The 115343-nt window shown below is 45.0% G+C and carries 96 protein-coding genes and 1 pseudogene (2 of these 97 cut by a window edge); 45 read left to right on the top strand and 52 right to left on the bottom strand.

All coding sequences use genetic code 11. The annotated features are described in order from the left end of the window. The 3 genes from petA to rplM form a co-directional block, all read right to left on the bottom strand. On the bottom strand, positions 1–508 hold the 5' portion of the coding sequence (petA, locus tag AC27KT_RS11940) for a ubiquinol-cytochrome c reductase iron-sulfur subunit (protein WP_049586157.1). It extends 125 nt beyond the left edge of the window; 508 of the gene's 633 nt are visible here — the first part of the coding sequence; the start codon lies at positions 506–508; its stop codon lies beyond the left edge, outside the window. Between the two features lie 437 nt (positions 509–945). Next, positions 946–1338 carry a 30S ribosomal protein S9 gene (gene rpsI / locus AC27KT_RS11935; RefSeq protein ID WP_014948330.1) on the bottom strand — a complete coding sequence of 131 codons (393 nt, stop codon included), beginning with the start codon at positions 1336–1338 and terminating at the stop codon, positions 946–948. A 12-nt stretch (positions 1339–1350) separates the two neighbouring features. Next, a complete protein-coding gene (gene rplM, locus AC27KT_RS11930; protein WP_014948329.1) occupies positions 1351–1779 on the bottom strand; it encodes a 50S ribosomal protein L13 in 429 nt (142 codons plus the stop codon). Positions 1780–2051: 272 nt separating this feature from the next. Between rplM and AC27KT_RS11925 the strand changes: the two genes are divergently transcribed. The 16 genes from AC27KT_RS11925 (at position 2052) to AC27KT_RS11850 (ending at position 16960) form a co-directional block, all read left to right on the top strand. Further along, positions 2052–2948: a hypothetical protein gene (locus AC27KT_RS11925; protein ID WP_487130219.1), complete on the top strand. Its 897-nt coding sequence runs from the start codon at positions 2052–2054 to the stop codon at positions 2946–2948. 74 nt (positions 2949–3022) lie between these two features. Further along, positions 3023–3688, top strand: coding sequence for a response regulator (locus tag AC27KT_RS11920; RefSeq protein WP_487130217.1), 666 nt, complete (start codon positions 3023–3025; stop codon positions 3686–3688). Position 3689: 1 nt separating this feature from the next. Next, positions 3690–4979 (top strand): sensor histidine kinase, encoded by a 1290-nt coding sequence (locus AC27KT_RS11915; RefSeq protein WP_487130215.1) that lies wholly within the window; start codon positions 3690–3692, stop codon positions 4977–4979. After that, positions 4963–5328: a cupredoxin domain-containing protein gene (locus tag AC27KT_RS11910; protein WP_487130213.1), complete on the top strand. Its 366-nt coding sequence runs from the start codon at positions 4963–4965 to the stop codon at positions 5326–5328. Before AC27KT_RS11915 ends, AC27KT_RS11910 begins: the two co-directional genes overlap by 17 nt. After that, entirely contained in the window at positions 5318–6082 is a 765-nt protein-coding gene (locus AC27KT_RS11905; protein WP_487130211.1) for an FTR1 family iron permease, read from the top strand. Before AC27KT_RS11910 ends, AC27KT_RS11905 begins: the two co-directional genes overlap by 11 nt. After that, a complete protein-coding gene (locus AC27KT_RS11900; protein ID WP_487130209.1) occupies positions 6079–6780 on the top strand; it encodes a hypothetical protein in 702 nt (233 codons plus the stop codon). Before AC27KT_RS11905 ends, AC27KT_RS11900 begins: the two co-directional genes overlap by 4 nt. A gap of 90 nt (positions 6781–6870) precedes the next feature. Then, complete coding sequence (locus AC27KT_RS11895; RefSeq protein ID WP_487130207.1) at positions 6871–7608, top strand: glycosyltransferase family 2 protein; 738 nt, start codon at positions 6871–6873, stop codon at positions 7606–7608. Then, positions 7598–8275: a TVP38/TMEM64 family protein gene (locus AC27KT_RS11890; RefSeq protein ID WP_487130205.1), complete on the top strand. Its 678-nt coding sequence runs from the start codon at positions 7598–7600 to the stop codon at positions 8273–8275. Before AC27KT_RS11895 ends, AC27KT_RS11890 begins: the two co-directional genes overlap by 11 nt. Beyond that, entirely contained in the window at positions 8272–10083 is a 1812-nt protein-coding gene (locus AC27KT_RS11885) for an ArnT family glycosyltransferase (protein WP_487130203.1), read from the top strand. Before AC27KT_RS11890 ends, AC27KT_RS11885 begins: the two co-directional genes overlap by 4 nt. A gap of 116 nt (positions 10084–10199) precedes the next feature. Continuing rightward, on the top strand, positions 10200–10943 hold the full coding sequence (locus AC27KT_RS11880; RefSeq protein ID WP_487130201.1) for a thermostable hemolysin: 744 nt from the start codon (positions 10200–10202) through the stop codon (positions 10941–10943). Next, positions 10933–12447, top strand: coding sequence for an AMP-binding protein (locus AC27KT_RS11875; protein ID WP_487130199.1), 1515 nt, complete (start codon positions 10933–10935; stop codon positions 12445–12447). The genes AC27KT_RS11880 and AC27KT_RS11875 overlap by 11 nt, the downstream gene beginning before the upstream one ends. Positions 12448–12450: 3 nt before the next feature. Beyond that, complete coding sequence (locus AC27KT_RS11870; protein ID WP_487130197.1) at positions 12451–13122, top strand: iron-containing redox enzyme family protein; 672 nt, start codon at positions 12451–12453, stop codon at positions 13120–13122. Positions 13123–13187: 65 nt separating this feature from the next. After that, positions 13188–14033 (top strand): SDR family oxidoreductase, encoded by an 846-nt coding sequence (locus AC27KT_RS11865; protein WP_487130195.1) that lies wholly within the window; start codon positions 13188–13190, stop codon positions 14031–14033. 15 nt (positions 14034–14048) lie between these two features. After that, a complete protein-coding gene (locus AC27KT_RS11860) occupies positions 14049–14750 on the top strand; it encodes a tetratricopeptide repeat protein (protein WP_487130193.1) in 702 nt (233 codons plus the stop codon). 188 nt (positions 14751–14938) lie between these two features. Continuing rightward, positions 14939–15586, top strand: a complete 648-nt coding sequence (locus tag AC27KT_RS11855) for a tetratricopeptide repeat protein (RefSeq protein WP_487130191.1) — start codon at positions 14939–14941, stop codon at positions 15584–15586. Between the two features lie 207 nt (positions 15587–15793). Continuing rightward, a complete protein-coding gene (locus AC27KT_RS11850; RefSeq protein ID WP_487130189.1) occupies positions 15794–16960 on the top strand; it encodes a hydroxymethylglutaryl-CoA reductase in 1167 nt (388 codons plus the stop codon). Between the two features lie 5 nt (positions 16961–16965). Here the strand turns inward: AC27KT_RS11850 and AC27KT_RS11845 are convergent, their stop codons facing one another. The 12 genes from AC27KT_RS11845 to djlA form a co-directional block, all read right to left on the bottom strand. After that, positions 16966–17334, bottom strand: coding sequence for a YbaN family protein (locus AC27KT_RS11845; protein WP_487130187.1), 369 nt, complete (start codon positions 17332–17334; stop codon positions 16966–16968). A gap of 302 nt (positions 17335–17636) precedes the next feature. Continuing rightward, positions 17637–18590, bottom strand: a complete 954-nt coding sequence (mazG, locus tag AC27KT_RS11840; RefSeq protein ID WP_487130185.1) for a nucleoside triphosphate pyrophosphohydrolase — start codon at positions 18588–18590, stop codon at positions 17637–17639. Beyond that, complete coding sequence (gene relA, locus AC27KT_RS11835) at positions 18568–20751, bottom strand: GTP diphosphokinase (protein ID WP_487130183.1); 2184 nt, start codon at positions 20749–20751, stop codon at positions 18568–18570. The genes mazG and relA overlap by 23 nt, the downstream gene beginning before the upstream one ends. A gap of 12 nt (positions 20752–20763) precedes the next feature. Further along, on the bottom strand, positions 20764–22224 hold the full coding sequence (gene rlmD / locus AC27KT_RS11830) for a 23S rRNA (uracil(1939)-C(5))-methyltransferase RlmD (protein ID WP_487130181.1): 1461 nt from the start codon (positions 22222–22224) through the stop codon (positions 20764–20766). Between the two features lie 101 nt (positions 22225–22325). After that, positions 22326–22706, bottom strand: coding sequence for a holo-ACP synthase (gene acpS, locus AC27KT_RS11825; protein WP_487130179.1), 381 nt, complete (start codon positions 22704–22706; stop codon positions 22326–22328). 27 nt (positions 22707–22733) lie between these two features. Beyond that, positions 22734–23471, bottom strand: coding sequence for a pyridoxine 5'-phosphate synthase (gene pdxJ / locus AC27KT_RS11820; RefSeq protein ID WP_487130177.1), 738 nt, complete (start codon positions 23469–23471; stop codon positions 22734–22736). Positions 23472–23636: 165 nt separating this feature from the next. Next, entirely contained in the window at positions 23637–24350 is a 714-nt protein-coding gene (gene recO / locus AC27KT_RS11815) for a DNA repair protein RecO (protein ID WP_487130175.1), read from the bottom strand. Between the two features lie 62 nt (positions 24351–24412). Next, complete coding sequence (locus AC27KT_RS11810) at positions 24413–24694, bottom strand: hypothetical protein (protein ID WP_487130173.1); 282 nt, start codon at positions 24692–24694, stop codon at positions 24413–24415. Between the two features lie 79 nt (positions 24695–24773). Next, the gene (gene recJ, locus AC27KT_RS11805) at positions 24774–26495 is read right to left on the bottom strand and encodes a single-stranded-DNA-specific exonuclease RecJ (protein ID WP_487130171.1); all 1722 of its coding nucleotides are present in this window, start codon (positions 26493–26495) and stop codon (positions 24774–24776) included. 243 nt (positions 26496–26738) lie between these two features. Then, positions 26739–27461, bottom strand: coding sequence for a bifunctional protein-disulfide isomerase/oxidoreductase DsbC (gene dsbC, locus AC27KT_RS11800; protein ID WP_487130283.1), 723 nt, complete (start codon positions 27459–27461; stop codon positions 26739–26741). Between the two features lie 351 nt (positions 27462–27812). Next, a complete protein-coding gene (gene xerD, locus AC27KT_RS11795; RefSeq protein ID WP_487130169.1) occupies positions 27813–28739 on the bottom strand; it encodes a site-specific tyrosine recombinase XerD in 927 nt (308 codons plus the stop codon). Beyond that, positions 28740–29600 carry a co-chaperone DjlA gene (gene djlA, locus AC27KT_RS11790; protein WP_487130167.1) on the bottom strand — a complete coding sequence of 287 codons (861 nt, stop codon included), beginning with the start codon at positions 29598–29600 and terminating at the stop codon, positions 28740–28742. 495 nt (positions 29601–30095) lie between these two features. Between djlA and AC27KT_RS11785 the strand changes: the two genes are divergently transcribed. From AC27KT_RS11785 to AC27KT_RS11750, 8 genes are all read left to right on the top strand, one after another. Next, positions 30096–32348 (top strand): LPS-assembly protein LptD, encoded by a 2253-nt coding sequence (locus tag AC27KT_RS11785; protein ID WP_487130165.1) that lies wholly within the window; start codon positions 30096–30098, stop codon positions 32346–32348. 29 nt (positions 32349–32377) lie between these two features. Beyond that, a complete protein-coding gene (surA, locus tag AC27KT_RS11780) occupies positions 32378–33691 on the top strand; it encodes a peptidylprolyl isomerase SurA (RefSeq protein ID WP_487130163.1) in 1314 nt (437 codons plus the stop codon). Between the two features lie 13 nt (positions 33692–33704). Continuing rightward, positions 33705–34691, top strand: coding sequence for a 4-hydroxythreonine-4-phosphate dehydrogenase PdxA (gene pdxA, locus AC27KT_RS11775; protein ID WP_474873065.1), 987 nt, complete (start codon positions 33705–33707; stop codon positions 34689–34691). Beyond that, on the top strand, positions 34688–35515 hold the full coding sequence (gene rsmA / locus AC27KT_RS11770; protein WP_487130160.1) for a 16S rRNA (adenine(1518)-N(6)/adenine(1519)-N(6))-dimethyltransferase RsmA: 828 nt from the start codon (positions 34688–34690) through the stop codon (positions 35513–35515). Before pdxA ends, rsmA begins: the two co-directional genes overlap by 4 nt. Before the next feature lie 7 nt (positions 35516–35522). Further along, the gene (gene apaG / locus AC27KT_RS11765) at positions 35523–35897 is read left to right on the top strand and encodes a Co2+/Mg2+ efflux protein ApaG (protein ID WP_474873064.1); all 375 of its coding nucleotides are present in this window, start codon (positions 35523–35525) and stop codon (positions 35895–35897) included. Between the two features lie 7 nt (positions 35898–35904). Further along, a complete protein-coding gene (locus AC27KT_RS11760; protein WP_487130158.1) occupies positions 35905–36732 on the top strand; it encodes a symmetrical bis(5'-nucleosyl)-tetraphosphatase in 828 nt (275 codons plus the stop codon). Positions 36733–37014: 282 nt separating this feature from the next. After that, positions 37015–39039 carry a HAMP domain-containing methyl-accepting chemotaxis protein gene (locus AC27KT_RS11755; protein ID WP_487130156.1) on the top strand — a complete coding sequence of 675 codons (2025 nt, stop codon included), beginning with the start codon at positions 37015–37017 and terminating at the stop codon, positions 39037–39039. A gap of 125 nt (positions 39040–39164) precedes the next feature. Next, positions 39165–39560 (top strand): CHASE4 domain-containing protein, encoded by a 396-nt coding sequence (locus AC27KT_RS11750; RefSeq protein ID WP_487130154.1) that lies wholly within the window; start codon positions 39165–39167, stop codon positions 39558–39560. A gap of 167 nt (positions 39561–39727) precedes the next feature. Here the strand turns inward: AC27KT_RS11750 and lysC are convergent, their stop codons facing one another. The 6 genes and pseudogenes from lysC to AC27KT_RS11720 all read right to left on the bottom strand — a co-directional run bounded on the left by lysC (position 39728) and on the right by AC27KT_RS11720 (position 47193). Further along, positions 39728–41077, bottom strand: a complete 1350-nt coding sequence (gene lysC, locus AC27KT_RS11745) for a lysine-sensitive aspartokinase 3 (protein ID WP_487130152.1) — start codon at positions 41075–41077, stop codon at positions 39728–39730. Positions 41078–41137: 60 nt separating this feature from the next. Continuing rightward, positions 41138–41587 (bottom strand): DUF192 domain-containing protein, encoded by a 450-nt coding sequence (locus AC27KT_RS11740; RefSeq protein ID WP_487130150.1) that lies wholly within the window; start codon positions 41585–41587, stop codon positions 41138–41140. 72 nt (positions 41588–41659) lie between these two features. Beyond that, a pseudogene (gene acnB, locus AC27KT_RS11735) lies at positions 41660–44271 on the bottom strand (bifunctional aconitate hydratase 2/2-methylisocitrate dehydratase). 362 nt (positions 44272–44633) lie between these two features. Beyond that, positions 44634–45587 carry a DNA ligase gene (locus AC27KT_RS11730; RefSeq protein WP_487130148.1) on the bottom strand — a complete coding sequence of 318 codons (954 nt, stop codon included), beginning with the start codon at positions 45585–45587 and terminating at the stop codon, positions 44634–44636. Positions 45588–45726: 139 nt separating this feature from the next. Further along, positions 45727–46008 (bottom strand): DNA ligase, encoded by a 282-nt coding sequence (locus tag AC27KT_RS11725; protein ID WP_487130146.1) that lies wholly within the window; start codon positions 46006–46008, stop codon positions 45727–45729. Positions 46009–46014: 6 nt separating this feature from the next. Next, positions 46015–47193, bottom strand: a complete 1179-nt coding sequence (locus tag AC27KT_RS11720; protein ID WP_487130144.1) for an alpha/beta hydrolase-fold protein — start codon at positions 47191–47193, stop codon at positions 46015–46017. 355 nt (positions 47194–47548) lie between these two features. On the opposite strand from AC27KT_RS11720, the gene AC27KT_RS11715 reads away from it, so the two are divergent. After that, complete coding sequence (locus AC27KT_RS11715; RefSeq protein ID WP_487130142.1) at positions 47549–48553, top strand: 5'-methylthioadenosine/S-adenosylhomocysteine nucleosidase family protein; 1005 nt, start codon at positions 47549–47551, stop codon at positions 48551–48553. A gap of 45 nt (positions 48554–48598) precedes the next feature. Here the strand turns inward: AC27KT_RS11715 and AC27KT_RS11710 are convergent, their stop codons facing one another. The 3 genes from AC27KT_RS11710 to AC27KT_RS11700 all read right to left on the bottom strand — a co-directional run bounded on the left by AC27KT_RS11710 (position 48599) and on the right by AC27KT_RS11700 (position 54425). Continuing rightward, positions 48599–49795 carry an IS4 family transposase gene (locus AC27KT_RS11710; protein ID WP_487130140.1) on the bottom strand — a complete coding sequence of 399 codons (1197 nt, stop codon included), beginning with the start codon at positions 49793–49795 and terminating at the stop codon, positions 48599–48601. Positions 49796–49986: 191 nt separating this feature from the next. After that, entirely contained in the window at positions 49987–52797 is a 2811-nt protein-coding gene (locus tag AC27KT_RS11705) for a bifunctional aconitate hydratase 2/2-methylisocitrate dehydratase (protein ID WP_487130138.1), read from the bottom strand. 392 nt (positions 52798–53189) lie between these two features. Continuing rightward, positions 53190–54425 (bottom strand): PQQ-dependent sugar dehydrogenase, encoded by a 1236-nt coding sequence (locus AC27KT_RS11700; RefSeq protein ID WP_487130136.1) that lies wholly within the window; start codon positions 54423–54425, stop codon positions 53190–53192. A gap of 146 nt (positions 54426–54571) precedes the next feature. On the opposite strand from AC27KT_RS11700, the gene AC27KT_RS11695 reads away from it, so the two are divergent. The 5 genes from AC27KT_RS11695 (at position 54572) to AC27KT_RS11675 (ending at position 62386) form a co-directional block, all read left to right on the top strand. After that, positions 54572–55048 carry a hypothetical protein gene (locus tag AC27KT_RS11695; protein WP_487130134.1) on the top strand — a complete coding sequence of 159 codons (477 nt, stop codon included), beginning with the start codon at positions 54572–54574 and terminating at the stop codon, positions 55046–55048. A 109-nt stretch (positions 55049–55157) separates the two neighbouring features. After that, positions 55158–56726 carry an AMP-binding protein gene (locus AC27KT_RS11690; protein WP_487130132.1) on the top strand — a complete coding sequence of 523 codons (1569 nt, stop codon included), beginning with the start codon at positions 55158–55160 and terminating at the stop codon, positions 56724–56726. Positions 56727–56872: 146 nt separating this feature from the next. Beyond that, positions 56873–58018, top strand: a complete 1146-nt coding sequence (locus AC27KT_RS11685; RefSeq protein ID WP_487130130.1) for an FIST signal transduction protein — start codon at positions 56873–56875, stop codon at positions 58016–58018. Beyond that, positions 58015–61314, top strand: a complete 3300-nt coding sequence (locus tag AC27KT_RS11680; RefSeq protein WP_487130128.1) for a hybrid sensor histidine kinase/response regulator — start codon at positions 58015–58017, stop codon at positions 61312–61314. The genes AC27KT_RS11685 and AC27KT_RS11680 overlap by 4 nt, the downstream gene beginning before the upstream one ends. Next, the gene (locus AC27KT_RS11675; protein ID WP_487130126.1) at positions 61307–62386 is read left to right on the top strand and encodes an HD domain-containing phosphohydrolase; all 1080 of its coding nucleotides are present in this window, start codon (positions 61307–61309) and stop codon (positions 62384–62386) included. Before AC27KT_RS11680 ends, AC27KT_RS11675 begins: the two co-directional genes overlap by 8 nt. 142 nt (positions 62387–62528) lie before the next feature. On the opposite strand, the gene AC27KT_RS11670 is transcribed toward AC27KT_RS11675, so the two are convergent. The 11 genes from AC27KT_RS11670 to phoB all read right to left on the bottom strand — a co-directional run bounded on the left by AC27KT_RS11670 (position 62529) and on the right by phoB (position 76882). Then, positions 62529–63878, bottom strand: a complete 1350-nt coding sequence (locus AC27KT_RS11670) for a tetratricopeptide repeat protein (protein ID WP_487130124.1) — start codon at positions 63876–63878, stop codon at positions 62529–62531. 6 nt (positions 63879–63884) lie between these two features. Continuing rightward, complete coding sequence (locus AC27KT_RS11665) at positions 63885–64493, bottom strand: energy transducer TonB (RefSeq protein ID WP_014948290.1); 609 nt, start codon at positions 64491–64493, stop codon at positions 63885–63887. A gap of 3 nt (positions 64494–64496) precedes the next feature. Beyond that, positions 64497–64904: an ExbD/TolR family protein gene (locus tag AC27KT_RS11660; protein ID WP_014948289.1), complete on the bottom strand. Its 408-nt coding sequence runs from the start codon at positions 64902–64904 to the stop codon at positions 64497–64499. A gap of 32 nt (positions 64905–64936) precedes the next feature. Then, positions 64937–65455 carry a MotA/TolQ/ExbB proton channel family protein gene (locus tag AC27KT_RS11655; RefSeq protein WP_012517279.1) on the bottom strand — a complete coding sequence of 173 codons (519 nt, stop codon included), beginning with the start codon at positions 65453–65455 and terminating at the stop codon, positions 64937–64939. A gap of 2 nt (positions 65456–65457) precedes the next feature. Continuing rightward, positions 65458–66822 carry a MotA/TolQ/ExbB proton channel family protein gene (locus tag AC27KT_RS11650; RefSeq protein ID WP_014948288.1) on the bottom strand — a complete coding sequence of 455 codons (1365 nt, stop codon included), beginning with the start codon at positions 66820–66822 and terminating at the stop codon, positions 65458–65460. A 13-nt stretch (positions 66823–66835) separates the two neighbouring features. Beyond that, positions 66836–67594 (bottom strand): DUF3450 domain-containing protein, encoded by a 759-nt coding sequence (locus AC27KT_RS11645; RefSeq protein ID WP_487130120.1) that lies wholly within the window; start codon positions 67592–67594, stop codon positions 66836–66838. 176 nt (positions 67595–67770) lie between these two features. Continuing rightward, entirely contained in the window at positions 67771–70419 is a 2649-nt protein-coding gene (locus AC27KT_RS11640) for a TonB-dependent receptor domain-containing protein (protein WP_487130118.1), read from the bottom strand. A gap of 117 nt (positions 70420–70536) precedes the next feature. Beyond that, the gene (locus tag AC27KT_RS11635; RefSeq protein ID WP_487130116.1) at positions 70537–73317 is read right to left on the bottom strand and encodes a hypothetical protein; all 2781 of its coding nucleotides are present in this window, start codon (positions 73315–73317) and stop codon (positions 70537–70539) included. Between the two features lie 425 nt (positions 73318–73742). Continuing rightward, positions 73743–74774 carry a PstS family phosphate ABC transporter substrate-binding protein gene (locus AC27KT_RS11630; protein WP_487130114.1) on the bottom strand — a complete coding sequence of 344 codons (1032 nt, stop codon included), beginning with the start codon at positions 74772–74774 and terminating at the stop codon, positions 73743–73745. Positions 74775–74790: 16 nt separating this feature from the next. After that, on the bottom strand, positions 74791–76092 hold the full coding sequence (phoR, locus tag AC27KT_RS11625; protein WP_487130112.1) for a phosphate regulon sensor histidine kinase PhoR: 1302 nt from the start codon (positions 76090–76092) through the stop codon (positions 74791–74793). A gap of 100 nt (positions 76093–76192) precedes the next feature. Next, a complete protein-coding gene (gene phoB / locus AC27KT_RS11620) occupies positions 76193–76882 on the bottom strand; it encodes a phosphate regulon transcriptional regulator PhoB (RefSeq protein ID WP_014948281.1) in 690 nt (229 codons plus the stop codon). A gap of 265 nt (positions 76883–77147) precedes the next feature. Between phoB and AC27KT_RS11615 the strand changes: the two genes are divergently transcribed. Beyond that, positions 77148–78878: an ATP-binding protein gene (locus AC27KT_RS11615; protein WP_487130110.1), complete on the top strand. Its 1731-nt coding sequence runs from the start codon at positions 77148–77150 to the stop codon at positions 78876–78878. A gap of 117 nt (positions 78879–78995) precedes the next feature. Then, positions 78996–79907, top strand: coding sequence for a recombination-associated protein RdgC (rdgC, locus tag AC27KT_RS11610; RefSeq protein WP_014948279.1), 912 nt, complete (start codon positions 78996–78998; stop codon positions 79905–79907). Positions 79908–80100: 193 nt separating this feature from the next. Here the strand turns inward: rdgC and AC27KT_RS11605 are convergent, their stop codons facing one another. Further along, complete coding sequence (locus AC27KT_RS11605; protein ID WP_487130107.1) at positions 80101–80664, bottom strand: helix-turn-helix domain-containing protein; 564 nt, start codon at positions 80662–80664, stop codon at positions 80101–80103. A gap of 187 nt (positions 80665–80851) precedes the next feature. Here AC27KT_RS11605 and AC27KT_RS11600 point away from each other — a divergent pair, with 187 nt between their 5' ends. Next, complete coding sequence (locus AC27KT_RS11600; RefSeq protein ID WP_487130105.1) at positions 80852–82042, top strand: benzoate/H(+) symporter BenE family transporter; 1191 nt, start codon at positions 80852–80854, stop codon at positions 82040–82042. Positions 82043–82161: 119 nt separating this feature from the next. On the opposite strand, the gene AC27KT_RS11595 is transcribed toward AC27KT_RS11600, so the two are convergent. Further along, a complete protein-coding gene (locus AC27KT_RS11595; RefSeq protein WP_487130103.1) occupies positions 82162–82998 on the bottom strand; it encodes an HDOD domain-containing protein in 837 nt (278 codons plus the stop codon). A 443-nt stretch (positions 82999–83441) separates the two neighbouring features. On the opposite strand from AC27KT_RS11595, the gene AC27KT_RS11590 reads away from it, so the two are divergent. Next, a complete protein-coding gene (locus AC27KT_RS11590) occupies positions 83442–85136 on the top strand; it encodes a dipeptidyl-peptidase 3 family protein (RefSeq protein WP_487130101.1) in 1695 nt (564 codons plus the stop codon). Positions 85137–85226: 90 nt separating this feature from the next. Here AC27KT_RS11590 and AC27KT_RS11585 read toward each other — a convergent pair whose 3' ends face one another. The 4 genes from AC27KT_RS11585 to folB form a co-directional block, all read right to left on the bottom strand. After that, entirely contained in the window at positions 85227–85598 is a 372-nt protein-coding gene (locus tag AC27KT_RS11585; RefSeq protein WP_136780480.1) for a histidine triad nucleotide-binding protein, read from the bottom strand. 183 nt (positions 85599–85781) lie between these two features. Then, positions 85782–86582, bottom strand: a complete 801-nt coding sequence (locus AC27KT_RS11580; protein WP_423077177.1) for an undecaprenyl-diphosphate phosphatase — start codon at positions 86580–86582, stop codon at positions 85782–85784. Positions 86583–86590: 8 nt separating this feature from the next. Continuing rightward, complete coding sequence (gene folK, locus AC27KT_RS11575; protein ID WP_487130098.1) at positions 86591–87085, bottom strand: 2-amino-4-hydroxy-6-hydroxymethyldihydropteridine diphosphokinase; 495 nt, start codon at positions 87083–87085, stop codon at positions 86591–86593. After that, positions 87085–87438 carry a dihydroneopterin aldolase gene (gene folB / locus AC27KT_RS11570; protein ID WP_487130096.1) on the bottom strand — a complete coding sequence of 118 codons (354 nt, stop codon included), beginning with the start codon at positions 87436–87438 and terminating at the stop codon, positions 87085–87087. The genes folK and folB overlap by 1 nt, the downstream gene beginning before the upstream one ends. 287 nt (positions 87439–87725) lie before the next feature. On the opposite strand from folB, the gene plsY reads away from it, so the two are divergent. Then, a complete protein-coding gene (gene plsY, locus AC27KT_RS11565) occupies positions 87726–88328 on the top strand; it encodes a glycerol-3-phosphate 1-O-acyltransferase PlsY (protein WP_487130094.1) in 603 nt (200 codons plus the stop codon). Here the strand turns inward: plsY and AC27KT_RS11560 are convergent. Together AC27KT_RS11560 and tsaD are read right to left on the bottom strand one after the other, a co-directional pair. Further along, on the bottom strand, positions 88318–89634 hold the full coding sequence (locus AC27KT_RS11560; RefSeq protein ID WP_487130092.1) for an alkaline phosphatase family protein: 1317 nt from the start codon (positions 89632–89634) through the stop codon (positions 88318–88320). The genes plsY and AC27KT_RS11560 overlap by 11 nt on opposite strands. Before the next feature lie 192 nt (positions 89635–89826). Further along, on the bottom strand, positions 89827–90852 hold the full coding sequence (tsaD, locus tag AC27KT_RS11555) for a tRNA (adenosine(37)-N6)-threonylcarbamoyltransferase complex transferase subunit TsaD (RefSeq protein WP_487130281.1): 1026 nt from the start codon (positions 90850–90852) through the stop codon (positions 89827–89829). Between the two features lie 521 nt (positions 90853–91373). Here tsaD and rpsU point away from each other — a divergent pair. The 4 genes from rpsU to rpoD all read left to right on the top strand — a co-directional run bounded on the left by rpsU (position 91374) and on the right by rpoD (position 96571). Then, positions 91374–91589 (top strand): 30S ribosomal protein S21, encoded by a 216-nt coding sequence (gene rpsU / locus AC27KT_RS11550; RefSeq protein ID WP_012517258.1) that lies wholly within the window; start codon positions 91374–91376, stop codon positions 91587–91589. 241 nt (positions 91590–91830) lie between these two features. Next, positions 91831–92277, top strand: coding sequence for a GatB/YqeY domain-containing protein (locus AC27KT_RS11545; protein WP_487130090.1), 447 nt, complete (start codon positions 91831–91833; stop codon positions 92275–92277). 204 nt (positions 92278–92481) lie between these two features. Then, positions 92482–94260, top strand: a complete 1779-nt coding sequence (gene dnaG / locus AC27KT_RS11540; RefSeq protein ID WP_487130088.1) for a DNA primase — start codon at positions 92482–92484, stop codon at positions 94258–94260. A gap of 478 nt (positions 94261–94738) precedes the next feature. Beyond that, positions 94739–96571, top strand: a complete 1833-nt coding sequence (rpoD, locus tag AC27KT_RS11535; protein ID WP_014948265.1) for an RNA polymerase sigma factor RpoD — start codon at positions 94739–94741, stop codon at positions 96569–96571. 168 nt (positions 96572–96739) lie between these two features. On the opposite strand, the gene AC27KT_RS11530 is transcribed toward rpoD, so the two are convergent. The 5 genes from AC27KT_RS11530 to AC27KT_RS11510 all read right to left on the bottom strand — a co-directional run bounded on the left by AC27KT_RS11530 (position 96740) and on the right by AC27KT_RS11510 (position 104811). Continuing rightward, positions 96740–98359 carry a methyl-accepting chemotaxis protein gene (locus tag AC27KT_RS11530; RefSeq protein ID WP_487130086.1) on the bottom strand — a complete coding sequence of 540 codons (1620 nt, stop codon included), beginning with the start codon at positions 98357–98359 and terminating at the stop codon, positions 96740–96742. Between the two features lie 144 nt (positions 98360–98503). Beyond that, positions 98504–99703: a topoisomerase IV gene (locus AC27KT_RS11525; RefSeq protein WP_487130084.1), complete on the bottom strand. Its 1200-nt coding sequence runs from the start codon at positions 99701–99703 to the stop codon at positions 98504–98506. Between the two features lie 34 nt (positions 99704–99737). Further along, on the bottom strand, positions 99738–100142 hold the full coding sequence (locus tag AC27KT_RS11520) for a type 2 periplasmic-binding domain-containing protein (RefSeq protein WP_487130083.1): 405 nt from the start codon (positions 100140–100142) through the stop codon (positions 99738–99740). Between the two features lie 501 nt (positions 100143–100643). Beyond that, positions 100644–103748: an efflux RND transporter permease subunit gene (locus AC27KT_RS11515; protein WP_487130081.1), complete on the bottom strand. Its 3105-nt coding sequence runs from the start codon at positions 103746–103748 to the stop codon at positions 100644–100646. Positions 103749–103761: 13 nt separating this feature from the next. Beyond that, the gene (locus AC27KT_RS11510; RefSeq protein WP_487130079.1) at positions 103762–104811 is read right to left on the bottom strand and encodes an efflux RND transporter periplasmic adaptor subunit; all 1050 of its coding nucleotides are present in this window, start codon (positions 104809–104811) and stop codon (positions 103762–103764) included. Between the two features lie 236 nt (positions 104812–105047). On the opposite strand from AC27KT_RS11510, the gene AC27KT_RS11505 reads away from it, so the two are divergent. The 3 genes from AC27KT_RS11505 (at position 105048) to AC27KT_RS11495 (ending at position 107666) form a co-directional block, all read left to right on the top strand. After that, complete coding sequence (locus AC27KT_RS11505; protein ID WP_487130077.1) at positions 105048–105593, top strand: NUDIX hydrolase; 546 nt, start codon at positions 105048–105050, stop codon at positions 105591–105593. 65 nt (positions 105594–105658) lie between these two features. Continuing rightward, entirely contained in the window at positions 105659–106426 is a 768-nt protein-coding gene (locus AC27KT_RS11500; protein ID WP_487130075.1) for a class II aldolase/adducin family protein, read from the top strand. A 55-nt stretch (positions 106427–106481) separates the two neighbouring features. After that, positions 106482–107666 (top strand): mandelate racemase/muconate lactonizing enzyme family protein, encoded by a 1185-nt coding sequence (locus tag AC27KT_RS11495; RefSeq protein WP_487130073.1) that lies wholly within the window; start codon positions 106482–106484, stop codon positions 107664–107666. A gap of 70 nt (positions 107667–107736) precedes the next feature. Here AC27KT_RS11495 and AC27KT_RS11490 read toward each other — a convergent pair whose 3' ends face one another. After that, positions 107737–108612, bottom strand: coding sequence for an amidohydrolase family protein (locus tag AC27KT_RS11490; RefSeq protein WP_487130072.1), 876 nt, complete (start codon positions 108610–108612; stop codon positions 107737–107739). An 85-nt stretch (positions 108613–108697) separates the two neighbouring features. Then, positions 108698–109489 carry an SDR family NAD(P)-dependent oxidoreductase gene (locus tag AC27KT_RS11485; protein WP_487130071.1) on the bottom strand — a complete coding sequence of 264 codons (792 nt, stop codon included), beginning with the start codon at positions 109487–109489 and terminating at the stop codon, positions 108698–108700. Between the two features lie 346 nt (positions 109490–109835). Here AC27KT_RS11485 and AC27KT_RS11480 point away from each other — a divergent pair, with 346 nt between their 5' ends. Next, positions 109836–111596, top strand: coding sequence for an acyl-CoA dehydrogenase family protein (locus tag AC27KT_RS11480; RefSeq protein WP_039224500.1), 1761 nt, complete (start codon positions 109836–109838; stop codon positions 111594–111596). Positions 111597–111690: 94 nt separating this feature from the next. On the opposite strand, the gene AC27KT_RS11475 is transcribed toward AC27KT_RS11480, so the two are convergent. Next, positions 111691–112236, bottom strand: a complete 546-nt coding sequence (locus AC27KT_RS11475) for a DUF3016 domain-containing protein (RefSeq protein WP_487130070.1) — start codon at positions 112234–112236, stop codon at positions 111691–111693. 123 nt (positions 112237–112359) lie between these two features. Beyond that, complete coding sequence (locus AC27KT_RS11470; RefSeq protein WP_487130069.1) at positions 112360–112731, bottom strand: hypothetical protein; 372 nt, start codon at positions 112729–112731, stop codon at positions 112360–112362. 538 nt (positions 112732–113269) lie between these two features. On the opposite strand from AC27KT_RS11470, the gene ccoG reads away from it, so the two are divergent. Both ccoG and AC27KT_RS11460 read left to right on the top strand, forming a co-directional pair. Continuing rightward, on the top strand, positions 113270–114700 hold the full coding sequence (ccoG, locus tag AC27KT_RS11465) for a cytochrome c oxidase accessory protein CcoG (RefSeq protein ID WP_487130067.1): 1431 nt from the start codon (positions 113270–113272) through the stop codon (positions 114698–114700). Continuing rightward, positions 114697–115343 carry the 5' portion of a serine/threonine protein kinase gene (locus AC27KT_RS11460; RefSeq protein WP_487130065.1) on the top strand. The gene runs 337 nt beyond the window's last position, so only the first 647 of its 984 coding nucleotides appear in the window; it begins with the start codon at positions 114697–114699; its stop codon lies beyond the right edge, outside the window. The genes ccoG and AC27KT_RS11460 overlap by 4 nt, the downstream gene beginning before the upstream one ends.

The following is a 115343-nucleotide window of genomic DNA, read 5'->3' as shown; positions in this document are numbered from 1 at the left end:
AACCGTGGCACGGGCAGAAGAATCCATCTGGAACGCCTTCAACCACTTCTTCAAATGCACCGTCTTTAAGATGCTGTGGAGAGCAACCTAGGTGCGTACAGATACCCACTAGAATCAGGTATTCTTCTTTCATCGAACGGAAACGGTTTTGAGCAAAGGCAGGCTGCTGCTCAGCTTCAGAGTTAGGATCTTTCAGCTTATCTTCGTGCGTGCCTAATTCTTCAAGAATTTCAGGCGTACGACGTACAATCCACACAGGCTTGCTTCGCCACATCACACGTACTAACTGTCCAGGCTCAATCCCGCTGATATCTACTTCAACGTCAGCACCGGCTGCTTTCGCTTTGGCGCTTGGATTCCAGGACGCAATAAAAGGCACAGCAGCACCAACGACACCTACACCACCAACTACCGACGTGGCAACGGTCAAGAACCGACGACGAGTGTTGTTTTCTGGCTGGTTTTCATTGTGTGCAGACTCTGTTGCATCTACAGATACATTGCTCATCCACATTTCTCCAGGTTTGGATAATTATGATGTGTAACCCAAGCTTATACTGGTTTTATCACGCTTGCGTCATGCATCATATGGCTTGTCATGACAGCAACGTAACAGCAAAAATTTACTGGTTTACGAGGTCACGAAAGTTTTCAAAATTTTCGACCGCAAATGATAAAAGAAAAGCCCTTATAAACACAAGGTTTTACTGATATTTAAGCGATAATTTAATTAAAAAGATGTGTTTAGGTTTAGTGAGAGAAAGGCCTAAAATCAAGGTTTTGAAGAATATTTGGTTAGATAACACCAGCAAATTAAACCTTTGTTATGAATTATAGAGGCTTGAAGACTTTACTGGATGTGGGACGCAGACAACTTGTAATAGAAAAAAAGCAATAAAAAACCCGGCATAAGCCGGGTTTTTGCAAATACAAAAAACGTAAAAATTAACGCTTTGAGAATTGTGGACGCTTACGCGCTTTGTGTAGACCAACTTTCTTACGTTCCACGCGACGTGCGTCACGAGTAACGAAGCCAGCTTTACGAAGTGCTGGACGTAGTGCTTCATCATACTCCATAAGAGCACGAGTAAGACCGTGACGGATTGCACCCGCTTGACCGTTAGAACCACCACCTTTAACAGTGATGTATACGTCAAACTTTTCAGTCATTTCAACAAGTTCAAGTGGCTGACGAACAACCATGCACTCTGTTTCACGACCAAAGTACTCGTCAAGAGCGCGTTGGTTTACTTTAATGCTACCTGTGCCTGGACGTAGGAACACACGAGCAGTAGAACTTTTGCGGCGGCCTGTGCCGTAGTATTGAGTATCTGCCATGTTAATAGCTCCTTAAATGTCCAAAACTTGTGGTTGCTGTGCGGTGTGCTTGTGCTCTGCACCTGCGTAAACTTTCATTTTACGGAACATTGCGCGGCCTAGAGGGCCTTTTGGCAACATGCCTTTAACTGCTTTTTCAATAACCATTTCTGGCTTGTGAGCAATTAGTTTTTCAAAGTTTGTCTCTTTAAGACCACCTGGGTAACCAGAGTGCGCATAGTACATTTTGTCTTGCGCTTTACGGCCTGTTACCGCAACTTTCTCAGCATTGATTACTACGATGTAATCACCAGTGTCCACGTGAGGTGTGTACTCTGGCTTGTGCTTACCACGAAGGCGTAGTGCGATTTCAGAAGCCAAACGGCCTAGAGTTTTGTCTGTGGCGTCTACCACATACCAGTCACGTTGTACCGTTTCTGGCTTAGCAACAAAAGTTTTCATTTTCAAATTCACCCGAATAATATCGTCGTTACTGATTTCTGAACACCAGAAATCACCTTAAAATCAACACAATGACCCCTTCGAGCCGGTTGATTCTTCCACCTTCCCAAAGGTGGGCGTAACTGGGCAGGGCGCGAATTATACAGGAATTGAAAGAAATGCGAACCCCTAAGAACAAAAAATATGGATAAAATTCCATCATCTGCCGATGACATAGAAACAGATTTGAGGTAACGTCAAAATGTTGTATTTGGAACCGTTATAAAAACAAAATGAAAATGTCTCGCTTTGTAGCTTCAATGATGATGCTACACACGCTACTTATGGCCAGTGTAAATGCTGAAGAGTTAGTATATACACGTGCGTTTGCCGATGATGATTATGGAAGTTATCACGTAGCTGTACTCAATGCAGTTTTCGCAGCAACACCCGAATACGGTGATGTTGCTTTAATCCCTCACCCCCATCCTATGAGCCAGAGTCGTCAGCTTGTTACTTTGCTAAAAGGCGATGCGGATGTAATGTGGAGTGTCACCAACAGCAAGCGAGAGCAGCGTCTTCTGCCCATTAAGTTACCACTGTTGAAAGGTTATTCAGGTTATCGCGTATTGGTGATTAACCCTTCTGAGCAGGCCAATTTTGCCCAACAAACCGGCGAAGCATTAAAGCAATCAACCATGGTTCAAGGCGCAGACTGGCCAGATTTAAATGTACTTAAAGCAAATGGCTATAACGTAAGTGGTGAAGATTGGAGCCTTTGGTTCCATTCTATGTACTCTATGGTAGATAAGGGACTAGTTGACGCTTTCCCCAGAAATATCATTGAAGTACACCGCGATTTAGAACGCCACAAGGATAAACATGTCTCTTTAGAGCAGTTCCATCTATTAAAATATCCTAACTACGAGTACTTTTTTGTTAGCCAAAATAGCCCTGCCCTCGCGAATAGAATGAGATTAGGTCTTATCAGAATTCTAGACGACGGGGAACTCGAACGTATCTTCGATAGCTTCGAAGGGCACAGAAAAGCAGAAATGCTTGCCGATGCTGAAAGTAGAAAAATTCACGTGCTCGGCAACCCAACAATACCTTATAAACTAGATTATGCGCGGTGGGATAAATACAAAGATTTAGCAATACGCGCGCTCGAAAAAGAGATGTCAGAATAAAACACTAAGCACTTAAGGTTTTCTTAAGGTCTTTCGTTTAGTGTTTTGCTTTGTTTTTTATCAATGAGTTTTTTATGCGTGTACTGCTTGTAGAGGACGATAAGCCGTTGTCTGACGCCCTCGCCCTTTCACTAAAGAATGCCAACTTCACGGTAGACTGTGTTTATTCAGGCGCAGATGCCCTTGCAACGCTTCGAGCGGGCCAAAGTGACATTGTCATTCTTGACTTGGGTTTACCCGACACTGATGGCCTCGACGTACTAAAATCTATTCGAAAGAAAAACGCAACGCTTCCTGTGTTGATATTAACTGCACGGGATAAAACGCTAGACAAAATCTCTGGCTTAGATGCAGGCGCTGACGACTATTTACCTAAACCGTTTGAAATAGAAGAACTGTTAGCTAGGATTAGAGTACTTGAGCGTCGTCTGAGCACAGCATCTCACACCATTGTTAGTGTTAAGAATGTCAGCCTAGATACTGCCCATCATACGCTTACTATCGACAATCAAAACGTTCACTTACCTCGGCGTGAACTCATGCTACTAAAAGCGCTTATTGAAAACGCAGGGCGCATACTGAGTAAAGATCAGCTAGAGAATAAACTTTATGAGTGGGGAGAGGAAGTGGCAAGCAACACGATAGAAGTACACGTGAGCAATTTGCGTAAGAAAATGCCTCCTGAGTTTATTAAGACTATTCGAGGCGTCGGTTATTGTATTTCAAAATCGGGGGAGTGAATTGTCTTCAATTCGCCGCTTTTTAATTCTTACACTGATCAGCGCGCTTGTTTTAGTGATATTTAGTGCAGCACTTAAAGGCTACCGCGCAACGCTGGGTATATCGAATACCTTGTTAGATAACGAGTTAGTTGAGCTATCCCGGGCAATCTCATACGTAGATAGCGGCACCCGCACACAGCAACAGACACTTTTCTTCCAAGTATGGAAACAAGGTAAGCTGGCCAGCTCATCTTCTGACGCGCTAAGCACGCCATTAACCAGCTTCTCCGAAGGCTTTTCTGAAGTAAACGCACTGGGTACACGCTGGCGGGTACATACCCGGTTTAACCCGAATAATGATAGCTGGTATATGGTGGCTCAACCCGTAAGTAGTCGCTTTACTTTAACTGACTCGCTAACTGTAGCCGCCATCACCCCTTTTATAATTAGTGTGCCTATTCTTGCATTCATTCTCTTTTTTGGCATAACTTGGGGACTATCGCCGTTAAAGCACCTGTCAAAACTCCTTGCCAGCCGACAGGGTAATAACTTTTCTACCATTGCGTTATCCCGTGAGCCCAGTGAACTTACACCTGTTGTTACTACGTTAAACACCATGTTCACGCGACTGAATTCAGCATTCGAACGAGAGCAGCAATTCGCATCCAATGCGGCGCATGAGCTTAGAACTCCGCTCAGCGTGATGAAAATAAACATTCACAATATAGCGAACGAGTTAGGTGAAAAAGGCCACGTATTGGCTCCCCTCAAAGCAGACACTGACAGAATGATCCACGCGGTAAACCAATTCCTTTTGCTTACTCGCACCAGCCCAGAAACGTTTGCAGAACAGCGAGAACCTGTAAATGTGCACGTGGTCGCGCAAGAGGTGATTAGTGACCTATACGGCGCTATTGAAAATAAAAACCAAGAGATAGCACTGGAAGGAGAAGAGGCCTGGTTGCTAAGTTCTCAATTTGTCCTTTACACCTTGCTTCAGAACTTAGTGAGCAATGCGAGTAAATACTCTCCTAGCGGTGCACAAATAATAATTAGGATTGAACGACGGAAAGACGAACTTATTTTAAGCGTCTGCGATTCTGGGCCAGGCATCCCTGCTGACCAGCGCGCTATCGTGCTAAACCGATTCAAAAGAGCATCTAACAGCTCGCCTCATTCGGGAAGCGGCTTGGGGCTAGCCATTGTAGAACAAATCGTTGTATTACACGGTGCTGAGCTCTCTTTAGATGAAAGTTCGCTCGGGGGATTAGAAGTTAGGGTGGCATTTTCCAATGACTACATACTCTAAGATTTCTTTATTCTTTTTTTCAGCCCTTTGTGCTTTTTATACGCCCCTTGCGCTCGCCTTACCTGAAGTGGTGGTGGAAATTAAAGAGCACTTATTCTTTCCTCAGGAAGTGATTGTGCCTGCAGGGCAAAAAGTAAAGCTAACCTTTGTCAATTTCGATGATACTCCCGAAGAAATAGATAGCTTCTCTTTGAACAGAGAAAAAGTGATATTTGCGAAAAGCCGAGGGACCATCTTTATTGGCCCATTAAAAGCCGGTGAGTATCCTTTTTTTGGCGAGTTTCATCCTAATAGCGCCGTAGGAAAAGTAATAGTTAAAAACAAAGAGGACACGCTGGATGCTAATTAATACCGTCGTTCTCTTCTTGCGTGACACCTTGCCCATATTCCTGCTCATTAGTGTATTGCTGGCGCTGCCGCGTGTGTCTACGCTTGCCGTTACGTGGCGGGTGTTGCTGCTGGTATTGCTCGCTGTATTTACCTACCCCCAGCTAGGACTGGTATCGCAGCTATCAGAAGGTGCCGGATTTGAGTATCTCAAATCAATACTGTTTTTTATTGCGTGGTTGGGTATGTGCCTTGTTGTACTTTTGCCGTCACGTATCTCGAATAGGTTCAGTCTAGGCCTCACCCTGCTAGTAATAGGTATTGGCTTACCCAATTCGCTGCACTTTTTAGTTTATTTTGTTTCCGAGTTATCACGTAATAGTGATAGTACGTTATTGCTCTTGGGCACTATCATTGGTCTGGGTATAAGTATTAGCATCGCTATTCTACTTAATATTTTGCTCACCCACTTTGTTAGCAAGCGAGCAACATACTTTTTTGCAACCACATTTGTGGCAGCTCAAACCGCTAATATCGCATTATTATTGGAACAAACTGACACCTTCCCATCGCCAAGGCAGCTATGGGATAGCAGCACAATAATTAGCGACAATAGCGAATATGGTCATCTTCTGAATTCTCTCGTTGGCTATGAGGCTACGCCCTCGACGAGCTATTTATTGGTGTTTTTCTTCGCACTTATCGTGCCTAATTTAATTGCTTTCTTTTCTTCAAAAAAGAGATTCTCTGATGAAATTCAGGAGGTCGCACAGTGAGACGTTTTCTCCTTACTGCTATCGCATTATGCGCCGTGTTTTCAAGTAACGGTTATGCAGATAATTTTACCGTAGATAAGGTGTATCACCCTTATGTATTACCCTTTGAACGTGAGTTTGAGTGGCGACTTACCTCAAGACAAAATGACGATGGCAATGTTTTAATGCAGCGCTTCTCATTCGGCTATGCACTTTCAGAGTTTATGATCCTCGAGACATACCTTGTCGGTGCGCGGGATGAAAATGAAGATTTTGGCTTAGAAAGCTACGAAGTAGAGTTACGCTGGATGATGACTGAACAAGGGCGATACTGGGCTGACTGGGCAACGCTGTTTGAGCTGGAAAAGCAGCACAATACCGATGACTGGGAAGTTAAAGCAGGGATATTAACAGAAAAAGAATTTGGCCAATTCAGTTTAACAACTAACGTTAGCTTGGTGTACGAGTGGGGTCAAACTGTTGAGAATGAATGGGAAAGCGAATTTAAAGCCAAGTTTAGGTATCGCTGGATCCCTGAAGTACAACCTGGATTGGAAATGTATGTAGCAGAGGACTTTATCGGGGTTGGTCCAGCATTCATGGGTATAAAACGCTTTGACCGACAGAAACAGTTAAAATGGGAACTGGGCTTCATTGCTGGACTAAATGGTGACAGTAAAGATCACACACTTCGCATGTCGTTGGAATACGAATTTTAATGCAAGTTTGCACTTTAGCGCCTAACTTAAGCTTTCCTTAAGGTTCAACATTTAAAGTGCACGTCATTCGATGATTTACCAAATATTCTTATGCACCAGTTTGACGTCAGTGTTGTTTTACCTGCTAAAAATGAAGCCAAAAACCTTTCTGTCTTGTTACGAGAAATTGCAGAAGTGGTTCCAAGTACAACAACAGAAATTATTGTTGTTGATGACGGTAGCAGCGACGACTCCCTAGCCTTGCTGCATAACCTTTCAAGCACCTTGCCAGTAAGTTGTCGTGTCATCGTCCACCCTATGAGCTGCGGTCAAAGCACTTCGGTTTTTCACGGCGTTTTACAGGCAAAAGGAAAGTGGATCATCACCCTTGATGCTGATGGGCAAAACGATCCTGCTGATATACCGCGACTTATTCGCGCAGCTAAAGAGACTAATGCAGCGCACTTCTGCGTTATCGGACATCGTAAAAAGCGAAAAGATACCCCGTGGAAACGATTTCAGTCTAAAGTTGCCAATCGTGTTCGACAGTGGATCCTACAAGACGACACACCAGACACGGGCTGTGGCTTGAAACTCCTCCCAAGAAGTACCTTTTTACTTTTGCCCTACTTCGACCATATGCACCGATATATTCCCGCTTTAACTAAAAGGCTTGGGGGAGAAGTGGTATGTGTATCGGTCAATCATCGCGCGCGCTTAGAAGGTAAATCAAATTACACAGCGTGGAATCGTGGCTGGGCAGGGCTCATCGATATGCTTGGCGTCAGATGGCTAATGTACAGAAATAAGCTTAATCACATTGCCAACGGAATGGGTCATGAAGACTAATCTTCGCCGCCTCAAAAGCGTCATACAGTTTTTCATCGGGGCAGCGAGCATTGCCCTTATCTGCTATGTGTCGCTTGAGGTCACTGGTGAAGTATGGAAGCACGGTGATGATACAGATTGGTTGAATGCCTATATTTCAAATTTAAATTGGCAATCGCTGAGCGTGATTTTAAGTGGCTGTGTTGTGCTTTTAACTATGGGTTTTCCCCGTCAGGCAGTCAGTTTTTTTTGCGGAGTGGGCTTTGGTGCATGGCAGGGAGGATTAATTGCTTTGTTGCTAACGGTATTGTCAGCATGTATAGCCTATGCATTAGCAAATGGCCCTCTGCGCTCACTTGCCGTCCGTCTTTTAGGTACAAAATTAAAGCCTGTTGAAAACAAACTGGCCAAGCGAAGTTTTCGCAATGTGCTAATTGTTCGTTTATTCCCTGTTGGCTCCAACCTGATCACAAACGCCGTCGCAGGTGTGCTAAGCGTTCCGTTCGTCCCGTTTATTGTTGCAAGTGCAATCGGCTTTGCGCCTCAAACTTTTTTGTTTACCTTGCTTGGAAGCGGTTCTCGATTTGTCAGTTCCCTTGAACAGCCTTTGCAAATAGGTGGCTTAATCATTAGCCTTCTTCTACTTCTATCCTTATCAGGCATTTCTCGTAGGAGTGAGCCGTCGTGAGGCTTGTGCTTAATTCAAATAGCCATGCATCTACCCTGTTCTTTTTTGCCTGTGCTCTGATATTTATTGGTCTGGGCTTCAGAGATGCTTGGCCCCCCGATGAGCCTCGATTTGCCTTAGTCGCAAAAGAGATGGTGAACAGTGGACAGTGGCTTGTGCCCATGCGCGGTGGCGAAATTTATCCAGACAAGCCCCCTGTGTTTATGTGGTGTATTGCCTTCTTTTACCTTATAACGGGTAGCCTGAAGGTGGCTATGCTCCTGCCTAACGCTATCGCAAGCCTTGTCACTTTGGGGTTAACCTACAAGCTATCGCTAAGACTTGCCAATGAAAAAGCGGCAATGTTGAGTATGCTCGTACTTCTACTGAGCCCTCAGTTTCTTATTCAAGCCAAATTCGCTCAAATAGATGCCCTTGTCGCCTGCTTTATCTGGATTGGCGTCTACGGACTCATTCAGCACTTTTATGTGCATGTTAATTGGCGGTGGTACTTTGCAGCATGGTTCTTTATGGGTCTTGGGATCATAACCAAAGGCGTTGGCTTTTTACCTGTTCTTTTATTTATCCCCATTGCATTTTTCGCATTTACCAGCGGCCCAGATCGCGGCAAGTGGTCATTGCGCATGTTGTTTGGCCCCTTAATCATGCTATCAGTTGTGGCGATGTGGCTTGCACCTCTGCTTTATCTTGGTTTAATAAAACAAGAGCCTCAAATACAACAATACTTGTCGAACATTTTGTTTAAACAAACGGCTGAGCGATATGCCAATGCCTGGCACCACATAGAGCCCTGGTATTACTATATTGTTGAAGTTGTTCCTGTATTTTGGATAACTCCAATTGCCATACTTGTATCAAAAGCTAAGTCGTTAAAAAATGTACTTACTCACAACCCCGCTTACTCATCCTTGTTGATATGGGTAATATTGGTTGTCATTTTCTTTAGTATCAGCTCAGGTAAACGTGGTGTTTATGTTTTACCGGCACTACCTGCGTTGAGTATGGTTGCAGGTCTGGTACTTGCTAATTCAACGATATCAAGAGGGTTGGTGCTTTTTGCGCGCGCAGTGACTTCGTTAATCTCTGCCATTTTATTGATTGCTGGCTTAGCACTGCTATTTCACGAGCCCACCGCTGTTAAGCTGATGACGCGCTTTGACAGCGGCAGCGAAACCCTTGTTCGTTTAAGCATAGTATTACTTGTACTCGGTTTCGCTGGGCTTTGTACTCATATTGTCTACTATGTTTACAATAAAAAGCGTAACGCAGGGGATGGAGAATTACTCGCCCGCCAATTACTGGCATGGCTTTTCATTTTAACTGTAATTCCTTCCACATTCGGTGCATGGCTGCTAAATGACTACCGTACTCCCCGTATAGTCCTTCAAAGTGCAGAAAGCCAAATAAGTAATATGTTGACGAAGGATTCAACTGCCTTCGAGGTAGGGATAGTCAGCTTTAAAGAACAGTATTTGCTTTATTCACCCTTTAAAATGTCTCATTTTGGTTACCATACCCCTAAAGAAGTGGAAAACGGTACAGCGTGGGCTTGGTTGACTGATACTTCCGAGCCTTCGCGCGAGCAGATAAAGGTTTCAGGCCAGCGGGTTAGATCGCCAATGCGTCAACGCTTTTTGTTAGTTCCAAGTGACTACAAGTTTCAATGTGTAGACTTATCACAAGCCACTTCACTGGGTGTAGCCCACCGTGACGAATGGTTATTGCTTCCTGCCACTGCAGCGAACGCTACCTGTGATTTACCGGCTAATGGCCCCGTTTTTAATAGCTATGACGGCTCAAGCGATTAATTAGCTTGGGCGTTCTTAACATTTTGGACTGACATTTATAAAAGTTTTTCCCCCTTAAGGTTCTCTTAAGGTCTCGCGTAAATACTCATAACATCACAAAACCAATGAGCATGTTTATGAGCCACGTTTTAGCTTGTGTTCCAACCCAGGTTGCTAGTCAGCAATCTGCGATTGTCTCAAAGGAAAAGCCCGCTATAACCTTTATCGCGGCAAAACATGGACATAATGCCCGCCGCCGTATTGAAGCGTTTATAGCGAGTGGTTTTAAAGCTCGCTACAACGCACGAGTGACTTCCTTTATGCCTATGCTGTTTGCTCTTTACGCTAAGGGAGTTAAAGCCGCCGTAGGCGCAAGATTTGCCGCCTATGATGGTCAGTATAATTCTCTTTTTATAGAGCAATACCTTAACACTTCGGTAGAAACTGCCCTCACCTTACAAGGGATAACCGTAAACAGAGCGCATATTGCTGAAGTTGGTAACCTTTTTAGCAGTGCATCGCGCTATACCCTCCCCTTGTTATTTGCCCTGTTCTTCGTTTTAAAACGATGTGGCAGCAAATATCTGGTTTTCAGTGCGACCTCACAGCTCACCTCTTTACTCATGGGCGCGGGTATTCAACTCCTCCCCCTTGTTAAAGCCGATGTGTCAAAACTTAAAGGGAATTGCGATGATTGGGGCACCTATTATGACACCGCTCCTCAGGTTACTGCCCTGTCGCTAAATCACGTAACCCAACACATTATTGGCTGCCCTGAACTTAATGCTCATTACCAACGTGCAATTGAGCTTATTTCCGCAAATGTGGATGCGTTAACGCAAAATATCTGCACAAAAAAGGAAACAGCGTATGTTGCTTAATCAGTATATAAATGGGCACGATGATGACGTTGCGCTGAAATGCAAAGACGGTTCAATGACTTACCGCGCCCTTTTGAGCGCCGTCGAGAACCTCGCAAGCTGGATAACAAACCACAATGCCGAGAGGGTGGGCATTGCCTTTGACAATAGTTTTGCATGGATGATTGCTGATTTAGCCTGCCAACAGGCTGACGTCTGCTGTGTCCCCGTTCCGTTATTTTTTAGCACTTCCCAACAAGAACATGTATTAAATGAGAGCCAGTGTCACTTTTTATTGACCAATCGCGGTGGTGAACTAAGTGAATGGAGTGAGTCACCGACTGTTATTGATAGCGAAAACGACATTGTCGCTCATCCGCTCAAACATGACGCTCGTGTATACACACCTGTAGGTACTAACAAAATAACCTTTACTTCAGGCTCTACGGGCTCACCGAAAGGCGTGTGCCTGTCAACTGAATCGCAATGGAAAGTTGCCCATTCTATTGAGCGCGCTGTTCAACCAGAAATAGTTAACCACCTGTGTTTACTGCCATTGTCTACCCTACTTGAAAATATTGCAGGTGTTTACGCCCCTCTGTACCACGGCGGCACGGTTTATTTAGCCACGGCATCTGAGCGCGGATTTCAAGGAAGCAAACTCGTCAATCCAAACGCTCTGCTGTCACTGATAGACCGCGTTCAACCAACGTCTGTGATCTTGGTGCCCGACTTACTTATGGTGCTAGTACAGGCATGTAATCAGGGCTGGACACCACCTTCATCACTAATGTTCATTGCTGTTGGCGGTGCACATGTAGCGCCCACTTTGCTGGCGCAAGCTCAAGCGAAGGGACTACCAGTATTTGAAGGTTATGGCTTATCTGAAGCGGTATCAGTATCAACATTGAACACGCCAAATTGCAATACGATGGGCAGTGCCGGAAAAACGCTTGGTCATAATCAACTGCACATCGAAGAGGGTGAAATTGTAGTTACAGGCAACCACTTTCTGGGCTATCTGAATCAACCTTCCTCATTTTATCCGACACAGGTCAGAACCGGCGATTTAGGCGTTTTTTCTGACAACACACTCACGCTGAATGGGCGTATAAAAAACATAATGGTGAACAGCTTTGGCAGAAATGTATCGCCAGAGTGGATTGAATCTTTACTGCTGGGAACAGGACTGTTTAGGCAGGCTTTGGTGTATTGCGAAGCTAAACCCTACTGTGTCGCGCTCCTCGTACCTGCTTCCAATACTATTTCTAATACACAGATTCAAAGCACCGTGGCGCTTATCAATAAGCAGTTACCTGACTATGCGCAAGTTGTTAATTTCGCCACCATCGGTCTTTGCACGCCAGAAAACCAACTGCTTACCCCAACAGGAAAACTGAAACGTGACGCAATAACTACCCGCTACGCGACTGACTTAGACATGCTCTACCAGCGCCAAGACCAACACCAGTACAGCGTTCAAAGTACAACAGCATTTTCTTCTCAATTTGTTATCAAGGAATAATTTATGAATTTCTATCAGCAACTTCAAAGCAACACCGAACATGCCAGACAGTCATTCTTACAGGCGCCGATTATACAAAGCTGCTTTAACGGTGATTTTAACCTGAACGACTATATTGCCTTTCTTCAACAGGCTTATCATCACGTTAAGTTTACTGTTCCCCTACTTATGGCGACAGGTGCCAAACTCAACGAAGATAAGGAATGGCTAAGAGAAGCAATTGGTGAATACATTGAAGAAGAAATGGGTCACCAAGAGTGGATCCTTAACGACCTTGCAACCTGTGGCGTTGATAAAGAACAGGCGAGGAAAAGTCAGCCTGCACCCGCCACCGAATTAATGGTTGCCTATGCTTTTGATGCAATAGCACGCAAAAGCCCACTGTATTTCTTCGGCATGGTATTCGTTTTAGAGGGCACAAGTATTGCGCTTGCCGACGCGGCTGCAAAACAAATCAAAGACAAGTTATCACTGCCTAAATCAGCGTTTAAATACCTTACCTCTCACGGTGCGCTAGACCAAGAGCACATTGTTTTCTTTGAAGGGCTTATGAACAAAATTACTGACCCCAAAGAGCAGCAAATGATCATTCACAGCGCGAACATGTTTTATCGCTTATACGGAGATATCTTTCGCGAATTAACACCTGAACACGGCTTGGAACAGGTTGCTTGAATTCAAGGGTTTACCTCTGGTGCTTATCCCCCGAGGTAAATTGCTAACACGTTAAGGTAAATACAATGAATATTCAGTGGCGTAATCAAGTGGTACTTCTTACAGGTGCAACTGGCGGTATTGGTCAAGCAATAGCCAAGGCGCTTGATGAAAAAGGGGCGCACATTATCCTAACTGGCAGAAGTAAGGCGAAGCTCGAACAGCTGCAACAAAGTTTAACCCTTCATCATACTGCCATTGTGGCTGACATTACGTCAGATGAAGGCAGAGATAGAGTAGTAAGTGCCTGCCAACGACTTCCTTTAAGTATTCTGGTTAACAATGCTGGCATTACCTATGTGGGCGAGTTTGAGGGCACCCCTATAGAGTCAATTGTGTCGACAAATATGCTGGCTCCGATGCTACTAACCCAAGGCCTACTGCCGTTACTCGAAGGTAGACCGTCTGCGCACGTTGTGAATGTAGGCTCTGCTTTTGGAAGCATAGGTTTTGCTGCGCACGGAACCTACTGCGCAACTAAATTCGCTTTGAAAGGCTGGACGGAAGCCATGCACAGAGAATTCAGCGATAGCAAAATTAAATTTCACTATCTAGCGCCACGCGCAACGCGTACCGATATAAATGACGAACGCGCTAATGCGCTAAATGAGGCATTGGGCAACCAGACAGACGAGCCTGATGCAGTAGCACAAGCATTTATTAAACAGTTAGAAAACAATTTGCCAAGAGTGGCGCTAGGACGTGCTGAACGCTTTTTTGCCAAACTTAACGCGCTAGTTCCCAGTGTTGTTGATAACGCGTTGGCGAAGAAACTTCCAACAATTAAACGCTATGCCTTTCAAAAAACGCAATCACAAGACAAACAGACCAGCGCTCAAAACGATACCCGCCTAGGTAGTAAGCTGGTTTAACACGAGGACATTATTATGAAGAAATTAACCACACTTAGCTCCACGGTAATTCTGGGACTCGGTCTGGCATTAGGTCACACTGCTATGGCTCAAGCTAACGAAGTCACAGAAAGTACAGCGCCGACATCAGCCTTAAGCGAAACAGCAACCAGCCCTTTAAAGACACTTCAGCATCAGTGGGCACATATTAACTATGAACTTGATGATGCAGAAAAGGAAAAAGCATTCGTCGCCCTTATTAATACCGCTAAATCTTTCGTAAAGGCAGAACCCAATAACCCCGAGTTATTGATTTGGCAAGGCATAATTCAATCCAGTACAGCCGGTACAAAGGGGGGACTTGGTGCTCTGGACTACGCAAAGGATGCTCGTAAGAGTTTCGAACATGCAATGCGACTAGATGAAAATGCACTCTCGGGCTCAGCGCTGACCAGTCTAGGCGTGCTGTACCATAAGCTTCCGGGCTGGCCTATTAGCTTTGGTAACGACAAAAAAGCTGAGAAATTGCTGAAGCATGCACTTGAAATAAACCCTGACGGGATAGACCCCAACTATTTCTACGCCGAGTATTTGTTTGATAATGGAAAATACGAGCAAGCGCTCAAGTTTGCCAAGAAAGCGCTCGACGCCCCAGCGCGCGCTGATCGTCCTATTGCAGATTCAGGTCGCAAAAGAGAGATCGCTTTATTGGAAGCGAAAATAGCGAGAAAAAGTTAGTCACCCTAAAGGTATACAGGGAAAGGCAATGCTCTTATTGCCTTTCCATTTTCAACAAGTATTAGATTTTCGCTGCAAATACCGTTAGATTAGCCGCCGATTCAACGATAATTCATGAAATTACTAACAATTTCGTCGAGTTATCTCGCTTATTCCTAACTACCTCTATCTTATAAAGGCGACTTTTCATGCAGAAAAAGAATTTCTTCTCTCCTTTTCTATTCATCCTTATTACTACGTTGTCGATATCTAGGGTTCATGCTAGCACCCCTGATTTACTACCGTTGCAACACGCGTGGGCAAAAACGAACTATGAGCTAGAAGGTGAAGCCCAATTAGAGGCATTTTCTACACTGATAGCGCAGGCGAAAGTGTTAGTCGAGCAATCAGAAGATAGCGCTGAAGCACTGACCTGGCTAGCTATCTCTCAATCAAGTACTGCAAGTGCGAAAGGCGGTTTAGGTGCCCTGGACTTTGCTGAAAGTGCGAAGGAAAATTTGGAACGCGCCATTGACAAAGAAGAAACGGTGCTAGACGGCACGGCGTTAACCGTTTTAGCGGCACTTTATCACAAAGTACCAGGCTGGCCAGTTAGCTTTGGAAGCGATAAGAAGGCAAAACAATTATTTAAGCGCGCATTGGAAATTAACCCAAAAGGTATGGACCAAAACTTCTTTTATGCTGAGTTTCTTTTCGACGATGGTGAATACGAAGAAGCCCAAGGGTTTTTAATCCGTGCTCAAAACGCGCCTGAAAAAGCCAACCGCCCTCTAGCCGATAAAAAACGTAGAGAAGAGATTGCTATACTTCAGGCAAAATTGGATAAAAAAGCATAGTATCATTTGCTTTATGCGGGGCTATCGCGCGTCGCAAATGAGTTCGAAATAAGCAATATCCCCGCTTTTTGCGTGTAGAAAGGTGAATTTAACGCCTTTCTACATAAAAAGCGCATACATAGGTGGCACTTATCCTCATGTATAAATTGTAAACAGTTCTCATTCGGTATCAGCACTCCTATTATGAAAGAAAAAAGGAGTGGCCCAATGCCTAAAATCCCACGTTCCTCAGACAACGACTATACCGATGACATGAGCCGAACACGCCGCGAGTTTATTGCGCGCGAAACCGGCACTCAGCTAAATCACTTAGGACACTACTCTATACCGCCCGAAACCTTGTCGGGAAACATAGAAAACTTCGCAGGCGTTGCACAGGTTCCTATCGGCTTTGCAGGCCCGATGCTAGTGAACGGAGAGCACGCCAAAGGTGAGTTCTACGTTCCAATGGCAACAACAGAGGGCACCTTGACCGCCAGCTACAGTAGAGGCATGCGCTTAACAAGAGAGGCTGGGGGCATAACTACCACCGTTATTGACGACGCTATGCAGCGAGCGCCCATGTTTGCGTTTTCCGATGCACGTGAAGCACTCGCATTTGGCAGGTGGGTCGAGCAAAACTTTGAAGCCATTAAACAAGCCTGTGATAGTACCACCAGCGTGGGCAAGCTCAGGGATATTGAGCAGTATGCTGCGTCTAAGCTTCGCTGGCTAAGATTCAATTTCACCTGCGGCGATGCGGCTGGTCAGAACATGGTAAGTAAAGCCACTAAAGCGGGTTGTGAGTGGATACAAGCGAACTACCCACGCCCTATCGAGCACTTTGTACTGGCCGCTAACCTTGATACCGATAAAAAGCACTCGCACTTAAACTCGCTGCATACCCGAGGAAAACGTGTTGTTGCAGAAATCACCCTGCCAAAAAAACTTATGACGGAGATTATGCATTGCCCGCCAGAGGCTTTGTTTAAACAGCGCCAATATTCAAATATGGGCGCACTAATGGCAGGTAGCGTTAACAATGGTGCACATTTCGCTAACGGCATAACCGCCATGTTTATCGCTTGCGGGCAAGATGTCGCTAATGTGGCTGAGTCGTCGGCGGGGTTTACCTACGCTGAAATTACGCCAAATGGAGACTACTACTTCTCTGTGACTATTCCATCGCTCATCGTTGCTACCTATGGAGGTGGAACGGGTCTGGCTACACAAAATGAATGTTTAAGCGTACTTGGCTGCACAGAAAGAGGTAGTGTTAACAAGTTTGCGGAAATTGTTGCCGCGACGGTGCTATGTGGCGATCTGTCTCTGGGTTCTGCTGTTGTAGCGGATGAATGGGTAAGCAGTCACGAGCGACTAGGTAGGAACCGTTAAAGGCGCTAAACAGCAGGAACGTTGGGGCGCGTAACAACAAAGTACGCGCCTATTCCCATAAATAGACCTATGCCTACGTAAGCTGGAATAGGCATTGATGCGAACAGGCAAACCAGAATAAAGCTCACCAACATACTGCAGCACGCTATGCATTTCACTTTTTTCGAAATTGCACCATGTTTTCGCCACGCAACAAGACTGGGGCCATATTTAGGGTGTTGAAGTAACCAGTTTTCAAGGCGCGGTGAAGATTGAGTAAAACAAAAAAGCGCACCTATCAAAAAAACAGTTGTTGGCATTACCGGCAAGAATGCACCAATAATACCTAGAAGGGTAAAAAACAACCCGAGTGATAAATACAGTACTTTTTTCATGAAATACTAACGCCCAATTCAGTCCAACTCCTTGGTAAGTGTCATGACTTAACACCAGCGACACACCCTTCCAATATGCCAAATTTATACTCAGATATTAGATAAAGTGGATCTATATTGCTTTGTCGTAAATCAAACCTACTCTATAACCATACGCCAAAATAATGAAGTTTCCATCTACATTGGTCTAATTTTATGGGCCAAGCTTAACGCAACTCAAAAATTAGCCGCGCACCTTCAGCTCACAAAGTTGACGGTAAGATTAATAATTGGGAACGTTTTTAGGTCACAGCGTACACCATTTATTCAATGTTGGAAGAAGACGACTGCTTAACCTGCTGCCACAGCGCTTCCATTTCATCAAGCGTCAATGCGTCGAGCTTGTCGCCCTGTTCAGCCGCCAAGCGCTCTACGCCTTTAAAACGGTTAGCAAACTTGTTACTGGCGTTTCTAAGTGCGGTATCAGCATCTACCTTGCAATGCCTTGCCAAGTTAACCATGGCAAAAAGTGCATCACCAATTTCTTCTTCAATGGCTTGTTGGTTGTCGGGCACGCCACTGTTTAAAGGTGCGACACCCGTACTCAGTGCCCCTTGTGCTCGCTGTTTGAAATCCAGCTCTTGCTGAATTTCTTCCACTTCCTCACGCACTTTATCTATGACAGGTGCGGCATCAGGCCAATCAAACCCTACCTTTGCGCAAGCTTTCTGCAGCTTTTGCGCGTACATGAGTGCCGGCATACCTTTGGGTACGCTATCTAGAATACTGGTTTCTATTGCGTCGTTTTGCTTTAAACGCTGCTTTTTAAGCTGCTTTTCTTGGGCTTTGATAGCATCCCACTGGGAGTTTAAAGCACTGTCGTTCAATTGGGTGCGTTCGACCGTGAGGTTTTCATTTGTATCGCCTTCGCTCTCAGATGCATGCGAATTAGCAAACACATGAGGGTGACGACGCACGAGCTTATCACTAATGCTTTTCGCCACATCGTCAAAAGAAAATGCACGCGATTCGCTGGCTATCTGCGCGTAGAACACCACTTGAAATAGCAAATCACCCAACTCATCTTTAATGTCGTGCATATCACCAGTGGCAATAGCATCAGCCACTTCGTAGGCTTCTTCTATGGTGTAGCGAGTTAGGCTTTCCATGGTTTGTTTTACATCCCACGGGCACCCAGATTGCGGGTCGCGCAGCTGCGCCATAATTTTAAGCAGCCGCTGCATTTCGCTAAGCTTAGCTTTGTTTGCGTTTTGCATCGGTCACGCCTTTAAGCTGTCGCAATCGGGTTAACACTTTAGACACCGTTTCGAGGTCCTGAACCTCTATCGAAATAGTGATAAGCGCCGTCTGTCTATTTTTATCACTTAGGCTGTTCACGCCTAAAAGCGGCACGTTTTCATTCGCCAATACCGTAGTAATATCGCGCAACAGGCCAGTTCTATCGTGACAAAATATATCGATACCTGTCTCAAAGCCCACTTTAAGCTCTTGTGACCAATTCACTTCTATTTGACGTTCTGGGTGCTGTGATAACAAATGCTGCAGCTGGTCGCAGCTTTCCTTATGAACGCTTACACCACGGCCTTGTGTGATATAGCCTAAAATAGCTTCGCCGGGAACCGGCTTACAGCAGTTCGCCAGCTGGCTCATTAAGTGGCCCACGCCCTGCACCACCACAGCATCTTTCTTGCCTGATCCAGCTGCAGTTTTGCGCGTTTTAACCTTAGGACTAATTTCGGGTTCTGGGGCTGGCGGCTCCTGCAAATGATGAATAAAGTTAATCACCTGCATAACGCGTACATCACCGGCACCTACCGCGGTGTACAAGTCATCGAGGTTTTGTAAGTTAAACTTCTCAAACGCCTCATTGGGTACTTTGGCAGGCAAGTGAGCACGCTGAAGTTCGCGCTCTAGTAGCTCCTTACCGGCAGCAAGGTTTTTGTCTCTATCCTGCTTTTTAAAGAAGGAATGAATAGTGGCACGGGCCCGTGATGAGTGCACATAGCCTAGGCCTGGGTGCATCCAGTCGCGGCTTGGGTTTGGCTCTTTTCCGGTAAGTACTTCTATCTGATCGCCACTTTGCAGTAAATAAGTGAAAGGTACTATTCGCCCATTCACTTTTGCGCCAATACAGCGATGGCCCACATTACTGTGAATATAGTAAGCAAAATCGAGCGGCGTAGCGCCTTGGGGAAGGTCAATAACATCGCCTTTGGGTGTGAACACGTACACCCTATCGTCAAACACCTGGCTGCGAAGTTCTTCAACCAAATCGCCGGATTCCGCCACTTCTTCTTGCCATGCAAGTATGCGGCGAAGCCAGTTTATGCGCTCGTCATAGCCTGACTGCTTGCCCGTGCTGCCTTCTTTGTATTTCCAGTGTGCAGCCACACCCAGCTCTGCATCCTGATGCATTTTCTGCGTGCGAATTTGAATCTCTACCGACTTCCCTTCAGGCCCCACGATAACCGTGTGAATAGACTGGTAACCGTTAGGTTTGGGGGTTGCGATATAGTCGTCGAATTCGTTCGGTAGGTGTTTGTAGCTTGCGTGAACCGTACCAAGCGCGGCGTAACAATCTTGAAGTCGCTCGGCAATAATACGCACTGCACGAATATCAAAAAGCTGCTCAAACGTAAGGCGCTTTTTCTGCATTTTCTTCCAAATGCTGAATATATGCTTAGGGCGGCCGTAAACCTCTGCGCGAATTTCTTCGCTATCAAGCAAGCCTTGCAAGTCGCCTACGATAGTCTCTATGTACTCTGCGCGCTCTCTGCGCTTGCCGTCCAACTGCTTTGCAATTTGCTTGTAGGTGATGGGGTGTAGATAGCGGAAAGCGAGATCTTCAAGCTCCCATTTTAACTGGCCAATGCCCAAGCGGTTTGCCAATGGCGCATAGATGCTGGCACATTCGCGGGCCACCATAACACGGGTTTCTTCGTCGGCTTTTTTGACCTGTTGCAATGCGCAAATGCGTTCCGCCATTTTGATCACAACAGCACGCACATCTTCTACCATCGCAAGCAGCATGCGGCGAATACTGTCTATATGCTGCTCGTCTGACTTTTCGGCAAAGCCAGAGCCATTCACTTTACGCGCATGTAACGATTTAATGGCATCCATTCGGCGCACACCAACGATCAGGTCGCGTATTTCTCCGCCGAATTCTTCATAAATATCGTCTTCACTTAAGGCGTGCTGTTCGCAATATGGAAAAACCAAAGCCGCCTGAAGCGTTGCATCATCCATGTTGAGCTGACACAAAATCTCAACCATTTCCTGACCAACCAACAGTCGCTCGGGAATAGATGACACTGCACTTAGTTTTTCTTTTGTTTCTGTACTTAACTCAAGACTATCTAACCACGCTTCAAAGGGCGGGCGGTCGGCTTCGTGGACCTTTCTTGTTGATACCATATCCTTTACTCGTTACTGCTGCTTTCGCGTAAACAAGGCCATCATTTCCATGTGATGGGTGAAGGGGAACATTTCTGCTATGCCCGCTTTTTCCATTTCATAACCTCCGTCTATCAACACCTTGGCGTCTCTAGAAAACGTACTTGGGTTGCAAGAAACATACACTATCGTTTTTGGTAGTGCTTTTACAAGCGCATGACAAACGGTCAACGCCCCTTCTCTTGAAGGGTCTAGTAGTACCTTATCAAAGCCCAGCTGTAATGAAGCCTCGACGTTGGTCTTATCGGCCAAATCTAAATGCAGCCACTCAACATTTTCAATGCCCTGTTGCTGTGCATTGTCTTTGGCGCGGCGCACCATCTCTGCCACACCTTCTACCGCCTGAACCTTTGCACCTAACTTAGCAATAGGCAAAGTAAAATTGCCCAGACCGCTGAACCAGTCGGCTATACGCTCGTTAGGCTTAGGATTTAGCCAGCCTATAGCCTGGTTAATCATTTTTTCGTTAACCACTTTATTAATTTGGATAAAGTCGTTGGCACTTGGGGAAATTGAGCAGCCATTTACTGTGTTCATAATTATGTCAGTGTCATGGCCTACACCGCGAATTTGCCCATGCTTATTTTCAAGCTTTAATTCAATACCGTAGTCACCAACCGATGAACTCGTGTTCACCAATTCGCTCACTGCATCAATAAGCTCAGCTTCAAGGACTTTGGTGTGTTTAATAACAAGGTGCGAGGTGTTGTCGCCTGCAATAAGGCTGATATGCCCAATATGACGCGCTGACTCGAACCCTGTAAGCACATCTCGTAAAGGACCAATAAGTTTAGATAGCGGGTCGACCAGTATTGGGCAGGTTTCTACATTGATAACGTTGTTGCTATTAGCTTCACGGAAACCCAACTTAATTTGATTGGGGTTGCGGGCATCTATAGCCAGCCTTGCTTTTCTGCGATATTGAGGGCGCGGCCCCACTAACGGCGCTTGCCAAACGTCTGCTTTCATTGCCAATTGACGTTCCATCATCACTTTAAGGGCGTTATCTCTTTGCTTAAGGGCAGCATCGGGCTTTATATGCTGTAGCTGACACCCACCACATGCATCAAACACAGGGCAAAAAGGCGCTTGTCTTTCTCCACTTGGCGAATGAATGTTTGTCGCTTTGGCGTTTATGACTTTCTTTTTGCTAGATACCACCTTTATGTCGCAGGTTTCTCCTACAAGAGCACCTTCAACAAATACCATCGGATTGCCGCGCACTACGCCATTGCCCATCCAGTCCAAATCTTCAATGGTGACCGTGTTAGGCTTTTGACTTTCACTGGTATCCGCTGCTTTTTTGCTTTTCCCAAATCGAAGTCCTGCGACCTGCGCGTTGGCTCTGGCATTCCCTTTTTTTGAAGCGCCACGCTCAGTAAGCGACGTTTTGCCTTTTTGCTTGCTACGAGATTGTTTAAAAAGGTTTGCCAAGTGTGACTCCGGTTACTTGCTTTACGTGGTTTGATGTTAGTAGAGGTTTTTGCGCGCGCTCACCAAATAGAAGTCGCCTACGTGGGTTAGGGGCAGTTGCTCTATTCAGACTCTAGTATAACGGTGGCGACAGCATAATGCTGCTCATCTGAAATACTGATCACGCTTCGCGTGATACCTCGGCTTTTGCACATTGCAGCAAACTCGCCAGAAAAATGAAGCTCTGGCGCACCTAAATGGTTATTGCGCACTTCTATATGCTGCCAGCTGATCCCGTTTCCAATTCCTGTACCAAGGGCCTTCACTGCCGCTTCCTTGGCGGCAAAACGTTTGGCTAAGAAGCGAACCGGCGTACCATGCTCGCTGAACTGCTGCCACTCGGCAGGCGTAAGTACTCGCTTGGCTAAGCGTTCATTAGCACCGTCACCTTTACCAAGTCGCGCTATCTCTACAATGTCAGTACCTAGCCCTGCAATCGCCACGTTATCTACACCCTTTTGAATTTAAGGTTAAATGCCCGCTCGTGCTTCTAGCATAAGTTTACGCATATCAGCTACAGCCGTATGAAGGCCATCAAACGCGGCGCGAGCAATGATAGCGTGGCCAATATTAAGTTCGATTAACTGAGGGATAGCCGCAATAGGCTTAACATTGTGATAGTGCAAGCCGTGACCTGCATTCACTTTAAGCCCTAAGCTATCGGCGTACTCGATACCTTCAACTAAGCGCGCTAGCTCTTTATGCTGTTCTTCTTCGCTGGTAGCTTCTGCGTATTGTCCGGTGTGAATTTCGATGTAAGGGGCGTTACATGCTGCCGCTGCATCGATCTGTGCTTTATCTGCGTCGATAAATAAAGACACTAAGATGTTGGCATTAGCAAGTCGCTCGCACGCTGCTTTAATATTCTCGATATTTCCCGCTACATCGAGGCCACCTTCAGTGGTCAACTCTTCACGTTTTTCTGGTACTAGGCAGCAAAAAACAGGTTTTACTTCTTCTGCAATAGCCAGCATTTCATCGGTTACTGCCATTTCCAGATTAAGCCGGGTATTAATGGTTTGCGCTAAAATACGTACGTCGCGGTCTTTGATATGACGGCGATCTTCACGTAAGTGAACGGTAATGCCGTCTGCACCTGCACGCTCGGCAATATCCGCAGCGTGCACTGGGTCTGGGTAATGCGTACCGCGCGCATTGCGTAGCGTTGCAATATGGTCGATGTTAACGCCTAATAAAATCGTGCTCATTTCACCACCTAACCTGTAAGAGCGATAGAAGAGGCCTGCTCTTCCTGTTTAATACGTTGCTTTAAGGGTAAAAATACCCTTTTAAGGAAAGTCGCAATTGTAGCAAATTTTTTTGTAGAACGTGCTTATTAAGCGTTTGAGTTAAGAGAAAATAATTTAATGCTATTACCGCGGTTTGGGCATAAAAAGCTCGCGGCTTTTAAGTGGCTTTTCACCAATTAGCGGTTTCAGCAAGTCCCGGCAAAGCACCTTAGCCACTTTTTTACTAAGCGGCGTAAATTCCCCCTGTGACAAACTAAGCAGCGCTTGTCCAGGAAAGCCTCGCATACCGCGAGGACCAGCCATATCGTCAGGCAGTCGCACAAACCCTGCGTCTATCTGAAAATGATAGCTACCGGTTTCTTCTATAGGCATTTCGTATTCGACGTCGGTAGTAAAATCGGGTAACAGCCCCATTTCGTCAAGCAGTGCAAATTCGAACTGACGTAAGGTCACTTCTATGTCGCTTTCATCTCGAAGAGACAGCAGCGCATTTTCATAAGCATTGTGAACGCCATCGCTGGCAAGCCCTGCCGGCATAACGCGATTAGTTAGCTCGTTAACGTACATGGCGCAAAATAACGCCGTGCCCACAAGGTTGATGGAAGGCGAAACGCTTTCAACGTGACGTAAGTTTTTTAACTCTGACTTTCCGCTTAACTGTAAACGAAGATGCTGAAAAGGTTGAAGTAGGCTTTTCTTGTCTGATTTACTGTTCTTCACCCCTTTCGCCACCGCACTAACACGCCCTTCTTCTAGGGTAAAAAAGTCAACAATATAGCTGGTCTCCCTGTAAGGGCGTCTATGCAGAACATAGGCATTTAACCATTCATTATTCATTGTTCATTGTTGCTCACTGTGTGTTAATTGTTGTCGACGTGGTGCCTGTGGCAACGTTAATATCAGCTGCGCTTAATTCGTACCACTTTCATGGTTTCAAACTCAATGCCAGCCACCTCTTCAACGTGGCGATAGTAGGTTACGTTTACTCGCGCGCCTTTTAAGCTTTGGTATTGCTGTTTACGCCGGTAGATAAAAGGGACATCAATGCCTTCTAGCATAATGGTGTGGCGTACCCAGTCGCTGTCTTTCTCTTCTCGCTGAACGTGGGAAATCACTTTAGCATTGTCGGTTTGATTCAGCTGATTATGCTTTTCCACCAGCTTTTGTCTTTCGCTTTTCACCTTTGCCTCTTGTTTCCACTGCTTTGCACTAATTGCTCGTTAGGCTTATTGCCACCGCCTGCGTGTGAACTCGCTCCTGCTAACGCGCCTCAATTTGCTCGACAATAAGCTGCACGGTTTCTTGACCGCGAAATACGTTGATATCAAGTCGATAGGCAATATGCACGCGTTTGACCATGGCATTCGGCCATGATTTTAAATCAACGTTAAACGCAATAGCATCGACCTCGTTAGCGCCGTCACTTTTTAACACCATTTTTAGGTGTTTTTGACCGACTAAGCGCTGGTCAAGTAACGAAAATTCACCATCGAATAACGGTGATTCAAAGCCCTGTCCAAAAGGACCTGCTTGACGCAGTAAATGCGCAAAGGGTAAACACAGCTCTTGCGAGGACAAGTCACCGTCGGAAAGTAAAGCATGATTACCATCAAGCTTTGCCATGTGCGCACGTGCAGTATCAACAAAAGCACGCTCGAAGTCTTGCAGCTTAGCTACTGGCAAGCTCAATCCAGCGGCCATGGCATGCCCACCAAACTTTTCGATAACGCCAGGGTATCGAGTGTTGACTTCATCAAGTACATCGCGAATGTGCACGCCAGGAATTGAGCGTGCCGAACCTTTAATGATCTCGTCGTCTTGATGGGCAAAAGCGATAACAGGCTTAAGGTACTTCTCTTTCAAACGCCCTGCCACAATACCAATAACTCCCTGGTGAAAGTCTTCGCGATAAACCACCAGTGCGCTTGGCATATCGCCTTCATCCAGCGCCATTTGCTCTAGCACGCTTTCCGCTTGCGCTTTCATGCCGGTCTCAATTTCACGGCGTTCTTTATTAAGCGCATCGAGTTCCGCGGCAATCATTCGCGCTTGAATGGTTTCATCTTCCAATAAGCACGCAATGCCTTGGGACATATCGTCTAATCGACCTGCAGCATTAAGCCTTGGCCCAACCACAAAGCCTAAGTCAGTTGAGGTTAAGTGAGCGCAATCGCGATTGGCTACTTCGACCAATGCTTTAATACCAGGACGACACTTACCCGCCCGAATGCGCTGAAGGCCTTGATGAACTAAAATTCGGTTGTTTTTATCAAGCACTACTACATCGGCCACGGTGCCAACCGCAACGATATCAAGTAGCGACGCTAGGTTTGGTGGCGCTACTCCCGCTTTTTCAAAATGCCCTTGCTGCTGTAACTCAGCTTTAAGTGCTAGCATGATGTAAAAGGCAACGCCTACCCCTGCCAAATTTTTAGAAGGGAATTCACAGCCAGGTTGGTTAGGATTCACTATCGCATCAGCAGGAGGTAGAACATCGCCTGGCAAATGGTGATCGGTAACAACAACCTGCATTCCTAACGACTTTGCATGAGTTACACCGTCAATACAGGAAATGCCATTGTCCACTGTGACAATAACCTCTGCCCCCTGTTTGGCAGCTTCATCCACAATAGGCACGCTAAGTCCGTAACCGAAGTCAAAGCGGTTAGGTACAAGAAAATCAACGTTGTGATAGCCCATGGCTCGAAGCGCCAATATGCATACCGATGTACTGGTTGCTCCGTCGGCATCAAAATCGCCCACAATAATAATGCGTTTATTTTGTGCAACAGCATTAGCGAGAATTTGCGCGGCTTGCGACATCCCCTTCAAGACATTGAAGTGAGTTAGTCCTTTTAGACCATTCTCCAAGTCATCTAAATTCGCAATATTGCGACCGCGATAAATTCTATCGATAACAGGATGTAAGTCGGAACTAAGCGAGGCGCCGGTAACCTCACGGCGAACAATAGGCAAAATCATGAAATACCACTAACCAATACTGTAAATGCAGTTGTCGATGCCAGTTCAAATAGGCTTTAAATGAAGAGACTGGAGTCGGGACACTTGATAATTAGTGCAGATTCCAAGTAAACGCCCGTGTGAACTGCAAAGCAAAACTGTACGAAAAAACGCTAAAAATTATGGGAATGAATCATACCGCAGAAAACAAAAAAACGCACAAAGCGTGCGTTTTTATCATATTTGCTGTTAAGGACTGAATGGCTATTCAGCTTCGTCTAATGCTTTAGCAAGCAAAGCCGCTGGCTGATAACCAGGAATCAATGAACCGTCTGGCAGTACGATATTAGGCGTGCCATTCACGCCTAATTTTTGACCTAACATGTACTGCTCTGCCACTTTATTTTTACAGCTTGCGCTAGCTACGTCATTACCCGCTTTAGCTTTAGTTAACGCTTTTTGCGGGTCTTTCGCACACCACACCGACACCATATCGTTGTAGTTTTCGCTGTTTAACCCAGAACGTGGAAACGCAAGGTAGTGTACGGTAATGCCCGCATCGTTTAGCTCATCAATCTCGTTGTGAAATTTACGGCAATAGCCACACGTAATATCAGTAAATACGCTTATTTCATGCTTTTCGTTTTTGGCCTTAAACGTAATAGACGATGATTCCATCTCTTTTACGCCTTCTTTGCGCAGCCCAGAAAGTGCCAGCTCTGTTTCGTTACGCATCTCTTCATCAATGTTAAAAACACGAGCCTGAAGCAGATACTGCCCGTTTTCACTTACGTAAAACAAACCGCGGTTTGTTGATACCTGAACCAGCCCTGATACTGGAGAGTCAGCAATGGTTTCTACATCTAACCCTAGCATTGAGGTTAATTTATCACGGATAGCCGCTTCATCAGCCGCGTGCGCACTGAGCCCTAATAGAGAACCTGCCGCAACTACACTGGCTAACAATACTTTTTTTACTGCTTTCACTAAATACTCTCCATTTTGCCATTTAAGTTCGCTTGTACTTACTGGCTTAACATACAACTGCTTGAATCGATATCTTTCCACTTAAAGCAATTGCTTAAAATTTTTTACATTCATAACGTTCAGACCATAAAACTTAGCAAAAAATTGCACGTTAAACGCTAATTTTCTTTTAACCTCAGTACATTTAACGTCAACATTCAAACTCAGCCCCGTTAAAGCACTAACGGAAAATGTATTTTCTAAACGTTTTGCATGGCTCGTATCCTACCATAGACCTTTTTATTTTATATACGTCGTCACTGAGCCTCGTCGTATACAGCCTCCAATTTATAGCATTCTTTATTTGTATATTTAGCCACGTGGGTGATGACTGTGGATTAAAGTTTGAAGTCGCTCTGTCGCTACATGGGTGTATATTTGAGTCGTTGACAAGTCGCTGTGCCCCAACAGCATTTGTACAACACGTAAATCAGCACCGTGATTCAAAAGGTGTGTCGCAAAGGCATGACGCAACGTGTGGGGAGAAAGGTGCTGCTCAATTCCCGCTTTCAACGCATAGTATTTAATGCGATGCCAAAATGTTTGGCGCGTCATTTTCTGTCCACGCTTACTCAGAAAAACTACGTCAGAAGTTTTTGTTGCAAGAATAGGCCGCGCGGTTTTTATATAGGTTAATAACCATTCTATTGCCTCTTCTCCAAGAGGTACTAAACGCTCTTTGTTTCCTTTACCTACCACTCTAACCACGCCTTGCTGAATACTGACTTGATCCATCGTCAACCCAATTAATTCGCTCACGCGAAGGCCGGTTGCATAAAGCACTTCAAGCATGCTCTTATCCCTACATTCAATAGGGTCGTCGGTAAGGGGCGCATTCAGCAAATCTTCAACTTGTTGCTCACTGAGTGAAGAAGGCAAAGCTTTGGGCGTTTTGGGGTTTGAAAGCGCGGACACCGGGCTGTCTACACGTACTTGCTTACTGATTAGAAAGACGAAAAAGGCCCGAATTGCGCTGAGCGCCCGTTGGGTGCTGCGCGTAGAGAGCCCTTGGTTGTGGCGATAAGCTAAATAGTCCTGAAGCTGCTCAGTGGTCAGCACTGCAATATCTTTCACACCTTGGTTGTTGCTATAGATAGCAAGCTTAGTGAGGTCGGTACGATAGCTTTGCTGTGTATGCTCTGACAACCCTTTTTCAAGCCAAAGCATCTCAATAAAGCCGTCAATATGCGCCTGACTCGCTGCAGGCACATAGGTTAGCTCACGTTCAGTTTTTGCCATTTAAAAGTCACGCTTTTGCTTAATCAGTTCATAAGCTGATTGAATATCTTGTGCCTTCTTTTTGGCAATCTCCATTGCCTGCTCAGGTAGCCCTTTCGAAACCAGCTTATCTGGGTGATGCTCAGACATGCGCTTTCTGTAGGCACGCTTTATCGTCTTTTCATCGTCAGATGCCGACACGCCTAATATCCGATAGGCATCATCTAAACTTTGCTGTTCTGAATAGGCTGATTGGCTGTGCTGACGTTGACCTGAATGAGTGCGTTGCCCCGAGCCAGGGTTAGACCGCTGCCTAAAGCGTATTTCAGCTTCATACATTGAAATTAGATAGTCTAAATCACGGCGCCTAAAGCCCAGTGGCTTCGCTACTTTTTCCAATACATTATATTCTTCTTGAGAAAGCTGGCCGTCGGCAAATGCGGCTTGAATAAGGATCTCTAAAAATACTTGAAGAATATCGCGTCTACCGTGGCTGGCGTCGTAAAAACCTTTCAACGTATCGACTAAAGGAAAGTCTCGCGCTTTGCCTTCTCTAAATGCATCTTGCGCCTCGCGGCGCGCATCGCCTGTCAGGCGCATTTCATCCATTAACGCTGTGGCAATTTGAATTTCTCGGTCTGTTACTTTGCCGTCAGACTTAGCAAGGTGACCTAACGCGCTAAACAGGCTGTGAAAAAAAATTGCCTGCTGTTTTAAATTGTTTTGGTCGGTAAAAAAGCGCCCAAAACCGCCTAGCTGATTGAAATCTTGGCGGTACGCTTTGTCAAAAAAGTGCCCGACCACCAGTCCAAGAATAGCGCCAGGTATTTTAAGAAACATAAAGCCAAATAAGGCGCCGAGGATTTTCCCCCAAATTGACATCGCGTCATACTCCGTTGGTGCACTGTATAAAAAGTTGATGTTGCGTTTTCTAGTTCACGCCGTGCACAGCGTGTTTAGCACATCATATCAAAAGCTTAAGTATATTAACCAGAGCAGCAGACAGTTTAGGTTTTTATCGTGCGCAAGGGGCTTAAAGAGCACTTACCAAAACTGATCACCCTAGCGACCAAATTTGTGGTCTAGGCAAGGTGAAATCAAGCTACACTGCCCAATTTGTTTTGCTGTTTGATAAGTAATGTGTTTAAAAGTGCATTTTTTTGTCTGAATGGTTGGTAATTACGACAGAAGTGCTTAGAATTGTGCGCTTAAATAAAATAGTTATAGCTAGTGAACGCCCCAATTCTTTAACTGGAAGGTCAATCAAGGGGATGTAATCACTGTTTTTTTAAAACGTTATGTCGAACTAATCGAGACGCATGTCGTCTTATTTGGGTTTATAAGCAACATACAACAAAACAGGCCACCCATTTACGCATGAAAAATACCTGCGCCATGCTTGTTTCCGCGACCCTTTTGCCTACAGTCGCGTTTGCACAGGAAACGACAGCTTCAAATTCTCAATTAGCTCCAAATGCAGCCCCGCTTGCATTTTGCTCTGTTGAACCCGTTACTTTTAGTAGCCAGGCGTTAATGCCTAAAGGTCATGTGAAAGTTGAAGCTAACCGAACTGAAATTATTCAAGACACTGTGGCATTGTTTTCTGGCAATGTAGACATAACGTCAGACACCGCGGTGATTAGTGCGTCTCAAGCGCAAGTGAACGGCAGTGGCCGAGACCTCATTGCTAAAGGCGATGTGACTTACCAAGATGCACAATTAAAAGTTGAAAGTGACACGGTAACCCTGCGCTCTGAAGAAGAGCGTTTAGAGATGCAAAACACCCGCTATAAACTGACGGGGTTTGTAGGGCAAGGAGCCGCAAAAGATATCGTGCTAGATACCGCTACCGGTATCGTACTTAAGGAAGTCAGTTTCACTACTTGCCCGGAAGGGGGTGAAGACTGGATGATCCGTGCCAGTGAGATCAGTTTGGAAAAAGGCACGGTATGGGGCCAAGCTAAACACACCCGGTTTTACATCGCCGATGTACCAGTGTTTTACTTACCTTACTTTGCGTTTCCCGTAAGCAATGAACGACAAACAGGCTTACTATTTCCCGAACTCACCAGCTCTAGTCGCACGGGTGTAGACTACACCCAGCCTTTTTACTGGAACATTGCGCCAAACTACGACATGACGATTTCACCTCGGTTGATGACCCTTCGCGGCGTTCAGCTGAATACGGAGTTTCGCTACTTAACAGAGCGCAGCCAAGGTAAAGCCTATGTTGAATATTTACCAAGTGACTCGGACATTGCAGGTAATCCAGACCGCTATTTTTACCGATTGGAGCATCAGGGGTTAGTTGCTGATAACTGGCTACTTAATATTGATTTTAACGGCCTAAGTGACAACAACTACTTAGTTGACTTGGGTTCAGACTATTATAGTCGCGCAGACACCCACCTGTACCGCAACATTGGTTTAAGTTACTACTCTCAAAATCTATCGGTAAATATGCAAATAAAAGATTTTGAAGTATTAGGCAACACGGCAGACAGCTACCGTGCTGTGCCAGAGATCAAAGTTAACTACAACAGAGCGTTTGGCGAATATTTCGAGTTCAATCTTGACTCTGAGGTTGCTCATTTTGATAACACGTTGGAGACTGCGCCAACAGCAACTCGCTTCCATATTGCGCCAACACTTGCCGTGCCATTTCGCGCTGCATGGGGAGAGTTTGTTGCTGAAACCTCATTATTTCAAACGGTATACCAACAAGACAATGTTGAAGGTACTGATTTGAAAGAAGACGTAGAGCGAACGCTTGGTCAAGCCCGCCTTTACGGTGCCTTATATTTTGAAAGAGACACGTCTTGGTTTAGTGACGACATGTCAATGACCCTAGAACCCAAGGTGCAATATCTCTACACGTCATATGAAGATCAAACTGCAATAGGTTTTTATGACTCAACGCCGCTTTTAACCGACGTTGAAGGATTGTTTAGGGGCCAAGAATTTACCGGCCTTGATAGAATTAGTGACAACAACCAAATTACCCTTGGTGCAACCACACGCATGTTAGACAAAAACAATAGGGAACAATTTGTTCTTAGTGTGGGTCAGATATTCTACCTTGAAGATAATAAAGTTATTGCGGCAACAAAAAATCAAGACCGCTCAGCTCTTGCCGCTGAGGTGGATTGGCGCTTTAACAACAATTGGTTTTTCCATTCTGATGTACAGGTAACGACTGACACAGACAAAGTTGATCTAAGTAGCGTGGGTATTGAATACCGTAGAGATGACGCGCGCTTTATTCAATTGAGTCATCGCTATGTTCGCGACTTAAGTGGTGAAACCATCGATCAAATTGGTATTTCAGCAAGTTGGCCTATTTCTAAGAATTGGCAATGGGTTGGCCGTACTTACCGTGATCTAGAGCGCAATCGAAGTGTGGAAACCTATGCTGGCATTCAATATGAATCTTGCTGTTGGGCAGTTCGACTTGTCGCACAGCGCAGTTTAAACAACCGCTACAACGACAGTGGTGTTCAAACAACCGACGATTTCGACTCTGGTGTATCGCTCCAGTTTATTTTCAAAGGCATAGGTTCATCAGGAACCCAAAGAAGCATGCTTCAAGACGGTATGTTTGGCTATCGCCAGCCTTATAGTTTAAATTAACCCGCAGTTGAGCGCTTAACCGCGCTTAAATGCAATCAACCAATAATAAAAGAGTGTGTATGAAGTTCATTATCCGTGCATTGATGTTAGGTGCCCTACTCTCGTTTAACAGTGTTGCGCAAGAAGTTATGCTTGACCGCGTTGCTGTAATTGTTGACCAAGGTGTTGTGCTTGAAAGCGAAATTGATGCCCTTGTACAAGAAGTTAAACGCAACGCTGAAGCTAATAATCAACAGCTGCCATCAGATCGTGCGCTTCGTACTCAGGCCATTGAGCGCTTGATCACTAAAAGCCTTCAGTTACAAATGGCTGAACGCATGGGTATTCGTATTAGCGACCCACAGCTTGAGCAAACAATTGGCAATATCGCGTCTAATCAAAATGCGACTGTTGAACAGCTTCGTGCACAATTAGCTTCCGAAGGTATTGCGTACGATGACTATCGTGAAGATATTCGTGAAGAAATTATTATGGGTGAAGTGCGCCGTGCAAACGTACGTCGTCGCGTCTATATCACTACCCAAGAAATCAATACCCTGATAGATCTTATGGAGCAACAGGGTGCGACGCAGGCAGAATACCGCTTAGGTCACATTCTTATTGGCTTCCCACCTGAACCAACAGACGAAGATATTCAAGCTGCCCGTGAGCGCGCAGACAAAGTAATAGCCTTGTTAGAATCAGGTTCTGATTTTGCTAAGATAGCCATCGCGTCATCGTCTGGTAACGAAGCGCTAGAAGGTGGTGATATGGGCTGGCTTAATATTAACGCCATGCCTACACTTTTCGCTGAAGCCATTCAAGACAAAGATAAAGATGCCCTTGTTGGACCAATCCGAAGCGGTGCGGGTTTTCACATACTTAAGGTGTTAGACACCCGCGGTATTGAGAAAGTCACCGTGGAAGAAGTGGACTCTCGTCACATTCTTGTAAAGCCGTCTATCATTCTTAGTGAAGAGAAAGCAAAAACCATGCTTACTCGCTTTAAAGAAGAATTGCAAAGCGGTGAAGCTGATTTTGCAGAGTTAGCCAAAGAGCATTCTGAAGACCCAGGTTCTGCCCTTCGAGGTGGCGAGTTAGGCTGGTCTGACCCAAGCAATTATGTACCAGAGTTTAAAGATGCGTTGTCTCAGCTTGAGCCTGGAGAGTACAGCGACCCAGTACGCACAGTTCACGGCTGGCACTTAATTCAACTTATCGACCGCCGCATGGATGACGCAACGGATAAGCGTAAAGAAGACAAAGCATATCAGCTTATCTTCAACCGTAAATTTTCAGAAGAAACCGAAAACTGGTTACGTGAGATGCGCGATGCCGCTTACGTCGAAGTAGTCGAATCTTAATAAAAAGTTATTCATGAGCACACCAATTAAAATAGCAATAACGCCGGGAGAACCGGCAGGTATAGGGCCAGATTTGATCATTAAACTGGCCCAAGAAACATGGCAAGCCCAGCTTGTCGTGTTTGCCGATGCCGACATGTTGAAAGCGCGAGCGAGTGCCCTAGGGCTTCCATTAACGCTAATCGATTACGATGCAAATAACCCGCAGATACAAGCTGCGGGTTCGTTGTTTATAAAACAGATAGATAAAACGGTTGAAGTTGTTCCGGGAGAACTTGATAGCGAAAACGGGCTGTATGTTGTAGAAACCTTGCGCCAAGCGTGCCAGGCTAATATGGACGGCGACTTTGATGCTGTTGTTACGGGCCCTGTACACAAAGGCATCATTAACAAAGCGGGGGTTTCTTTCAGCGGCCATACAGAGTTTTTCGCTTATCAGTCCAATACGATTGACGTGGTAATGCTGCTAGCAACAGAAGGCCTGAATGTGGCACTAGCTACGACGCATATCCCCCTTGAATATGTAGCAAAAGCAATAACCCGCGAGCGACTGCATAAAGTTATTCATATCATTAATACTGACTTGAAGCTGAAGTTCGGCATAAAAACGCCTCACATTTATGTATGTGGTCTAAACCCACACGCAGGTGAAGACGGTCATATTGGTACTGAAGAAATTCACACTATCATTCCGGCACTTAACGAGCTTAGGGAAGAAGGCTTAAATATTACAGGTCCACTGCCTGCTGACACTATATTTCAGCCTAAATACTTAGAAAATGCCGATGTAGTGCTAGCGATGTATCACGACCAAGGCTTACCCGTGCTAAAATATAAGGGTTTTGGGGCGTCGGTGAATATTACTTTAGGGTTACCTTTTGTTCGCACTTCAGTCGACCACGGTACTGCATTAGATTTAGCTGGTACAGGTGAGGCCGACGCCGGTAGTTTCAGAAAAGCATTGGAAAAAGCCATTGAGCTTGCACATCATCAACAATGAGTAAAACACATTTAGGCCATACGGCCAGAAAGCGATTTGGACAGAACTTCCTTCACGACGAGTACGTGATAGGAAAAATTGTTGCAGCCATCGCGCCAAAGAATGAACAAAACTTGGTAGAAATAGGACCAGGTTTAGGCGCGTTAACAGACCCTGTTTGTGAAGAAGTAGACGCACTTACCGTTATCGAGCTAGACCGAGATCTCGCCAAACGACTACGTCACCATCCATTTAACGGCGATAAACTCACCGTAATTGAACAAGATGCGATGACGATGGATTTCGGCGCGTTGTGCAAAGAGATGCCAATGAAAGACAAGAAGCTGCGGGTCTTTGGTAACTTGCCTTACAACATTTCAACACCGCTAATGTTCCATTTATTCGACCATGCTCACTGCATTGAAGATATGCACTTTATGCTGCAGAAAGAAGTGGTAAACCGTCTGGCTGCTGGTCCTGGTTCTAAAAACTATGGCAGGCTTTCAGTGATGGCGCAGTATTACTGCCACGTTATTCCTGTATTAAATGTACCACCTGGTGCATTTAAGCCACCACCAAAGGTAGATTCTGCCGTTGTTAAGCTGGTTCCACATCAGGCTCCACCAGTAGATGTTGAGTCAGTTAGCACCCTTGAACGAGTCTGTGCACAAGCGTTTAATCAACGCCGAAAAACTATTCGTAACTCGCTAAAAGACAGCTTAAGTGAGGAAGAGATCCGTGAGTTAGAGATAGATCCAACTTCTCGTGCAGAAGTACTATCGCTTAACGATTTTGCCACTATCGCTAATGCTGTGTCGGCAAAAGAGCACCAACAAGAGCAGTAATTTCTCTATGGATGTACTAGATATAAAGGTGCGGGTGAAAACCCGACACCTTCCTGACCATCTTCCTTCTGACTCCAAACAGTTTGCGTTCGCTTACCACATTACGATTGAAAACAATAGTGAGCACACTGTGCAGCTACTCAGTCGCTATTGGAAAATAACTGACGCAAATGGTAAAGCCTCAGAGATTGAAGGTGATGGCGTGGTTGGAAAGCAGCCGATTATGAAAGCAGGTGAAAGTTTTGACTATACCAGCGGTGCAGTCATTGACACACCGGTTGGTAATATGGAAGGCTACTATGTAATGGAACTTGAAAGCGGCGAGCGCTTCCATGTTCCTATTAAGGTATTTCGTTTAGCCATTCCAAGCATTCTTCACTAAGGTTTCTATGTCGCAAGGTAACACCTATGTCATTGGCGATATCCAAGGCTGCTTTGATGGTCTTCGTCGGGCACTGGATAAAGTAAAGTTTGACGAGACAAACGATAAATTACTTGCCGTCGGAGATTTGGTTGCACGGGGAGAAGATTCGTTAAGCACCCTGCGCTTTTTGAGATCTCTCGGAAGTCAGTTTAGCAGTGTTTTAGGTAATCACGACCTCCACTTGCTTGCTGTAGTAAACGGTATCCGCAAAGCCAAAAAATCAGATAAGTTAGACCCACTTCTTAACGCTTCGGATTTAAATGAATTGGTTGACTGGCTCCGTCAGTTCCCTCTAGCGATGAAATTGGATGAAAACTCTGTGATGGTTCACGCAGGACTTTATCCTAAATGGTCTGTTGATGAGTGCGTCTCATTGAGTAATGAAGTTAGCAACACTCTGAAGTCACAAGATTATGCGGCGTTTTTGTCGCAGATGTATGGTAACAAACCAGATAGCTGGTCAGATAAATTAGAAGGAGAGCAACGCCTTCGTTTTATTGTAAATGCGTGTACGCGCATGCGCTTCGTACATACAGACGGCAGACTTGATTTCGATAATAAATCTCATCCCAGTGCGGTATCTCACTGCACCAATAGCACGTTAAAGCCATGGTTTGAAGTAGAGAATAAAAAGCTCAGTGGTGATCACCGGGTGGTATTTGGGCATTGGGCTGCATTGTCTGGTCAAACAAATAATTCTCAGTTTATAGGCTTGGATACGGGTTATGTCTGGGGACAAAGTATGACGCTATTCAACCTACATACTTCATCGCTCGTTAGCGTCTCGGCGTAATATCTCATTTCAACACATCATTGGGCTGGAAAAGCGCAAACGAGGAGACTTTTCTCCCACCCTTAACTGGTTGTACCAGTGAAAACATTAGCACTTAAGTGCTAATTAAAATAAACATTAAGTTATTGTAGCCGATACACTTACCTGTGATAGTAACGATGATGTTTCGTTATCCGCTCTCATTACCTGAGCAAATACGCTTATATAAGCGCTATATTTTGTTAGCTGAGACGGGTAATATCGTTAGGGATAAAAACAAAAAACACTCATCCAGGAGTTCCGATGAAATTAACGGTAGCCACACGCGTAATCGGGGGATTTGTAGCGATTAGTGCACTTCTAATCGTCATAAGTGTTGTTTCGCTATACAACCTCAATTCTATAGGCTCTGCAACAGAGGAAGTAAATGACGTTGCGCTTCCCACCGTAGCAGGCAGTAACGCATTAAAAGCAAGCTTTCTAAACATGGGACGACTGACCTTCGAAAGCTACATCGAAGAGGACTTAAATGATCTTAAAGATAAAAGAGCATCATTTAATTCTGCCAAAGACACCTTTGAGAGTGAATATAAAAAGTTAGCGCAAGCGGTAAGTAACGAGCCAGAGTTAAGAAGCACGCTTAATACTGTACGAGAATCTTATGAAGCGTATGTAACTAACGTGGAAGCGATGTACAAAAACCATCAAATGTACCTCGACCTGCGCAATAGTATTCAAGACCGACTTGGTGACGCGGAAGACAACGCCGACGATGCTTCTACTTACCTTTTAGACTTTTCAGACTTAGATGCGGTTCAAAGGGATCCTAACCTCAGACGTGCAGCTGAGATCGGTGGCCAGCTTGAGACTTCACTACTTTCCCTGTTAACCGTTTCATATGAATATATAAAGACCGAGACACTAATACGTTCGCAGACATTAGGCAACGAAGTTGATCTCGTCGTTGAAAAAGTGGTAACTCAGCTTAGTGAGATGGTTCAAACCGCCGGTGGTCGAGATGATTCAGGCACACTTGACGATATAAATGACTTGGTTAACGACGCCATCAATGCGATTAAAGCTAACGACGGCGTGGTGCAGCTTCATGTAGATCGCCTAGAGCGCAGAAATGACGCTGAACAGGCACTTAATGCTTCTGATGCAAACATTACGCAGGGGGTTGTAGCGCTTGAAAACCTTCTTAATCTTGCAGATAAAAAAGCATCTCACATAGAAAACCAGGTTAACGGTGCCATTACAACAGGTAATACTTTCGTCATCGTAGTCGTTATTATCTCTATTGCAGTAGCGGCCTTCATTGGATATGTAACCGTTCGCGCTATCACACGCCCACTTTATCGCGTAAATGAACTACTTACGGTTGCTTCATCAGGTGACCTTACACATCGTTTAGATGATTCTGCACAAGACGAATTTGGTCTTTTAGCCCGTAACTGTAATACACTTATTGGTAATTTGAAGGAACTTATCACCGCCATTAACGTTCGTGCAGAACAGTTGGCGGCAGCTTCAGAGCAAACGTCTGCGGTAACAGCGCAAACTACCCATTCAATCCAGGATCAAAAATCTCAAATTGGCCAAGTGGCAACAGCAACCACAGAAATGCACTCTACGTCCCAGCTGGTTGTTCAGAACGCAGAAGATACGCTTAGCCAGATTCGCCACGCAGATGCTGAGGCCGAAAACGTTCGTCAAATCTCGTTAGAGAACAAGAACACTATTGAAATTTTGTCTCGTGATGTACAAGAAGCGGCGGATGTTATCAACAAGCTTCATCAAGATAGCGCAAGCATTGGTGGTATTCTTGACGTTATTCGCGGTGTTGCGGACCAAACCAACCTACTGGCCCTGAATGCTGCTATTGAGGCTGCTCGCGCCGGTGAGCAAGGCCGAGGTTTCGCGGTTGTTGCTGACGAAGTAAGAACCCTCGCTAGCCGTACACAAGAATCGACACAAGAAATTAATGCCATGATTGAAGTGCTTCAAGCAGGCGCGGAAAAAGCGGTGTCGGTGATGAATCAAGGTAAAGATCAAACCGCGGCATGTGTTGCGCAAACGGAAAAAGCCACGCAAGCACTGGATATCATTACCGATGCGGTTCACAAAGCCCATGACGTGAGCTCTCAAATTGAGCAGTCAGCTCGTGAACAGAATACGGTATCGCAAGAAATCAGTGAAAAGCTTGAAACTATTGTGGGTATCGCTGAAGAGACGACAGCGGGTGCACAGCAAACGTCTGAGTCTAGCCATGAAGTGGCGCGACTTGCTGAAGAGTTACAACAGTCTATCAGACAGTTTAAGGTGTAAATACTGCCTCGCTTCTAGGGTACTTGATTTTACAAAAACGCCACCTCGCTGGCGTTTTTTTATTCTTGTAACAATTCGAAAAATACGAACTATACTTGTAAAGCCCGATCATAGTGAGGTTAGCTTTGCATTTTAGAACACTTCGAACCCAACTTATCTTTGCTGTCACTTTAGTTGTTGCAACTGTTGTATTCGTTCAGTTATGCATACGCGCCTTTGTAATTTCTCCACAAATAAAAGACCTGACTAACGAGCACGTAAAATTTGAACTGTTACGCCTTACCTCAGAAGTTAATCAAGAATTTAGAGCGTTAGAGAACCTTTCCTATGATAATGCTGTTTGGGATGAGACATACAAAGCAGTCTCATCACGTGATATTGGTTGGTTCAAGGAAACCTATTTTATTCCTTCAAGCTATTCCACTCTGGGAATTACCGGCTGGTATTTTTTTGATGCTCAATCACAGCTCGTAGCGGGTGAGTACAAACGCACAGTCGTAAACAGCAAGGTCAGTATTTAGAGAGCCGAACATTGTTTGAAAAGGCGGACATAGCTTTATATAGCGCAAAAAAACACGGCCGAAATAAAGTATGGAACGAACGTTAATGAGCACATATAAAAACGGCTGCGCAAAGCAGCCGTCTTCTGAATAACATAAACCCTGAATTTTCCCCAGGACTCACTATTTTACTCAAATAACGCCGTGTGAAGCTTGCGAACCACGTCGTCACTGTTGGTTTCGTTAACCAAGAACGATAGGTTGTGCGGGTTGGCGCCAAAGCAAATCATACGCAGGTTGAAATCTGAAACCGCAGCTAAAATCTTGCTAGAAACACCAACAGCGGTTTGCATGTTGTTACCTACAACCGTGACAAGGTCGTAACCTTTTTCTACTTTCACATCACAGATAGTTTCAAGTTCAGCAATGGTTTCTTTGTTGAGTCGCTGAGCCACAGAGTTTGCAGGGTTATCAAGAGTAAAAGATACCGAGATTTCTGACGTGGTAACCAAATCAACACTTAGCTTGTGCTTAGCGATGATGGCAAACACCTGCTGTAGGAAACCTTGCGCGTACATCATCTTTGGTGTTTTCACTGTCACCATTACTTGCTCTTTACGGCGAGTAATCGCACGGTACGGAGGCTCGTGCTCACAATCACGCACAATCCATGTACCGCCCTTTTCTGGCTCCTTACTAGAACCTACAAACACCTTTATGTCTTTGCGAAGCGCAGGCTCCATAGTGGCAGGGTGTAGTACCTTGGCACCAAAAGTGGCCATTTCCGCCGCTTCTTCAAAGCTCAGTTCAGGTAACGGATGAGCAGCTGGCGTAATGCGTGGGTCAGTCGTGTACACACCCGTTACATCAGTCCAAATCTCGCACGATTCGGCATCAAGCGCTTCAGCAAGTAGTGCTGCCGTAAAATCAGAACCACCACGACCTAGCGTTGTAGTGCGGCCTTCCTCGTCAGCACCAACAAAGCCTTGAGTAACCACTATCGCGTCTTTAATTTCAGGTGCCAGCAATTGTTTAGACAGCTTTTCGATTTCTTCGATTTGCGGCGCACCTTCCCCAAACTCACTGTCAGTACGTAACACCTTACGTACGTCAAAGTTCATGGTTTTTACGCCCTGCTCTGCAAGCACTGAAGAGAACATCAGCGATGACATCCGCTCACCCATTGAAAGCAGCTGATCTTTTAAATCATCACGGTGAAGGATTTCTTCATGAAACGCTAAGCTTCGCATTTCATCTAACAAGTCGTTGAGTTTTGGCTCAACCGCGTCTTTATCTTTCAGCTTGTTAAGAATGGCAAGCTCAATATTGATAATGGCCTGACAGGTCTCTTCAATTTGCTGTTGCGTCATAGGTGTGTGCGCTAAGCTTACCAGGTGATTGGTTACACCTGCCGCAGCGCTCACTACCACAATGCGCGTTTTGTCATTACCGGCAACAATTCGGGCGCAGTTTTGCATTACTTCGTAATTCGCAACGCTAGTTCCACCGAACTTAGCTATCGATAAGGCATTTGTCACTATATTTAACTCCAGAATAAAACTAGCATTTCGCTAGCAGCAACCGCGCGTTTTGCGCGGTTAATCAATCGTTATTTGGTCGCCTACTTTAATATTATTCTCGGCAAACCACCCTTGGTTCATTTCCAACGCGTAAAGTACCTCTTTCGATGATCCGACCGACTCCAAACTATGCGGAGTGAGAGGTTTTATATCCGTTATTACGCCTTTTCTGTCGATAAATGCTACGTCTAGAGGAACAAAGGTATTTTTCATCCACATGCCCGCAAACTTTGGGCTAGAAAACTTAAAAAACATACCGCAGTCTTCACACAAGGCTTTGCGAAACATAAGGCCCTGTGCGCGTTGTTCAAAGGTTTTGGCATACTCAACTTCATAGTGCTTGCCGCCAATCTCAAGTGTAATGGATTCAAAGCCCACTGAATTCAGCGACGATACAGGGTCAACCTGCGCTTTTGCACACCCTAAGGTTAATACAAGTGCAGCAACAATAAAGAAAGATTTTCCCATTAGACATTCCTTTTCGCCATAAAAAAAGCCGGTCACCTTAACGGTCACCGGCTTTGTAGTTTATACACTATTTTAAGCAACATTCAATGTCGGAATAATGCGTGCCTTTGCCTCTTCCTCAGCCTTTTTAAAGCTAGGCATTTTGTCGAAGTTTAAGTAGCGGAATACTTCACCCGACATTGCGTTAATTTTGCTAGCGTATTCCATGTATTCCTCAGCGGTAGGAATGCGGCCCACAATTGCCCCAACCGCGGCAAGCTCCGCTGAGGTCAAATAAACATTCGCGCCATCGCCCAAGCGGTTAGGGAAGTTTCGAGTAGATGTTGAAAGCACCGTTGTGCCCGCATCAACCCTTGCTTGGTTACCCATACAAAGTGAACACCCTGGCATTTCTGTTCGCACGCCTACACGACCATAATGTTGTAGTAGCCCTCTTCCATTAACTGGGCTTTGTCCATCTTAGTCGGTGGTGACATCCATAAACGGGTGGGCAGTGTTTTGTTGTATTGCTCAAGTAGCTTACCGGCTGCGCGGAAGTGACCAATGTTTGTCATACATGAACCAATAAATACCTCGTCTACCTTATCGCCTGCAACTTCAGATAAGGTTTTCGCGTCGTCCGGATCATTAGGGCAGCACACAATTGGCTCTTTAATATCGTTAAGGTCAATTTCGATTACCTCTGCATACTCAGCATCTGCATCGGCGCGCATCAATTCTGGGTTAGCTAACCATTCTTCCATTTTCTGTGCACGACGCTCTAGCGTACGTGGATCGCCATAACCTTCGTTAATCATCCAGCGAAGCATGGTAATGTTTGAACGCAGGTATTCAGCAATCGACGCTTCAGATAAGTTGATAGTACAACCGGCTGCTGAACGCTCCGCCGATGCGTCAGAAAGCTCGAACGCCTGTTCTACGGTTAAGTTCTCTAGCCCTTCGATTTCTAAAATACGGCCAGAGAAGGCGTTGATCTTGCCTTTTTTCTCGACCGTTAATAGGCCTTGTTTGATGGCGTACAGCGGAATGGCGTGTACCAAGTCGCGTAGCGTAATGCCCGGCTGCATTTCACCCTTAAATCGCACCAATACCGACTCGGGCATATCTAGCGGCATAACGCCGGTAGCCGCAGCGAACGCGACCAGCCCAGAACCTGCAGGAAATGAAATACCTAAGGGGAAACGAGTATGCGAGTCACCACCCGTGCCTACTGTGTCAGGCAGCAGCATGCGGTTTAACCAGCTGTGTATAATGCCGTCACCAGGACGAAGCGATACACCACCGCGATTCATTATAAAATCAGGTAGCGTGTGCTGCGTTTCTATATCCACCGGCTTTGGATAAGCGGCGGTGTGACAGAATGATTGCATGGTTAAATCGGCAGTAAAGCCAAGACAGGCTAGGTCTTTAAGCTCATCGCGGGTCATAGGGCCTGTAGTATCTTGTGAACCCACGGTAGTCATTTTTGGTTCGCAGTAGGTGCCTGGGCGAATACCGTCGACACCGCACGCCTTACCCACCATTTTCTGCGCTAGCGAGAAACCCGCTCCACTGTCTTTTGGCTGTTCAGGCGTACGGAATAAATCCGTTGGGCCTAAACCTAGTGTCTCACGCGCCTTCTCAGTAAGGCCACGACCAATAATCAGGTTGATACGTCCACCTGCGCGCACTTCATCCAGGATCACCTTCGACTTATAGCTGTATTCTGCAAGAAGTTCACCGGTTTCATGGTTGGTGATTTTGCCTTCAAACGGATAGATGTCTATCACATCACCCATGTTCATTTTTTCCACATCGGCTTCAAACACCAATGCACCGGCATCTTCCATCGTGTTAAAAAAGATAGGCGCGACTTTTGAACCAATGCACACACCGCCGCCTCGTTTATTAGGTACACCCGGTAAGTCTTCACCAAAGAACCACAACACAGAGTTGGTTGCCGACTTACGCGAGGAGCCTGTACCGACTACATCACCGACAAAAGCCACGGGATACCCCTTACTTTTGACTTCTTCTATTTGCGCCATTGGGCCTTTAACACCAGGCTCTTCTGGCTCTAGACCTTCGCGGGGCATCTTGTAAGCTGCCAGGGCGTGCAGAGGAATATCTGGGCGAGACCATGCGTCAGGGGCTGGCGACAAATCATCAGTGTTAGTTTCACCTGTTACTTTAAACACGGTGTAAGTGATTTTATCGTCCATTAACTTGCGCGACGTGAACCACTCACCTTCAGCCCAAGATTTAATAATATCAGTGGCGTATTCATTACCCGCTTTGTGCTTCTCTTCCACATCGTGATAGGCATCAAACATCAGCAACGTGTGTTTTAACTCCTTGGCAGCCAATGGCGCAAGGTCTTCATCGTCAAGTAGCTCTACTAACGTCGCAATGTTATAACCGCCATGCATATTACCTAATAACTCAACGGCTTTTTCTTTAGAGATAAGCTCACAGCTGTCTTCGCCTTTAGCGATTGCACTTAAAAAACCCGCTTTAACGTAGGCCGCTTCATCAACTCCAGGCGGTACGCGTTCTGAAATCAGTTCTAAAAGGAATTCGCCTTCACCCTCTGGCGGATTCTTTAATAAATCGACAAGGGCTGCTACTTGTTCAGCATTAAGCGGTTTAGGTGGAATATTTTGAGCGGCACGTTCTTCGACGTGATTGCGATAGTCTTGTAACACAGTCTCTTCCTCTAAGTTAGCTTGCGCAATGGGAGTAAACGGTCTTGTACGCACTTGACGCAAGGTGTGTTTAATAAATCATCAACAGTATAACTTCATGGGCTAAGTTTTGAAATTTTTAGCCCCTATTATCCGCTTATAATCGCTATTCATAAAGTTACTTTTGAACGCTAAAAGCGATTAACGAGCGGTACATAAGGTGACAAAAACAATTACTGGTTAAGTAAGTTATAGGGTTTTATATGCTGAAGACAAGGGGGTAGCTTTATGTGACGCTTGTTCAATTGAAGTGCATCGTAAAGGATAGATAACAGCTAATTAAAAGCTCGATATTGAGGCTATTTCGCTAATTAATATGGGTACTATTTTTTTGATAAATCAAAGCCGGGTCTAGTGCGAAGGTAGCTCGCAAACTTTGGCTTACCGTTTTTCGTTACACCGTAAAACTTAAAGGTTACCCAGCTACCTATAGCCGGAGGCGCTTGGCGCTCTTTGTTAGAAAATCCTGTTCCCAGTTTAAATCGAATGCCGTCAGATGTTTCTACCAACAGTGAACCCATCATGCCTTTAAATTTTCCTTTTCCTGGAAGTTGCGCCAACACTTTCGCTTCAGCATCTTCAAAATGTTTTACCTTTAGTAGATTGTCACTACGCCCTGCCTGGTAAAACGTCTTCCCATGATGAAGCATCAGCCCTTCACCACCGTTTTTGATTACTTGTTTAAGCTCTTCTTCAAGCGCGGTTAGAGACAAAAGTTTAAACTGAGGGATCACGTCAAACGTGGGGTTGGGAGTGGCCTTTTTAAGGCTATTAAGCTTGTTCAGTCGGCTGTCAAAACGCTGTCCTGCTACAGGCATGTCGAAGGCCATAAACCTAACTTTAGCCCAGCGTGTGTCTGGTATAGACGCTGCTGCAATGTCGTACGCGGTAGTTTCGGCCCCAGGCAAAGAATTAGCGACAAGTTGCGACTTACCTTCCGTTAACTTAGAAAGCACAATGGAAGCGGTAAGCTCAAACTGCCCTCTTGCAACCCAAAGTTCACCGTCAATTGTCGCTTTAGGCCAATTGGCGGTAAACCATGCTGGCGCAAATATCTTGTTGTTGTTTCGGGTCCTAAGTTCAGTGCCGTCCCATCGAGCACGAATACCGTCCAACTTTTCACTTACCCAGTAATCTTGAATGTTTATTTCTTGCTGGCTGCGGTCATATGGTTTGGCCAGCAGTAAACCATCGACAAGCTCATACTCCGTCTTGGCATCAACCTGGTTAACGGCAGTAAATAAAAACACACAAACAGCAGTAAGAAAATCTCGCATTGGCTCTTTCCATAAGTTGTCAAATGCAGCCCGTTCAAGCCATTGAAAGAGACTAAAACGACAAAGGCAGAGTAGATTACTCTGCCTTTGGACTTTTTTTAACTGTACGTAAGAAGGTTTTTGTTTGGCTGAAAAAGCCTTAGTCAGTGATGATATCAAGAACTGAGATAAGCACATCCTCGGCAAAGGCCTCACCAAACGTTCTTTCTTCGTCACGTCTCTTTTGGTAGGTCTCTAAACATGCGTTTAGCCGCTCATCGGCCGTATTCACTTCATAAACTTCAACGCGATTAGCTTGCTCAATACAGTGTTCAGTTTGCGCTGTCGAAACAGAACTGCATCCGCTCGTTACAGCGCAAATCCCAATCATAAAAACGGTGGCAATATTGTTTATACGATTAATTTTGCTTTGGTATTTCAATGTAGCTTACTCATCCAGTAAATCATGCAAACGCTTTTGTCTATCTGTATAAACTTGGTAACCATCGTGCTGCGGTGTCGAAAGCTCCAAAGCCTTGTTTACGCTCTCAAGTGCTTTTTTATACTCACCCATTTGCTCGTAACCATACGCTATGCCGTTATACGGGTCAGGCATTTCAGGGTACTTAGCTATATCGTGCTTAAACAGCTCAATAGCCTTCTCATAATTTTCAGAGCGCACATAATGATAACCTAATTCTCTAATTACCCATTCAGGCGCCTCTAATTTTTCCCCGCGTTGCTTTGAAACGCGATCGTAATATTTGGCAATGCTTTGAATATCACCATCGAACTGTTCAGGCCTTAAATAAGCTGACAAGAACAGGTTGTGATAAGCACTAAAAATAGACGCTGCCGTAACCAAGTTGTGCCGAACACCTGCATATTCATCATTTACCCACCTCAAACCAGCAGGTTGGTTTGCCCGCATACCCAAAATCATATCATCATAGTAGGGTCGCATTGGCGCCGGTTCGTTGCCTATAGACGTATAGATATAGTGATCCAGTTGACTGGAAGATTTAAAAAACGCAACCGTTCTTTTTGCCGGCGCGCCATAGTTCCACCACACCGCAGGACTATAGGCAATCACAGCCTTAAAAAGCTCAGGATTTTGAGTGAGCGCATACAACCCGAATACACCACCAGCGGAACCGCCAGCTATCACCCGAAAATCATGCACCCGGTATTTATTCTCGACCATTGGGATAAGTTCAGTGGTTATAAAAGACAAAAAGTTTGCCCCGCCCCCGCCATAACCTACAGGCCCGTATGGGTCTTCATTTGCCGTAGGGAAAAGATCTCGAAAACGATCGGTATTTTCAATGGCGACTATAATTACTTCTGGCGCAGCATTTTCAGATTGAAGTGATTCAAGTACCGCATTCATTATAGGTAGATAAACCGCACCATCTAACCGATAAATTACAGGGTACTTCTTATCGGGGTTTTCTGCGTAGCCTTTAGGAAGTTGAACAACGACTTCTCGTTCTTCCTTCAACACTTTAGATTCGAACTTCTCTACTTTCAGTTCGTAGTTTTTTGCTTCTTCGTTAGATTCAGCTTGAATTGACGAGCTAGCAAAAAGACACACTAATACGGTTAGCGTAATACGCTTGAATAACATAAGGGTTAAGTCCTTTTATTTGAAAGCACCTTATTTAGAGCTATGCTAAACGCTTAAATAGCCAGCTTTTTATGGGTGAGTTAATTATTTAAGTGAGCTTTTAGTTAACACTACTTGGTATACAAATTTTAAGCAACAAACAAAAAGAGTTGCCTACTCTCACACCTTTATTAATGCCTATCATCACCATAATAAGGTTGTCCATATTTAGCGTTCTTGTTGGCTCGAACTTTGCCATAATTCTGCGATAGTGTTTAATTGAGACTGTTCCGATAGCTATTTATCTCAATAACATACAGTTCTCGCTCATCAACCGCACCTCATTGGTGCAAACAATAAATTAAATAAGGTCAATATGCGCTTAAGTAGTTTTGTTTTATTCGTGTGTATATCGCTATCGTCGTTAGCCAATGACGATACTAGTCAGTACGGTCCAAAAGATTTTTCCAATGTAACAAACAAATGGACAGCCGTGGTTGCTGCTTACGAGCCAGAAATTGAAGCCATTGACGCCGCGTTTGCAACTATGGACGACGCTCAAATTACGCGAACGGTTTATATTAAAGGGGTAAAGTACCAGTTGGGTACTTATAAAGGTGAGCCCATTGTTGTATTTAGTACGGGTGTCAGTATTACTAACGCAGCAATGACCGTACAGATGGCGTTGGATTACTTCCCTATTGATAAGCTGGTTATGATGGGTATTGCTGGGGCCATAAACCCCAAATACACACCTGGCGATATCGCAGTACCTGAACGTTGGTATTTTCACGACGAGTCAGTCTATATCAACCCGAAGAAAGATGACGCCAGCGCCTACGAGCTTCCGGACTATTACGCTAAACAGCTTGAGTATTACAAAGCACGACGTGATACAGATAAGCACGCACCTAACTACAAAAACATTGGTTTTATTCACCCTACCGAGGTGGCAGTAGTTAAAGAGGGTTGGGACACACGGAGAAGAATGCCCTATTTTACTGCCGACAAAACGTTATTGGAAATGGCAAAACGCGCGCTCACAAAGATCCCGCCTATCACTATGCCATCTGGTAAGGAAATACTGGTTGATATAGGTGGAAATGGAGTAACAGGTTCGGTATTCGTAGACAACGCTAAATACCGCGAGTGGCTGCGTGACGTCTACACGGCTGATGTTGCGGAAATGGAATCAGCGACCGTCGCACAGGTGAGTTTCGTTAACGACGTAGACTGGTTAATTATCCGCTCAATTAGCGACTTAGCGGGCGGTCAGCACGGTAAAAATGTTGAGAATGTATTTGACGCAATAGCCTCTGGCACCGGCACCAAGCTGCTACTTGGCATACTCGACGAACTCGTAGCCACCGCCCCCAAATAACAAATAAATGGGGTCAGAGTCTGAGGGATCCCCACGAATTTAATTTCATGTTCCTTCAGCCCAGGCTGCGTCAAGTATAGAGCTGTACCACTTGAGTGCAGCTTTCCACTGTCGCATAGTAAATCGTATTCGACAAGCGACAGCCCTGAGTCCAAGGTAATGGAATGACAGCACGCTTCTGGTTTCGGTATTGGCTTGGAAGCGCCGATGCTTATTCGATGAGACGAGCACCATACCCAGTAATATAGCCACGAGTGACGCTAACGTCGTCAGCAATACCAGTATTGTTAGACGCTGCTTTTTCACGCTTTTATTCTGCTCGTAGCCAAGCCCGAACTTCGTACTTTTCATGTCTCTAAAGCCTTCTTCAATTTGCATTCGTTGCCTGTAAATAGCCACGACCTGTTTCGATAAGCTTCGGTGAGACGCCAGTGATGTGGCTAATAGCCACGGGTCTTTTGCCCCTTGCGCATGAACTTTTGAGCGTTTTGAGGCTTTACGTGTACCATCTGGATTTGAAGCATGACGTCCTTTAGATTTCTGTTTAAACAGAACTAGCGTGCAGGTAAAGGGGTTGCTCCTTACTATTTGGCTGTTATCAAAACGCTTCGGTCGACAGGTTGCTTTTGCATAAAGATTACGAATACACTGCCACGTATTTCCTCTATCAAGCGAGTAAAGATGTGGCTTGCGGATACGTCCAACAATGTCCCATCCTAGGGCCCTAACTTCTCTAAACCAAGGCGATTTATACCCTGCGTCGGTGACGATAATGGGGCGGCAATTTGAAGGTAACATGGCGTGTAATGTCTTTAAGAATGCCTTGTGAGTGGCAGGTTTTTCTTTGGTCTTGTTGCAATGCACTTCTTGATAAAGTGTGACGGGCCGACCTTTTAAAGATATTGCCGCGCGTAAAAGAAAATGCGCTTTACGGTCGTCTAAATCTGACCAGTCGATTGAAATAACAGGGCGTGTTGTGTTGCCGCAAAATAGCTGGCATATAGATGCATAGATGAGTGGTGTTTCACTTAGTAAATGCGGGTTTGAGAGCAAGCGGTCAGCACGCTTAATCCGATGTTTTTCAAAGGCTTTAGTGTTGATTCCTCGACCTATGCTGGTTACGGTCGCAGCGCTTCCATTAAGCAGACTTTTGACGCACGCCGTGACCGCATTTAGACGAGTTTTATGCATTTTATAGCTGACAAGCGATACGACTTTGTTCACAATAGATAGGGCATTCATGGCTGTTTGGCCTCAGTGAAGTTTGGCGATTGATCTGATCACCAAACGTCATGAATGTTCCTATCTTTTTTATCTTATTGATATCGCAATATTATTTGTGGGGATCCCTCAGACTCTGACCCCATTATTTCAGGTATAAAAAAGCCCCAACCTAGGTTGGGGCTTTTTAATGTTTATTTAGCGTTAAATGCTTAAACGCGCTTAACAGCTACATCAGCTTCGAACTTAGGCTTAACTGCCAAGTCTTCTGAAGGTGGGGCAAACTTAGTTAGATCAATGCCTGCAACAGCTTGCTTGTACTCTTCAGTTGTTGGGAAACGACCAAGCACGGTTGAAAGTACTACTAGCGGCGTAGAGCCCAGTAGTGATTCACCTTTCTTCTCAGCAGAGTCAGCTACAACACGGCCTTGGAAAAGACGTGTAGACGTTGCAATAACGGTATCGCCCGGCTCAGCTTTTTCTTGGTTACCCATACATAGGTTACATCCAGGACGCTCTAGGTAAAGAATGTTGTCGTACTTAGTACGCGCAGCTTCTTTAGGCTTAGCATCGTCGAATTCGAAGCCTGCGTATTTCGCAAGTACTTCCCAGTCGCCTTCTGCTTTAAGCTCGTCAACGATGTTGTATGTAGGTGGCGCAACAACAAGTGGCGCTTTGAACTCTACAGAGCCGTTAAGCTTCTCTAGGTTACGTAGCATTTGTGCGATAATTTGCATGTCGCCTTTGTGAACCATACAAGAACCTACGAAACCTAGGTCTACTGGCTTACCATCGTAGTAAGAAACAGGGCGAATTACGTCGTGGGTATAACGCTTAGACACGTCTTCGTTGTTTACGTCCGGGTCAGCAATCATTGGCTCATCGATTTGATCTAGGTCGATAACCACTTCTGCGTAGTACTTAGCGTTGTCATCTGGTGCAAGCGCTGGTACTTCGCCAGACTTGATTTCAGCAATACGCTTGTCAGCAAGGTCGATTAGACCTTGAAGCATGTTCGCTTCGTTATCCATACCTTTATCGATCATGATTTGGATACGGCTCTTAGCAAGCTCAAGTGACGCAACCATAGTCTCATTGTCAGAAATACAGATTGACGCTTTCGCTTTCATTTCTGCAGACCAGTCAGTAAACGTAAACGCTTGGTCAGCAAGTAGAGTACCGATTTGTACTTCAATTACGCGACCTTGGAACACGTTCTCGCCAGCGAATTGCTTAAGCATTTGAGCTTGAGTAGCGTGAACCACATCACGGAAGTCCATGTGCTCTTTCATGCTACCTTTAAAGGTAACTTTCACAGACTCTGGAATTGGCATTGCCGCTTCACCTGTCGCAAGCGCTAGTGCTACCGTACCTGAGTCGGCACCGAATGCTACACCTTTTGACATACGAGTGTGCGAGTCACCACCAATGATGATGGCGCGGTCGTCTACGGTGATGTCGTTAAGCACTTTGTGAATAACGTCAGTCATTGAGTGATAAACACCTTTAGGGTCACGTGCTGTGATTACGCCAAAGTTGTTCATGAATGACATTAGCTTAGGAATGTTAGCCTGTGCTTTCTTATCCCATACCGATGCAGTGTGACAACCAGATTGGTATGCACCGTCAACAGTAGGTGAAATAGTTGATGCCGCCATAGACTCTAGCTCTTGGCAAGTCATTGGGCCAGTGGTGTCCTGAGAGCCTACAATGTTAACCTTAACACGAACGTCAGAACCTGCGTGAAGCGGCGCATCTGAATTTACGCCTACCGCATTGCGGTTAAAGATTTTTTCTACAGCAGTAAGACCTTGGCCTTCGTGAGAAACTTCTTTCGATTGCGCGTAAACTGCTGGAGCTTCAACACCTAGTGTACGTGCAGCAAACGATTGTAGCTGCTTACCGAATACTACGGCGTAAGAACCACCCGCTTTCATGAACTCCATTTTCTGAGGAGTGAATGAGGCAGATACGTCAGCTAGCTCTTCTGAACCGTTGAAAAGCTTCTTCGCTTTGGTATCGATAGTCAGTACCGTACCCGTTGCTACAGAGTAAGCTTCTTCAAGCACTGGGTCGCCGTTTGCATCGCGAACTACTTCGCCGTTTTCGTCTGTTTTCTTAACCCAGTTTTTAAGGTCAAGACCAATACCACCGGTCACATCTACTGTAGTAAGGAAGATCGGTGCGATACCGTTAGTACCAGCAACAATTGGCGCTTTGTTTACAAATGGAATGTAAGGGCTTGTTGGCTCACCAGCCCATAGCGCAACGTTGTTCACACCAGACATACGTGATGAACCTACACCCATTGTGCCTTTTTCAGCAATAAGCATAACTTTTGCGTTAGGGTGCTTTTTACCTAGATCAACAATTTCTTGCTGCGCTTCAGGAGAAATCATGCACTGGCCATGAAGTTCACGGTCTGCACGAGAGTGCGCTTGGTTACCTGGAGAAAGAAGGTCAGTTGAGATATCACCTTCAGCGGCAATGTAAGTTACTACTTCAATCTTTTCTGGAACGTCAGGAAGCTTGGTAAAGAATTCAGCTTTTGCGTAGCTTTCTAGTACGTCTTTAGCAATGGCGTTACCCGCTTTAAATGCTGTTTCTAGACGTTCAGTATCTGCTTCGTATAGATAAACTTGAGTCTTCAATACTTCTGCAGCTGGCTTGGCAACTGCTTCATCATCAGAAAGTGCAAGGTCTAGAAGTGCTTCTACAGACGGACCACCTTTCATGTGTGAAAGTAGCTCAAGTGCAAACTCTGGCGTGATTTCTTCTACTTTTTCTTCGCCAAGTACAATTTCTTTCAAAAATTGTGCTTTAACACCAGCAGCAGGCGTAGTTCCTGGCAAGGTGTTATAGATAAAGAATTTTAGAGAGTCTTCGCGGTGCTCGTTTGTTGTATCTTTAATTTGAGCAATAATTTCAGACAGCAGTTCTGCACTGTCAATTGGCTTAGGGTTAAGACCTAATTCCGTTTTACGGGTTTCGATCTCTGCCAGATATTCTGAATACAAACTCATATAGTTCTCTCGGTCTTAGTTTTACTTGGGCGTAGTGTTAAGTCGGTCTTAGCTATACGCATATAAAAATGAGGGATATTTTAACTGATTTTTAGCAGTTACGTAATGACTGAAAGTGATCAGTTGGTTATACAGCCGCTCAAACCAAAGCTGAATAAACAGCATAGAGCATAGGCGAAAAAAATGACATTTTGACAAAAACAAACTTTAAACATTAAATTCAGTCACTTACAGAAATATGAACGGAGATGCATAAGCATCTTCAACAAGAATGGTTTGACCAATGAAGATAAATAATAGTGTTGCACTTATGACAAAGATTCATTCTATTTATGGTGCTACCAGTACAAATTACCATCAACTTTAAAGCAAAATTTCAGTTTATTGGTTTTTTATTGTGCTTTGTTCTGTTTAGGTGAAACTTTTACCAGCTTGGCATTCTCACCGTCTGTTAGAAGAAGTAGGTTGCCTTGATGATCAACCGCTATATCTCTCAACCGCATTTCTAGTTCGTCAAAAACCTTCGTAGAAACATACGTACTCGAAGTTTTATTGACCGCATATAAGGCTTTAGCTTTCAAACTGGTAACAAGCAAGGTATCGGTCAGCATTGGATATTGATCATCTGAGTAGTAAATCATAGATGATGGCGCGATGGATGGCGTCCAATCCACAATGGGGTCTGTCATACCAGGATAGGTTGAAAAAGGTGATATTCTGGCGCCTGAGTAGTCTTTTCCTAAAGTGACGACAGGCCAACCATAGTTTGCGCCTTTGTAAAGCAGGTTAACCTCATCGCCGCCGTCTGGACCGTGCTCATGCAGAAATACTTGTCCTTGTGGCCCTTTAACCAAACCTTGCGGGTTGCGATGCCCCAACGTATATACGTAGGGGCTATCAGGATATGTAGGATTTGCTAGCGGCTTGCCGTTTATGTTGAAGCCCAGTACCTTTCCCAATTGTGAACTAACAACCTGTGCTTGCTCGCGATAATCAAACCCGTCACCGGTAGTGACTAGAAAGCTCGGTGCTTGGCTTACGTCGCTACTTTCCAACTGAAGAAGCTTCCCGCCATAGTGTACAGGCGTATCTTTCGTTTGCTCCACTTCAATTACGGGTTCGATGTTACTAATGCCAGAGGTGAGAGAAAGCTCACCTTTTACTACAGCAAGACGGTTAGCATCATCACTACCCTTGGAATAACTGAGTAATACAGTGGGATTGGCGGGGAACTGAGAAGGGATAAGAATCTCTAGCACACCTCCCTGCCCTTTTGTATACAAGTCACCAAGCGCTAAAGAAAATCTAGATATATTTCCGCTGTCATCAAGAATAATGAGTTCACCATCTCTTGTTACTACCAATATACGCGTAGTTGCTTGCTCTTTGTCTATAAGGGTTGTTAACGCCTTCGGGTGCGCTAAAGAGGTTACCAAATCTTCTATCATTACATTATCAGCAAAGCTTTCTATCGCTGGCGATACAAGCTTCAACACTGCATGGTTATCAATCTTAGAGGTAGGTTTAACAGAGTTGTCAGAAACAAGACTTGAAGCAAGAGCCTGCGTAAATGCCCCGCTAACAAACGCGAAAGCCAATAAACTACTTATCATACGCCCTGATTTCATTGTAATTGTCCTCGTTAATCAAACCTGACTCTAGCTACAATGGTACACTTCTTTTGAAAGCTCAATATAACTACATTCATTGTTTTTGTTGCGCTTTGATGAAGGTTAATTCATGGTATTGACCGACAAAATTTGGAATCTGAAACATGAAAAACCTTACTCGCCGCGCTATTTTTCATTTTGTCCCATCTTGGGCTGTGGGTTTTCTACTTGCAAGTGTGTTCCACTCAACTGCGGTTTTAATGGCTCTTATAGGTATCAACGTTGAATTAAACGTCAATGATTGGCTCTCCATGCTGTGGCAGGATGCGTTCGGCCTTTTGCCAAGTTACGGCGTCATTATTGCAATTACTCTGTTGCTTGCTTTTTTAACTACGCACTTTGCTATAAAACGCTTTAATTTTAATAACGTAAACACCGATATGCATAGCAAACGACTTATTCTCTTCGCGCTAGCCGGTGGTTTATCTTTTCTTTTAATGTTAGTAGCCATGCAACCTATACTAAACGTTACCCTTATTGCGGGCGCTCGCTCCACTCTTGGCCTACTCGCGCAGTGCACCGCCGGCATGTGCGCAGGTGCCGTTTACAGCAAATTAAGTAATAGTGTTAACGATTATTGATAACTGCGACTTATACTATTAAATAAGCCAACACTGATGTAAATAAAAAGTTAAGTTTGCTAATGTAAGTCATAGACTGAATATTCTTGCCTTACTAGGAAAAAGCAACATGATAACTTATCCAGATAATGTGACGTGTCTCGCCGACTATATTGAAAGTGTTTTGCACAAGTTCGCAGACAAACCCGCATATACGGCACTTGGGCAAACTCTCACGTTTGCCGAAATTGACAATAAGTCATCAGCACTAGCACGCTATTTCGTGCATGAGGCAAAACTTTCTCCTGGTACCAAGGTCGCAATCCAGCTTCCTAATCTAATTCAAAACCCTATTGTTGTTTACGCCGCTCTACGCGCTGGACTCGTTGTGGTAAACACAAATCCTCTGTATACCGAGCGTGAGATGAAGCACCAGTTTACCGATAGCGGTGCAAAAGCATTAGTTATCTTAAGCGACTTACTTCCCAAGTTCGCCAGCATAAAAGATGACACAGGTATCGAAACAGTGATTACCACTTCAGCGACAGAGCTGCTAGACCCTAGTACAGCGCCAACGCTAGACGGGACGGTTTCTTTTAGCAAAGCAATTGAAATGGGAAGTGCACTGCCCACATTCTCTCGCCCTTCAATAAAATTAGACGAACTCGCCATGCTGCAATACACCGGCGGAACGACAGGTGTTTCTAAGGGCGCTGCGCTTAGTAATAAGAATGTTCTAGCTAACTGCGTACAAATGCTTGACCGCATAGGTGAAGGTTTTAAAGACGGCGAAGAAGTGTTGGTGTGCCCGTTGCCTCTTTATCATATCTATGCGTTTACGGTCGGTATGATGGCGCTTTTTGCAAAAGGCACGCACATTATTCTTATTCCTAATCCAAGGGACATAGACGGTTTCATTCAAACCCTCAAGCCTCATAAAATATCGGCCTTTATGGGTATAAATACGCTATTTGTCGGACTTGGACGACATCCAGAATTTGCAAAACTCGACTTTTCTCAACTACACCTCACTATGTCTGGCGGTACTGCGCTCACCCAAGCTGCAGTATCAATTTGGCGAGACGTAACAGGGAATACTATTACCGAAGGCTATGGGTTATCAGAAACTGCCCCCGTTGTTTCATTTAATATTCCAGGCAATGAAGAAATAGGTACTGTTGGGCATGAACTAGAAGACACAGAGGTAGCACTTCTTGATAGTTATGATAAACCTGTAGCTGAGGGAGAGTCTGGACAAATAGCAGTGCGTGGTCCACAAGTAATGCTGGGCTATTGGAACCGCGATGACGAAACCGCAAAAGTGATGACCGAAGACGGCTTCTTCAAAACCGGGGATATTGGTATTCGTACAGAATCTGGAGCAATTAAAATTGTAGACCGCTTAAAAGACATGATTATTGTCTCTGGGTTTAATGTGTATCCCAATGAGATTGAGGAAGTGCTAACGTCTCATCCTGACATAATGGAAGCGGCTGTTGTAGGTCAACCAGACGACAAAACTGGTGAGCGCGTTTGTGCCTTTATCACTGTTGCAAACGACATAGGTATCGATAAGGTAACAGCGTATTGTAAGCAGCATCTTACCAACTACAAAATCCCTAAATCGATTACCGTTCTTGAAGAGCTACCTAAATCTACAGTGGGCAAAATTCTCCGTAGAGAACTACGTAGCGCGTGACACCACGGAAACGGCTGATCTTTATAAAGGTTGGCCGTTTTTACTTATAAATCAGTTTATTGCTACCAAAGAATAACATCCTAATATTGTAAATTGGCGCGCCTCTTACTATAAATAAAGAACGCTACTGTTAATCTTTGCCGATAATGCTTTCAAAGACGTTCTTTTTCCATAGTTTAGATGAGTTAAAACAAGAAAGTGACGCTTTGAAAGCGTTCGCCCCATCTCTGCTAATAGTGTACGCATCGTCTCCATTTCTCAGTTCACCCGAGCTATTTCCGATAGTGAGTGATATTTGCCCTGACTGCGTTGGATGCAGTACCGCAGGTGAAATTTCCGCGAACCGAGTAACCTCTAATGGTATCTCTGTCGTTCTTTTGCGTTTTGAATCTTCGTCATACGCAAAAATACACCAAACAACGTTAAGCGACATGCCGTCTTCTTTTGAAACCGGTCAGTCACTTGCAAGCCGTATCGAACTGAATGGCCTAAAAGGTGTTTACGTTTTGGCGCCTGGTGTCGAAATAAATGGCTCAGCTTTGCTAAAAGGCATTTCGACTCACTTATCGCAGAGCATAGGAATAAGCGGCGGTCTTGCCGGCGATGATGGCGCATTCGAACAAACATATGTACTACACCCTAACGGCATTGATAGCCGCAGTGTTGTTGCCGTTGCGTTTTACGGTCAATCACTCAGTTTTGACTATAGCGCGCGTGGCGGATGGCGGTCATTTGGCCCAGCGCGAAGAGTCGCTTCGGCAAAAGAAAACCTGCTGTTCGAACTCGACGATAAGCCGGCATTGGATATCTACAGAGCGTATTTGGGTGAATATGCGGAAGACTTACCAGCGAGCGGGCTTCTGTTCCCTTTCGAAGTACTAAATGAAAACGGCGAGCCAACGGGAATTATCAGAACTATTCTTGGCATTGACGAGCAAACTAAGGCCTTAGTATTGGCAGGTGAGGTCAACGAAAGCCAGTACCTGCGTCTTATGAATGCGTCAACGGAAGACCTCATCAGTGGCGCACTTGAAGCGATTGCCCCTATTGCCAGCAAAAACAGAGATGAAGATTTGCACTGTTTAGCTTTGGTGACAAGCTGCGTAGGTAGAAAACTAGTTATGGGTGATCGCGTTGAGGAGGAGATTGAAGAGTTAGCTCGGCAGTTAAGCAGTAATACCAATATTGCTGGATTCTATTCTTACGGAGAAATAAGCCCTTCATGCAATGAAGCTCCGTGTGAACTGCACAACCAAACGCTAACCCTCATGCTGTTGAGGGAAACACATTGAATTCCCTATTAGAACGTCAGTTACGCCGAGCGTTTCAGCTTGACGATACAGAATCACTCGCGCAGTGGCTCAAGGGACTTGATGACGATAGTACAGATCATACAAGCCTAAGTCTGCAGACGCTTAAGCGGGGACTCGCTGCTCTTATACCGAGAATTGACGAATCTTACACGTTTAATGAAAGGGACATCAAATTAAGAGATAGAAGTTTACATATCAGCTCTGAAGAACTTATTGCTGTAAATAGAAAGGTTCGTGAAGAGTTTAACGAACAAAAGGCCGTTATCGAAACCTTACGATTAGCAGTAAATCAACTTTTAGAAGAGCGAAATAAGCCGCTGATAGATGAGAAATTTACCAACCTATCAGATCTTTCTTCACTCATGTACGAGCTTATATGTGAACAGAAAAATGCAAATAATGAGCTGCTATTACAGCGCAGAGCTATGGATAAGCACGGCATAGTCGCAACTATCGATCTCAAGGGTACGTTATTATCAGCAAACGATAAATGCTGTCAGCTTTCCGGCTATTCTCGCGAAGAATTAATAGGACAAAGTACCGCTATTTTCCGCGTGGAAAATATTTCGCTCACTGAACAAGTCGAAATATTGGGAGCACTTATCAAAGGAGAGATTTGGCAAGGGGAACTCAATAGCTTTACGAAAGACGATAAGCCTTGGACGGTCTTTGCAACTGTTGTTCCTATCGTTGAATACAACCAACGGGTAAATCGCCTTGTAGTTATTTGTACTGATATGTCAGAACAGAAGCGTCTATCAAGGAGACTCAAAAAGGATAGAGCTTTTCATAAAAGTATTACCAATAGTATAGGTGAAGGTGTGTATGCAGTTAATGGTGAAGGCACAACACAATTCCTTAACCCCACTGCTTCTCGTCTACTTGGGTGGACCTTAGAAGAGTTACAAAACAGACGCTTTCACGACACGGTTCACTACCAAAAAGGGGATGGAACACTACTTCCCAGAGAACAGTGCCCTGTAAACAAAACAATTAAAAGCGGGTCGTCGTACACCTCTTATGAGGATTTTTTCACTGATAAACGAGGGCGCTTATTCCCTATTTCTATCGTTGCCGTACCACTTTTTGATAAAGAAGGTAAGCCGGATGGGCATGTAGGTGTTTTTAACGATATTAGCAACCAAAAAGCCATTGAGCACAAGCTCCAGAAAGCCTACGACGAGGCTCAAAGCGCCAACAAAGCAAAAAGCGACTTTCTCGCGACCATGAGCCATGAAATTAGAACACCAATGAATGCCATTATTGGGCTAACTCATCTGGCATTAGAGTCACAGGATAGCGACCAACAGCAACAGTATTTGGAAAAAGTTCAGAACAGTGCAAATGCACTGCTCGAACTCGTCGACAGCATCTTAGATTTCTCAAAAGTAGAAGCAAACAAAATCGATATTCTCGATGAACCTTTCACCTTAACAAGGACCATTGAAAAACTGGCGCAAGTATTTCAAGTTAAAGCGCAACAAAAGCAACTTCAGCTTCTTTTCGACATTCGCTGTAGCGCGAGTATTCCCTGCCACGGCGATAGCGAGAAAATTTATCAGGTGCTTCTGAATCTTTTAAGTAATGCCATAAAGTTTACTGATAAAGGAACTGTAACACTTACAGTCGAACAGAAAGGTTCTATGCTGGTGTTTTCCGTATCCGATACTGGGATGGGAATAAGCGTTGAAGGACAATCTAAATTATTTAATGCATTTGTTCAGGCTGATGCCTCTATTTCAAGAAAGTTCGGTGGCACAGGATTGGGCTTGGCCATATGCAAACGGCTAGTTGACTTAATGGGTGGAAACTTAACCTTAGAAAGCAAAGTGGATGAAGGAAGCCACTTTTCATTTTCATTGCCGGTGTGCCACAACAAGAAGTATGAAGCCCAGCCGACATTACCAGCTTCTCTCCCCAAAAACATTGTATGTATTCAAACACATGAAAGCGTAAGGCAAGGCTGTGAGGTGTTTAGCAACACACTAGAGAGGCTCGGTATTAAGTGTCAGGTTGTAGATGACGTCAACAATACGCTTCCAGACAGTGCTGAGCTAAGCATAGCGTTCCTGTCTAATGATGCGGAAAGTTGGAGGGGGCTGTCTAATAACTTGGAAGCTGGAAAATATAGCAACATTAACTTGTGTGCTTTGGTCAGTTTATTCAGCCGCCAAGAGGTTCAGAAAAAGTTGGGGCATTTATTGCCTGGCGACCTTAAAATTGTTGAGCTTCCGTTCATTGATAGCGACATCATTTCTGCCCTTGCACCGCTTAAAGCCTCTAAAAAGAAACAATCGATGGACAGTTTAGAAAATAAGAAGTGGCGAACTGTACGGTTGGCTGAAAAACAGGTTTTAGTGGTGGATGACGACCCGATAAGTGTAGAGATTAGTCAGCAAATACTTGTCGATTTAGGTATGAAAGTAGTAACCGCAACGACAGGAAAACAAACCTTAGCACTTTGTGAAACAAAAAAATTTGACGCACTTTTGCTTGATTGTCATCTGCCTGACATTTCCGGATATGACATAGCCGAAATACTCTCACAACAGCATGGCTGGACAGTACCCATCATTGCACTTAGTGCGGATGAAACGCATGAAGCTTCAGAAAAAGCATTGGCCTCAGGCATGTGTTTTCATTTAGTCAAACCAGCTAAGGCAGATGAGATCATTCACACTATAGATACGAATATACACGCAGGCTACATTGAAGTAACTATTCCCGATGATCCCAGCCCTTTCATTTCTTCGTTGGTAGCTTTCTACAATAAATACAGTCAGCAGAGTGTAATGTCAGATTTACTCAACATTTTCCACTCGCCCTCTGTCGATAATCTACTATTAAAAGAATTGTACGATGATGCTCAGAGCATTGGTGCCACTACCTTAGCACAATGTTTACAAGTACTTATTGAAACAGGTGAAAGACCTGAAGCTATCATTGCAAAAGATGTTGCAACTCTGTCCTTTGAGCTAGATGCAGCACTTCGCCTCATTGCACATACGATAAATAAAGGCACGCGTAAAACCGATATGCACTCGAATGAAAACCTGGATGACGCGGCAATTCTCTCAAGCTTAGACACTATACAGAATGCGTTAGAAGCTTACGATGCAAAAGCCCTTGAGTACATATCCAGTTTTGCTGCACAACATTCAGAATCTCGCTTTGCAATTGAAATTAATCGGCTTAAGCAGCTTGCCTCTATTTATGATTTTGAAGGGGCTTTAGTCCTAATTAAACAGTTAATAGACAATATTAGTAATGAATAACCCGAAACCCAAAAGTAATAAATTTAGCGTACTTGTTGTCGATGATGAACCAGCCAATATTGATATATTGCTTGGAATACTTAGTCCTTATTATGACGTCAAGGTTGCGCCCTCTGGTGCCATAGCACTCAAAATAGTGCAGCAGTTCACCCCAGACCTTATATTGCTCGATATTATGATGCCGGGAATGGATGGATTTGAGGTGTGCAAACAATTAAAAACTGACAGATTACTAAGCCAAATTCCGGTCATTTTTGTCACAGCGTTGACACAAGGCGAAAGCGAAGAAAAGGGCTTTAAACTGGGTGGTGTCGATTACATAACCAAGCCAGTATCGCCTAGCATTACATTAGCGCGCGTGAAAACACATATTAGTCTTGCCCATCAAATGCGTATGACAGAAAACCTAGTGGCCGAACGCACTGAAGAACTCAGCAAAAGCCAACAAAGCGCCATTACTATGTTGGCAGCTGCTGGTCACTACAATGATACCGATACAGGGCATCATATATGGCGAATGGCAGCTTACAGCAAATGTTTAGCTATTGCCTGTGGTTGGTCGTTTGACGACGCTTGCTTGTTGGCGCAAGCTGCGCCTATGCACGACACTGGGAAAATCGGTATTCCCGACGCTATTTTGAAAGCACCTCGTAGGCTAATAAACAGCGAAATGGAGGTGATGCGCACTCATGCACAAATTGGCCATAAAATTCTTTCGCAGTGCGATACGCCTTTGTTTAACCTTGCGGCGGACATTGCGCTATGTCATCACGAAAAATGGAACGGCACAGGCTACCCCAAAGGCTTAGCGGGTGAAGACATCCCTCAGAGCGCGCGCATTGTCGCCATCGCGGATGTATTCGACGCCCTTACGATGAAACGCCCGTACAAAAAAGCATGGTCTGATGAAGAAGCATTTGAACATCTCCAGGAAGGTGCGGGTAAACATTTCGATCCTCATTTAGTGGCGTGTTTTATCTCTATAAAACAGGAAATATTAGACACGAAAGCGTATTGGAATCAGTTAGAGGCCGAAGGACAGATGGCATCAGTAAGCAATTTACTCCCTTAAACTCTAAATTAGCGCAACGCCCCCTTATCTACCATAACGAAAATGGTGAGCGACTATATCAAAGATATGTGTAAATGAATGGCATAAAAAAGGTCGATAATTTATCGACCTTTTCAATGAGTTTGTGTTTTAAATACTGAATTTAACTGGCCCCGAGCTCGGCAGATATAGCATCAGCTTGGCGTTTTTCGCCCTGCACAAACTGCTTCCACTGTTGAGCCATAGCGCGGCTTTTTTGATGCTTTTCCGCCTCGGCTAGCTGGTTGAGCGCAAGTGCATATTGCTTCTTGTTATAAAGCGCCATGCCTTTAATCAGGTAAACCAAACCAGGGTTTCTTAATTCGCCTTTTTCAACCGCACGGTCTGCCGCTGCGATTGCATCGTCGAAACGCTCTTCGTTGAGAAGAATTTGCGCTAACTGTGCATCTAACTCACCGTCTTCCGAAAGCTCTGCTGCCTGCATCATTACCGGAATAGCCTTATCTTGCTCTTTGGCAAGCGACCAGCTTTGGCCTAAGAACTTAAGGTTGCGCAAATTTTTCTCTAGAACGCCGTCGTTCATGGCCTGCTCCATCAACTTAGCACCTTTGTAGGGCACGCGATGATAGTAATAAAGCTGCGCCATATTAAACACATCAGCTGAGGTATTCACGAAGCCGCGCTGATACGCCGTTTCCATGATAGCAAGCTGCTTACGCTCTTCGCCTAGCTCACCGTACATGCCAGCTAGCTGGATCCAATACTTAGGCTCGTCAAATAGCTTCACCATTTTAACCAGAACGTCTTTAACCTTTTGAGGCTGCTTGAGTTCATAGAAAATAGCACGCTGAAGTATTAACCAACCTTCGTCAGGGATCATGCCTTCCGCTTCGTGATCGGCAACGGCTTCAGAAATCCACATTGCAGCTTCGTCGTACTGTTTATTTTGGTAGTACGCCTGGGCCTTGATGACTTTATTTTTAACCGGTACTGGGCCAGCATTAAGACTTTCCCAACGTTCCAAATAAGTGATGGTGTCGTCGTAATTACCCTGCATAAGGTTAAGCTGCGCTAAACTGAAAAGTGTAGTCATTTCGAACTTTTCAGGAATAGGCTGTTGCTCTACCACTTTCGCGAACGATTCCAACGCCTTTGCATAGTCTTCGTTGTTGTAATAAATGAAACCGAAAAAGTTGTACATCATGGCTTTTTCGTAAGCGTTCATAGAGTGAGACTTATCTTCCACTTCTTTCAAAATGGAAATAGCTTCTTCTACATCGCCAGCTTCATCTGCTGCCGTTTGTGCACGGGCTAGTTGCTCGTAGACTTTGCCGCGAAGCGTTGGTACCCGACGGGTTTGCTTATCGCTAGCTTTTATCTCTTGTCCATCTTGCTGCTCAGCCTCTTGCGCTATTGCGTTAGTAGCAATGAACAGAGTAGGTACAGATACCGTGGCCGATGCAAATGCAAACGCCAGTGCACTAAGCAATGTATTCGTCTGTTTTCTCATCATGTTCTGTTACCCGTCAATTTGGAACGTTATACGGTTTTGTACCCCAGACACTTCTGTCGCTTCGCCATTTACCACTCGAGGTTTATATTTGAACTTCATTGCCGCATCAATGGCCGCTTGTTCAAAAATACCTGACGGATTAGCTTCAACAACAATGGGGTCGCGTACTGCGCCTTGCTTAGTTACTGTAAATTCAACAATAACGAAACCTTCTATACCACGTTGAAGTGCACGTCTCGGATAAACCGGTGCAACTTTAACGATAGGCAAATATTCACCATCACCAGATTCAAGGGCCAAGCCGCCTTCTAGCGAGATGTCGTCTCCGACTTCAGCACCAAAGTCCATCGACGTACCTTCTGCATCTGGAGAAGGCGAGTCCATTTGAGGCTGCTCCATTTGCGGTGGCGGCTCTTCAGGCTTAGGTGGCTTCTTCGGCTTACGATCTTTTTTCTCAACCTGTTCATCCTGCTTAACCCTTACGAAGTCAAGCACGCTTCCCTTAGGCGGCTCAGTTAGTGCGCTGCCACCCATCTTGATAAGCGATTGCATCAAGAAGAACAGGCCTAACGTGATCGCAAGGGAAATAACAAATGCGATTAAATATCGTGGCATGATTTATTGCTCTTGGGCTGCAATCGAAACATCGTAAACGCCAGCGGCTCGTGACGCGTCCATAACCTTAATCAGTGTTTCTGTTGTGGCTTTTTTGTCAGCCTGAATTACAACAGAACCCTGTGGGTTTTCTGCGCGAAGACGCTCAATGTTCGCTTGCACTGCGCGAACGTCGATACGGCGCTTGTTAATCCAAATTTCGCCTTTATCTGAAATAGCGATAAGAATATTAGCGCGATCCTTTTTCACAGCAGTTGCTGCTTCTGGACGGTTAACATCGATACCCGCTTCTTTCACAAATGACGCAGTCACAATGAAGAAGATCAACATGATAAATACAACGTCCAGCATGGGCGTCATGTCGATGGCTGCTTCTTCTTCATCGACTAAGTTTTGAAAGTGCTGCTTCATAATAAATACCTTACCTTAACGCTTAGCTAGCATTAACGTTGAATAATCAATGCATCCTCAAGATGCGTGCGTTCTGATTTCACCATACGAGTTAACCAGGTAGCGGCGAATACGCCTGAAAGTGCGCCAACCATGCCCGCCATTGTGGGAATAGTGGCTTTCGATACACCTGATGCCATTGAACGAGCGTTACCTGAGCCCGCAATTGCCATTACATCGAACACTTCAATCATACCGGTAACCGTTCCCATCAAACCTAGCAGCGGACAAAGCGCAACCAGTGACTGAATAATTGGGATGCTGCCGTTTAGGCGCATGGTTAACTGTGAAATTGTTTTCTGACGAACTTGCTCGGCGAACCAAGAAGAGCGATCGGCACGTGCTGTCCACATTGCTATCGCTTCTTTCTTGGCTTGCTTGTGCCAAACCATCAGATACATCGCACGCTCGAGGATCAAAAGCCACATAACGAATATCAGCAGACCGATGACCAGGAGAACCTGGCCACCTGTTTCTGTGAAATCGCGAATTGCTTCTAGAAACTCGATCATGGTTAGCCTCGCTCAGCGCGCTCTGCAATTACGCCAGACGCCTGTTCTTGTAGGATGTACACAATGTTCTTAGAACGTGTGTTAAGCATTGCATAAAGCAGTGTCATTGGAATCGCTACAACTAGACCTAGTACTGTTGTTACAAGTGCTGTTGAAATACCACCTGCCATCAGTTTCGGGTCACCCGTACCAAACAAGGTGATAGCCTGGAAGGTGTTGATCATTCCGGTTACCGTACCTAGTAGACCCATAAGCGGTGCTACAACAGAGATAATCTTAATGATAGTTAGGTTGCGGCCTAACTTAGGCACTTCGCCCAAAATCGCTTCTGTAAGGTGAAGTTCAAGAGCTTCAACGTCGGCGTCTGGGTGCTCGTCACGTACTTTAAGTACACGGCCAAGCGGGTTGTTTGTGTTTACTTCTTTGCTCTTAAGCTGTTTGTTCACTTTCATGCGAATAAGCGTCAGCGTTACAAGACGCTCAAGGGCAAGTAGAAGACCGAATGCACCAACGATAAGAATGATGTAACCTACCACACCGCCCTGCTCTACACGCTCTTGAAGATTAGGCGCTTGAACAAGAAGACCTAGGATTGAACCACCCGTTGGGTCGATACCGAACTGCACTAATTCACCGCTTGATGCTTGTAGTTCAGCAGCAGAATCCATGTAACGGTCAGCAGGCTGACGTACAAGTTCAGATACTGTACCTGTTACACCGTTATACTCTAGGTATTTACCATCAGCAACAAGTGCAAAAGGACCTACGCGAACAACAGACTTATTCACTTTCTCACCGCCCGCTTCAACAACGTCTGTCTTGAACGTAGTCACTTTGCCGGCTTCAGTCATTTCGCGCTGCATTTCAAACCAAACGCGCTCAATTTCTTCAATTGATGCAAGTTTTGAGCTTGAACCCATGTCCTGTGCCATCTTATCAAGGAAGTCAGCACGGCCAGGGATCTGTGCAGAAACCACTGAGTTATAGAATTTGTTTTTGGTGTCGCCAGCGATTTGCTGAAGCACACCGAATAGCTCTTTCAGTGAACCAAGACGTGTGTCTAGTGCACCGTTTAAGTCAGCCAGTTTGAATTCGTTCTCTTCGAACTGAGTTTCAAGCTGCTCTGATTGAGCAAGCATTTGGTCGCGCTTTTCACGAGTTTCGCGAAGAATGCGATCTTGCTCTGCACGTTGCGCTTGGAAATCACGCTCGCGCTGTTTATTTTGCTGAGACTGTGCGAACTGACCTTCTTCTAGTTGCTTAAGAAGTGCGTCTAAGTCCATGGCACGGTCGCTTTGTGCGAAAGCACCAACGCTGATGCTAAGGGCTGCTAGACCAACAGCGATACGTTTTACTGTGTTAAACATTCTCATCAACCTCTTAGTCTGTAATTGCCACTGGCAGCATTAGCAAGTCTGGTGCAAGTTGCTTCTTCGCCATGCGCAGACCTTTTGTAATTTGTGTACGGTAGCTGCTATCAAGCTCTTCCCACTGACGAGTTTGCTTGTTCCAAACACCCTGCATGCTTGCGTCACGTGTTTGATAAATTAGCGCTGTGCGACCAAGGCGTAGGAATTCAACGTCACGCTCTTGACCGTTAATTGAATGAATACCGCTATACGCTTCCATAGTGCGGCCGTAGTCCATCTCTACCTGGTACGCTTCCATTACGCGACGGAATTTTTCAGACGCAGCAACGTCGGCGCGGTCCATCATGGCGCGAAGGTCAGCTACACGATTAGCGCGCTCTTCTGGAAGAAAAGGAACGTCTAGTTCAACGAACTGCTCTAAACCGTCAATCATGCGCATCATTAGCGGCGTGATTTGACGCTCAACAACAGACACTTCATCAATAGCAGCGTTTAAGTCTGCCATTTCTTGTTCTTGGTTATTGATTTGCTTACGAAGCTGAGTGTTATAAACCTCAAGGCCTTCGATTTCTTTCATCAATGTTTTGAACTGTTGAAGTTTGCTGTCAATTTGGTCGGTAATACCGTTTATTTTTTCTTGCGATTTCGCCGCTGACTCATTTATTTTCGCTGCCTCATCGACAACGGGTTTTAAGACTTCATCGTCTTGTGCCAGTACGGGTGTCGCTGCTAGCGCACCTGCTACAAGCAAGGCATTGATAAGCTTCATACATTCAAACCTTTAAAGTTAAAAGAAATCGGTTGTATCCGACTATAAATTTCTGCGCGTAGGATAGGAGTTTTCTGTGACAGTTTTATTACGAAACTGTCATAAATAGACCAAAAGTGTCATCTTCATCGCATAAAAAAGGCCGCTGATTAGCGGCCTTTTAAATAAGTTCAGATTTAGAAGTCGTATTTGAATGACAACCTTATACCTGTACCCCTTGTCTCTGACCTAAGCAGCGTATCGTTAAACTCAATTTCACGATCTTCGCCTAGGATATTCTGAACACGCAATGTGACAGTGCTATTAAAGTCTGGGTAATACTTGTACACCATATCAAGTGAATGGAATGGTTGTTCGAAGTTATCGTCGAAGCCATCAATACCCGCAATCAGGATACGCTCACCGAATACGTTATATACTAATGACGCAGAGTGTTCACCATTATCTGAGTCGTAACCCAACTGCATGTTAAGTACATACTGAGAGTGACCCGTCATACGACGCTCAACGTTAGTAATCGCCGCCGAAACACCGGTTTGCTCTACAATATTCTGACGATCGAGTACGATTTCAGAATCACTAACCGTGATATTACCTGTAGTAAACAAGTTGTCCCAAATACCGTCGCCAATAAAGGCTAAGTCTTGTAGGAATTCAACTTCAACCCCGTACACCTCGCCAGATTCAGCGTTAGCAATACGAATTAGCGGTGGGCCATCCTGAGCCGGAGACTGTACAGATTCAATTGGCGCCTCCATGTCTTTATAGAATAGGCCTACAGAAACGTTGTTACCCGCTTCTCGGTACCATTCCCAACGTAAATCATAGTTAATGATATCTGTTGTGCTTACACCAGGTGTACCCGCAATCGGGAAGTTAGTTAACGGGTCTAGGTAAGTCGCCGAAGAAACCTCACGAAGATCTGGGCGAACTACCGTTTGACCAATACTGGCACGTAGCTGCATATCATCTTCAAGAAAGTAAGTTACAGCTAACGCCGGATAGAAACCGTCTTCTTGGAACGCCAACTGCGAACGATCCGCTTCGTCACTTATATCAAACTGATTAGTACGCGGGTCTAATGGGGCCACTACCTGGCGGAAGTCTTCATAGCGCGCACCGCCCGTGAAACGCCACTTGTTATCGTAGAAGAAATCAGCTTCTAAGTAGTAAGCATCGACTTTTTGACCTGCTACGTAATCATCACCCGCAATGGTTGTATCACGAATAATCGGGCGGCTAGTCAAAGATAAGGTGTCTAAAACACTGTCGCTGAAGATTTCGCTGAAGTCGTTACCGTCTAAAACTGAACGGTCTTCAACACCAAGCGTATTGATGTCGAAACGACGGTTTTCAGCATTACGTGTTTTCGTTACGAAGCTCGCACCCACTTTGTATTCTGTTTCCCACTTACCCATTGTCATTGGGTAAGTCACGTTATAACCAAAGTTCTCCAAGCGGTCGTGAAGGTCTTGAAACGTATATCGAGCCGCAGTCTGTGCATCAGATAAGAAGATTTCGTTTTCACCGTCAAAGATGCCATCTTCATTCACATCTTCCATAACGAAGCGTGCATTGAAGTTACCTGGCGCATGACGTACCGAGCGGCCTAATGAGTAAGTCCAGTCAATACCCATGAAGTTTAGTTCAGGGATTGTATGCTGACCTTTAATCTGGTTGGTATAAAGCGAGCGCTCCTCGTACTGAACATCGATATCGCGAATACGTAGACCTTCAGCTTGGTTCAGGTTTTCAGTGTTACCAAACATTTCGCGAATTTCATCACGGGTATCGTTTAACACGATAAGGCTGTAATCAATACGATGTTGGCGATTATAGTCTACGCCTAGTGTTAATAGTGAAGACCAAGTCACCGTTTGCTCAGTACCCTGAATATCGTCAAAGAAGCGTACATTAATAATGTCATCGCCAACTAAATCAGGGTCTTGCAGCTCGTATTCTTCAGAAGAGCGGGTTTGGGCTGAATAACGTGAAGTAACTAGAAAGCCAAAACGCCAATCATCATCGTAGTCGTAGCTATCACCGTAAGTAACGTTCACACGCATATCAGGGTCAGCCGACGTTCTCTCAAGACCATATTCTCTGTTAACGCCTTTAAATAACGCTAATGCTTCTTCCGGTTCTAGATCATCCAAGAAGTTCTTTGAATCCCAGCGCTCTTGAATAGCAGCAGAGGCTGCGCGGGTTCCATCGTCTTCACCGGTCCAGTCGCGTCCGCCACCAGCATAATCCAATACGTCACCAGAGTTTTCCGTGTCGATACCAACCGCAGCTGATACGTTGAAAACACGCTGTGTAGGTATAGATTTCAATCGGATATTTACGTTACCACCACCGAACGCCGCAGGCATAGACGGTGAATACGACTTCTGGACCGCAAGACTTTCAATGATACTCGACGGAAACAAGTCGAGAGGAATTACGTTACGCGTTGGATCTGGGCTTGGCACGATTGCACCGTTTAATTGCGTTGATGAGTAACGCTCACCAAGACCGCGAACGTAGATGAAACGACCATCTACTAGTGTCAGACCAGTTACACGACGAAGTGCTCCCGCAGCATCACTGTCACCCGTACGAGCTATCTGCTCAGCACCCATGATGTCAGCTACGAAAGCTTGATTTTTACGTTCTTCCATTACTGCCGTTGCCGTGCCCTTTAGGCGCGTACCGGTAGCGACAACTTCCTCAATCACTTCGTCTTCGTTTGATTGAGCGAAAGCCATAGACGTCGGAAGCATAATGCTCGCTGCAACGGCTAGGCTGATGGGTTTTAGAAGAAACCTGTTAGCAGGTCTGTTCATGATGAACCTCTTTATAAAGGAATATATTCACGAAAATAATTCGTGTCTTACAAACTTAAAAGCAAGTGCGCCACTATTGCAACGCACTTGCTTGTTTTTAGCTATGCGAACTGGGTCTTATTCAAGACCAACAGTCCATCCCGCAGTCCAGTCGTTATCAGCGTCTTTAACTGCGCCGATAAAGTCTACTGAAGAGAAGAAGCTGTCTAGCGTCGATACGTCAGTCGCTACTGTTGCGTCCACTGTATAGATACCGTCAAGTACCGTTGCAGTGTTATCTAGTAGGCTGTTACCTGTTTGAGCAGTGAACCACGCTTCTTGGCTGAAGTCGCCAGAATCTTTGATATTTTCTGCACAAGCTAATACAGATGTTTCAAAAGTAAGCTGCGGTGTATTTGTGCCATCCATGTTAGCAAGTAGCGTAGTGTCGCCATCGCTTAGGTCAGCTTCGAAACACTCGCCCATTCCCTCAGGACCGGTTACAACAAAGTTGTATAGCTGTGCGTTAGTTTGGTCGCGAAGTAGAACACCCTCTGAATCAGCGTTAGCGGTATCAAACTCGTTACCAATAATCGTCATGTTAGCAACCATAGGGTTTGAGAACGCTGTACCGTCACCGCCGTCGCCGTCACCTTCAATTGCGCGGTTAGCATCTGAGTTATCGTCTGCCTGCTTAACAAGAACAAACTGTAGCTTACCTATATAACCGTTATCCCAGTCAACAGAGTCATCTTGGATACCCGTTAGCGTTAGGTATTTAACGTTTACTGCACCGCCGAAGAACTCAACACCATCATCCGCATTTTTATGAACTTGTACGTACTCAACTGTAGTACCAGAACCTACGCCACCAAACGTAATACCATTAAGCTCGTTATCTGGTGCGATTTCGAAACCACCGTGCATTACACGTACATAGCGAAGGGTACCAGAGCTATCTGTGTTGTCAGTTCCGCCGAACACTGCACCTTCTTGTGCACCTTCTACTTGAAGTGAACATGACGTGCCATCTTGTGGACATTTAGTCGATTCGCCGTTACCTAGAACGATCATGCCGCCCCATTGACCAGCTTCACCCGCTTCAAGGCCGCCAACAACGTGGTCGCGTGAGGTAAAAGTGATTGGGTTTTCTGCAGTACCGTTTGCGTTAATTTCTGAATCACGGCTAATTACTAGGTAGTCATTACCCGACGCACCGTAAACGGTAACGCCTGGCTCAACAGTAAGGGTTGCGCTGTTTTCTTTGTCGCCACCTACGAATACTGCACCTGAAAGCGCGTAAAAGTTACCTTCTGTAAGCGTTAGGTCAGACGTGATAGTGCCAGACACTTCGCACGTAGTGGTTGAACCGTCTACTGGCGTAATTGACGTTGTACCTGAAGGGCAACCAGAAGCAGATTGTGCTAGTTCGATGTTACCGCCACCAAAACCAAAAGCCCAACCTTGACGCCAGTCATCTTCACCAATCGCACCGATGAATGTGTTCGCTTCAAAGAAAGTATCAAGCAATGTAGACGCGTCGCCACCTGCAGTAAGAAGTTCGCTTTGTGCTGTTAGCGTACCGTCTGGGTTTAGACCAAGGCTTGCACGGTCTTCAAACGCGATTAGTTGGTTACCATCTTGGCCTGTAAACCATGCTTCAAGGTCAACTGCACCTTCTGGCGTATTGAACGGCTCAGAACACGCAATGGCTGAGTAAGTCATGGTTAAGTCACCGTCAGAAAGGTTAGCTTGAACCGTTTCGTCTGTGTCCATTTCTAAACACTCGCCCATTGCTTCTGGACCAGTGATTAGGAAGTTCATCAGGTTTGCGCCAGTTTGGTCGCGAAGTAAAAGACCTTCTGAGTCAGCGTCAGCTGTGTCGAACGTGTTACCGATAACTGTCATGTTAGCGATCATCGGCTTAGAGAATTCTAGACCATCACCACCGTCGCCGTCACCTTCAATACCGCGGTTTGCGTCAGAGTTGTCAGAGGCGTGCTGAACATAAACATACTGAAGCTTACCTTTATAACCGTTGTCCCAGTCTACTGAGTCATCTTGGTTAGCTGTCAAAACTAAGTGTTTCGCGTTTACCGCGCCACCGAAAAACTCTACACCGTCATCTGCGTTGCTGTGAACCTGAACATAGTCGACTTCTGTACCTGAACCAACACCACCGAAAGTGATACCGTTAAGCTCGTTGTCTGGCGCAATTTCGAAGCCAGCGTATTTAACAACAACGTACTTAAGGATACCAGAGCTATCTGTATCGTCTGTACCACCGAATACCGCACCTTCTTCTGCACCTTCAACCTGAAGTGCACAGTCAGAGCCGTCTTGTGGACACTTAGTCGATGTACCGTTACCAAGGATAACCACACCACCCCATTGGCCTGCTCCAACTTCGTCACCTACAACGTCGTTGAAAGATGTCATGATGATTGGAGAAGATGCTGTACCTTCTGCTTCAATTTGAGAGTCACGGCTAACTACAAGGTAATCTGCACCTGTGCGACCAAAGATGATTGTACCTTCTTCGATTGCTAGCGTTACGCTGTCTGCTTTGTCGTTACCAATAAATACTGGACCTTCAAGTGCCCATACTGTGTCATTAGTTAGCGTGATAACGCCTTGATCGTCAGCATCATCAGCTGTTAAACGACCAGAAAGAACGCGTACTTCAACCGACTGGCCGAACGCATCAGAAACTTCACCACTTAGGAAAGAGCTTACTTCACCTGGAGCTGTATCATCTGAACCAGTATCGCCACCAGTACCGCCACCAGTGTTTCCACCGTTATTATTAGTTACGCTGTTATCAATATCACCTTCACTGATATTAATATCGCCGCCACAGCCTGCTAGAACAAGTGCAGTAGCAATAGCTGAAGCCTTGAAAAGTTGCTTAAGTTCCATGTGTTTCTCCAGGTACGGTATAGTTATGGATTTTGAAAACGCGGAAACTTTACCTAAGGTAGATGACACATTTGTTACATTAAGTCGCTGTAACAAAAGTTTCATAGAAAAAGTTCAATTTTGGGCTAAAAAAACGTTTAGAAGACTTACTTTGGCAACTGGGGATTTGTTTTTTGTATATTTTTCCAAAACTTAATTGGTAAAAATCTGAAACCTTTGACCGAACGTAGACTTTATGTATTTTCAACCGTCCCCTTTTTTCAATCGCATTTGCCAGTTTTTCGCCAACATACCCTCTTGATTTGTGACGTAATTATGACATTACAGGTAGGGTGAAGTAGACTTTTAAAGAGGCTTTCACCTAAAAAAATTGTTGATTTGTTTAGCGGTATTAGAGTGGTTAGCGTTGTTCTGAATGGCACTTATTATTCATCAAGCAGTCGACGCTGGCGTACCAGTACGTCTTCACGAATGGGGAAATATCCGTCTCTTAACACCTGCTGCTGCCCTTCCTGTGACAAGATATAGCGCAAAAACTCCCTTTCTAGAGTAGGTAAAGGCTCACCGGGCTTTTTATTTATCACTAAATAAAGAAAACGGGCAAACGGATACGTTTCGTTGCGCACCGTATCAATAGAAAGAGGGATTAAGCTGTCTAGCGACTCACCTAAAGGCAGAGCGCGAACTCCTGCGGTTTTATAGCCGTAAGCGGCATAGCCAATCGCGCCTGTACCGCTGGCCACGGACAATACTACAGATGCAGAGCCAGGTTGTTCATTTACCGTATTCTTAAAGTCACCATCGCACAGCGCCATCACTTTAAACAAGCCGTAAGTACCCGATACTGAATTTCGACCATACAGCCTGATAGGAGAACGATAGCCTACATCGTCAACGCCGAGCTGAGACCAATTGGTAATGGCTGTATTGCTGCCACAAAACTGGGTTTCAGAAAACACCGCGTCAACTTGCTCAAGGGTCATACCCGGCAGAGGATTTCGTCTATCCACAAAAATGGCGATGGCATCCATTGCCACTTTTAATACCGTAGGCGGGTAACCGTGGGTTCGTGTAAAATCTCGTATTTCACTGGGCTTTAATTCTCGGCTCATAGGGCCTATGGTGGCAGTACCTTCAATAAGTGCCGGCGGAGCGGTAGATGAACCTGACGCCTGTATTTGAAAGCCGACCTGAGGATATAGGGTTTTGAATTCCTGTGACCAAAAGGTCATTAAATTTGCCAGCGTGTCTGAGCCAACAGAGGATATTTTTCCTGCCACCCCAGGCTTGCGTTCATAGGCAGGCACTTGATAGCTACCAGAAGCAGATGACGAGCTTTGAATATTTTGAGAATTAGCCAGGGTTCCAAATGGTATCAATAAGCCTATTACTAAAAGTAACGTTGAAAGGCGATAGCGTTGCCCTTTCATCTTGTCATGCTTTTTGCTCACCAACACTTCTCGCCTCTTAGGGTTACAGTTGCTCTGCAATCAACTCGTTATCCAGCACAAACGAGAAATTGCTGCCCTCACCCAATGCACTGGTTATATCTAAACGGGAATTATGATGACTTAGTACATGTTTTACAATGGAAAGACCTAAGCCAGAGCCACCGGTTTTGCGAGAGCGCGCTTTATCCACGCGATAAAAGCGCTCGGTAAGACGGTTTAGATGATTTGGCTCAATACCATCACCGTTATCTACCACAGAAAATTGCGCGCCATTTGGTTTATGTCGCCAGTACACATTAATTTCACCACCTGCTGGGGTGTAGTGCACCGCATTGAACACCAAATTTGAGCAAGCGCTGCGCAGTTCGGTTTCTACACCGAAAACATAGAGTTCTTTGTCGATGTGGAAGTTTATTGTGTGTTTTTTCTCTTTATTCAGCGCCTGCGCTTCTCTTTCCACTTGCGCAAGAACCACAGGAATATTCACAACATTTTCGTAGATGCGCTCCGAGCTTGCTTCAATGCGCGACAACACCAGCAAGTCTTCTATCAAGTTTTGCATACGGTGGGTTTGCGATGTCATTTCTTTCATCGCTTTTTGCATGAATGGATCGGAGTCTTCATCAATAGGAAGAATTTCAAGATATCCGTTAATGACCGTTAGCGGTGTACGCAATTCATGAGACACATTTGCCACAAAGTCCTTACGCATTTCTTCAAGCTGGGACACCCGCGTTATGTCACGGGCAATAAGCAGTAGATGCTCATCGCCATAAGGCATAATCCGGTATTCAAAGGTTTTGTTGGGGTTGGTAGGCGACGGTACTTCGATAGGGTATTTATAGTTGCCCGCATGAAAGTACTGAATGAATTCAGGGTGACGCAACAAATTGTCGACGCGACGTCCAGAGTCTTGCGGCCATTTAAGCCCTAAATCCAAGCGAGCAAGGCGGTTACACCAAATAATGCAGGCCTTAGCATCAACCACTACCGCCGCATCAGGCAAGGCTTCAGAACCCTCTCTAAAGCGCTTTACCAATTCACCAAGCTCTTTACGCTTATTGCGGTTACGACGCTGAAGGTAATAAATCCCTTCATAAATATGTTCCCACACGCCACGCACAGTAGGGGGAGACATTTTACGACTATGCCATAACCAGCGGTTTAACTTATAAAGGTGCCAATAGTTAAATAATAAAAGTAGCGTTGCACCAATAGCAACGGCAAACAGCATATCATCCAAATACCACCCTACAAGCGCAAAAACCACAAGGAATAGCACTAAGCGCAATGTACTTCTCAACCAAGAGAACGGGTAATACATGAAATAGCTCGCGTTGTTAAAGGTGGAATTGGGGGCATGCCCAGATAGCGCAGCGACATCAAGGGAATAACACCATTTTATTCCCTAAACACTACATTTATTACAGCTTAGTAGAAAAACGGTAACCCGCGCCGCGTACTGTTTGGATCATAGCATCATGTCCGTGGCGAGAGATAGCTTTGCGTAGACGTCGAATATGTACATCTACCGTTCTGTCTTCTACATAAACATTGGTTCCCCAAACATTATCTAGCAGTAACTCTCGACTATAGACACGTTCTGGGTGCGTCATAAAGAAGTGCAACAACTTAAATTCAGTCGGCCCCATATCTAAAGGTTCTTCATTCGCCATTACGCGATGTGATACCGGCTCAAGTTTTAGGCCATTGAATTCAATAGGCTCCTCGCTTGATGTAGGCGTTACTCTTCGCATCACTGCTTTTATTCTTGCCACAAGCTCTTTCGGCGAGAATGGTTTAGTAACGTAGTCATCAGCTCCTGCGTCCAGACCGCGAATTTTGTCTTCTTCCTCGCCACGGGCTGTAAGCATAATGACGGGAATGTCACGAGTAAACTCGTGTTGCTTTAAACTTTTAGCTAGCTGTACACCGCTTCCTCCCGGCAACATCCAATCTAATAAGATTAAATCTGGGTAAGGTTCGCAAATTTTTTCTTGCGCGATGTCGAAATCTTCGGCTTCTATAATGTTAAAACCAGATTGCTCAAGCACAAACTTAAGCATTTCACGGATAGGCGCTTCGTCCTCAACCACCAACACTGTACGAGACATCGTAATATTCCTGCTCATTTCTAAACGCCGTTATTATTAATGTGGTCTGTGACAGTTTTATTAAAACGATTACATTAATGTGTCAAGTTTAATACGTTTATAAAACACGCGACGCACAAAGTTTAAGCATAGAATCTTGTTTATTCATACGATTGCGCATATTCTTGGTTTGTCTTAATTTTCAACGCGTATGTAATTTATAACGACTATCTCGCCATGGTGTGGGTATCATCAAAAGTCTGAAGTAACAGGGGTGCGTTTTTCTATGGCTGCGGTCAAGACGGGGTTATCAAGGAAGCTTTTAGCTAGGGTACTGTCTGTATACTTTGCCCTCACACTGCTTGTGACAGTAGGACAGATTTTTACTGAATATCTCAGCACAAAAAATCACGTTGAAGGTGAACTGCAAACCCTGAAAAACACCTTTTCTTCAAGCCTGACTCGCGCCTTGTGGGAGTTAAATAATGATCAGGTTCGCGCTATTGCTGAAGGATTAATGTCACTGCCTATCGTTGAAGGACTTCAAGTACGCGGTGAGAATGGCAACTACATTGCAGAGTATGGCATTCGTGCGCAACGCTCACCCGCGCCTATTGATCAAGAACTCATAGAAGATCACGCCGGCGGCGTTTTTAGCTACAGCTTTCCATTGGTGTTTAAATTCTCTGGGCGTGAATCTACCGTTGGCGATGTCACCTTGTATTCGAGCTTCGACACTATTTTTAGTCGTATTGAAGTGGGCGTGTTTTTTCTCATCGGTAACGCATTAGTAAAAACCACTTTTCTTGTCTTCTTATTCATGACCGCATTTCGCACCATGCTTTCTGAACCGCTGCAAACCATGACTGAGCAAATGGGTAACTTTGACCCGCAACATCCAGAGGAGAGTAAACTCAGCATAAAACTCGATGACGACAACGAGCTATTACAGCTTAAGGAATCTTACAACCACGTTATTGATGACCTTATTATTTCAAACAATAAGCTTAAAGATGCGCAGAGTGAACTTACCCTAGCCAACAAGAAGCTAGACGACCAAAACCTAATACTAGAACAAGAAGTGGCAAAGAAGACCGCATCTTTGTCTCAAATCATGCTCGACTTAGAGCAGCAAAAAGATGAACTTATTGCCCATCAACGAGAGCTTCGCCAGGAAAACGAAAACCGCCAGTACATAGAAGCTGAACTTCGTAAACGCAATCAAGAACTCGCCAGTTCAATGGATACGCTTCATCAAGCACAAGAACAATTGGTTGAATCAGAGCGCATGGCCTCACTAGGCGGTCTTGTTGCGGGTATAGCGCATGACGTGAACACGCCCCTAGGGGTGAGCGTTACCGCAGCCAGTTTTCTTCAAGAGCGACTGAACAACTTAAAGACCGACTTTCAAGATAAAAGCCTGACCAGTAAGAATATGGCAAGCTTTATTGACGAGGCTGAGCAAACTGCACTCTTACTTTTGAGTAATTTAGAGCGGGCATCTGATCTTATTGCTAGCTTTAAACAAGTGGCCGTCGACCAAACTAGCGAAACTGAACGCGAGTTTGTTTTAGGTGATTACATTAACGAAATCATTCAGTCGCTTAAGCCAAGTTTTAAGCATACTGAACATCAAATTAACGTATCCTGCCCCGACAATTTAGTTGTGACCTGTGCACCCGGCGCCATCGCTCAAATCGTTACCAATATGGTGGTTAACTCAATCACACATGGATTTGAAAATAAGGCAGCCGGCTCTGTAACACTAGATGTAAAAGAAGATGGTAATAATGTTGTGATCCACTACCAAGATGACGGAAAAGGTTTAAGCGAAGAAGAGCTCAGTAAGTTGTTTGATGCCTTCTTTACTACCAAACGCGGAGAAGGTGGTAGCGGTCTAGGCACACATATTATGTACAACCTGGTTACACAGTCGCTGCATGGACATATAGAGGCCGACAGTACGCTTGGCAACGGCTTACAGTACACCATTCGTTTTCCGAAAAAGAGTGCTTAGCCTTTCTTGCCACTATCAATCTAAGGTGCCCGCTTTCTAGGGCCTTTTATTCAATTGCACCGCGAGTCTTACGTTGGTAGGCTTGCGCCCTATTTTTATCAAGAGAATGCTTACACTATGTGGTTTAAAAATGTAAAAGCCTATCAAATTACTCAGCCGTTATCGCTAGACGAGGGCGATTTAGAACGTGCCCTTAACGAACACGCTTTTCGCCCATGCGGCAGCCAGGATTTAGCAACCATGGGGTTCGCCTCTCCGTTTTCTCAGGCGGGTAAGCAAGGCACCATGTTCCATGTTGTTCAACAGCGTTTTTGGATAACCCTAAAGAAACAAGAAAAGATCTTGCCCGGCGCAGTGGTAAATGCCGAGCTTGACGAAATGGTGGCCAAAATTGAAATGGAAACCGGTTCGCCAGTTGGTAAAAAAGCCAAGGCAGATCTTAAACAAGAAATTCAAACCCGCTTGCTGCCCCAGGCCTTTACGAAAAACACCTACACTCACGGCTTTATTTCGCTTGCTGACAACTTAGTCGTAGTGGACGCATCATCTGATGGCAAAGCCGAAGCCTTTTTGGCCATGGTCAGAAAAGCCATAGGCTCACTGCCGGTTGTTCCGTTTACGCGCAGAAGCCTTCAAAGCGAGCTTACGCACTGGGTTACTGAGTCAACACCAGAAGGTGTAGGTCTACTTGAAGAAGCTGAGCTTAAATCTACCGATGACACTGGCAGCGTTATTCGTTGTAAAAACCAGCCGCTAGATAGCGAAGAAATCAGTATTCATTTGGATGCCGGTAAGTTGGTTCAAAAAGTTGCATTCGAATATGCAGAGACGTTAACGGCTATTATGTGTGAGGATGGCGCCATTAAACGTGTTAAGTTCACCGATCGCATTAAAGAAGAAACTGACGATGTGCCAAAAGATCAGGTTGAAGCGCGCCTTGATGCAGAGTTCGCGCTTATGTCAGCCGAAATTTGTACACTGCTTAACTTCCTTCGTGGTGCGCTTAATCTTAACGACGATAGTTTATAAACGAACGGCAAATAAATATTAAGCCGATGAGAAAGATAGCCTAGCGCTATCGAAAAGCCTAATTACCTTGGAGTAGTTAGGCTTTTTATTAGGCCCTGTTAATTAACTTGCTTGTTTGAACTGGCAACTGTCATGTAGTGCAAATACTTTCTAGCCTTTTCCCTAGTGTTTGCGAGAAAGTTGCCCAACCGCTTTAAGTGGGATAGTGAATAACCACAATAAAGCGCGTTTCTCCTACTTCATCTCGATAACCGTGGGGCTGGTCTGCGCGTAATATACACTGCTCTTGCGCTTGATAGATTTGCCATTGACCATCTTGCAAAACCCCTAACTTTCCTTGTAGTACGTGAATATGTTCGGTGACCCCTATTTGATGCGCCGAAGAGTGCTGCTCATGAAAGTCCGTTAAGCATAGTTCAAACATTTCAAACTGGGTGGCTGAGTTAAACGGAAATAGCGTTTTTATGGTTACGTTTGGGTCGTTAGCGAACTTGTTGTCGGCATGTTGGGACGTAGGTGCGGTTTCATCACCTGACAAGAAAGAAGAAAAAGAACACGCAAGACCTGTGGCTATCTTCCACAAGGTAGCGATTGTAGGGCTAGACTCACCTCGTTCTATTTGCCCCAACATGGCCTTAGACACGCCCGTCAATTGGGCGGTTTTATCAAGGGAAAGCCCCCTAGCTTTACGAACAGACTGCAGGTGCTGTGCAATACTTCTTGAAATAGCAGAAGGCTGCGCATTTGCTTTTGCCATGTAATCAAGGCCTTTTATTTAGTCGCTGATATTAAAAAAGCAGTTGTGCGCTATAACGCACAAATGATAAGTTGCCCATTGTACGTTATAGCGCACAGAAAGGTAGAGTAGCACATTCGATAAACACTGAAAGCGTGTTTTTATCGCTCAGTCGTTTCCAATTCGAAATGCCATCACGAGGGTTTTCATGAGCAAATGGAAGTTAAGTCATATCAGCGCGGGGCTTACCGCCGTTACGGTAGGTTACAGTAGTTCTGTTGTCATTATCATTGATGTAGCGCGTAAAGCCGGCGCCAGCGACGACATGGTAGTGAGTTGGTTATTGGCGCTTGGGTTCGGTATGGGTATTACCTGTATTCTGTTTTCGTGGCTCTCCAAGCTGCCCGTTGTTACCGCTTGGTCGACGCCTGGTGCGGCTTTTTTGTTAACCAGTATCGGCGACTATAGTTTAAGTGAAGCCATTGGTGCATTTGTAATATGCGCAGCGCTTTCACTTATAACAGCGCAAAGTCGGACTTTACTCAAACAAATTAGTCGCATTCCTCCGGCCATTTCATCTGCACTTTTAGCTGGTATTCTCCTGCCTATATGCCTTGCGATATTCAGTGATGTTAATGAAGCACCCCACTTAGTTGCGTTATTTATCACGGCATATCTAATAGGAAGCCGACTATTTCCCCGCTATTTGATGCTGTTACTACTAGTTATGTCGATAGGCATTAGTTTGTTTATGACCAGTGCCAGCGGTACTTTTGCTTTACCAAGCGGCTCATCAGGGCTGGCGTCAATGTTCACGTTGCCTGAGCCTATCTGGGTTACTCCCAGTTTCTCGCTTAGTGCCGCCATTGGATTAGCCTTTCCTCTTTTTCTTATTACCACGCTTTCCCAAAACTTGCCCGGCATAGCAATTCATCATGCCCACGGCTATACGCCCGACCACAAACCCATTTTGTCAGGCATTGCCATTGTTCAAGCTTTATTAGCACCTTTCGGTGGTTTTACCTTTAACTTAGCAGCGATAACGGCGGCGTTATGCATGGGTGAGCAGGCAGATAATGAAAAGTCACAACGCTATAAAGCGGCTATTGCAGCCGGCGTGGCGTATTTATTTATGGGGCTGTTAGCGTCTGTGGTCGTTGCGCTATTTGTGAGTATGCCCAGTATCATTATTCATCTGCTTGCTGGACTAGCCCTATTGGCTACGCTGCAAGGAGCGGTGGTTCGCGCTATGGAAGTAGAGCATCACAGGGCTCCTGCTTTGCTTACTATGCTGTGTACGGCGTCTGGATTTAGTTTATATGCCATGACATCAGCAGTGTGGGGGTTGGGATTAGGTTTATTGTTGCTGTATGTTCAAAAGAAACCTGATAACGCCTAGTGGAGCTTGTTTAGCGCTGTTAACCATAGCAAAATTTACCTAACAAAAAGCCGATACTTTTGAAAATCTTCTTCCGTATCGGCCTAATAGTAGTATCAAGCTTCTTATAACTTTTAAGCTTATAAGAATATTTGTTTCGCGGCGCTTGCTAGTTCTTCAAACTCATCAGAGTGAAGCTCGCCCATATCTTCAACTACACCGCGCTGCATCGCTAAGTTTAACATAGCGTCTTTTTGACTGCCTGCAGCACCTGAGACTGCCGCGCCCACACGTACAAAATCAATATAACCTAGTTCATCTGGCAAGTAGCTTAAATCTTTCCAGTTTTTAGCCACATTGACGAAGCTATCGCCGAAGCCCCATTCACGCATTATACTTGCGCCAATGCGGCCAGCTAATTTATCTATAGCCACTTCAAGAAATGAAGGGTTAGCAAAGACTTCAGGGTGACGTTCAGCTTCAGTTAAAATAGGTAAAACGCCGATGTTGTGAACCAGTGCCGCTAGCGTCATGGTATCCATGCTCATTTCACGCTTTTTCGTACGCGCGATATACAACTGTAGTACTGCCATAGAATTAGCAACAATATTTACAGTGTTTGCCCACTCTTGCTGCAAGTAGCGTGCAACTACATCATTTTTAGAAACGAACAACTGCTCCATGGCCAATGCTGTTGAAATATTCTTGATTTGGCGCAGACCAATTCGTGTCACCGCTTGGCTGATAGACGTCACTTTTACACTGCGGCCCATGTAAGCGCTATTAGCGATTTTGATCATTCTCGCGCTTAGTGAGGGATCTTGACCAATCACGTCTCCCATTGCATTTAAGTTAATGTCGGGATCGTCTGCTGCTTTACGGACTTTCAATGCAATAGCCGGAAGTGTAGGAAGGACCAGTGTGTCATTATTTATTTTTTCAACCAAGATGGTTGAAAGCGCGTTCTGTGTAGACATATTTCTACCCTTAGAAAGTTCCAAATAGCCTTGATAAGGCGATAGGTTGCGTTATCCGTTATTCATCTAGTCATCAGAAATTCCAATGCACTAAATTAACTAAATGTTTATGCGTTGCATTCCCTGCGTTTACTCACATAGCCTTTATGTTTCACGCTAAAATACAAACCGTTTATTGTTTTATTATGGTATTTCTATCACCATACTATAGTAGCTCTTTGGTTTCGACCAACTAAAAAAGGCTGCTTCAATACGAATAATTAATAACCGCAGAAGCACCGGAGCTCAATTAAAGTATAGACAACTAGTAGCAAACCACTATTGATATTGAGCAAATAATTTTCATACTTTTGTATAAAATCAAAAGCATAGCTATAGTGAACTACTTTATCACCGCACCAACTACTGTTTAATGACAGTGTAACGACACGGTAAACTTCATTATGAGAAAAACGATTTCAACATACTCTCCTATCGCTGCGGCTGTAGCAGGGTTATTCATGCTGACAGCGTGCAGCAAAAGCGCTGACACAACACAAACTCAAACGGTAAAGCCTGACACCACTACAGAGCAAACCTTACTTGTTGATGAGTCTCGCTTGTCTATTTATCACGGCGTAGATCTTACCAGCGATTTGTCACACCTTAGTGACAATCAACACAAAATGCTTTCACTGTTAATTGATGCATCGAAAATCATGGACGACTTGTTCTGGAAACAAGCGTTCTTTGAAGATAAAGATGCATTTCTTTCATCAATTAGCGACGAAAAGGTCCGTCACTTTGCAGCGATAAACTATGGACCTTGGGATCGCTTAAATGGCGATACACCTTTTTTAAGTGGCTATGAAGACAAAGCGCTGGGCGCTGAGTTCTACCCCCATGATATTGAAAAAGAGGAATTTGCCACGGCAGATTTTGACGACAAGCAAGGCCTTTATTCCATAGTGAAGCGCGATGAAGCAGGTAAGCTGTATTCTGTGCCTTATTCTGAGGCCTTCAAGAGTGAGTTAATGAAGGCGTCTGACCTGCTTAAAAAAGCGTCAGAGCTAGTTGAAGACGAAAGCTTCAAGCAATATTTGCAACTGCGTTCTGAAGCTTTATTGTCAGACGATTACCTTGCTTCTGACATGGCGTGGATGGATATGAAGACCAATCCTGTTGAGCTGGTTATTGGTCCTATTGAAAGCTACGAAGATCAACTCTTTGGCTATCGCACAGCGTTTGAAGCCTATGTACTCATTAAAGATTTAGCATGGAGTGAAAAGCTTGCTAAGTACGCTGCATTTTTGCCTGAATTACAGCAAGGTCTTCCGGTTGCTGAGGCATATAAAGCGGAAATGCCAGGTTCTGATGCAGACCTTAACGCTTATGATGTTATTTATTATGCCGGTCACTCTAATGCAGGCAGTAAGACCATTGCGATTAACTTGCCCAATGATGAGCGAGTACAGCTAGAAAAAGGAACCCGTCGTCTGCAGCTTAAAAACGCAATGCGTGCAAAGTTCGATACTATTTTGGTGCCTATTGCGGATACGTTAATTGTACCAGAGCAACGTGAGCACATTACGTTTGACGCCTTTTTCGCGAACACCATGTTTCATGAAGTGGCACACGGTTTAGGGATTAAGAACACTCTAGATGGTTCGGGGACTGTGCGCGGGGCACTTAAAGAGCATGCGTCAGCTCTTGAAGAAGGCAAAGCGGATATTCTAGGTTTGTATATGGTACAAAGTCTTCTTGAAAAAGGTGAAATCACTGAAGGTACACTAGAAGATTATTACGTTACCTTCATGGCTGGCATTTTCCGTTCTGTGCGTTTCGGCGCAAGCTCTGCACACGGAAAAGCGAACATGATCCGCTTTAACTTCTTTGCCCAGCAGGGCGCCTTCGAGAAAACAGAAGACGGCATGTATCGCGTAAATATGCAGAAGATGGGCGCAGCAGTAGAAGCGCTATCTGAATTAATCCTTACACTACAAGGCGACGGTGATTACGACGGCGTGGCAAAGCTAGTAGAAACTATGGGTGTCATTAAACCCGATCTTGCTTCGGATTTAGCACGCTTAGAAGCAGCGAGTATTCCAGTTGATATTCACTTTAACCAAGGTAAAGAAGTGCTGGGACTTGCCAAGTAGTAACACGCTTAATTACCGCACTCGTTAAATAAAAATGCCGCCCTCGATAGTTATCTCAGGGCGGCATTTTTGTATTCTTATCTTTCCACGCTACTCTACGTGTTGTTTCATGTTTTCAGTATATGGAGGCCAGCCTAGCGGTTTGCCCGCCAATACGTGAAGGTGAATGTGATATACCGTTTGACCACCGTATTCATTACAATTCATAACCGTACGAAAGCCCTGGTCGGCAAATCCTTGCTCCTTGGCTATTTTTGCCGCAACAAATGACAAGTGCCCCACTACTTCGCGGTCTTCTTCGGTAATATCATTTACCGTTGCAATTTGCTTTTTCGGAATAACCAGAAAGTGAATAGGTGCTTGAGGATTAATATCTTTAAACGCCAGCGCCAATTCATCTTCGTACAATATGTCTGCTGGAATTTCTTTGCTGATAATTTTATCAAATATTGTTTCTGCCATGTCTCATGTCCCTTCCAATGAGGTCTTTGCCAAATGCACTAATGATGTTAAAAATTCACCCGCTAACTTAGAGGCTGTTGACCTTACTGTACATCAAGGTCAACAGGCACTAATAAATTCTAAGCGCTTTAGTTCAGCGCTAGGGCGCGATATTGAACGAAGATTAACACCCTTGTTTTTTACTTAAGCGAAAACAAACCATAGTAGTAATACGCCTAACGCTAAACGATAGATAACGAAAGGCAGCATGCCTATGCGCGATATCCAGCTTAGGAATAAATAAATACAAAGGTAGGCACTTACGAATGAAAACGCCGCGCCATAAAGCAGCGCATACCAGTCTACCGCTTCATTGGCTTTGAGTAGGTCAAGAGTAGCTAACAAACCCGCGCCCAAGATAACAGGTATAGACAATAAGAAGGAAAAGCGCGCACAGGCTTCGCGCTTGAGGCCTAACATCAAACCTGCGGTCATTGTAATACCTGAACGAGAAGTGCCTGGAATAAGCGCCAGCACTTGAGCCAACCCGATGTAAATGGCTTGCTTTAGCGTTAGCCCTTCTAGCTCTTGCTCACGTTTTGCAGTGGCATCGGCATACCATAGCAGCAGACCAAAAATGATGGTGGTGCCTGCTATTACCAGCGCCGTACGAGCATTTTCCTCTATCCAGCCTTTCATTAAAAAGCCAATAATAACCGCTGGAATAGTCGCCACAATTACGTACCAAGCAAGTTTGCTGTCGGTAGATTGTTGCTTGCTAAATCCTTGTGTTACCCATGCCACGGTCATCTGCCCTATTTCTTGGCGAAAATAAATCATTACCGCTAGAAGGCTTCCCACATGTACAGCAACGTCAAACGCCAATCCCTGACTTACCCACCCAAAAAGTTCAGCGGGCAACAATAAATGCCCAGAGCTACTAATGGGAAGAAACTCAGTAACGCCCTGAATAATTGCTAGAATAATAATTTCAAAAAGTGTCATTCCTTTGGTTAACTCCAAGTAAAGTCAATCGGCCATAATTGCTGTTTCTGTTTATCAAAGTTTTGCCACATTTGGGCATAGGTTTCTTGCGTTTCAGGGTGAATGTCGTTGGGAACAAGTTCAGCTAACGGCCAAAGCACAAACGCGTTGTAGCAAATCTCTTCGCGAGGTAAAACCACAGGGGTTGTGGTCACCTTACTATCATAGGTAAGCAAGTCGAGATCAAGGGTTCTGGCACAGAATTTTTTGTCTGTATGCACCCTGCCATTGTCTTTTTCAATGGCTTTAAGAATGGCGCACACCTCTTCTATACTTTTTGATGTCGTCGCCCGAGCAGCCGCGTTATAAAAAGGGCTTCCATTGAAGCCCACCGCTTCGCTCTCGTAGACCGAAGACACTGAAACATCTGAGAAGTGCTGCTTCAGGGCAACTAAAGATTGCTTGGTGTAATGCTCACGTTCAATATTAGAGCCAATGCTGATTAAGATGGTATGTTGTGACATCAATTGCGCTCTTTACGCATTTCGACAGCAACCGTTTGCGCATTGGGAAGGATATTAGGCTTAACAATTTTAAGCGTTATTGACGCAACGGTGAAATTATCAAGAACGGCGTCCATCACTTTACTTCCGAAAGCCTCGAGTAGTTCAAACGTACTTTCTTTACCTACTTCCACGATGCACTCGGCTACTTTGGCATAATCTACTGTATCTGCAACATCATCGCTTTGCATCGCCGCGCTTAAGTCAACATCAAGTGTTACATCAAGAAGTAGCTGGGTGGTTCTTACTCGCTCCCAATCATAAACACCAATCAGGGTGTCTACTTCAAGCCCTGTTATATAAATTTTTCCCATGGAATTTTTTCATCTTGTCTGTTATCAAACCAGTTTATTGCCCTACTTTCCGGTTCCAATACTGGTCTTACTACTGCGCTTTCAACCACATATTGCTGGTAAACGGTGGTATATCGCGTTTGGATGGAGTAGCTTTACGCATGTGTGGCACAACTATACCGCTGTATGACAACTGGGGGCAACCAAGGTTTGTAATTTAATAGAGCACAAGCCTTTAACCTCCTACAAAAGAAGTGAAACCTGAAAGGTCGTGCTTCTAAAACGCTTTTGATAATTAGAATGAAAAAATGATTTCGCTAACGCTTTTAATGGCTGCTGTTGCCTACCTCTTCGGTTCACTATCAAGTGCAGTGGTTATAAGCCAATTATTTGGTTTACCGGATCCGAGAACCGCCGGCTCTAAAAACCCTGGAGCAACTAACGTATATCGCTTGGGTGGTCGTATTCCTGCGCTACTGGTGCTTGTTATGGATATTTTGAAAGGCACCATTCCCGTTTACGGAAGCTACTTTTTGGGCATAGAACCAATTATGCTTGGCATAATTGCTATTTTTGCGTGTTTAGGCCATATCTTTCCGCTTTATTTTGGTTTCAAAGGCGGTAAAGCCGTCGCTACCGCCTTTGGTGCCATGCTGCCTATTGGGCTGGATTTAGCAGGTTTGCTTATTCTAAGCTGGGTAGTGGTGGTTTTTCTAACCGGCTATTCTTCCCTCGGTGCGCTCATTGCGGTGTCGCTTGCGCCGCTTTTCACATTTTTAATTAAGCCTTTGTACACTGTGCCCGTGGCAATGCTTTCGCTGCTTATCATTCTACGCCACAAAGACAACATTGGCCGTCTTTTAGCAGGCAATGAAAGTAAAGTATGGGATAAGGGAAAAGTTAAAGAGTAAGCGCCTTTTCCAGCACATCTAACTTACCATCTATCGGCGTAACCGGAGTAACCCCCAATATTTTAGCCAACGCAGGGTAAACCTCCAGGTTGCTAAACACAGGTAGGGTGGTATTCGTTTTAAACGCAGGTCCCACTGCAACAAACGTCGCCCCCATATCAGGCAGCGTGTTCATGTAGCCATGCCCACCTTTGCTAATATGCATGCTGTTGGCGTTTTTAAAGCGTGCTGGTGGGGCTATCTCAATAATGATATCGCCGGTTCTATTTCCCACTTCCATATGTCGCTCAGCGCGCTGGGTATCGTTAAGCACAATGTAACGGTTTTCGGCTATATGGGTGAGACGTTCTATTTCTTCAGTGATTTGTTTATCGTGCACGCCGTCTTTGGCGTAAAGATGAACTTGCGCTCCTTCATTTTCAATAATGAAGCTATCAGGTATAGATAAAGACTCAACTTCTACAAGCAGATTTTCATCAATGGGTGTCATGCCGTGGTCCGACACCACCACCAAGTTTACCGGTAAATCCAATGCGTTAATGCGTTCATAAAGTTGACCAATAAGCGCATCCACTTCCTGCACCGCATCATTGGTTTTGTCGGCAAAAGGTCCTTCATCATGTCCAACCGAATCGGTAAGCGAGAAATAACCCGCAATAAAGCGAGGGCGCGACACCTCAGGTAATTTCAACCAAGTTATAATTTGATCTACCCGCTGCTGGTAATCGGCGTATTTAGAGTAGTGATAGAAGTAGCTAGGCAAGGTACCTGATATGCGTGAATCAGACTCTGGCCAGAAAAAGGTAGCAGCCTTCATCCCGTGGTATTCCACTAAATTCCATAGCGGTGTTGCTGTAATCCACGTGCTGTCCATTCCGCCATAACCTAGTTGATATTTTGCATAACCCTCTTTTGTAGGGCGGGATTTATCATAAAAACGGTTATTCACGATACCGTGATGTTTAGGAAGCAGCCCAGTGATCAAAGAAATATGGTTGGGAAAGGTATTCGACGGATAAACAGGGGTCATAGACGAGGCTCTTACCCCCTGCTTTGCAATGGCGCCAAGATGCTCCGCATTGTGTAACTCTATATAGTCGTGGCGAAATCCATCAAGAGAAATGAGCACGACATACTGACCTTGCTGCTCTTGCTTCGGGCCTTTTACAAAGTCATTCAAGGGTGCTTTGCTTGATGCAAATGCATTGGACGCAGTGAGCGCTGCAAAGGTAAGCGAAATAAATAACGACAGTGCTAAATAGGATAGCGGTGCATTTTGTTTTGTTCCGTCTGTTGCTAAGCGCATGGTTTTTAACGTCCTTACTCAATGTTCATTTTAGTAAAACAAAAGGCAATGGAATGCGCTCCCATTGCCTTTTATTTATGCTTTTTTGTTTTACCTGCTTGCTATGCTCAATATTTTCCCAGTGAACTTGGGGAAGACAGAGTAGTGTTTACAACGAGGTGTTGCGCCTAATTGCTGGCTTTTTATGAATACCTAAATCGCCGATAAAGTATCAAGGGGCCAGCGCGGCTTGGCTTGAGAAGACAAGGCCAAGGTTTCCCCAGCTTTCAAACGCTGCATGCCCGCATAGGCAATCATGGCACCATTATCTGTACAATACGCTAAGCTAGGATAAAACACCTCACCTTTTAGCTCTTGCATCAGGGCTTTCATCTCACTGCGCAACATTGTATTTGCACTTACGCCGCCAGCAATAACCAAACGCTTCATGCCAGTCTGCTTTAACGCTCGCTTACATTTTATAATAAGCGTATCAACGACGGCTTCTTGAAACGCGTAGGCAATATTCGCTTTTATTTGCTCAGCATCACCACCGGTTAGGTCAGCATCGCGAATGGTGTTTGCAGCAAAGGTCTTTAAACCACTGAAACTGAAATCTAGTCCTGGTCTGTCGGTCATCGGGCGAGGAAACTTATAGTGTCCCGCTTCTCCCTTTTCAGCCAATTTTGCTAAAAGAGGGCCGCCTGGGTAATCAAGGCCAAGCAACTTGGCGGTTTTATCAAAGGCTTCACCAGCGGCATCATCAATAGACTCGCCAAGTACTTCGTATTGGCCAATGCCTTCAACTTTAACCAACATTGAGTGGCCACCTGACACTAATAGCGCAACGAAGGGAAATTCCGGCGCGTCATCTTCAAGCATGGGCGCTAATAAATGCCCTTCCATATGATGAACGCCCACCGCAGGTACATTCCACGCATAGGCCAATGAACGCCCTACCGACGAACCCACTAATAACGCCCCCACTAAACCAGGACCTTGGGTAAAAGCAACGCCGTCGATCTCTGTTGGCTGGGTGTTAGCGTCTTCCATAGCCTTTTCGATTAAAGGAATGATCTTTCTCACGTGATCCCGTGACGCAAGTTCAGGCACAACACCACCGTAGTCGGCGTGCAGCTTTACTTGGCTATATAGTTCGTGCGACAGCAACCCTTTTTCATCGTCGTAAACGGCGATGCCAGTTTCGTCACAAGATGTTTCTATTCCTAAAATACGCATGGGGAGTAACCCTTTTACTACTAACTTCACTGCTTCGTTTTTGGATTTGCTGTCGTCTTTTTATCACAACACATGTTCATACAATTGTTGAGAGCCATAGTGACAAAGCTAATATCCAAAACTAAGAAAATAATTCTGGCGATCTGATGCGATCATCTTTATGATCCCGCCGCGATCATAACACTACCCTAGTCAGGATCATCCGGTTCAACACTTTTGATCACTCATTTTTCAAAAGGGAATTGAGCAAGAAAACATTCTGAAAAGGGCGCTTATATAAGCCGAGTTAAATAACACGGTGCTTAACGAGCGCAGAGTTTACCTTTAATCCTGCATTCATGGAATGCCAGTGAACTGGTAAATGAACGGTAAATGCACAATATTGGCTATTTTTTGGCAATTCATCCTTTACTTTCTCTGTAGATATGATTAGAATTTCGCACCATTTTTAACCCGGGTGGCCTTTTTAGCGCACAATTTTACCCGGATTTACACAGTAAAAGTTTTGAGGTGAGTGTTTAATGCCTATCGTTAAAGTTAGAGAAAACGAGCCGTTTGATGTGGCGCTGCGTCGTTTTAAGCGTTCTTGTGAAAAAGCAGGTGTTCTTTCTGAAGTTCGTCGTCGTGAATTCTTCGAAAAGCCAACTTGGGAACGCAAGCGCAAGAAAGCTGCCGCTAAGAAGCGTCATCTTAAGAAGCTAGCTCGTGAAAACGCACGTCGCGTAAAACTCTACTAATATAGGGTTAAGTAACGAGTCTGAAAGGTGTTGCAATTGCAGCACCTTTCGCGTTTCTGGGCCTTTATTTTTTTGGCCTTATTCTTAACGACTCCATTTTTTCCTTTTCAAAATGGTTGCATTTGATTTTCAACCTGGGGCTTAATAATAGCAGTCCGCATAGATCATTACCTTCTGAGTGGGCAATGATCTATGCGGGTTGGTACCAGCTCAATCTACTAATAAAAAATCAGGAAACATCATGGCACTAATTGATGATTTAAAAGCAGCGCAAAAAGATGCGATGCGTGCAAAAGAAAAAGTACGTCTTGGTACTATTCGCATGGCAATAGCTGCCATTAAACAAAAAGAAATCGATGAACAAATTACGCTAGACGACAGTGCAATCTTAGCAGTACTGACCAAAATGGTTAAGCAGCGCCAAGACGCGGCTGCGCAATTTGACGCAGCAAACCGCGACGACCTAGCTAGCAAAGAGCGTGAAGAAATCACTTACATTGAAGATTTCTTACCTCAGCCTTTGACTGACGATGAGCTAAATGCACTTATCGACGAAACCATGGCTGCGACCGGAGCATCGGGTATGCAGGATATGGGTAAAGTCATGGGCGCCTTGAAACCTAAGGTTCAAGGCCGCACCGACATGGGTGCTTTGAGTGCGAAAATTAAGGCGCGTTTGAACGCTTAAACTCTGCCCTTTCGTAAAAGTGAAGCGTGTAGAAGGTGTGCATTGTCACACCTTCATTGTTCTCATTTTTACACTTCCCTGTTACAGTAGATTACTGTTTTCATAATGTTGTAGCCTGTCGTTTAAAGCGCAGTTATAACTTGTGCTTTTCTCATTCTTTTTTAACTAACCTTTTTTTAACTAACTTTTGTTGAAAGTACCCTCATGGCTGGAAAGATACCTCGCGATTTTATAGATGACCTGCTGTCACGTACCGATGTGGTAGAAGTGGTAGATAGCCGAGTTAAACTTAAAAAAGCAGGTAAAAACTACCAAGCGTGCTGCCCTTTTCACAACGAAAAGTCGCCATCTTTCACTGTTAGTCAAGACAAACAGTTTTACCACTGTTTCGGCTGTGGCGCTCACGGTAATGCTATCTCGTTTATTATGGAATTCGACCGCTTAGAATTTGTCGAGGCGATTGAAGAGCTAGCCCGTTATCACGGACTTGAAGTTCCCCGCGAAAAAGGCAGTCGCCCTGCCATGAGCGAAGAGAAAAAGCAGCAACAGCAAGACGATTACGCGGTAATGGAGCAAGTTGCACGCTTTTTCCAGCATCAGTTACGTCAAAATGGTAACAGTAAGAAAGCCATCGACTATTTGAAAAACCGAGGGTTAAGCGGCGACATCGTTAAACAATGGGAAATTGGCTACGCGCCAGACAGCTGGGACGCGCTGCTAAATACCTTCGGCAAAGATCCACAGCGCATCAAGCAACTGGTCGATTTAAAGCTGGTCAATAAAAACGACCAAGGACGTACCTACGACTTCTTCCGCGACCGCATTATGTTTCCTATCAGGGACAAACGGGGTCGTGTAGTGGGTTTCGGGGGCCGAGTACTGGATGACGGCGGCCCTAAATATTTAAACTCGCCGGAAACGCGTATCTTCCACAAAGGCAGTGAGCTCTTTGGCTTTTATTCTACCAGACAAAAAAACCGTAGCCTTGATACCGTCGTTATTGTAGAGGGCTATATGGACGTAGTGGCGCTCAGTCAGTTCGATATTAATATTGCTACTGCTGCGCTAGGTACAGCTACCACACCTGAACATATTCAAATGCTGGTTCGCGCTACGTCTCATATTGTGTGCTGTTATGATGGCGACCGCGCAGGCCGTGAAGCGGCTTGGCGCGCCTTAGAAAACGCCTTACCCGCATTAAAAGATGGCGTGCGTATTTCGTTTTTATTCCTACCCGATGGCGAAGACCCCGACACTATGGTGCGTCAGGTGGGCAAAGATGCCTTTATGGACATGCTTAATGACGCTATGCCGTTATCCCGCTTTTTCTTTGAAAACTTATTAAAAACGCACAATGTGGGCACGCCGGAAGGTAAAATTGCCCTTAAAAAAGCGGCAATGCCGCTTATTGAGAGCACATTAGGTGATGATCAAAAGCAAATGTTGCTGGAAGAATTAGCCAAGCACACCGGCGAGTTCGATCGATTTAAACTTCAGCAAGATATCACCAAAGCCAATCAAGGTTCGAAGCAAGCTTATTCACCGAATCGCAATCAGGTAAACAAGCCTAAACTATCACCCCTTCGCATGCTGATACGCTTGCTACTTGATAAACCTGAATTAGCCACGCTATGTGAAGACGTTCAAATTGATATTTTCGCGGGCAGTAACGCAGCTGGCATGGATTTATTACGCGATGTGCATCGCTATTGCGTAAGTCACCCTCAAGCAAAAACCGCGCAGCTTGTTGAAAATTTCCGCGACCATCCCCATTCTTCTACTATCGCGAAATTATTGTTACAAGAACACTTGGTTAAAGACGAGGATGCTGAACGGGTTTATAACGACAGCTTCGCTCGCTTACTGGACGGGCATTTCGATAGCCGCATTGAAACCTTAATTTCACGCTCGCGGGTTCAGCCGCTAACACAGGCGGAAAAACAGGAACTGAACCTACTTATGAGGGAAAGACAGAAGAGTTAACCTTGGGCAAACTGACCTAGAGGTTAGCCTGTTTTTCTGTAGGCTTTTACATAAGGCGATTTTAAACGCTTATGTTAATGAGTTTGTATTAAGGAATTTATTTAAGCAAGAATACGCGCTGTGATTATGCGCAGTTTTGTAGCTCAAAAACACTGGCTAAAAAATCGGCCATCAATCTGGTAAAACCACCGCTTATTCTGCTATACTGGCTAATTCGCTGTGGGCACAGATAAACGTGTCTCGTTCACGATAAAGTGAACAAAAATGCAGCAGCACGAGTAGCAAAGATATAGCCGAACATAACGGGCAGATCCGAACCCGAGCAGATGTGCATCGCAACATAATGGTATAGACCAGCGTGGCATCGAGCATTAACGGCCTTGATACAAAAGCAGTACTACAGCAGAACGGGGAACATACCTTTGTGTATGTTGTCTTTTCTATTGCTAACTAATTGAATGTGAGAAGTGTAGGTTATATGGCGCAAAGCAAGCAGTCTCAGATTAAACTCCTGATTGCAAAAGGTAAAGAGCAAGGTTACTTAACCTTTGCAGAAGTAAACGACCACCTGCCGCAAGATATTGTCGATTCTGATCAAATCGAAGACATAATCCGCATGATTAACGACATGGGAATTCAAGTTTCTGAATCAGCTCCTGATGCAGACGAACTTCTCATGCAAGAAGCGAATGCTGATGAGGATGCTGCAGAAGCGGCAGCTCAGGCGCTCGCTACTGTAGAAAGTGAAATTGGCCGTACGACTGACCCAGTTCGCATGTACATGCGTGAAATGGGTACGGTTGAACTTCTTACTCGTGAAGGCGAAATTGAAATCGCTAAGCGAATTGAAGATGGTATCAATCAGGTACAATGTTCAGTTGCTGAATACCCAGAAGCCATCACTTATCTATTAGACCAGTGGGATCTATACGAAGCAGAAGAGATTCGCTTGAGCGACATCATCTCTGGCTTTGTTGATCCTAACGACGAGCAAGACCTTGCTCCAACGGCTACTCACGTTGGTTCTGAGTTATCTGAAGAAGAATTAGATGATGAAGACGACGATGAAGATGACGACGATAGCGACGAAGACGATAGCGGTGTTGACCCAGAGTTAGCTCGTGAGCGATTCACTGAGCTTCGTGAGCAATATCTTAAAACTCGTGAAGTTATCGAGAAGAAAGGCCGTGCTCATGCTGACTCTCGCACGCAAATTAATGCACTAAGCGATGTTTTCAAAGAATTCCGCCTAGTTCCAAAACAGTTCGACCGCATGGTTAAAAACATGCGTGAGATGATGGACAAAGTGCGTATTCAAGAACGTCTAGTGATGAAGTTCTGTGTTGTTAACGCAAAAATGCCGAAGAAAGACTTCATCAAAGCATTTGCGGGTAACGAGACGTCTAACGCGTGGTTACACGAAGCAGTTAAATCAGGTGCTCCATACGCCGCTGACCTTGCTGTAAACCAAGAAGAAATTGAACGCTGTATTAGCAAAATGAACCAAGTTGAGCAGGAAACTGGCTTGGTGATCGCAGATATCAAAGACATCAACCGTCGCATGTCAATCGGTGAAGCGAAAGCACGCCGCGCGAAGAAAGAAATGGTTGAAGCTAACTTACGTCTTGTTATCTCAATTGCTAAGAAGTACACCAACCGTGGTCTTCAATTCCTAGACCTTATTCAAGAAGGTAACATTGGTCTAATGAAGGCGGTGGATAAGTTCGAATACCGTCGTGGTTATAAGTTCTCAACTTATGCAACGTGGTGGATTCGTCAGGCGATTACTCGCTCTATTGCTGACCAGGCGCGTACTATCCGTATCCCTGTTCACATGATTGAGACGATCAACAAGCTTAACCGTATCTCTCGTCAAATGCTTCAGGAAATGGGTCGTGAGCCTACCCCTGAAGAGTTGTCAGAGCGCATGTTAATGCCTGAAGACAAAATTCGTAAGGTACTTAAAATTGCTAAAGAGCCAATCTCGATGGAAACCCCTATCGGTGATGATGAAGATTCACATCTTGGCGACTTTATCGAGGACAGCACGATTATTCAGCCCCTCGACTCAGCAACTGGCGGTAGCCTAAAGGATGCAACGCAGGAAGTACTAGCAGGCCTGACCGCCCGTGAAGCAAAGGTACTTCGCATGCGCTTCGGTATCGACATGAATACCGACCACACCCTAGAAGAAGTAGGTAAGCAGTTTGACGTAACCCGTGAGCGTATTCGTCAAATTGAAGCGAAAGCACTTCGCAAGCTTCGCCACCCTAGCCGCTCTGAGCAGCTACGCAGCTTCTTAGACGAATAGAAAAAGCATTACTTTAAAATAAAAATCCCCGGCCTTAGCTGGGGATTTTTTTATGCCTTTCTTTTATCTTTAGGTAACAGAAAACACAGCCTTTGATCTGTTAGCTAAACCCACAAAAAAGCCTCCATACGGAGGCTTTCAATTCATGTTTATTGATAAAGCTATCGCTTACACTCTAAATTGCTTAGCAATGGATTCAAGGTGCTGCGCAAGGTCAGCAAGCTCATTACACATACTGCCTAATTCACCTGAACGGCTCGCCGTTTGCTCAGTGCGCTGATGAATTTCATCAACGTGACGTACAATATCCACTGCTACCGTGCGCTGGTCTTCGGTATTGTGCGCAATTTGCTCGTTCATTTGATTGATGCGCCCAATAGTACTGGTAATGGTTTCTAAGCTACTTCCCGCTTTGTTGGCTGTTTCAACGCTGCTTGTTGCTTGCTCAGTACCACGTGACATCACTTCTACTGCTGAGTGTGCTGCGCTTTGAAGCTGTTCGATGGTGCTTTGAATTTCTTCCGTAGACTGTTGAGTACGAGACGCTAGCGTTCTCACTTCATCTGCGACTACCGCAAAGCCTCTACCCTGCTCACCCGCTCTTGCAGCCTCAATAGCGGCATTCAGTGCTAGCAAGTTAGTTTGCTCTGCAATACCTTTAATTACATCTAGCACCGAGCCCACTTTATTAGAATCAGACTCTAAGCGTGCAATAACATCTGCTGTTTCACGAACGTTCTCAGCAAGTTGCTGAATACTGGTTACAGTTTGCTGTACAATTTGACGACCTTCACTCGCCGCTGTTGTCGCTTCGTTAGCGTCACTGGCCGCCTGCGCTGCGCTATGTGCAACACCGTCAACAGAGCCACTCATCGTATCTACCGCACGCTTAGCATTGGTTGCAGACTTTTGCTGTACATCAATGGTGCGCTGGGTTTCTTCCGTTACACCGCGTAAGTTCTGCGCTAGGTTTGATAGTGGTAAACTCGCTTCTACCACATCACGCACTACGCCTTGCAGTTTGTCCATAAATTGGTTGAACCAATACACCAACTCGCCAATTTCATCTTCGCTTTTGGTTTCTATGCGAACCGTTAGGTCACCGTTTTCTTGAGCAATATCTTTAAGGGAACGAACCACATCATCAATACTTTGCTTAATGCCGCGAACAATAGGTACCGCTGTTCCAAACAGCAGTATAGTCACAACAACGGCTAAAATGACGCCTGTGCTAATTAACGAGGTATTGGCACTGTCTGTGTTTTTAAATGCTTCTTCAAATGCCGCCTGTTGAGCATCACGAAATTGAGACATCGCAGCGATGGCACCATCGTATGACTGATTCATTTGGGCTGAGAGTTCGCCTAAACGACTGAAGTCGGCAGTGCCGTTGACCATAGACTGTGATACGTCGTAGGCAACATCGAAATAATTATCAAAGCCTGAGGAGATGCGGGAAATTTCACTACGAAATTCAGGGCTAATAGAAGCAATTTGGTTTAAGCCGCTTTTTGCTTCTTCGGCGAGCTCTTGCGCCATGGTAAGGGTGTCTTGATCACCAGTGGTCACTGCGCTCGCAAGGGTATCGCGAACCTTTTGCATATCAACTAAGGTCGATGCCGATAGTTGAAGGGCAGGAAATTGAACTTTCTGAACTTTTTCTAATGTTGCACCGTTGTTGAGCGCGGTATAAACAGTGATAAGTAAGTAAATAACAAAACTTAGCGCTGCGATCCCCGGTATGAGGAAGATCTTTGTCGCAATAGGCATTTTTTTAAGAAAGTTCATCCGCTATCCCACTGTTTTTATAATTACTTAACTACGTTTCAGTTTTACCTGAAAAAAACATCATATCTAACTTATCTACCAAATAGCTAAAATCTTTAGTGAAATTTATGGCCCCGAATCAAGACGCGGGGCCATAACAAGCAGTTAGAACGTATAGTTCACGCCAACTTTAAGCAACGTTGCGTCGTTTAGATCGTTTAAATCGTCAGAGTACCAAGTTACGTCAGTTTTTAGCGCAAAGCCTGGCTCAACGTCGTAACGAAGACCTACAGTTACTGCAGATACTTCTAGTTCTTGTTGAGCAGCAATACCTGCCGCCGTTTGGTAAATACCCGGCGAGCCATTTGCGCCGTTCCAAGTAGCATCAACCACGGCATCACCTGTCGCAATCGTAGCAGGCAATGCAGCAATTAAACCTAGTTGAGTGCCATTATCCGCTTCTTCAACTTCGTAAGTAATATGTGGTGTAAACTTGCCAAAGCGCATACCCGCCGTAACGTACCATGCTTTATTATCGGCAATAACAGAGCCATCAACTTCTGTTTGGGTAAATTCTGCACCCACAAACCAATCGTACTTATCGATATCAACAGCCACTTCAAAGAAGGTACCTGTATCTTCGTTTACACTTAGGCCTTCAGCGGCTAAAGACGCCGCAGGAATAAAGGCACCATATTGATTTAAACCACCAACAAATGTGTCAAAGTCAGCATTCGCAGCACTTGTTTTACCACGTGCTAGCAAAGTACGCGCACTGAACCAATCACGTGTTGCTTCAAATGAAACAGCGACCACGTTTTCCAATTCTAACGCAGCAGGCGTTCCTGAAATGGTGGTATCAGCCTCAACACGACCAACGGTAAACTGTGCACCATATTCCCAGTCACCTGAGTAGTTCATGTAGTCAACACGAACACCGTCAATGTTGTTAAAGTCAATGCCATATACAGCATCTGGTGGTGTTAGCCAGTGATACGAGTAACCGATATCTAATGACGCAGAGTACTTAAATAAAGGCATGCGAAGACGCCCTGCACTAATGTTGAAGTTATTATTCAACACGTAGGTCATGTATGCCCATTCAAAATCAGCGTCGTAATCTTCACTGCCTCGGCCAACCAACTGGGCGGTCGCAGAGAGCTTATCGCTTACATCGCCACGAACCTGAAGGCCAAAAACACTTGCAGGGTCGAAACTAAAATCACTGTCGTAGCCGTATACCGACTCATCATCATCAAGCGTTATGCCGCCAATAAGGTTTGCAAAGCCGTTAATTTGAACATCGGCTAATGCTGGTGTAGCCAAAAGACCTGCAATAGATAACATAGCTAATTTGGTTTTCATGCGTATTCCTTAAATTCTTTGTATTAACGGTAAGTTAAAAGGTGGCGACAACACGAACGCTATCGTTAACAGCGCCTGCGTCTACGTAACCTATTGCACCTGGGTTCCCTGCTACCGCAGAAATTACGTCTGCGTCACTACCCAAAGCTTTTGGTGGCTGACCCTTACCAGTAAACACTAGTTTTGACCAAAACGCGGTAAGCTGCGCCGCAGTCTTATTTAATACTTTGCCGTTAAATTCATCGGTGGCGGATTGGCCTTCAGCCAGTGCAACAGGCTCTGCTTGTGTACCGCTAGGAAAAGCTTTTGCTTTATTCAAGAAAAGTCGGCTAATGCTATCTTTATCTAAAGCATCTCCATTGCTGGGATGCACGATGACTGCTACATCAGCAATCGCAACGTTGCAGCATAGTCCTGCTGCAAGTATCCATTTTTTCATCATATGTCCTCTGGAGTCTGTGTGAATGCTAGCTCATCGCTCTTTACTTTCGATGGAGACGCTAAAAACGACTTTTGCGTATTTGAGCGATTAAAAGCAAACATATGCTTGAGTGTCCGAACATTTACAACGATGTAATTATTGGTCACAAATGCATTATTCGCCACTTTGAGCTCTAAATTTTTACTTTATATAAATTAATAACTTATATAAGCAGTGTAGAATGTCGCGCAGTGTAGATGACGTAGAAAGTTAGACAACTATACAATTGTCTAATACATACTTTTGGCGCTTATAAACGCCGATAAGAAAATTAAATTCGATACGAAAAAAACAAAATTTACCAATAAAAACAGCAATTTAAAAAATAAAGACATGATAATAGAAGTGATGGCAAATCATATTATGGTATAAAAAAAAATACCTAGCATTTTTAAACTCACACCAACATGCGCTGGCGAGAGTTTAAAAGAAGACCAATAGCCTGTTACCAAATTCCTCTTATCCACCTTTTTTATAAGGAATCGTTTTTTCTAATGCTTTAATTTCATTGGTTCGCTGCATTGGAGAGCCCGTATTTCTTGCAAACCAGCTATAGGCTGTGGGCACAACGTATAGGGTCATAAATGCCGAAACAAGCACGCCTGAGAATATCACCATACCAATCACCATTCGGCTCTCAGCGCCAGGCCCTGAAGCTAGGACCAAAGGCAAAGAGCTAAACACGGTTGTAAACCCTGTCATAACGATAGGCCGTAGGCGCTGGGCGGCTGCTCGCTTAAGTGCTTGTTCAAACTCCATACCAGCGTCGCGAAGTTGATTAGCAAACTCCACTATCAGAATACCGTTTTTGGCAGCAAGTCCGATGAGCATAACCAAACCAATTTGACTGTAGATATTGATAGTCATATTGCTGAAAAACAGCCCAATGTAGGCACCAACCAAGGCCAACGGCACGGTGAGCATAATAACTAACGGGTGCACCCAACTCTCAAACTGCGCTGCTAATATTAAATAAGTCACAGCAAGCGCCAGCATGAAGACATAAATAAATGAATTCCCCGCTTCTTGATACAGTTGTGACTCGCCTTTGTAATCAATAGATACATTATCAGGCAATTCAGTGGCGACAATATCTTCTAAGTAGGCTAGCGCTTCACCCAAGGTGTAACCGTCTACTAAATTTGCTGATATTGTCACAGCGCGCATTCGGTTATATCGATTGAGCTGCGCAGACGTAGCTTGCTCTTCAAACGTTAACAAGTTATCCATGGGAATGAGTTCACCAGTGCGAAATGAGCGAACATATAAATTTTCTATGCTGTTAGGGCTTCTGAAGTCTTCCTCTATGCCTTCCATGATGACATCGTATTCCTCACCTCTATCGAGGAAAGTCGACACCCTACGCTGTCCTAGCATCACTTCTAACGTACTACCAATATCACTAATTGATACGCCCAGGTCTGCTGCCCTGTCGCGATTTATATTTACTAACAGCTGTGGCGAGGTTTCTTTATAGTCAGAGTCTAGCCTAATCAGTCCAGGGTTTTGCGCGGCCTTTTGTATTACTGTGTCGCGCCATTCAACCAGGTTCTCGTAGGTGTCACCTTGTAATACAAACTGAACAGGACGACCTAGCCCACCTCCCGAAATACCGCTACGCATAATCGCAAAAGCACGAACGTCAGGCACACTGTTGAGTTTGGCGCTAATTTCGTCCATTAAAGAAAATGTACTAAAATCTCGTTCATCCCAGTCTGCCGAGCCAACTATCGCAATCCCTGCATTGCCACCAAAACCTGGCGTTCTTACTAGTAGGCGATTAATTTTACCACTCTCGCGGTAAGGCATTAGAACGCTCTCAATTTGCTCTAGGTTCCTAGCATTACTTTCAAAACTCGCGCCCTCTTGCGCATTCATTAAGATAAAAAAATTGCCTCTGTCTTCTTTAGGCACAAACTCACTTGGCACTTTCTCAGAAAGCTGAACCAAGGCTACAACCGCAATTGCTAGTAAAAGTAACATTAGAATGGGTTGATGGAGTGTTTTGCCTAGCGTATTAAAATAGCCTGTTTCTAGCTGTGTAAACCGCTTGTCCATCCAACTACCAAAGCCAGAAGAACGGGGGCGCTTTTTGAGTATTTTTGACGCCATCATGGGGGATAGCGTGAGAGCAGTGAAACTTGAAAATGCCACTGCTGCAGCAATGGCCAACGCAAACTCGGTAAATAGTCTGCCAATATTCCCTTCAAGAAATACGAGAGGCACAAATACAGAAATCAGTACCAGCGTGGTAGCAATGACGGCGAACCCTACCTCTTTTGCACCTCGATAGGCTGCCAAAATAGGCGGCTCTCCCATTTCTATACGTCGATAGATGTTCTCAAGCACAACAATAGCGTCATCCACCACAAGGCCAATGGCTAATACCATAGCAAGTAGCGTTAGTAGGTTAATTGAGAAGCCCAGCGCATACATCACAATAAATGCGGCGATAATAGAGACGGGCACAGTGACCGCGGGGATAAGCGTTGCGCGAATATTTCCCAGGAAAAGGTAAATCACGATAACTACCATTAGCATTGCGATAGCCAGTGTCTCATATACTTCGTCAATCGACGCTTCGATAAATACCGACGAATCGTAGCTTGGCACAATAAAAATATTATCTGGCAAGGTAGCTTCTATTCTTTCAATTTGCGCTTTCGCTGCGCGGGCTACTTCAAGTGTGTTTGCTTTTGATTGCTTGATAATACCAAGCCCTATCATGTTAACGCCATCGCCACGAAACTCGGTTTCGTCATCTTCGGCGGTTAACTTAACATTAGCAATTTCACCAAGTCGCACTAGATAACCGTTGTCTCCTACGGCAACCGTTAGCGCAGCGAAATCGTCAGGTGTTAGAAAGGTGCGTGCTACGCGAACTTCAAAGTTGCGGTCTGTACTTTCTACTTCACCTGCTGGTAATTCTACATTTTCAGCACGTATTACTTGCTCTACATCACTTACGGTTATGCCTCTCGCTGCCATGGCATTGCGGTCTAGGAACACTTTCATGGCATAGCGTCTTCCACCGCCAATTTGTATGCGGGCCACGCCATCTACAATCGATAACCTGTCCACTAACACCCGCTCGGCGTAGTCCGTCAACTCCATAGTATTAAGGTTCGTGCTTCTAAGGTTGTACCACACCACGGCACTTTCATCTGAGTTCGCTTTCGATACTTCTGGAGGATCGGCTTGGTCTGGCAGGTTATTAAGTGCGCGACTTACTCGCTCGCGTACATCATTAGCTGCTGCATCGATATCTCTAGAAAGTTTAAATTCGATGGTAATGTCTGAACGACCATTACGAGACGTGGATGTAACGTTTTTAATCCCCTCAATACCTGAAATTCTGTCTTCTAATAGCTGGGTAATTCGGGTTTCCACTATGTTCGCAGAGGCGCCCGTGTAGGTTGTACTTACCGATACAATAGGCGGGTCGATGTCTGGGTATTCACGCAAACTCAGCATAGAAAAAGCGACGATACCAAAAATAATCAGCAGCAGATTGATTACGGTTGCAAAAACCGGGCGCTTCACAGAAACGTCTGACAATAACATGACTGCGTGCCTCCTAGCGATTTAACACGTTAACTGGAGACTGATCGCGCACGCGAAGTGTGCCTTCGGTTATCACTTCGTCACCTTCATTCAACCCGCTAACAATTTGCACTAGCCCTGGGCGTCGTTCGCCTATTTTCACTTCTGTTTGATGGGCAACATCATCTTTAACCACATAAACATATTGCTTATCTTGCACTGGAACCAATGCTTTTTCCGGTAAAACTAAGGCGTTAAGCACACGTTTTTCTACCACTACGGTAAGCAACATACCCGGGCGAAGGCGCCCGTCTTGATTGTCAATGGTTGCGCGAACACGAATGGAGCGACTAATAGGGTCTAGGCGTGTGTCGATATTAGTGATTTTTCCCGTAAATGCTTCGCCAGGATAAGCCACTGAGGATGCACTAACCGGCTGCCCTTTGGCTACGCTTGCAAGGTGATTTTCAGCGACGCTGAAGTCAACTTTGATGAGACTAATGTCATCTAAACTAGTAATAGTATCGCCGGGCTGTACTAGTGAACCAATGCTGATTTCACGGTTGCCTAAAAACCCACTAAATGGCGCGCGAACTTGGAGGTCATTAAGCTGAGCCAAGGCAATATCTAACTGAGCTTGTAACGCTTTCACTCGGGCTTGTTGTTCGTCGAGAAGCTGCTCAGAAGTCGCATTTGACTGACGCAGGTCGGCTATACGAGTAAACTGACGTTTAGCCTCATCAATGTTTGCTTTGAGCTCTTCAACTCTAGCGCGCTCTTCGGTGTTATTGAGCTGCACCAGAAGCTCGTCTTCTACGACTTTATCGCCATCGTTAAAATTTATAGCCTTTACCGTATCGGTAACTTGTGCAGTGATATTTACCGACTCGTTCGCGGTAGCCGTACCGAGTGATTCGATAGTAATAGGAAATGCTCGAGACGACACAACCCCTGTTTTCACAGGTGTGGCTCTTACGCCGGCGTTATTTTTACTTTCTTCCTGAGGCATATTTAAATATGCCACGACGCCAGCAAGTAGCACCACGCCTAGTAACAAGGGTGATAACGATAATCGTAAAGACATAACCTTTCCTATTGGTAAAATAGTATTCCTTTGAGCATGAATTTTTTAAGCGCTCAATGGACACTCAAGTACACAAATTCGCTTAACGTTAAACGTGAGCGTTCCCAAACATTGTTTCGTGTACCGCGTTATTATTGTTTGTTGTGTTATTTTTATTTTTGCGTAGAGTCTGTGTGGTAAATATGATTGCTTTTAAAGCAATTACAAACAGACACTAGAGTATTTTACCCAAATCAATGGCCATCTTATTTCGCTTATCAGCTATATTTGCTGTTTTAACGCTTTTCGCATGTTCACAGCCCTTCCCCTCCTCTCCAATGTGTCGCGTTTCTGATGCGCTTTTATCGGAAAGCTTTCACTCTGGTGCAAGTACAAACATATCTCCTGTTGGCGCAGCCTGTTTGATAAAAACCGGCAAAGACGTACTCTTGGTAGAACACCGACTTTCTGGCAAATTAGACTTCCCAGGCGGGACCTTGGATGATAATGAATCACTTGCCTGTACTGCTCATAGAGAAACATGGGAAGAGACTGGGTTCAATGTAGAGGTTAGCGCGTATTTATCAACCACGTCTAATGGTTTGGTTCTATTTGGCTGCAATCTGGATGCTGGTATTGAGCGCCTTCCTGCGAGCTTCGATGCACCACATTGGGCAAAAATAGAGGTAGTAAGATTGGTAAAAGTAGATCCGTTTATGCTAGAGCACGACGCATTGAGATTTGCTGACGATCTTATTCCCTTGCGCGATGGCTATACCCAATTCGATATAAAGCAGCGCTGACAAAGCATTGTTCATCGTTGCGGGTATTGGTAAATTGTCGCTATAAAACAAACAGGAGAAGTGGCTTGTTTTCACTCCCAACCTTAAGCCTAAAAGGCAAAGTCTCTGATCAAGAATGGCAAACTCGTGTCGATTTAGCTGCGTGCTATCGATTAGTTGCAGATATGCGATGGGGCGACCTTATTTACACGCATATTTCAGCCAAGGTACCGGGCACTGATCACTACTTGGTTAACGCCTTTGGCCTGACATTTGACGAGGTTACTGCCTCTAACCTGGTTAAAGTCGATTTAGAAGGTAACATCCTTGACGATACGCCTTACGGCATTAACCCTGCTGGCTTCACCATTCACAGTGCTATCCACGAAGTGCGCCACGATGCCCAGTGTGTTATTCATCTGCATACACTAGCCACAATCTCAGTCGCATCGGTTAAAGGCGGACTTAAGCCGTGGAGCCAGTATTCAATGTTTTCACTACCGTCACTGTCTTATCACAGCTACGAAGGTCTAGCCGTTGATGATAGTGAAAAGAAACGTTTGCAGGACGACCTCGGCGACACTAACCATATGCTTTTGCCTAACCACGGCGGTTTAACCCTTGGTCCCACCGTTGGCGACGCCTTTATGCGCTTTTACGATTTGCAGCGTGCGTGCGAAATTCAGCTTGCCTTGATGCAGTCTAATGAAGAGGTTATCGAGATACCGCAAAACATTATTGATGGCATATACGCACAGGCCAATGTGGTGCACAGCGGCGAAACGGGCGGACAAAAAGCATGGCCTGCCATGCTTCGCAAAGCTTACAAACTAGATCCAGGCTTTTGCGAATAATTTAGCTTAGTCAGCTAAACGCCAACTTATTTCAAACAGGAATTGTTAATACATTATGAAAGTCACCAAAGTAGAAATTTTTGATATCGAATGCCCTAAGCGCCCTCAGTGGAACCCAGTTTTCGTGCGCGTTTACACCGACGAAGGTATTACAGGTGTGGGCGAAGCAGGACTGGCTTATGATTGGGGTCACAGCGCCGCTGCACATATGATTAAAGAAATTGCCGAAGCCATGCTGATTGGCTTTAATCCTTTTCACACCGAACTACTGTGGTCGAGAATGCTGCGCGAAGGCTTTTGGGGATTAGGCGGCGGCCCAGTTATTTATGCTGCGATGAGCGCTATTGATACTGCACTTTGGGACATTAAAGGCAAAGCGCTTGGCTTACCGGTTTACGAATTACTGGGTGGCAAAACTAATGGCAAGCTTCGTAGCTACGCGAGCCAGCTTCAGTTTGATTGGGACAAAGAAGTAACCAAGCTTAACGACCCCGCTGACTATGCTCGCGCCACTGAAAAAGCACTTAAAGATGGTTACGATGCGGTTAAAGTTGACCCCATCGTTTACGATAAAGACGGCAACACCCATTTCGACAGAACCAAGCTGTTCACTAAGCCCGAGCTTAAACTTTTCAAAGCTCGTCTTCAGGCGATTAGAGACACAATGGGCGAAGATGGCGACATCATCTTTGAATGTCACAGCTTATTAGGTGCATCAACGGCTATCCAGCTGGGTGACATCGTTGAAGAAATTGGCTGTCTATATTACGAAGAGCCAGTGAATTACCTTAACTCAAAGCTTCACGACAAAGTAGCGCAGAACGTGAACGTGCCTATTGCGGGCGGTGAGCGCCTGTACCATCGCTGGGATGTACGCCCTTACCTTGAAGACCAATCTATTGATGTACTTCAACCTGACGTTGGCCTTTGTGGCGGTTTCACCGAAGCGAAAAAGGTGTGTGACTATGCCGACATTTACGATGTACGTATTCAGGCTCACGTTTGCGGAGGCCCCGTTGCGACAGCGGCAAGCCTACATTTAGAAACGGCCATTCCAAACTTCTTAATTCACGAGCACCATACCTACGCTATTAAAGACTGGAACCGTGAACTTTGCATTCAAGATCCTCAGCCAGTAAACGGCTTCATTGAAGCGCCTGACACACCGGGAATTGGTATCGATCTAAACGATGAGGTGGTTTATCGCTCGCCGCACATGACGGTAACTGAGCTTAAATAAAGCTGAAACCCAACGGGTTTATTGAAGGCAATAAACCCGAGGCGAGTTCAGCAGCTCAACGAAGCTAGCTTTATGCGATGTCGTACCATCGCTTCGCATTTTCGTACAGCAGCGCCGCTTTTTGCGTTACAGAAAGCGGCGTTGTCATGTCAACGAACCCCTGCCAAAGCGCGGCATACGGCATTCGCCACTGACACAGCGGAAAATTGCTGGCAAACATCATGTGATCTGTGCCAACGGTGTCCATCAAGATTTCAAAAACATAAGACGCACGCGGCCACAGCCAACGGCGATCTTGCATTTCTAATCCCGAGAACTTAAACACAACTTGCTGCGTTTCATTCAAGTCGCGAATATTCTGCCGCCATGTTTTAAACGCAAAGCTATTTACATCAATCGGCGCTATTGCAGCATGGTTTACAGCCACGTTTAGCGAAGGTGTTTGTTCTAGTACCTTTACCAGCGCATGCACGGCATTGCTATCTGCAAGATTTAACTGCGCTTCAAAAGACAAGCCTTGCGACGCCATATGAGAAAGCCCCCATTTAACTTTAGGGGTGCGTAAAAGTACTTCAGATTCGGCATCTAATATGTGACGAAGCCCGCGTACTGAGCGGTACTGCTTTAGCTTGTCGATATGACTGCCGACATTAATTCCCGTTAAATCGATACACCCAACTGAGCGGAATGGCAGCGTACAATGACGCTCCAAGAACGCAATTTCACGCCAAGGCCTTTCGTTATCGTAACCCGCTTCAATGTGAACAAAACCGCCTAACTGCCCTAACGAAACGCGATAGAGCATGTGTTCTTTAGTATGTTTTGCAATCGCTTTTTTATCTGGCCAGAAGGGGGCATTGGCTGGTTTCAGCCAGTCATAGTGCCCTTCGTTTAGTGCAAAAAAGTGGATATGAGGATCTATCCAAGTGATTGAAGACTTGCTCATCTTTGTTTATAAAACCTTGGTTATGCTATTGCTGATAAGGCATTTCGCGTTGCTTTTCTATTTAGCCCTATCTATTGTGCTCTTTCTATTGTGCTGTGTAGCCCCCATCCACCGCATACAAGCTACCCGTGATGAACGACGCTTTGTTGCTGCATAGGAAATAAGTCAGTTCAGCTACGTCTTCGGGCTGGCCCAAACGTCCAATAGGTTGTGCAGCGGCTTCTTCAGCTACCACTTCATTTTTATCTGCCCCAGAACGTGCCACGTAATTATCAATGGCGTTGTGAAATAGAGGCGTTTCGATGGTACCCGGGCATACCGCGTTAACGCGGATGTTATAGGGTGCGTAGTCAAGCGCGGTGGTTTTCGCCATAGACGCCAACGCACCTTTGCTGACCCCGTAGGCGAACGAATTGCGCTTTCCAACAAAGGACTGATCTGAGCCCATCACCACAATCGCGCCGCTGCCCTGCTCTTTCATGGTTGGCAGGCAAGACTTAATCGCGCCATACGCCCCTTTTACGTTCAAGTTTAGTACCTTATCAAGCAGCGCTTCATCAGTGTCTTCAATGGTTGCTGAAACATGTATACCGGCATTACACACCAATGCGTCTATGCGTTGATAAGAACTAATAACCTCATTTATCGCGGCTTCAATATTACGCACAACACTTACATCACAAGGCTTCCAGATAGCATTAGGTAACGCTTGCTCATAGTCTCTGATATCTAAATTCACGACTTGATAACCGTTTTGACTAAACAGCTTGCATACCGCAAAACCGATACCCAAGCTTCCCCCCGTTACAATGCAAACTGGGCTCTGCGCATCATCACTGCTATGTTTAAGGTTTTTCTTCGTGCCATCTGAATTCATGTTTTTATGTACCGTATTGCTTGTGCGTATGTGAACGGGTTATTTCAGTGTAGGCTAAGCATGCCAGTGAGAATTTGAATTGCAAGCGAGCCTACCACTTGAGTTCGCTTTTCTATATTAACATCAATACGTCAGACATCATCATCAGAGCCTGTGTGACATTTGCTGCACATTAAAAGCAACGAGTCTTGGTAAACCTATGTGTTTCTCTCATATCAGTCCGCATAGATCATTACTCACATCATCCAAATTTATTATTAACTTTCCTTTAACGGACTATTCGGACTACGCTTTTTGTGACTATAATAGACAAAATTAAAACACTTGTTTGAAAAAGGAGTCATCCATGCCTCTGTACCACGCCCCTACGACTGATTTTCAGTTCTTGTTAAAAGACTGGCTTGGACTTGATGCTCACTACGAAAAGCTCGGTATCAGCGATTTTGATAGCGAACTTGCCAACGAAATTATTGCACAGGGTGCAAAGTTTGCTTTGGATGTGGTTGCCCCTCTTAACCGTGAAGGCGATGAAGAAGGTTGTACGTTAAAAGACGGCAGCATTACCACGCCTAAAGGCTTCGCTGATGCCTATCAGGAATATGTTGCTAACGGCTGGAACGCAATGCTAGGTACTGCCGAGTACGACGGGCAAGACTTGCCGTACACCATGGCTGTGCCTGTTCACGAAATGCTAAACGCGGCGAACTTAAGCTGGCGTTTAACCACCATGCTTACTGAAAGCGCAACACTTGCGGTTACTAAGCACGCCAGTAAAGAATTAAAAGACATCTACCTTGCTAAGCTAATCAGCGGTGAGTGGACAGGTACAATGAACCTGACCGAACCTCACGCAGGAACAGATTTGAGCTTGCTTAGTACCAAAGCTGAGCCACAAGGCGACGGCAGCTATAAAGTCACCGGCAATAAGATTTTTATTACCGCAGGTGATCACGATTGGAGTTCGAACGTTATTCACCTTGTTCTAGCTCGTCTACCTGACGCCCCTAAAGGCGTTAAGGGTATCAGCTTATTCTTAGTGCCCAAGTTCCTTCCAGATGCCAGTAATGAGCCTGGCGAGGCGAACAGCTTGTCAGTGGGAAGCATCGAACACAAAATGGGTATCAAAGCGAGCCCCACATGTGTAATGAATTTTGACGGTGCAACGGGTTACCTCGTAGGTGAAGAAAACCAAGGCCTGGCATGCATGTTCACCATGATGAACGATGCTCGCTTCCAAGTAGGCCTGCAAGGTTTAGGCGCAGCCGAAGCTTCTTACCAAGGCGCGCTGACCTATGCCCGCGAACGCGTTCAGTCTCGGGCACCTCAGGGTATTCAAAATCCAGAAGGCAAAGCAGACCCAATCGTCTTTCAACCTGACGTAGCGCGTATGTTACTTACGCAGAAATCACTCATTGAGGGCTGCCGTGCACTTTCACTTTTCTACGCAAAATTCATGGACGTAGAGAAGCTTGGTGAAGGTCAAGAAAAAGAAGATGCCGATAAGATACTTCAGTTTTTAACGCCTATCTGTAAAGCCTTTATGACGGATATGGGTCTTGAAACCACCAGCCTAGGCGTGCAAGTATTCGGTGGTCACGGCTTTATTCGTGAATGGGGTATGGAACAGCTTATGCGCGACGTGCGCATTGCTATGTTATATGAAGGCACCAACGGTATTCAGGCGCTAGATCTTATTGGCCGTAAGCTTACCCGAGATGGCGGTCAGATGATGGAAGCGACCTATAATGCGTTTAACGCACTGGTTAGCGACATTCAAGATAGTGAGGCGAAAGGTCTGGCTCAAGGTATTCTTGATGACTGGCGTGCATCTTCAGCCGATTGTTTAGGTATGGATGCCACCACCGCTGCTGCAGCTGCTTGTGATTACCTAGCATACAGCGCCTATTCATTGATTGGTGTACTATGGTACAGCATGGCCGACAAAGCGCAGGCTTCAGGTAACGCGGTACTTGCCGCGTCTAAGATGAAGACACGTGACTTCTATATGGAACGTATCTTAGTGCGTCGCGATGCGCACAAAGCCGCTTATAAAGCTGGCCCTGAAAGCACGCTTGCAATATCAGGTAATGAGTTTGATTATCTGTAGGCAGCTTATACTGCTATAGCCCGTGAAATATGGGTTACGAACACAAAAAAGGTCACTATACGTGACCGTTTTTACTATGATTTGAACGAATCAATTAGTCGTTCGCTGCTACTTGGGTTGAAAACGTATCTGAAAACCAATCGTTAAGCATCGCTTTTTCATAAGAAAGCGATTCCGTGCGATTGCGACGAATATTCGATTCCATAAAATCCATATCTTTAAGTTTCACATCTTCACCACTTAAAATTACCTGACCGTCAGCATTAGCCAACGAGTAGCTAAATGTCATTCTAGGGATATCAATGCGCTTAATGATACGAACGTCGCTACCGGCGCCGTTACCGAAGCCGACAAACTGACTTGGCCAAACCTGGCCAGCCAAATCAACATTTGTTACTGTCATTGACAGCACTTGCGACTCAGGTAAGTCGCTGGCCAAATCTACAATGTGTTCTTCAAGCTCTTGTAGCGTTCGTTCGCGGAATCGTTTACGGGATTCATTGGTTGGCCTTACATCGCTGTAAGACTCAGGTTCTTCCCACGTTATCTTGACCTCAGCGGCTTGAGTGGGAGCAAACACGGTAAGGAGTCCCACCGCTGTGGCGCAGCTTAAACAAGAAAAAGTACGTAATTTATTCACTTTTATGCTCCTAAATTCAGTCGTTTAAACTATGAGTTAGCAAGACATTTAGAAAAAGCTTTGCATGCAGCAATTGTCAGCTTTTAAATCAACTTTATATCCAACCAATCTAGTTAAAACTGGCTAGTCTCGCTTTGCTACTTGCATAACTGACGACTGTTTAATGATTAGGCATAGTTGAACGCGTTTAGTTCCCGTAAAGTTTGGGTTTATATCGTCATTTTCACAATAGGTGTGGTGGAAACGTTTCACGCTAGCGCTATCAGCTGTGATCTGTTTGACATAATTCTGCTGATAAGGCTTTAAAGGGCTTAGCTGTATATTTATTCTATCTTGTAAACTCTGCAGTTCTTTTCGCTCTGGAAGAGTAGCAATAGACACCAGCCATTCGGAAAGAGAGTTTTGAATATCTTCAAAGAGATACTGAACAAAAGGAGATCGCAGCACAATTATTAAAACAATAATTTCAGCAGCGATAATAAAGAACCTAAACATGACTTCTCAGCTAACTTCGACGGACGTTCACAACAAATAGCACCCAAATGGGGCGGATTGAGACACAATATGCCCCACAACTTTTTGCTAATTTACATTATAACAACGTCCACTGTACATGATTTGGGCGTTAATTAACCATACTATTAGCATTAATAGTAGTTCGATAACTGATTGGGAATAAATACAGTAATCTATACGCAGGTATATGTAGGAACTGCTGAGCTTTGATCTACAAACCTGAATAGCTTTCAATACATGTTGAACGACCGATTACTTGCAACCTAAATTGCCGCGAATTTGAAATTTATATCTGACATTTTGTAAGTGAGCTTGCATAAGCTGTTTGCAAAAGTTTACACCAAAACTCTATCTAACCTCATTAAGCCAAATAAGCAGAAAACTTTCTGAAGTTTCAGTATTGACTGAAACTTTAAAAAGATAGACCATACGTCGCATTATTGATCTATATTAAATATGACGTGTTTAACGCAGTTATACTGCACAGGCAGTTTGTTACGTCACATAAGGTTAAGTTATGAATGAACAAATACCGGTAAAGACCGTCACGCCGGTAAAAGTACATAAACCCAAGGGCACACCCGAGGGCAAACGCCACGATTCTCGTAGTCGTATTTATGTACGAGCAGTGCAAGGCCCTTTAGAAACGTTTAGACGCATATTTGGCCTGTTCTTTTTGGGGCTTTTCGCCATCATTCCGTGGATTCAGTACAACGGTCATCAAGCCGTGCTGCTTGATATTGGCGAGCAGCGATTTACTATATTCTCACTAACCTTATGGCCTCAAGACCTCACTTTACTGGCCTATATATTCATTGTCTCCGCCTTTGCACTGTTCTTTGTCACCACTTTCGCTGGTCGTGTGTGGTGTGGATTTATGTGCCCTCAAACAACGTGGGTATACATTTATACGTGGTTCGAAGAGAAGCTCGAAGGCTCGCGCAATAAACGTATAGCGCTAGATGCTCGCAAAATGGATGCAGATAAGTTTTTGCGTAAAACGGCGAAGCATACCGCTTGGGTATTAGTAGCACTGTTAACTGCTTTAACTTTTGTCGGCTACTTCACGCCAATTGATGAGCTGTTTGTTAACTTCGTAACATTAAATACCAGTTTCTGGGCAGGGTTCTCTGTTATTTTCTTTGCCGTATGTACTTACGGAAACGCTGGCTACATGCGCGAAATCATGTGTACACATATTTGCCCTTACGCACGTTTTCAGTCAGCCATGTTCGACAAAGATACGTTCACCGTATCGTACAATGCAAAACGTGGAGAGCAACGCGGCCCACGACCTCGCAAACTTAATCACGAGCAAGTAAAAGAAAAAGGATTAGGCGACTGCATCGACTGTAACTTGTGTGTTCAAGTATGCCCAACAGGTATTGATATTCGCAATGGCTTACAATACGAATGCATCAACTGCGGCGCCTGCGTTGACGCCTGTAACGGCGTTATGGACAAGATGGGCTATCCCAAAGGCCTGATAAGCTTTACCTCGGAAGAAGAACTTGCTGGCGGTAAAACTCATATATTGCGCCCTAAATTAATTGGGTACTTTGTCGTACTTATTGTTATGACCGGTTTGCTATTCGCTAATATTTGGATGCGTAGCCCCACCGAAGTCGACATTATCCGCGATAGAAACTCGCTATACCGCGAAACGAATGAAGGGCTAATTGAGAACGTTTATACAATAAAAGTACTTAACAAAACTCAGCAAACCCAAACCTACTCTATTGCTGTAAAAGGTCTGCCTGACTACAAGTACATTGGTGAACAAACTGTAATAGTTGAAGGCGGTGCGGTGTATAGCACGCCAATTTCGGTTGCAACTGACGCCTATAATCTGGAAGATACGGTTACCGATATTTTTATCAGTGTAACCACCACTATTGATGGGGAAACGGTTACTGTTGATGAGCCAACAAAGTTCCTTTATCGATGACAGATTTTTCATTCTCTGGGCTTAGCCCAGACACCATATTAGATGCCCTGGAAAGTCAGGGCATTTTTCTTCAAAGTGGTTTGCTAGCACTAAATAGTTATGAAAACCGCGTCTACCAGTTTGTGGCTGAAGACGGTCAGCGCTATGTAGCAAAATTCTATCGCCCAGGTCGATGGACCGACGCTCAAATTCTTGAAGAACATGCGTTTGCTGCAGAGCTAATTGATAACGAAATTCCATTGGCTGCGCCAATTTCTCTCAATGGCAGCACGCTGCATCATCACACCGTGGCCGAAACTGACTATCGATTTGCGCTATTTCCTTCGGTAGGCGGCAGACAATTCGAAAATGACAACCTTGATCAACTCGAATGGATGGGGCGTTTCATTGGCCGTATTCACCGCGTGGCCCATGCTAAAGGGTTTGCACATCGTCCCTCGATTGATATTGAAAGTTACCTCGATGAACCGAAGCAGGTGCTCACGCAAAGCACACTGCTGCCAGACCATTTAAAGACAGCATTTTTTGCCATACTTAACCCCGTTATTGAAGCCACGAAAAAAGCGTATAAGCCAACATCTAGTATTCGGCTTCACGGTGACTGCCACCCAGGCAATATACTGTGGCGCGACGGTCCGACCTT

Source organism: Alteromonas sp. 5NW40-0090 (assembly GCF_057552975.1).
Note: the sequence above shows the minus strand (reverse complement) of the source record. Positions and strands in the feature narration are given on the sequence as shown.

Coding starts and splice junctions, on each gene's coding strand:
- rpsI (WP_014948330.1), bottom strand. CDS start 1,338: ATGGCAGATACTCAATACTACGGCACAGGCCGCCGCAAAAGTTCTACT.
- rplM (WP_014948329.1), bottom strand. CDS start 1,779: ATGAAAACTTTTGTTGCTAAGCCAGAAACGGTACAACGTGACTGGTAT.
- AC27KT_RS11925 (WP_487130219.1), top strand. CDS start 2,052: ATGAAAATGTCTCGCTTTGTAGCTTCAATGATGATGCTACACACGCTA.
- AC27KT_RS11920 (WP_487130217.1), top strand. CDS start 3,023: ATGCGTGTACTGCTTGTAGAGGACGATAAGCCGTTGTCTGACGCCCTC.
- AC27KT_RS11910 (WP_487130213.1), top strand. CDS start 4,963: ATGACTACATACTCTAAGATTTCTTTATTCTTTTTTTCAGCCCTTTGT.
- AC27KT_RS11905 (WP_487130211.1), top strand. CDS start 5,318: ATGCTAATTAATACCGTCGTTCTCTTCTTGCGTGACACCTTGCCCATA.
- AC27KT_RS11895 (WP_487130207.1), top strand. CDS start 6,871: ATGCACCAGTTTGACGTCAGTGTTGTTTTACCTGCTAAAAATGAAGCC.
- AC27KT_RS11890 (WP_487130205.1), top strand. CDS start 7,598: ATGAAGACTAATCTTCGCCGCCTCAAAAGCGTCATACAGTTTTTCATC.
- AC27KT_RS11880 (WP_487130201.1), top strand. CDS start 10,200: ATGAGCCACGTTTTAGCTTGTGTTCCAACCCAGGTTGCTAGTCAGCAA.
- AC27KT_RS11875 (WP_487130199.1), top strand. CDS start 10,933: ATGTTGCTTAATCAGTATATAAATGGGCACGATGATGACGTTGCGCTG.
- AC27KT_RS11870 (WP_487130197.1), top strand. CDS start 12,451: ATGAATTTCTATCAGCAACTTCAAAGCAACACCGAACATGCCAGACAG.
- AC27KT_RS11865 (WP_487130195.1), top strand. CDS start 13,188: ATGAATATTCAGTGGCGTAATCAAGTGGTACTTCTTACAGGTGCAACT.
- AC27KT_RS11860 (WP_487130193.1), top strand. CDS start 14,049: ATGAAGAAATTAACCACACTTAGCTCCACGGTAATTCTGGGACTCGGT.
- AC27KT_RS11855 (WP_487130191.1), top strand. CDS start 14,939: ATGCAGAAAAAGAATTTCTTCTCTCCTTTTCTATTCATCCTTATTACT.
- AC27KT_RS11850 (WP_487130189.1), top strand. CDS start 15,794: ATGCCTAAAATCCCACGTTCCTCAGACAACGACTATACCGATGACATG.
- AC27KT_RS11845 (WP_487130187.1), bottom strand. CDS start 17,334: ATGAAAAAAGTACTGTATTTATCACTCGGGTTGTTTTTTACCCTTCTA.
- mazG (WP_487130185.1), bottom strand. CDS start 18,590: ATGCAAAACGCAAACAAAGCTAAGCTTAGCGAAATGCAGCGGCTGCTT.
- relA (WP_487130183.1), bottom strand. CDS start 20,751: ATGGTATCAACAAGAAAGGTCCACGAAGCCGACCGCCCGCCCTTTGAA.
- pdxJ (WP_487130177.1), bottom strand. CDS start 23,471: ATGAGCACGATTTTATTAGGCGTTAACATCGACCATATTGCAACGCTA.
- recO (WP_487130175.1), bottom strand. CDS start 24,350: ATGAATAATGAATGGTTAAATGCCTATGTTCTGCATAGACGCCCTTAC.
- recJ (WP_487130171.1), bottom strand. CDS start 26,495: ATGATTTTGCCTATTGTTCGCCGTGAGGTTACCGGCGCCTCGCTTAGT.
- xerD (WP_487130169.1), bottom strand. CDS start 28,739: ATGGCAAAAACTGAACGTGAGCTAACCTATGTGCCTGCAGCGAGTCAG.
- djlA (WP_487130167.1), bottom strand. CDS start 29,600: ATGTCAATTTGGGGGAAAATCCTCGGCGCCTTATTTGGCTTTATGTTT.
- AC27KT_RS11785 (WP_487130165.1), top strand. CDS start 30,096: ATGAAAAATACCTGCGCCATGCTTGTTTCCGCGACCCTTTTGCCTACA.
- surA (WP_487130163.1), top strand. CDS start 32,378: ATGCAATCAACCAATAATAAAAGAGTGTGTATGAAGTTCATTATCCGT.
- pdxA (WP_474873065.1), top strand. CDS start 33,705: ATGAGCACACCAATTAAAATAGCAATAACGCCGGGAGAACCGGCAGGT.
- rsmA (WP_487130160.1), top strand. CDS start 34,688: ATGAGTAAAACACATTTAGGCCATACGGCCAGAAAGCGATTTGGACAG.
- apaG (WP_474873064.1), top strand. CDS start 35,523: ATGGATGTACTAGATATAAAGGTGCGGGTGAAAACCCGACACCTTCCT.
- AC27KT_RS11760 (WP_487130158.1), top strand. CDS start 35,905: ATGTCGCAAGGTAACACCTATGTCATTGGCGATATCCAAGGCTGCTTT.
- AC27KT_RS11755 (WP_487130156.1), top strand. CDS start 37,015: ATGAAATTAACGGTAGCCACACGCGTAATCGGGGGATTTGTAGCGATT.
- AC27KT_RS11740 (WP_487130150.1), bottom strand. CDS start 41,587: ATGGGAAAATCTTTCTTTATTGTTGCTGCACTTGTATTAACCTTAGGG.
- AC27KT_RS11730 (WP_487130148.1), bottom strand. CDS start 45,587: ATGCGAGATTTTCTTACTGCTGTTTGTGTGTTTTTATTTACTGCCGTT.
- AC27KT_RS11720 (WP_487130144.1), bottom strand. CDS start 47,193: ATGTTATTCAAGCGTATTACGCTAACCGTATTAGTGTGTCTTTTTGCT.
- AC27KT_RS11715 (WP_487130142.1), top strand. CDS start 47,549: ATGCGCTTAAGTAGTTTTGTTTTATTCGTGTGTATATCGCTATCGTCG.
- AC27KT_RS11710 (WP_487130140.1), bottom strand. CDS start 49,795: ATGAATGCCCTATCTATTGTGAACAAAGTCGTATCGCTTGTCAGCTAT.
- AC27KT_RS11705 (WP_487130138.1), bottom strand. CDS start 52,797: ATGAGTTTGTATTCAGAATATCTGGCAGAGATCGAAACCCGTAAAACG.
- AC27KT_RS11700 (WP_487130136.1), bottom strand. CDS start 54,425: ATGAAATCAGGGCGTATGATAAGTAGTTTATTGGCTTTCGCGTTTGTT.
- AC27KT_RS11695 (WP_487130134.1), top strand. CDS start 54,572: ATGAAAAACCTTACTCGCCGCGCTATTTTTCATTTTGTCCCATCTTGG.
- AC27KT_RS11690 (WP_487130132.1), top strand. CDS start 55,158: ATGATAACTTATCCAGATAATGTGACGTGTCTCGCCGACTATATTGAA.
- AC27KT_RS11685 (WP_487130130.1), top strand. CDS start 56,873: ATGCTTTCAAAGACGTTCTTTTTCCATAGTTTAGATGAGTTAAAACAA.
- AC27KT_RS11675 (WP_487130126.1), top strand. CDS start 61,307: ATGAATAACCCGAAACCCAAAAGTAATAAATTTAGCGTACTTGTTGTC.
- AC27KT_RS11670 (WP_487130124.1), bottom strand. CDS start 63,878: ATGATGAGAAAACAGACGAATACATTGCTTAGTGCACTGGCGTTTGCA.
- AC27KT_RS11665 (WP_014948290.1), bottom strand. CDS start 64,493: ATGCCACGATATTTAATCGCATTTGTTATTTCCCTTGCGATCACGTTA.
- AC27KT_RS11660 (WP_014948289.1), bottom strand. CDS start 64,904: ATGAAGCAGCACTTTCAAAACTTAGTCGATGAAGAAGAAGCAGCCATC.
- AC27KT_RS11655 (WP_012517279.1), bottom strand. CDS start 65,455: ATGATCGAGTTTCTAGAAGCAATTCGCGATTTCACAGAAACAGGTGGC.
- AC27KT_RS11650 (WP_014948288.1), bottom strand. CDS start 66,822: ATGTTTAACACAGTAAAACGTATCGCTGTTGGTCTAGCAGCCCTTAGC.
- AC27KT_RS11645 (WP_487130120.1), bottom strand. CDS start 67,594: ATGAAGCTTATCAATGCCTTGCTTGTAGCAGGTGCGCTAGCAGCGACA.
- AC27KT_RS11640 (WP_487130118.1), bottom strand. CDS start 70,419: ATGAACAGACCTGCTAACAGGTTTCTTCTAAAACCCATCAGCCTAGCC.
- AC27KT_RS11635 (WP_487130116.1), bottom strand. CDS start 73,317: ATGGAACTTAAGCAACTTTTCAAGGCTTCAGCTATTGCTACTGCACTT.
- phoR (WP_487130112.1), bottom strand. CDS start 76,092: ATGTATTACCCGTTCTCTTGGTTGAGAAGTACATTGCGCTTAGTGCTA.
- phoB (WP_014948281.1), bottom strand. CDS start 76,882: ATGTCTCGTACAGTGTTGGTGGTTGAGGACGAAGCGCCTATCCGTGAA.
- AC27KT_RS11615 (WP_487130110.1), top strand. CDS start 77,148: ATGGCTGCGGTCAAGACGGGGTTATCAAGGAAGCTTTTAGCTAGGGTA.
- rdgC (WP_014948279.1), top strand. CDS start 78,996: ATGTGGTTTAAAAATGTAAAAGCCTATCAAATTACTCAGCCGTTATCG.
- AC27KT_RS11605 (WP_487130107.1), bottom strand. CDS start 80,664: ATGGCAAAAGCAAATGCGCAGCCTTCTGCTATTTCAAGAAGTATTGCA.
- AC27KT_RS11600 (WP_487130105.1), top strand. CDS start 80,852: ATGAGCAAATGGAAGTTAAGTCATATCAGCGCGGGGCTTACCGCCGTT.
- AC27KT_RS11595 (WP_487130103.1), bottom strand. CDS start 82,998: ATGTCTACACAGAACGCGCTTTCAACCATCTTGGTTGAAAAAATAAAT.
- AC27KT_RS11590 (WP_487130101.1), top strand. CDS start 83,442: ATGAGAAAAACGATTTCAACATACTCTCCTATCGCTGCGGCTGTAGCA.
- AC27KT_RS11585 (WP_136780480.1), bottom strand. CDS start 85,598: ATGGCAGAAACAATATTTGATAAAATTATCAGCAAAGAAATTCCAGCA.
- AC27KT_RS11580 (WP_423077177.1), bottom strand. CDS start 86,582: ATGACACTTTTTGAAATTATTATTCTAGCAATTATTCAGGGCGTTACT.
- folK (WP_487130098.1), bottom strand. CDS start 87,085: ATGTCACAACATACCATCTTAATCAGCATTGGCTCTAATATTGAACGT.
- folB (WP_487130096.1), bottom strand. CDS start 87,438: ATGGGAAAAATTTATATAACAGGGCTTGAAGTAGACACCCTGATTGGT.
- plsY (WP_487130094.1), top strand. CDS start 87,726: ATGATTTCGCTAACGCTTTTAATGGCTGCTGTTGCCTACCTCTTCGGT.
- AC27KT_RS11560 (WP_487130092.1), bottom strand. CDS start 89,634: ATGCGCTTAGCAACAGACGGAACAAAACAAAATGCACCGCTATCCTAT.
- tsaD (WP_487130281.1), bottom strand. CDS start 90,852: ATGCGTATTTTAGGAATAGAAACATCTTGTGACGAAACTGGCATCGCC.
- rpsU (WP_012517258.1), top strand. CDS start 91,374: ATGCCTATCGTTAAAGTTAGAGAAAACGAGCCGTTTGATGTGGCGCTG.
- AC27KT_RS11545 (WP_487130090.1), top strand. CDS start 91,831: ATGGCACTAATTGATGATTTAAAAGCAGCGCAAAAAGATGCGATGCGT.
- dnaG (WP_487130088.1), top strand. CDS start 92,482: ATGGCTGGAAAGATACCTCGCGATTTTATAGATGACCTGCTGTCACGT.
- rpoD (WP_014948265.1), top strand. CDS start 94,739: ATGGCGCAAAGCAAGCAGTCTCAGATTAAACTCCTGATTGCAAAAGGT.
- AC27KT_RS11530 (WP_487130086.1), bottom strand. CDS start 98,359: ATGAACTTTCTTAAAAAAATGCCTATTGCGACAAAGATCTTCCTCATA.
- AC27KT_RS11525 (WP_487130084.1), bottom strand. CDS start 99,703: ATGAAAACCAAATTAGCTATGTTATCTATTGCAGGTCTTTTGGCTACA.
- AC27KT_RS11520 (WP_487130083.1), bottom strand. CDS start 100,142: ATGAAAAAATGGATACTTGCAGCAGGACTATGCTGCAACGTTGCGATT.
- AC27KT_RS11515 (WP_487130081.1), bottom strand. CDS start 103,748: ATGTTATTGTCAGACGTTTCTGTGAAGCGCCCGGTTTTTGCAACCGTA.
- AC27KT_RS11510 (WP_487130079.1), bottom strand. CDS start 104,811: ATGTCTTTACGATTATCGTTATCACCCTTGTTACTAGGCGTGGTGCTA.
- AC27KT_RS11505 (WP_487130077.1), top strand. CDS start 105,048: ATGGCCATCTTATTTCGCTTATCAGCTATATTTGCTGTTTTAACGCTT.
- AC27KT_RS11495 (WP_487130073.1), top strand. CDS start 106,482: ATGAAAGTCACCAAAGTAGAAATTTTTGATATCGAATGCCCTAAGCGC.
- AC27KT_RS11490 (WP_487130072.1), bottom strand. CDS start 108,612: ATGAGCAAGTCTTCAATCACTTGGATAGATCCTCATATCCACTTTTTT.
- AC27KT_RS11485 (WP_487130071.1), bottom strand. CDS start 109,489: ATGAATTCAGATGGCACGAAGAAAAACCTTAAACATAGCAGTGATGAT.
- AC27KT_RS11480 (WP_039224500.1), top strand. CDS start 109,836: ATGCCTCTGTACCACGCCCCTACGACTGATTTTCAGTTCTTGTTAAAA.
- AC27KT_RS11470 (WP_487130069.1), bottom strand. CDS start 112,731: ATGTTTAGGTTCTTTATTATCGCTGCTGAAATTATTGTTTTAATAATT.
- ccoG (WP_487130067.1), top strand. CDS start 113,270: ATGAATGAACAAATACCGGTAAAGACCGTCACGCCGGTAAAAGTACAT.